This is a genomic window from Kitasatospora sp. NPDC051164 (assembly GCF_044455625.1).
In the GTDB taxonomy this organism is placed as follows: domain Bacteria; phylum Actinomycetota; class Actinomycetes; order Streptomycetales; family Streptomycetaceae; genus Kitasatospora.
The window spans coordinates 54,930-164,614 of record NZ_JBITFB010000012.1 but is presented as its reverse complement, the minus strand read 5'-3'; the positions used below and the strand labels follow the sequence as shown (position 1 = coordinate 164,614).

At 71.2% G+C, this 109,685-nt stretch carries 121 protein-coding genes (1 of these 121 only partly in view); 24 read left to right on the top strand and 97 right to left on the bottom strand.

Annotation, left to right across the window (positions count from 1 at the left end; translation table 11 throughout):
* Nucleotides 1–5 precede the first annotated feature (5 nt).
* The 5 genes from ACIBEC_RS19660 to ACIBEC_RS19640 all read right to left on the bottom strand — a co-directional run bounded on the left by ACIBEC_RS19660 (nt 6) and on the right by ACIBEC_RS19640 (nt 5,367).
* Complete coding sequence (locus ACIBEC_RS19660; protein ID WP_396288145.1) at nt 6–1,379, bottom strand: MFS transporter; 1,374 nt, start codon at nt 1,377–1,379, stop codon at nt 6–8.
* A gap of 102 nt (nt 1,380–1,481) precedes the next feature.
* Complete coding sequence (locus ACIBEC_RS19655) at nt 1,482–2,951, bottom strand: NUDIX hydrolase (RefSeq protein ID WP_396288144.1); 1,470 nt, start codon at nt 2,949–2,951, stop codon at nt 1,482–1,484.
* Nucleotides 2,952–3,011: 60 nt separating this feature from the next.
* Complete coding sequence (locus ACIBEC_RS19650; RefSeq protein ID WP_396288143.1) at nt 3,012–3,188, bottom strand: hypothetical protein; 177 nt, start codon at nt 3,186–3,188, stop codon at nt 3,012–3,014.
* 212 nt (nt 3,189–3,400) lie between these two features.
* Nucleotides 3,401–4,270, bottom strand: coding sequence for an endonuclease (locus tag ACIBEC_RS19645; RefSeq protein WP_396288142.1), 870 nt, complete (start codon nt 4,268–4,270; stop codon nt 3,401–3,403).
* Nucleotides 4,267–5,367: an aldo/keto reductase gene (locus tag ACIBEC_RS19640; RefSeq protein WP_396288141.1), complete on the bottom strand. Its 1,101-nt coding sequence runs from the start codon at nt 5,365–5,367 to the stop codon at nt 4,267–4,269. The genes ACIBEC_RS19645 and ACIBEC_RS19640 overlap by 4 nt, the downstream gene beginning before the upstream one ends.
* A gap of 107 nt (nt 5,368–5,474) precedes the next feature.
* Here ACIBEC_RS19640 and ACIBEC_RS19635 point away from each other — a divergent pair, with 107 nt between their 5' ends.
* A complete protein-coding gene (locus tag ACIBEC_RS19635; protein WP_396288140.1) occupies nt 5,475–6,065 on the top strand; it encodes a hypothetical protein in 591 nt (196 codons plus the stop codon).
* Between the two features lie 59 nt (nt 6,066–6,124).
* Here ACIBEC_RS19635 and ACIBEC_RS19630 read toward each other — a convergent pair whose 3' ends face one another.
* From ACIBEC_RS19630 to ACIBEC_RS19520, 23 genes are all read right to left on the bottom strand, one after another.
* Nucleotides 6,125–8,290 (bottom strand): B12-binding domain-containing radical SAM protein, encoded by a 2,166-nt coding sequence (locus ACIBEC_RS19630; RefSeq protein ID WP_396288139.1) that lies wholly within the window; start codon nt 8,288–8,290, stop codon nt 6,125–6,127.
* 347 nt (nt 8,291–8,637) lie between these two features.
* Nucleotides 8,638–9,270 (bottom strand): HAD family hydrolase, encoded by a 633-nt coding sequence (locus ACIBEC_RS19625; RefSeq protein ID WP_396288138.1) that lies wholly within the window; start codon nt 9,268–9,270, stop codon nt 8,638–8,640.
* The gene (locus tag ACIBEC_RS19620) at nt 9,270–11,228 is read right to left on the bottom strand and encodes a hypothetical protein (protein WP_396288137.1); all 1,959 of its coding nucleotides are present in this window, start codon (nt 11,226–11,228) and stop codon (nt 9,270–9,272) included. The genes ACIBEC_RS19625 and ACIBEC_RS19620 overlap by 1 nt, the downstream gene beginning before the upstream one ends.
* A complete protein-coding gene (locus ACIBEC_RS19615) occupies nt 11,225–12,010 on the bottom strand; it encodes a class I SAM-dependent methyltransferase (RefSeq protein ID WP_396288136.1) in 786 nt (261 codons plus the stop codon). Before ACIBEC_RS19615 ends, ACIBEC_RS19620 begins: the two co-directional genes overlap by 4 nt.
* On the bottom strand, nt 12,007–12,474 hold the full coding sequence (locus ACIBEC_RS19610) for a hypothetical protein (RefSeq protein ID WP_396288135.1): 468 nt from the start codon (nt 12,472–12,474) through the stop codon (nt 12,007–12,009). Before ACIBEC_RS19610 ends, ACIBEC_RS19615 begins: the two co-directional genes overlap by 4 nt.
* Nucleotides 12,467–13,972 carry an NAD(P)-dependent oxidoreductase gene (locus tag ACIBEC_RS19605; RefSeq protein WP_396288134.1) on the bottom strand — a complete coding sequence of 502 codons (1,506 nt, stop codon included), beginning with the start codon at nt 13,970–13,972 and terminating at the stop codon, nt 12,467–12,469. Before ACIBEC_RS19605 ends, ACIBEC_RS19610 begins: the two co-directional genes overlap by 8 nt.
* A 32-nt stretch (nt 13,973–14,004) precedes the next feature.
* The gene (locus tag ACIBEC_RS19600; protein WP_396288133.1) at nt 14,005–14,958 is read right to left on the bottom strand and encodes a GNAT family N-acetyltransferase; all 954 of its coding nucleotides are present in this window, start codon (nt 14,956–14,958) and stop codon (nt 14,005–14,007) included.
* The gene (locus ACIBEC_RS19595) at nt 14,955–15,866 is read right to left on the bottom strand and encodes a hypothetical protein (protein ID WP_396288132.1); all 912 of its coding nucleotides are present in this window, start codon (nt 15,864–15,866) and stop codon (nt 14,955–14,957) included. Before ACIBEC_RS19595 ends, ACIBEC_RS19600 begins: the two co-directional genes overlap by 4 nt.
* Nucleotides 15,863–16,462 carry a DUF6624 domain-containing protein gene (locus tag ACIBEC_RS19590; RefSeq protein WP_396288131.1) on the bottom strand — a complete coding sequence of 200 codons (600 nt, stop codon included), beginning with the start codon at nt 16,460–16,462 and terminating at the stop codon, nt 15,863–15,865. The genes ACIBEC_RS19595 and ACIBEC_RS19590 overlap by 4 nt, the downstream gene beginning before the upstream one ends.
* Nucleotides 16,463–16,650: 188 nt before the next feature.
* Nucleotides 16,651–17,937: an MFS transporter gene (locus tag ACIBEC_RS19585; protein WP_396288130.1), complete on the bottom strand. Its 1,287-nt coding sequence runs from the start codon at nt 17,935–17,937 to the stop codon at nt 16,651–16,653.
* Nucleotides 17,938–17,990: 53 nt separating this feature from the next.
* On the bottom strand, nt 17,991–18,518 hold the full coding sequence (locus tag ACIBEC_RS19580; protein ID WP_396288129.1) for a hypothetical protein: 528 nt from the start codon (nt 18,516–18,518) through the stop codon (nt 17,991–17,993).
* On the bottom strand, nt 18,515–19,180 hold the full coding sequence (locus ACIBEC_RS19575) for a hypothetical protein (protein ID WP_396288128.1): 666 nt from the start codon (nt 19,178–19,180) through the stop codon (nt 18,515–18,517). The genes ACIBEC_RS19580 and ACIBEC_RS19575 overlap by 4 nt, the downstream gene beginning before the upstream one ends.
* Nucleotides 19,177–19,692 (bottom strand): LuxR C-terminal-related transcriptional regulator, encoded by a 516-nt coding sequence (locus tag ACIBEC_RS19570; protein WP_396288127.1) that lies wholly within the window; start codon nt 19,690–19,692, stop codon nt 19,177–19,179. The genes ACIBEC_RS19575 and ACIBEC_RS19570 overlap by 4 nt, the downstream gene beginning before the upstream one ends.
* Nucleotides 19,693–19,712: 20 nt before the next feature.
* Complete coding sequence (locus tag ACIBEC_RS19565) at nt 19,713–20,948, bottom strand: cytochrome P450 (RefSeq protein WP_396288126.1); 1,236 nt, start codon at nt 20,946–20,948, stop codon at nt 19,713–19,715.
* Nucleotides 20,949–20,961: 13 nt separating this feature from the next.
* Nucleotides 20,962–22,164, bottom strand: coding sequence for a cytochrome P450 (locus tag ACIBEC_RS19560; protein WP_396288125.1), 1,203 nt, complete (start codon nt 22,162–22,164; stop codon nt 20,962–20,964).
* A complete protein-coding gene (locus ACIBEC_RS19555; protein WP_396288124.1) occupies nt 22,161–22,763 on the bottom strand; it encodes a GTP-binding protein in 603 nt (200 codons plus the stop codon). Before ACIBEC_RS19555 ends, ACIBEC_RS19560 begins: the two co-directional genes overlap by 4 nt.
* The gene (locus tag ACIBEC_RS19550) at nt 22,741–23,070 is read right to left on the bottom strand and encodes a DUF742 domain-containing protein (RefSeq protein ID WP_396288123.1); all 330 of its coding nucleotides are present in this window, start codon (nt 23,068–23,070) and stop codon (nt 22,741–22,743) included. The genes ACIBEC_RS19555 and ACIBEC_RS19550 overlap by 23 nt, the downstream gene beginning before the upstream one ends.
* A gap of 23 nt (nt 23,071–23,093) precedes the next feature.
* A complete protein-coding gene (locus ACIBEC_RS19545) occupies nt 23,094–23,519 on the bottom strand; it encodes a roadblock/LC7 domain-containing protein (RefSeq protein ID WP_396288122.1) in 426 nt (141 codons plus the stop codon).
* Nucleotides 23,519–24,835 carry an ATP-binding protein gene (locus ACIBEC_RS19540; RefSeq protein WP_396288121.1) on the bottom strand — a complete coding sequence of 439 codons (1,317 nt, stop codon included), beginning with the start codon at nt 24,833–24,835 and terminating at the stop codon, nt 23,519–23,521. Before ACIBEC_RS19540 ends, ACIBEC_RS19545 begins: the two co-directional genes overlap by 1 nt.
* Entirely contained in the window at nt 24,835–25,368 is a 534-nt protein-coding gene (locus ACIBEC_RS19535; RefSeq protein WP_396288120.1) for a hypothetical protein, read from the bottom strand. Before ACIBEC_RS19535 ends, ACIBEC_RS19540 begins: the two co-directional genes overlap by 1 nt.
* The gene (locus tag ACIBEC_RS19530; RefSeq protein ID WP_396288119.1) at nt 25,365–27,188 is read right to left on the bottom strand and encodes a glycoside hydrolase family 15 protein; all 1,824 of its coding nucleotides are present in this window, start codon (nt 27,186–27,188) and stop codon (nt 25,365–25,367) included. The genes ACIBEC_RS19535 and ACIBEC_RS19530 overlap by 4 nt, the downstream gene beginning before the upstream one ends.
* 206 nt (nt 27,189–27,394) lie before the next feature.
* Nucleotides 27,395–28,057: a hypothetical protein gene (locus ACIBEC_RS19525; protein WP_396288118.1), complete on the bottom strand. Its 663-nt coding sequence runs from the start codon at nt 28,055–28,057 to the stop codon at nt 27,395–27,397.
* Complete coding sequence (locus tag ACIBEC_RS19520) at nt 28,054–28,257, bottom strand: DUF5999 family protein (RefSeq protein WP_396288117.1); 204 nt, start codon at nt 28,255–28,257, stop codon at nt 28,054–28,056. The genes ACIBEC_RS19525 and ACIBEC_RS19520 overlap by 4 nt, the downstream gene beginning before the upstream one ends.
* Nucleotides 28,258–29,207: 950 nt before the next feature.
* Here ACIBEC_RS19520 and ACIBEC_RS19515 point away from each other — a divergent pair.
* Entirely contained in the window at nt 29,208–29,669 is a 462-nt protein-coding gene (locus ACIBEC_RS19515; protein ID WP_396288116.1) for an ATP-binding protein, read from the top strand.
* Complete coding sequence (locus tag ACIBEC_RS19510; RefSeq protein ID WP_396288115.1) at nt 29,666–30,706, top strand: aldo/keto reductase; 1,041 nt, start codon at nt 29,666–29,668, stop codon at nt 30,704–30,706. Before ACIBEC_RS19515 ends, ACIBEC_RS19510 begins: the two co-directional genes overlap by 4 nt.
* Nucleotides 30,707–30,725: 19 nt before the next feature.
* Here ACIBEC_RS19510 and ACIBEC_RS19505 read toward each other — a convergent pair whose 3' ends face one another.
* From ACIBEC_RS19505 to ACIBEC_RS19485, 5 genes are read right to left on the bottom strand one after another with little or no spacing between them, the layout of a single operon-like run.
* On the bottom strand, nt 30,726–31,223 hold the full coding sequence (locus tag ACIBEC_RS19505; protein WP_396288114.1) for an NUDIX domain-containing protein: 498 nt from the start codon (nt 31,221–31,223) through the stop codon (nt 30,726–30,728).
* An 11-nt stretch (nt 31,224–31,234) separates the two neighbouring features.
* Nucleotides 31,235–32,443 (bottom strand): hypothetical protein, encoded by a 1,209-nt coding sequence (locus ACIBEC_RS19500; protein WP_396288113.1) that lies wholly within the window; start codon nt 32,441–32,443, stop codon nt 31,235–31,237.
* Between the two features lie 59 nt (nt 32,444–32,502).
* A complete protein-coding gene (locus ACIBEC_RS19495) occupies nt 32,503–32,982 on the bottom strand; it encodes a PPC domain-containing DNA-binding protein (RefSeq protein ID WP_396288112.1) in 480 nt (159 codons plus the stop codon).
* Between the two features lie 41 nt (nt 32,983–33,023).
* A complete protein-coding gene (locus ACIBEC_RS19490) occupies nt 33,024–34,025 on the bottom strand; it encodes an asparaginase (protein WP_396288111.1) in 1,002 nt (333 codons plus the stop codon).
* A 38-nt stretch (nt 34,026–34,063) separates the two neighbouring features.
* Nucleotides 34,064–35,557, bottom strand: a complete 1,494-nt coding sequence (locus tag ACIBEC_RS19485; RefSeq protein WP_396288110.1) for a hypothetical protein — start codon at nt 35,555–35,557, stop codon at nt 34,064–34,066.
* 192 nt (nt 35,558–35,749) lie between these two features.
* Here ACIBEC_RS19485 and ACIBEC_RS19480 point away from each other — a divergent pair, with 192 nt between their 5' ends.
* Nucleotides 35,750–36,649 carry a DUF5753 domain-containing protein gene (locus tag ACIBEC_RS19480; protein WP_396288109.1) on the top strand — a complete coding sequence of 300 codons (900 nt, stop codon included), beginning with the start codon at nt 35,750–35,752 and terminating at the stop codon, nt 36,647–36,649.
* The gene (locus ACIBEC_RS19475; RefSeq protein WP_396288108.1) at nt 36,646–36,954 is read left to right on the top strand and encodes a DUF397 domain-containing protein; all 309 of its coding nucleotides are present in this window, start codon (nt 36,646–36,648) and stop codon (nt 36,952–36,954) included. The genes ACIBEC_RS19480 and ACIBEC_RS19475 overlap by 4 nt, the downstream gene beginning before the upstream one ends.
* A 249-nt stretch (nt 36,955–37,203) precedes the next feature.
* Here ACIBEC_RS19475 and ACIBEC_RS19470 read toward each other — a convergent pair whose 3' ends face one another.
* From ACIBEC_RS19470 to ACIBEC_RS19450, 5 genes are all read right to left on the bottom strand, one after another.
* Complete coding sequence (locus tag ACIBEC_RS19470) at nt 37,204–37,833, bottom strand: hypothetical protein (RefSeq protein WP_396288107.1); 630 nt, start codon at nt 37,831–37,833, stop codon at nt 37,204–37,206.
* Between the two features lie 66 nt (nt 37,834–37,899).
* Nucleotides 37,900–38,457, bottom strand: coding sequence for a hypothetical protein (locus ACIBEC_RS19465; protein ID WP_396288106.1), 558 nt, complete (start codon nt 38,455–38,457; stop codon nt 37,900–37,902).
* A 236-nt stretch (nt 38,458–38,693) separates the two neighbouring features.
* Entirely contained in the window at nt 38,694–39,524 is an 831-nt protein-coding gene (locus tag ACIBEC_RS19460) for a hypothetical protein (protein WP_396288105.1), read from the bottom strand.
* Nucleotides 39,525–39,603: 79 nt separating this feature from the next.
* Nucleotides 39,604–39,816 (bottom strand): DUF4314 domain-containing protein, encoded by a 213-nt coding sequence (locus ACIBEC_RS19455; protein WP_396288104.1) that lies wholly within the window; start codon nt 39,814–39,816, stop codon nt 39,604–39,606.
* 65 nt (nt 39,817–39,881) lie between these two features.
* Nucleotides 39,882–40,340: a hypothetical protein gene (locus tag ACIBEC_RS19450; RefSeq protein ID WP_396288103.1), complete on the bottom strand. Its 459-nt coding sequence runs from the start codon at nt 40,338–40,340 to the stop codon at nt 39,882–39,884.
* Nucleotides 40,341–40,880: 540 nt separating this feature from the next.
* Here ACIBEC_RS19450 and ACIBEC_RS19445 point away from each other — a divergent pair.
* Together ACIBEC_RS19445 and ACIBEC_RS19440 are read left to right on the top strand one after the other, a co-directional pair.
* Complete coding sequence (locus ACIBEC_RS19445) at nt 40,881–41,405, top strand: hypothetical protein (protein ID WP_396288102.1); 525 nt, start codon at nt 40,881–40,883, stop codon at nt 41,403–41,405.
* Between the two features lie 50 nt (nt 41,406–41,455).
* Nucleotides 41,456–42,946, top strand: coding sequence for a hypothetical protein (locus tag ACIBEC_RS19440; RefSeq protein ID WP_396288101.1), 1,491 nt, complete (start codon nt 41,456–41,458; stop codon nt 42,944–42,946).
* A gap of 102 nt (nt 42,947–43,048) precedes the next feature.
* Here ACIBEC_RS19440 and ACIBEC_RS19435 read toward each other — a convergent pair whose 3' ends face one another.
* Nucleotides 43,049–43,288 carry a hypothetical protein gene (locus ACIBEC_RS19435; RefSeq protein WP_396288100.1) on the bottom strand — a complete coding sequence of 80 codons (240 nt, stop codon included), beginning with the start codon at nt 43,286–43,288 and terminating at the stop codon, nt 43,049–43,051.
* A 128-nt stretch (nt 43,289–43,416) separates the two neighbouring features.
* Nucleotides 43,417–44,595, bottom strand: coding sequence for an IS701 family transposase (locus ACIBEC_RS19430; protein WP_396288099.1), 1,179 nt, complete (start codon nt 44,593–44,595; stop codon nt 43,417–43,419).
* Nucleotides 44,596–45,309: 714 nt separating this feature from the next.
* Between ACIBEC_RS19430 and ACIBEC_RS19425 the strand changes: the two genes are divergently transcribed.
* On the top strand, nt 45,310–46,203 hold the full coding sequence (locus ACIBEC_RS19425; RefSeq protein ID WP_396288098.1) for a hypothetical protein: 894 nt from the start codon (nt 45,310–45,312) through the stop codon (nt 46,201–46,203).
* A gap of 388 nt (nt 46,204–46,591) precedes the next feature.
* On the opposite strand, the gene ACIBEC_RS19420 is transcribed toward ACIBEC_RS19425, so the two are convergent.
* From ACIBEC_RS19420 to ACIBEC_RS19380, 9 genes are all read right to left on the bottom strand, one after another.
* Nucleotides 46,592–46,891, bottom strand: a complete 300-nt coding sequence (locus tag ACIBEC_RS19420; RefSeq protein ID WP_396288097.1) for a hypothetical protein — start codon at nt 46,889–46,891, stop codon at nt 46,592–46,594.
* Nucleotides 46,892–46,921: 30 nt separating this feature from the next.
* Nucleotides 46,922–47,335: a hypothetical protein gene (locus ACIBEC_RS19415; protein WP_396288096.1), complete on the bottom strand. Its 414-nt coding sequence runs from the start codon at nt 47,333–47,335 to the stop codon at nt 46,922–46,924.
* A 138-nt stretch (nt 47,336–47,473) separates the two neighbouring features.
* A complete protein-coding gene (locus tag ACIBEC_RS19410) occupies nt 47,474–47,779 on the bottom strand; it encodes a hypothetical protein (protein WP_396288095.1) in 306 nt (101 codons plus the stop codon).
* Between the two features lie 60 nt (nt 47,780–47,839).
* Nucleotides 47,840–48,121 carry a putative dsRNA-binding protein gene (locus ACIBEC_RS19405; RefSeq protein WP_396288094.1) on the bottom strand — a complete coding sequence of 94 codons (282 nt, stop codon included), beginning with the start codon at nt 48,119–48,121 and terminating at the stop codon, nt 47,840–47,842.
* 40 nt (nt 48,122–48,161) lie between these two features.
* Nucleotides 48,162–48,746: a hypothetical protein gene (locus ACIBEC_RS19400; protein WP_396288093.1), complete on the bottom strand. Its 585-nt coding sequence runs from the start codon at nt 48,744–48,746 to the stop codon at nt 48,162–48,164.
* 96 nt (nt 48,747–48,842) lie between these two features.
* Nucleotides 48,843–49,481: a hypothetical protein gene (locus ACIBEC_RS19395; RefSeq protein ID WP_396288092.1), complete on the bottom strand. Its 639-nt coding sequence runs from the start codon at nt 49,479–49,481 to the stop codon at nt 48,843–48,845.
* Nucleotides 49,482–49,658: 177 nt separating this feature from the next.
* Nucleotides 49,659–50,294 (bottom strand): hypothetical protein, encoded by a 636-nt coding sequence (locus tag ACIBEC_RS19390; protein WP_396288091.1) that lies wholly within the window; start codon nt 50,292–50,294, stop codon nt 49,659–49,661.
* A gap of 32 nt (nt 50,295–50,326) precedes the next feature.
* Nucleotides 50,327–50,806 (bottom strand): hypothetical protein, encoded by a 480-nt coding sequence (locus tag ACIBEC_RS19385; protein WP_396288090.1) that lies wholly within the window; start codon nt 50,804–50,806, stop codon nt 50,327–50,329.
* Complete coding sequence (locus tag ACIBEC_RS19380) at nt 50,803–51,381, bottom strand: hypothetical protein (RefSeq protein WP_396288089.1); 579 nt, start codon at nt 51,379–51,381, stop codon at nt 50,803–50,805. The genes ACIBEC_RS19385 and ACIBEC_RS19380 overlap by 4 nt, the downstream gene beginning before the upstream one ends.
* A 300-nt stretch (nt 51,382–51,681) precedes the next feature.
* On the opposite strand from ACIBEC_RS19380, the gene ACIBEC_RS19375 reads away from it, so the two are divergent.
* Nucleotides 51,682–52,413, top strand: coding sequence for a hypothetical protein (locus ACIBEC_RS19375; RefSeq protein WP_396288088.1), 732 nt, complete (start codon nt 51,682–51,684; stop codon nt 52,411–52,413).
* Nucleotides 52,414–52,447: 34 nt separating this feature from the next.
* Nucleotides 52,448–53,056 (top strand): GNAT family N-acetyltransferase, encoded by a 609-nt coding sequence (locus tag ACIBEC_RS19370; protein ID WP_396288087.1) that lies wholly within the window; start codon nt 52,448–52,450, stop codon nt 53,054–53,056.
* Between the two features lie 448 nt (nt 53,057–53,504).
* Here ACIBEC_RS19370 and ACIBEC_RS19365 read toward each other — a convergent pair whose 3' ends face one another.
* The 34 genes from ACIBEC_RS19365 to ACIBEC_RS19200 form a co-directional block, all read right to left on the bottom strand.
* Nucleotides 53,505–53,693, bottom strand: coding sequence for a hypothetical protein (locus tag ACIBEC_RS19365; RefSeq protein WP_396288086.1), 189 nt, complete (start codon nt 53,691–53,693; stop codon nt 53,505–53,507).
* A 92-nt stretch (nt 53,694–53,785) separates the two neighbouring features.
* Complete coding sequence (locus tag ACIBEC_RS19360; protein WP_396288085.1) at nt 53,786–53,995, bottom strand: YegP family protein; 210 nt, start codon at nt 53,993–53,995, stop codon at nt 53,786–53,788.
* A 31-nt stretch (nt 53,996–54,026) separates the two neighbouring features.
* Nucleotides 54,027–54,188, bottom strand: coding sequence for a hypothetical protein (locus ACIBEC_RS19355; protein ID WP_396288084.1), 162 nt, complete (start codon nt 54,186–54,188; stop codon nt 54,027–54,029).
* 562 nt (nt 54,189–54,750) lie between these two features.
* Complete coding sequence (locus ACIBEC_RS19350; protein ID WP_396288083.1) at nt 54,751–58,410, bottom strand: LysM peptidoglycan-binding domain-containing protein; 3,660 nt, start codon at nt 58,408–58,410, stop codon at nt 54,751–54,753.
* An 8-nt stretch (nt 58,411–58,418) separates the two neighbouring features.
* The gene (locus ACIBEC_RS19345; protein ID WP_396288082.1) at nt 58,419–58,871 is read right to left on the bottom strand and encodes a TadE/TadG family type IV pilus assembly protein; all 453 of its coding nucleotides are present in this window, start codon (nt 58,869–58,871) and stop codon (nt 58,419–58,421) included.
* On the bottom strand, nt 58,868–59,317 hold the full coding sequence (locus tag ACIBEC_RS19340; protein WP_396288081.1) for a TadE/TadG family type IV pilus assembly protein: 450 nt from the start codon (nt 59,315–59,317) through the stop codon (nt 58,868–58,870). Before ACIBEC_RS19340 ends, ACIBEC_RS19345 begins: the two co-directional genes overlap by 4 nt.
* Complete coding sequence (locus ACIBEC_RS19335) at nt 59,314–59,721, bottom strand: TadE/TadG family type IV pilus assembly protein (protein WP_396288080.1); 408 nt, start codon at nt 59,719–59,721, stop codon at nt 59,314–59,316. Before ACIBEC_RS19335 ends, ACIBEC_RS19340 begins: the two co-directional genes overlap by 4 nt.
* Nucleotides 59,722–59,952: a hypothetical protein gene (locus tag ACIBEC_RS19330; protein ID WP_158834643.1), complete on the bottom strand. Its 231-nt coding sequence runs from the start codon at nt 59,950–59,952 to the stop codon at nt 59,722–59,724.
* Between the two features lie 26 nt (nt 59,953–59,978).
* Nucleotides 59,979–60,875 (bottom strand): type II secretion system F family protein, encoded by an 897-nt coding sequence (locus tag ACIBEC_RS19325; protein WP_396288079.1) that lies wholly within the window; start codon nt 60,873–60,875, stop codon nt 59,979–59,981.
* Nucleotides 60,872–61,765, bottom strand: coding sequence for a type II secretion system F family protein (locus ACIBEC_RS19320; protein WP_396288078.1), 894 nt, complete (start codon nt 61,763–61,765; stop codon nt 60,872–60,874). The genes ACIBEC_RS19325 and ACIBEC_RS19320 overlap by 4 nt, the downstream gene beginning before the upstream one ends.
* Complete coding sequence (locus ACIBEC_RS19315) at nt 61,765–63,309, bottom strand: CpaF family protein (protein WP_396288077.1); 1,545 nt, start codon at nt 63,307–63,309, stop codon at nt 61,765–61,767. The genes ACIBEC_RS19320 and ACIBEC_RS19315 overlap by 1 nt, the downstream gene beginning before the upstream one ends.
* Nucleotides 63,296–64,150 (bottom strand): hypothetical protein, encoded by an 855-nt coding sequence (locus tag ACIBEC_RS19310; protein WP_396288076.1) that lies wholly within the window; start codon nt 64,148–64,150, stop codon nt 63,296–63,298. The genes ACIBEC_RS19315 and ACIBEC_RS19310 overlap by 14 nt, the downstream gene beginning before the upstream one ends.
* A 1-nt stretch (nt 64,151) precedes the next feature.
* Nucleotides 64,152–64,841 (bottom strand): SAF domain-containing protein, encoded by a 690-nt coding sequence (locus ACIBEC_RS19305; RefSeq protein ID WP_396288075.1) that lies wholly within the window; start codon nt 64,839–64,841, stop codon nt 64,152–64,154.
* 29 nt (nt 64,842–64,870) lie between these two features.
* Complete coding sequence (locus ACIBEC_RS19300; protein WP_396288074.1) at nt 64,871–65,854, bottom strand: hypothetical protein; 984 nt, start codon at nt 65,852–65,854, stop codon at nt 64,871–64,873.
* Entirely contained in the window at nt 65,848–66,429 is a 582-nt protein-coding gene (locus tag ACIBEC_RS19295; RefSeq protein ID WP_396288073.1) for a hypothetical protein, read from the bottom strand. The genes ACIBEC_RS19300 and ACIBEC_RS19295 overlap by 7 nt, the downstream gene beginning before the upstream one ends.
* Before the next feature lie 144 nt (nt 66,430–66,573).
* Nucleotides 66,574–67,035: a helix-turn-helix domain-containing protein gene (locus ACIBEC_RS19290; protein WP_396288072.1), complete on the bottom strand. Its 462-nt coding sequence runs from the start codon at nt 67,033–67,035 to the stop codon at nt 66,574–66,576.
* A 511-nt stretch (nt 67,036–67,546) separates the two neighbouring features.
* A complete protein-coding gene (locus ACIBEC_RS19285) occupies nt 67,547–67,906 on the bottom strand; it encodes a hypothetical protein (RefSeq protein ID WP_396288071.1) in 360 nt (119 codons plus the stop codon).
* Nucleotides 67,893–68,933, bottom strand: coding sequence for a hypothetical protein (locus ACIBEC_RS19280; protein WP_396288070.1), 1,041 nt, complete (start codon nt 68,931–68,933; stop codon nt 67,893–67,895). Before ACIBEC_RS19280 ends, ACIBEC_RS19285 begins: the two co-directional genes overlap by 14 nt.
* Nucleotides 68,930–69,652 carry an HNH endonuclease family protein gene (locus ACIBEC_RS19275; RefSeq protein WP_396288069.1) on the bottom strand — a complete coding sequence of 241 codons (723 nt, stop codon included), beginning with the start codon at nt 69,650–69,652 and terminating at the stop codon, nt 68,930–68,932. The genes ACIBEC_RS19280 and ACIBEC_RS19275 overlap by 4 nt, the downstream gene beginning before the upstream one ends.
* Before the next feature lie 134 nt (nt 69,653–69,786).
* Entirely contained in the window at nt 69,787–70,668 is an 882-nt protein-coding gene (locus ACIBEC_RS19270; protein ID WP_396288068.1) for a hypothetical protein, read from the bottom strand.
* A 265-nt stretch (nt 70,669–70,933) separates the two neighbouring features.
* Nucleotides 70,934–71,251 (bottom strand): hypothetical protein, encoded by a 318-nt coding sequence (locus ACIBEC_RS19265; protein WP_396288067.1) that lies wholly within the window; start codon nt 71,249–71,251, stop codon nt 70,934–70,936.
* Complete coding sequence (locus ACIBEC_RS19260; RefSeq protein WP_396288066.1) at nt 71,248–71,496, bottom strand: hypothetical protein; 249 nt, start codon at nt 71,494–71,496, stop codon at nt 71,248–71,250. The genes ACIBEC_RS19265 and ACIBEC_RS19260 overlap by 4 nt, the downstream gene beginning before the upstream one ends.
* A 65-nt stretch (nt 71,497–71,561) precedes the next feature.
* On the bottom strand, nt 71,562–72,071 hold the full coding sequence (locus tag ACIBEC_RS19255; RefSeq protein ID WP_396288065.1) for a hypothetical protein: 510 nt from the start codon (nt 72,069–72,071) through the stop codon (nt 71,562–71,564).
* Nucleotides 72,068–72,316, bottom strand: coding sequence for a hypothetical protein (locus ACIBEC_RS19250; RefSeq protein WP_396288064.1), 249 nt, complete (start codon nt 72,314–72,316; stop codon nt 72,068–72,070). The genes ACIBEC_RS19255 and ACIBEC_RS19250 overlap by 4 nt, the downstream gene beginning before the upstream one ends.
* Complete coding sequence (locus ACIBEC_RS19245; protein WP_396288063.1) at nt 72,313–72,798, bottom strand: hypothetical protein; 486 nt, start codon at nt 72,796–72,798, stop codon at nt 72,313–72,315. Before ACIBEC_RS19245 ends, ACIBEC_RS19250 begins: the two co-directional genes overlap by 4 nt.
* Before the next feature lie 80 nt (nt 72,799–72,878).
* The gene (locus tag ACIBEC_RS19240; RefSeq protein WP_396288062.1) at nt 72,879–74,015 is read right to left on the bottom strand and encodes a hypothetical protein; all 1,137 of its coding nucleotides are present in this window, start codon (nt 74,013–74,015) and stop codon (nt 72,879–72,881) included.
* Between the two features lie 175 nt (nt 74,016–74,190).
* Nucleotides 74,191–74,568, bottom strand: coding sequence for a hypothetical protein (locus ACIBEC_RS19235; RefSeq protein ID WP_396288061.1), 378 nt, complete (start codon nt 74,566–74,568; stop codon nt 74,191–74,193).
* Between the two features lie 84 nt (nt 74,569–74,652).
* Nucleotides 74,653–76,722 (bottom strand): NAD-dependent DNA ligase LigA, encoded by a 2,070-nt coding sequence (gene ligA / locus ACIBEC_RS19230; protein WP_396288060.1) that lies wholly within the window; start codon nt 76,720–76,722, stop codon nt 74,653–74,655.
* 349 nt (nt 76,723–77,071) lie between these two features.
* Nucleotides 77,072–77,359 carry a hypothetical protein gene (locus ACIBEC_RS19225; RefSeq protein ID WP_396288059.1) on the bottom strand — a complete coding sequence of 96 codons (288 nt, stop codon included), beginning with the start codon at nt 77,357–77,359 and terminating at the stop codon, nt 77,072–77,074.
* Between the two features lie 171 nt (nt 77,360–77,530).
* A complete protein-coding gene (locus ACIBEC_RS19220; RefSeq protein WP_396288058.1) occupies nt 77,531–77,917 on the bottom strand; it encodes a hypothetical protein in 387 nt (128 codons plus the stop codon).
* A 276-nt stretch (nt 77,918–78,193) separates the two neighbouring features.
* Nucleotides 78,194–78,559 carry a hypothetical protein gene (locus tag ACIBEC_RS19215; protein ID WP_396288057.1) on the bottom strand — a complete coding sequence of 122 codons (366 nt, stop codon included), beginning with the start codon at nt 78,557–78,559 and terminating at the stop codon, nt 78,194–78,196.
* A 63-nt stretch (nt 78,560–78,622) separates the two neighbouring features.
* Entirely contained in the window at nt 78,623–79,132 is a 510-nt protein-coding gene (locus ACIBEC_RS19210; protein WP_396288056.1) for a hypothetical protein, read from the bottom strand.
* A gap of 153 nt (nt 79,133–79,285) precedes the next feature.
* Complete coding sequence (locus ACIBEC_RS19205) at nt 79,286–79,711, bottom strand: hypothetical protein (protein WP_396288055.1); 426 nt, start codon at nt 79,709–79,711, stop codon at nt 79,286–79,288.
* Nucleotides 79,712–79,791: 80 nt separating this feature from the next.
* Nucleotides 79,792–80,175 (bottom strand): hypothetical protein, encoded by a 384-nt coding sequence (locus ACIBEC_RS19200; RefSeq protein ID WP_396288054.1) that lies wholly within the window; start codon nt 80,173–80,175, stop codon nt 79,792–79,794.
* A 449-nt stretch (nt 80,176–80,624) separates the two neighbouring features.
* On the opposite strand from ACIBEC_RS19200, the gene ACIBEC_RS19195 reads away from it, so the two are divergent.
* From ACIBEC_RS19195 to ACIBEC_RS19180, 4 genes are all read left to right on the top strand, one after another.
* Nucleotides 80,625–81,296: a hypothetical protein gene (locus ACIBEC_RS19195; protein WP_396288053.1), complete on the top strand. Its 672-nt coding sequence runs from the start codon at nt 80,625–80,627 to the stop codon at nt 81,294–81,296.
* 336 nt (nt 81,297–81,632) lie between these two features.
* A complete protein-coding gene (locus ACIBEC_RS19190) occupies nt 81,633–86,219 on the top strand; it encodes an SNF2-related protein (protein WP_396288052.1) in 4,587 nt (1,528 codons plus the stop codon).
* A complete protein-coding gene (locus ACIBEC_RS19185) occupies nt 86,219–87,469 on the top strand; it encodes a hypothetical protein (protein ID WP_396288051.1) in 1,251 nt (416 codons plus the stop codon). The genes ACIBEC_RS19190 and ACIBEC_RS19185 overlap by 1 nt, the downstream gene beginning before the upstream one ends.
* Nucleotides 87,470–87,539: 70 nt before the next feature.
* Nucleotides 87,540–87,833, top strand: a complete 294-nt coding sequence (locus tag ACIBEC_RS19180) for a hypothetical protein (RefSeq protein ID WP_396288050.1) — start codon at nt 87,540–87,542, stop codon at nt 87,831–87,833.
* A gap of 22 nt (nt 87,834–87,855) precedes the next feature.
* Here the strand turns inward: ACIBEC_RS19180 and ACIBEC_RS19175 are convergent, their stop codons facing one another.
* The gene (locus ACIBEC_RS19175; protein WP_396288049.1) at nt 87,856–88,056 is read right to left on the bottom strand and encodes a hypothetical protein; all 201 of its coding nucleotides are present in this window, start codon (nt 88,054–88,056) and stop codon (nt 87,856–87,858) included.
* Nucleotides 88,057–88,158: 102 nt separating this feature from the next.
* Between ACIBEC_RS19175 and ACIBEC_RS19170 the strand changes: the two genes are divergently transcribed.
* A complete protein-coding gene (locus tag ACIBEC_RS19170; RefSeq protein WP_396288048.1) occupies nt 88,159–88,797 on the top strand; it encodes a hypothetical protein in 639 nt (212 codons plus the stop codon).
* Nucleotides 88,798–89,113: 316 nt separating this feature from the next.
* Entirely contained in the window at nt 89,114–90,685 is a 1,572-nt protein-coding gene (locus tag ACIBEC_RS19165; RefSeq protein WP_396288047.1) for a TniQ family protein, read from the top strand.
* A 49-nt stretch (nt 90,686–90,734) separates the two neighbouring features.
* Here ACIBEC_RS19165 and ACIBEC_RS19160 read toward each other — a convergent pair whose 3' ends face one another.
* From ACIBEC_RS19160 to ACIBEC_RS19150, 3 genes are all read right to left on the bottom strand, one after another.
* Entirely contained in the window at nt 90,735–92,015 is a 1,281-nt protein-coding gene (locus ACIBEC_RS19160; RefSeq protein ID WP_396288046.1) for a plasmid pRiA4b ORF-3 family protein, read from the bottom strand.
* Between the two features lie 297 nt (nt 92,016–92,312).
* Entirely contained in the window at nt 92,313–92,870 is a 558-nt protein-coding gene (locus ACIBEC_RS19155) for a GNAT family N-acetyltransferase (RefSeq protein ID WP_396288238.1), read from the bottom strand.
* A gap of 29 nt (nt 92,871–92,899) precedes the next feature.
* Nucleotides 92,900–94,207, bottom strand: coding sequence for a hypothetical protein (locus ACIBEC_RS19150; RefSeq protein WP_396288045.1), 1,308 nt, complete (start codon nt 94,205–94,207; stop codon nt 92,900–92,902).
* Nucleotides 94,208–94,511: 304 nt separating this feature from the next.
* Between ACIBEC_RS19150 and ACIBEC_RS19145 the strand changes: the two genes are divergently transcribed.
* From ACIBEC_RS19145 to ACIBEC_RS19120, 6 genes are all read left to right on the top strand, one after another.
* The gene (locus tag ACIBEC_RS19145) at nt 94,512–94,736 is read left to right on the top strand and encodes a hypothetical protein (RefSeq protein WP_396288044.1); all 225 of its coding nucleotides are present in this window, start codon (nt 94,512–94,514) and stop codon (nt 94,734–94,736) included.
* Complete coding sequence (locus ACIBEC_RS19140; RefSeq protein ID WP_396288043.1) at nt 94,733–95,236, top strand: ATP-binding protein; 504 nt, start codon at nt 94,733–94,735, stop codon at nt 95,234–95,236. The genes ACIBEC_RS19145 and ACIBEC_RS19140 overlap by 4 nt, the downstream gene beginning before the upstream one ends.
* Before the next feature lie 88 nt (nt 95,237–95,324).
* The gene (locus ACIBEC_RS19135; protein ID WP_396288042.1) at nt 95,325–96,431 is read left to right on the top strand and encodes a radical SAM protein; all 1,107 of its coding nucleotides are present in this window, start codon (nt 95,325–95,327) and stop codon (nt 96,429–96,431) included.
* Between the two features lie 4 nt (nt 96,432–96,435).
* On the top strand, nt 96,436–96,570 hold the full coding sequence (locus tag ACIBEC_RS19130; RefSeq protein WP_396288041.1) for a hypothetical protein: 135 nt from the start codon (nt 96,436–96,438) through the stop codon (nt 96,568–96,570).
* Between the two features lie 68 nt (nt 96,571–96,638).
* Nucleotides 96,639–97,445 carry an aminoglycoside phosphotransferase gene (locus ACIBEC_RS19125; RefSeq protein ID WP_396288237.1) on the top strand — a complete coding sequence of 269 codons (807 nt, stop codon included), beginning with the start codon at nt 96,639–96,641 and terminating at the stop codon, nt 97,443–97,445.
* 11 nt (nt 97,446–97,456) lie between these two features.
* On the top strand, nt 97,457–98,377 hold the full coding sequence (locus ACIBEC_RS19120; RefSeq protein WP_396288040.1) for a phosphotransferase family protein: 921 nt from the start codon (nt 97,457–97,459) through the stop codon (nt 98,375–98,377).
* Nucleotides 98,378–98,409: 32 nt separating this feature from the next.
* On the opposite strand, the gene ACIBEC_RS19115 is transcribed toward ACIBEC_RS19120, so the two are convergent.
* Together ACIBEC_RS19115 and ACIBEC_RS19110 are read right to left on the bottom strand one after the other, a co-directional pair.
* A complete protein-coding gene (locus tag ACIBEC_RS19115; protein ID WP_396288039.1) occupies nt 98,410–98,868 on the bottom strand; it encodes a hypothetical protein in 459 nt (152 codons plus the stop codon).
* On the bottom strand, nt 98,865–99,857 hold the full coding sequence (locus ACIBEC_RS19110) for a hypothetical protein (protein WP_396288038.1): 993 nt from the start codon (nt 99,855–99,857) through the stop codon (nt 98,865–98,867). The genes ACIBEC_RS19115 and ACIBEC_RS19110 overlap by 4 nt, the downstream gene beginning before the upstream one ends.
* A gap of 437 nt (nt 99,858–100,294) precedes the next feature.
* On the opposite strand from ACIBEC_RS19110, the gene ACIBEC_RS19105 reads away from it, so the two are divergent.
* Together ACIBEC_RS19105 and ACIBEC_RS19100 are read left to right on the top strand one after the other, a co-directional pair.
* The gene (locus tag ACIBEC_RS19105; RefSeq protein ID WP_396288037.1) at nt 100,295–101,059 is read left to right on the top strand and encodes a hypothetical protein; all 765 of its coding nucleotides are present in this window, start codon (nt 100,295–100,297) and stop codon (nt 101,057–101,059) included.
* Nucleotides 101,060–101,194: 135 nt separating this feature from the next.
* Nucleotides 101,195–101,770: a hypothetical protein gene (locus ACIBEC_RS19100; protein WP_396288036.1), complete on the top strand. Its 576-nt coding sequence runs from the start codon at nt 101,195–101,197 to the stop codon at nt 101,768–101,770.
* Nucleotides 101,771–101,904: 134 nt separating this feature from the next.
* Here the strand turns inward: ACIBEC_RS19100 and ACIBEC_RS19095 are convergent, their stop codons facing one another.
* The 8 genes from ACIBEC_RS19095 to ACIBEC_RS19060 all read right to left on the bottom strand — a co-directional run.
* On the bottom strand, nt 101,905–102,468 hold the full coding sequence (locus tag ACIBEC_RS19095; RefSeq protein WP_396288035.1) for a DUF6262 family protein: 564 nt from the start codon (nt 102,466–102,468) through the stop codon (nt 101,905–101,907).
* Nucleotides 102,461–104,992: a tyrosine-type recombinase/integrase gene (locus ACIBEC_RS19090; protein WP_396288034.1), complete on the bottom strand. Its 2,532-nt coding sequence runs from the start codon at nt 104,990–104,992 to the stop codon at nt 102,461–102,463. Before ACIBEC_RS19090 ends, ACIBEC_RS19095 begins: the two co-directional genes overlap by 8 nt.
* Nucleotides 104,989–106,086: a tyrosine-type recombinase/integrase gene (locus ACIBEC_RS19085; protein WP_396288033.1), complete on the bottom strand. Its 1,098-nt coding sequence runs from the start codon at nt 106,084–106,086 to the stop codon at nt 104,989–104,991. Before ACIBEC_RS19085 ends, ACIBEC_RS19090 begins: the two co-directional genes overlap by 4 nt.
* A gap of 354 nt (nt 106,087–106,440) precedes the next feature.
* The gene (locus ACIBEC_RS19080; protein WP_396288032.1) at nt 106,441–107,244 is read right to left on the bottom strand and encodes a hypothetical protein; all 804 of its coding nucleotides are present in this window, start codon (nt 107,242–107,244) and stop codon (nt 106,441–106,443) included.
* Nucleotides 107,241–107,627, bottom strand: coding sequence for a hypothetical protein (locus tag ACIBEC_RS19075; protein WP_396288031.1), 387 nt, complete (start codon nt 107,625–107,627; stop codon nt 107,241–107,243). Before ACIBEC_RS19075 ends, ACIBEC_RS19080 begins: the two co-directional genes overlap by 4 nt.
* Complete coding sequence (locus ACIBEC_RS19070) at nt 107,617–108,600, bottom strand: DUF4007 family protein (protein WP_396288030.1); 984 nt, start codon at nt 108,598–108,600, stop codon at nt 107,617–107,619. Before ACIBEC_RS19070 ends, ACIBEC_RS19075 begins: the two co-directional genes overlap by 11 nt.
* A 68-nt stretch (nt 108,601–108,668) precedes the next feature.
* Nucleotides 108,669–109,562, bottom strand: coding sequence for a hypothetical protein (locus ACIBEC_RS19065; protein ID WP_396288029.1), 894 nt, complete (start codon nt 109,560–109,562; stop codon nt 108,669–108,671).
* 106 nt (nt 109,563–109,668) lie between these two features.
* Nucleotides 109,669–109,685: the end of a hypothetical protein gene (locus ACIBEC_RS19060; RefSeq protein ID WP_396288028.1), read on the bottom strand. 688 nt of this gene lie beyond the right edge of the window; the window shows 17 of its 705 coding nt (coding positions 689–705); its start codon lies off the right edge, out of view; it ends in the stop codon at nt 109,669–109,671.

Here is a 109,685-nt window from a genome sequence, read left to right as displayed (position 1 = left end):
CTCGTTCACGAGGCATCGCCTCCGAGTGAGCGGTCGTGCTGCCCGTCGTCCGTGCACGCTGCAGTCGGCACGGTGTGAGGGGCGGTCCGGGCTGCGGGAGGCGACGGCAGGGTGGTGGCGGGCGGGTCCGGCATCTGCCGCAGCGCGCGGATCGGGGAGCGGGCGAGGACGACGAGCGGGACCAGCAGCAGGAGGGTTCCGGCGGTCAGGGCGGGCCGGACACCGAGCCATGTGCCCAGTGCGCCGGCGAGGAGCGCGGCCACGGGCCGGGCGCCGGACGTCAGCCAGGTGCTCACCGCCTGCATCCGCGCCTGCATCCCGGCCGTGGTCACGATCTGGCGGATGGATCGCTGAGTGGTGCCAGCGGCACCAGCGCAGGCGAGCTGCAGGAACAGCGCCGCCCCGATCGTGATCTGCCAGGCACGGCCGGGGGAGGCGAGCAGCAGCGGGAGCTGGGTCAGCGGGGTGATCGCGAGCGCGGCCAGCATCATCGGCCCCGGCCCGTACCGGCGGGCCAACGCTGGTGCGGTGAGCGCCCCGGCGGCCGCGCCCAGCGCGCCGAGGCCCAGCACCACCCCGAACGCGGTCGCGCTCATCGCCAGGGACCTCAACAAGTAGAGCGCCCAGAGGGTGTTGAGCAGCCCGAGCGCGAACGACGTCGTGGCGTTGACCAGGGTCAGAGTCCACAGCCGGTCATCGCCACGCACATATCGCAGGCCCTCCCCGATCTCAGCGCGCAGCCGGCGGGACTTCGTGCGTGCGCGGGTGGGCTCGGCGGTCTGGATGCGGGCGGTGCACACGGCGCTGATCAGGTAGGAGGCGACGTCCCCGAGCAGGGCCCGGGCGGGGCCGAGGAGCGCGGTCAGCGCGGCGCCGAGGTGGCTTCCGGCGGTCGCGGCGACGGCGAACAGCGCGCCGACCCGGCTGTTGCTCCGCTGGATCAAGGACCGTTCGACGAGGCTGGGCAGCAGGCTGATGGCCGCCGCGTCGTGGACCACGCTCGCCGCCCCCTGCACCACGGCGACGATCATGAGCTGCGTCAGGGTCAGGGTGCCCAGCGCGGCCGAGATCGGCACGGTGGCGAGTACCGCGGCGCTGACCAGGTCGCCGGTGATCATCTGCCGGCGCTTGGAGTGCCGGTCGGCGAGCGCGCCGGCGTGCAGGGCGAGCAGCGCGGGCGGGAGCTGTCCGAGGAACGCCAGCCAGGCGACCTGGGCGGTGGTCGCGTCCAGGTGGAGCACGGCCAGCACCGGAAGCGCCATCTGCGTGACCGAGTTGCCGGCCACGCTCGCGGCCTGGCCGGTCAGGTACCGGCGGAAGTCCCGGTGCCGCCACAGCGAAGCGCCGACGGCGGAGGGTGTCTCAGCGCAGGGCGGCACCGGGCACCTCCCTCGGCGCCGCCAGGAGCCCCCGCCGCACGTACGTCGCCTCGGCGTGGGCCCGCCGGCCGGGTCCGCTACCGGCGGGTGTGCTCACCGGGCTCACCAGCCCAGCTGAGAGTAGGGGCGGCCTTCGGAGATCGCGGTGATGGCCGTGCGGGTGTAGGAGACGATCGGGTCCGGCAGCTCGTCCCGCGGCCACCACTGCCAGGTCAGGCACTTGTCGGTCTCGCGCACCTCGGGGGTGCCCTTCCACCGGCGAGCTCGGAAAACGAGCTGCATCAGGGGCAGGCTGCCCGGGGTGTCGACGACGTGGACGACGTGGACGAGCTCCACGTCGTCGGGTTCGATGACCAGCCCTGCTTCCTCCCACGCCTCGCGGACCAGGCAGGAGAGTGCGGATTCCTGCTCGCAGCGCCCGGCGAGGTAGTGCCAGGTGTCGCCCGCGTATTTCGAGTCGGGGTGACGCAGGCCGAGCAGCACTCGGCCTTCGGTGTCTTCGAGGTGGAGGTGGACTCCGACGCCGTTCAGTACGGTCCGGCTGCCCCCGTCCCACACGGGCGGAGCCGCGGCCGGCTTGTTGTCCGGGGGGTTCTCGGCCGCGTGCCGGCGAATCAGGTCCCGGGTGGCGGGGCTCAGGCGCAGCGGGTCCAGTTCGTCGGGCGTGAACCAGCGCAGCAGCACACCCTCGCGTAGTCGGAGGCGGTCGGGGTTGCCGCGCCACCGGCCGGCGAAGACTTGGACCGGGACGCTGAGCCCGTCGATGCTGGTCGCGGCCTCCACGGCGTAGGGCTTCACGTCCTCGAGGCGGAGGTCGGGCACCTCCTCGGACAGCTCCCGCAGCAGGGTGTCCTCAAGGCTCTGGTCGTCGTGCGTGCGGCCGCCGCCGAGAAGGGCGAACGCGCCCGATTCCCAGATGATGCCGGGCTTGTGGTCGCGCAGATGAAGCAGGTACCGGCCGGCCCCGTCGTGGATCAGCGCGGAGGCGTTCACCGGCTCTGGCCTGCCGTCCAGGCCCGCCGTGAGGAGCTTCGCGCGCAGCGTCGGCGAGGTGACCTCCGGCTGCGGGAGCCACTGGGCGCCGGACACCTCCTCGTCCTGCAGCGCAATTGTTGGCGGCTCCTCGCCGGCGAGGTAGAAGACGTAGCGGAAGTCGTAGTGGCGGTGGGCCGGTTCCCCCTTGGAGGGGCTGGCGTCGATGTCGTGGACGTCGATGTCGATCGGGGAACCGAGCAGCTGCCGGGTCAGACACAGGGAGCCCGGTGGGATTCCGGCTTCCTCGGCCGCCTCGCGCAGCGCCGTGGCGAGCAGTGTGCGGTCCGAGGGCTCGATGTGGCCGCCGGGGGCGAGCATGAGACCGCCGGTGGCCCGGTGCCGGATGTGCAGGACCCGGCCCTGCCGGTCGATGACGACGGCGCTGCACGTGACGTGCCCGGGCAGCGCCGTCCGGGCGGTCGCGTCGACGGGCCGGTCCAGCGCGGCGAGGAGCTCGGCCAGGGCGTCACGCTCGCCAGGGTGCCGGCCGAGGTACGCCTCGACGGTCCTGCGGATCGCGGTGGAGCTGGGTGGCATGGGAGTCATCTCGCCTTCGATGTCAGGGGGTAGGCAGGCAGGGGAACAAGCGCCGGTCAGTCAGCTCGCCGTTCCGTAGCCGGGCGGCCTGGCGCCCTGGGGGCCGAGTACGCCGCCGGTCGACGGCGCGATTCCGTACTGAGGGGCGTCGGCAGTGAACTCGCCCCGGGACAGGCCGCGCTTACGGGAGATCAGGTCCTCGCGGGTCTTGTCGCCGCCTGGTTCGACTGGCGTCAATGTGTTCCCCTCTCGTGGACGTGGCGGTGGCGTCGCCGTGTTCAACGACGCCGCACGTTTTCGAGCACCTGTTCCTTTCGGACGCGTTGCGTGCCCTGTGATTCAGCGGAATTCCGAGGGTGCGCAGTGCATCGACCCTTGCCGCGCAAGGGCCTGCGGCTCGGGGGAGGTTGGCCGAAACGCCGACGTTCGGTCGCTGCGGCGGCCGGCTGTCAGCCAGCCCCCGTCGCTGGGGCTTCGCCCTGTTCGCCCGGGGTGGGCGGCAGGCTCAAGCGCAGCGTCATGACCGCGTGGTCGGTCAGCCCCGCTTCGCGGGCTTCCTGGTGGTAGTCGCAGGACAGGACGCGCTCGGCGTGGGGTGTGGAGACGAAGAGGTGGTCGAAGCGGAAGCCGTTGCCCGTGAGCCCGAACCAGGAGTGGGCGACCTCATCGGGGTGGAGGTGGCGGAAGGCGTCGGTGAGGCCGGCGGCCTGGAACGAGTCGTAGAAGTCGTACTCCCAGTTGCCGAACACCTTGTGCGGGGGCTGGTGGCCGCGCTCGATGACGTTGAGGTCTCCGGCCACGATGACGGGCATGTCCGGGAAGGCGGCGAGCAGCCGTGGCAGGCTCTCGGTGACCGCCTCCTGGAAGGCACGCTTGGCGACATTGCGCTGGTCCTTCGGGCCGCGGGAGGGCACGTACAGGCCCAGCACTCCGATGCCGTGGCCGCCGACGGTGACGCGGGCGGCCGGGGCGCGATGGGGTGTGACGGTGACCGGGCTGGGGACCGCCCGGACGTCGCCGGTACGGCAGGCGATGACCGTGCGGTAGTCCGGCGTGGACGGCTGGGGGGCGACCACGGTGGCGTACCCGCGCTCGGTGAGCGCGGCGACGAGGGCGTCGCCGCCCTGGGTGGAGGACACCTCGGTGAGGACGGCGATATCGGCGCCCTTCCGGCCGGCGATCCATTCGGCCTGGCGGCGCGAGCGTTCAGCAGAGGCGTGCTGGGCGTTGAACAGCAGCAGCCGCACGGCGTCGGTGGCCGGCTGGTGGACGGGCTCGTCGGTGGCGAGCAGGGACAGCTGCTCGGAGGCGGGGTTCATCGGCCGGTTTCCTTCTCGTCCAGGAAGACCTCGCTGTGCGCGTCCAGGGTCTTCTGGAGGCGGCCGAGGGTGTCGCGGACGAAGGCGAGTTCGTCGTCGGTCAGCGGGGTGCCGACGGCGGTCAGGTTCGCTTTGACCTGCTCGGGGCGGGTGAAGCCGACGAGGACGGCGGCGTTCTCGGCTCGCTGGAGGCACACCTGGAGCGCGACACGCGTCAGGGCGGCCGGGCTGTCGCCGAAGCGCTCCCGGAGCGGGCCGAGACCATCCTGGATGATCCGCAGTGCCTGTGGGGTGAACCACGACTTGCGCAGCCGGTGGTCGCCGGGCGTGAAGACGGGCGGGTGCTCGGGATCGTACTTGCCGGTGAGCAGGCCCTGGGCCAAGGGCTTGTTGATCAGCACGCTGGCGCCGAGGGAGGCGGCGAGGGCGAAGATGTCGGGCCGGCCGTCGGCGGGCGGCGGGGTCAGGGCGTTGTACCGGGCCGCGAGGTAGTCCGGGCGGATCTGCTCGGCGAGGTAGGCGAACCGGGCGTACTTGTCCTGGCGCTTCTCCTTGGCGACGGTGACCCGCTCGGTGGCGTGGCGGTGCGGGCCGCGCATCCCGACAGCCGTGACCAGGCCCTGGCGCTGGAAGTCGCGCATCTGGGCGACAGCCTCCTCCAGGTAGCGGTCGTCGGGCCCGAAGTCGGCGTTGTGGAAGAAGTAGATGTCCAGCCGGTCGGTGCGCAGGTTCTCCAGACTCGTCTCGAGCTGGCGGCGCATGGCCGCGGGCAGGTACGCGTGCCGGGCCGTGCCGCGGTGGTAGCCGACCTTGGAGGACAGCACCACGGTGTCGCGGGGGACCGTCGCGACGAAGTCGCCGATGATCCGCTCGGAGTGCCCGTGCCCATACACGTCGGCGGTGTCGATGAGGTTGGCGCCGAGCTCGTAGGCCTCCTCCAGGCCGCGGCGCGAGGCGGTGTCGTCGGCCGTGCCCCAGCCCATGGGCAGGCCGAGGTTGTCGTCGGAGCCGCCCACAGCCCAGGCACCGATCCCAATCGGGTGAACGGACAAGCCGCGGGTGAGCGTGCGGCGCGCGATGGAGGAGGGAGCACTCACAGGAAGTACCTCTTATTTCTCAATTAGTAGCAAACGCTGATGAATCGCTTCGGGGAGTGAGTATGGTGCCTCGGGTGACGACACAACCTCCCTTCACCGAACTTGACTTGAACGCGATCACGGAGCGGCGCTGGGTCGACCGCGGCGACTTCACCGACGCCGAGTTCGCCCGTGCCAGCGCCTTCTACGAGGAGATGCGCGTCCACGACGACCGCCTGGAGCAGGTGCGCGCCGACGCGGCCGCCATGATCAGCGAGTGGACCGGGCACAAGCCGCGCGATGTCGGCTCCTTCGGCACCCGCCTGAATCTGGAGACCTCGGACCTGGACCTGGGCATCGGCTACCCAGTCGAGGACCGTGACCGCCTGCGGGCGGCCCTCGCGCCGCACACGACGTTCCTGGGCGAGCGCAAGACCCGCTACTCCACCTCCCGGCTCGTCTTCTCCTTCACGCTGGACGGCATCGAGATCGACCTGAGCGCGCTCGAGGTCGAGGACTTCGCCGTCGCCTGCCGGATGCTCGACCAGATCGACGTGACCATGACCCCCGACGAGCGCATCGCGCACACCTGGGTCAAGCACCTGCTACGCAGCTCGGGCCGGACCGAGGAGTACGCGACCTGGAAGCTGACGACGTACGCCCGCTTCTGCCCGGAGTTCAACTGGGTACCGATCCCGGAGAAGACCGGCGGCGCGTGAGCGCGCGAGCCTGGGTGACCCGACACCGACGCGTCGGGTCACCCAGGCTCGGCGCCGGCTCAGTCCGCGCACGAATCCCCTGCGTTGATCAGCTTCCAGCCGGCCTCCGCCTCCCACCGGCTGTAGACCCGGTCCAGCGTGGCCGCGTGCTCTCCGGTGAGGTATGTCGTGACCTCGCGCACTGTGGACGCCATCAGCCCGCGCAGCCTCCCGGCCCGCTCCTCCAGCGCAGCCTCGATCCGCGAAGCGAGCACCTGCTCCTGCTCCGGTCGCTCCAGATCGTGCTGCTCGATCGCGGCGATCAAGTCGCCCAGAACCTGGTAAGCGGCGTCCTTCAGCACGACGCGGGCCTTCCGGACGGCATGCCGCGGTGCGTCGTCGAGGACCTTCTCCAGACTCTTGAAGGTGTAGTCGAGGGAGAAGTGGCGGTCCACCCAGCGCTGGGCCCAGTTGCTGGCCACACCGATGCGCCAGTCCAGGTACCGGCAGGCGACCCGGCCCATCAGCGGCTCTTCCGCCCCGGTGAGGCCCTCGGCGGCGGCCATCCGGGTGTAGGCGGCGCCGATGAGGGACTCCATGCTGACGAGCATGTAGCTGATCCCGGTGTGCAGCGCCCGGCCGGTGGTGTGCTCGGCGACCCACGCCTCGTCGCGGACTCCGCGCACGATGTCGGCAGCCGGCAGTCCGGGCTGCGGCCGCAGCAGCAGATCGGTGCGGCCCTGGAAGACGTGCGTCTCCTTCAGCTCCTCCAGCGTCATCAACGGGTCGAACGTGATGTAGGTGTAGCGGGTGGGCACGTCCAGCGCGGACAGGGTGCGGATCGCGACCGCGTTCTGCTCGGCGGTGTTCTCCTTGTTGAACCGGTCCAGGATGGAGTCCACGCCCGACTCCACGCCGAAGAGCATCCGGCGCAGCCCCAGGTCCATCAGCGTGCGCCACATGGCGACCCGCTCGATGTGCCAGGTCTCGTCCATGTCGGGGTGCGTGACCTGGTCGATGCGGCAGCTCGACTCCCAGCGGAAGCCCGCCCGGTGGAACGCGGCGGCCAGGGCCAGGATGCGGGGCACGACCTGTTCGCCGCGGCCGATGATCTCCTCGTCAACCAGGTACGCGGTCCGCGAGACCTGGGCGAACTCGTCGAAGACGCGGCGGATCCAGGCCAGGATCCAGCAGCCGGCCAGCGGGTCGGGGCCGTTCCAGATGCCCTTGTGCCCCCGCGGGCAGAAGGAGCAGGTGTTGGTGCAGCCCCGGCTCATCTCCAGCTGGGCCACCCCGTGCATCTGGAGGGTGAGGCGGAGCAGGTCGAGCTCGGGCAGGATGTCGGCGGCGGCGACGGCGGCGCGGAGCTTGGCCGTCCGGCGGGCGACGACGGCGAGTCCGCCGCCGCGCGGGGCGCCGTTGTAGCCGAGCCCGGGTATGTCGGTGAGGGGGATCTCACCGTGCCAGTAGGCCAGGAGGCCCTGCATGGTGGGCTCGCCGGCCGACCGCGCGATCAGGAGCTTCGGGTACTTCGCCAGGAGCAGGCCCTCGTTGCGGGCCACCAGACTGCCCCCAGCGATCACCAGAGGCGGCTCGGGTAACGCGTAGGCCGCGTCGAGGACTTCTTCGAGGAGGTCGTGCTGGCCGAAGGTGGCGCTGATGCCGAGGATGTCCGGGGGCACGGTGGTGACCTGCTTGAGGAGGTCCTCCAGGGTGGTGCCCAGCTGCATGTCGACCAGAGAGACGGTCCCGGTCATGGTGGCGCGCGCGGCTCGGGCCACGTCGCTGATGCCGAGCGGGAAGCGGGGCAGGGGAAAGTTCTCGGGGTGGTAGAGCGCCGCGAGCAGCACGTCGGGCTTGCTGAGGCGGTCCACCGCGCTCTCGTCGAGCACGGCGGCCGAGAGCCAGGAGTCCGGCTCGTCGATCAGGAGCCGGGAGCGGGTCCACTCCGGCCAGGCCCTGCCGGAGTGCGGCCGACCGGACAGGTCGGCCAGAGTCCACCAGCCGCCCCCGGTCTCCAGGAGCACCAGCCGCCGGTCGAGGGTGCCGGTGACGCGGACCCGCAGGGCGTGCTCGGCGTAGCGGTCCTCGATGAAGGTGCGAAGGTCGTTGGGGGTCAGGAGCAGGAGCTCCAGAGCCCCGATCTCCTGGGTATCGCCGGGGTCGATCGGCGGCGCCGAGGGGAAGGCGTGCTCCAGGACGTCGGCCAGCCGTACGGCCTGTTCCCGGACCGGGGAGTCGTTCATCAGGAGTGCCCTTCAGAGAGTGCCGGTCGTGGGCCGGTGCGCTCAGCTCCAGGTCGGGGGCTGCTTGTCGCGGCGGATCGGAGGGGCTGGCGTTCCGGCGCGTGCTTGTCGTTGCGGCTCCGTACCGGGCCGCAGCCCACGGCGAAGTCGCCGGGCGCGAGGGTGGCGCCGCCCGCATTGGTCAGCGGGTGGCTGCCGGATGGCGTCGTGGTGACCGGGCAGGCCGGGTGCTTGAACACCGCGGTTGGTGTGACGGCCATGGGCAAGGTCCTTCAGGGCAGGGCCCACCAGCCCCCGGGGCATCAGGAGATCCCCAGGGGGTGGGCGGGAGCTTTGGGGTATACGGGTCAGGTGGTGCGGGCCTGGCAGTAGGCGGCCAGGTCGCCCGGGGTCGACAGGATCCGTTCCGGTACGGCGGCGGCGAGGTCCTCGCGGCTCGCGTATCCGTAGGCGACGGCGATCGCCGTCAGACCGGCGGCGTGGGCGTGGAGGACATCGCTGCCGGTATCGCCGACGTACGCGGTGGCTCCGTGCCGGGTGCACAGGAGACGGAGCTTGTCGGTCTTGCTGCCCGGCTCGTCTCGGGAGAGCAGTACGCGGGGCATCACCTCGGCCGACAGGTCACGGGCGAGCAGGCCGTGAACGGTGGTGTGATGGCTTCCGGTGACCACCGCGTACCCGGGCCCGGCGGCCAGTTCGGCCAGCGGGCCGACCATCTCCCCGATGACGCCGTGCGGCTCGTCGGCGGCAGACCGGGCAGTCAGCTCGGCGTGCCGCTTCCAGAACCGCTCGGCGGTCTCGAAGTCGATCCAGCGGGTCAGCGAGGCGCTCAGCACCCCCTGGTACACGACAGGAAGGTCCTCCGGGCCGACCAGGTCGGGCAGCTTGTCCAGCGCCATCTCCTGTCGGGCGTCCTGGTAGCAGCGCCAGGCCCGGGCACGGGAGTCGTGCAGGACTCCGTCGAAGTCGAAGGCCAGCATCAGCCCACCCCGCTCAGAGCCACCACGGGCACGCCGCACCAGCCCAGCAGCCCGGGGCGGGGCAGCAGCCGGGCAAGCTCCACCAGTGCCTCCCCGGCGCGGGGCCAGGTCGACGGTGCGCCCAGCGGGGCGAGCAGCAGTGTGTTCCCCTCCCGGACCGGATGGAAGATGCCGCCTCCGGTCCACTGCGTGACGGCTGTCAGCGTCAACTCCGTTTCCTCGCCCGTCGGGCCGCGACCGAGTTCGGCGGCGGGGGCTCCGCCGAAGGGCAGCCTCGGCTCCACCAGCGCGCCGGGCTGCTGCGCCCACCGGTGGACGACACCCGGTGCGGCCGCCTCACGGTCGGCCACCGTGTCGGTCAGCATGTGCTGGACGACGGCGGCCGCCCGGGACATGCCGCGTTGAAGCCGGTACGCCTCCACGGCGGTCTCGGTCGCGCGCTGGGCGTTGTAGGTGCGCGGGAGCTGGCCGCCGCGGGCCGTGCCGTAGCACAGCAGCGCGACCGCGAGCGTCGAGGTCCAGAACTGGTGGCCACCGGGCAGGCGCCGGGCGAGGCTCTGGGTGACGGCTTCCAGGCCGCCGCCGAACGCGACGGCGAGAGCCGCCAGGTCGAGCAGCGGGGTGAGCAGCTCGTTGTCGCGGCGGTAGGGGTGAGCGAGGTGGCCGGTCTTGCGCAGGCGTCCGCCGTGGTCAAGGAACCACTTCTCGGCCTCGCACCGGTTGTCGGGCAGCGCCGGGGCGAGGACGGCCAGCAGACGGTGCATCAGCGCGGCGGATGCTTCCTCGTGCGCTCCGGTCAGGGCCTGGGCCACCGTGCGTACGACGGTGGGGATCGGGCCGCCGGGCCGGGCGAGTTCCACCGGGAGCTGCTGGGCGCGGGCGAGAACGTAGTCCACCGCCTCTTCCAGCAGGTGCGGTGCCGGCTCCGGGCCCAGTGCAGCCGTGGGGACGAGGTCCTCGCTGACCACGAGCGAGGGGGCCACGGCGAGCGTGGCCGGAGGAAGGGGACTGCTCAGTGCGGTGGCTGCGGCGCGACCAGCGTCGCCGAAGATCCCCGGCGGCACCCACCCGGCGACCGCGTGCCGGATGCCGCCGGAGGTGCGCAGCCGGATGGCGGCCCGGGCCGGCGAGCGGCGCCGGACACCCGGCCACGGGATCAAGGCGGAGTTCTCCCGCCCGGGCACGAGGCCGTCCACAACCGGCGCCCCCTCCGCGCTCGGCCAGTCGGCTTCGGCCGTCAGGTAGGCGGAAAGGGCGTCGGGCTCCAGTCGGCGGGTGGACTGCCATTCCTCGCGCGGCAGCACGGTGACCGCGATCCCCGCCTGGCGCAGTCCCTCCACGTCTGCGGCATCGAAGACCGGCACCAGCACCTCGGTCCCTGCCGCTCCCGGTACCTCTCGGGCGAGAGCCAGCAGCGTCCGGCCGGTCAGCGGCGGGTCGTCCACCAGCAGCACCCGCCGGTCGCCGACCTCGGGCTTCTCACCGGCCCGCATGCTCGCCACCCGCACATCCACGCCTGCGGCCTCCAGGGAGGCGACGACCAGCGGTGCCAGGTACGCCCCGCCGGTCCGCACACCCGCCACGAGGACCGGGCCGAACCAGTCCCGGCTCTCCAACCACCTCCGGGCAAGGCCGACCGCGTCCTGCCACTCCACACCCTGGACGGCCAGGGACGCCGGCATCCGCACGAACGACTCGTCCCTCGCCAACCGGTTGGGGATGCGATCGCATTCGGGCGCGATGAGGGTGTCCTCGCCAGCAGCGAGCCGTCGGCCCGCGCGCAAGGTCATGTCCCGCAGGACCCTCGCTCCCGGCAGACCGGTGTCGCAAGAGCGGATCCACAGGGCGGCCAGCGACTCGTAGCAGCGCAGGGCCGGCATGGGCTGCCCCGCCCGGGACGCGAGGTCCCGGGCGAGGTGGCCGATCGTCAGCGGCGGGATGGCCGATGGCGCGTTCATGCGGTGGCCTCGCGGCGGGCCACGGCGTGCACCAGGCGGCCCAGCTCCCTGTACGGGCTGCGGCTGGAGGCCGCCCACTCCGTCTCGAGCGCCTCCTGGTACTCCTCCTCGGTGGGCTTCCAGTCGTTGCGGTGGTCGTGGAAGATCCGCACGCCCTGCCACGGCAGCGGCGTGAGCCCGTTCGCGCGGGCGAGGTCGTCCAGGTGCTCGGGGGTATCACCGCGGGTGGTGATGCCGAGGTTGCCCACGCTGGCGGCCTGCCCGCTCTCGATCTGCGCACGGGCCGCCGCGTAGTCGCCGGACAGGGCCTCGCGCACGCCCACGGCCAGTTGGTTCTTCGTCAGCACGCTGAGGACGCCGCCGACGGCGACGAGACGGGCGAGGTGGGCGAGCGGGGCATCGGAGTCGGGCAGGTACATCACGACGCCGTGGCAGACCACCGCGTCGAACGCGCCGTCCTCGAACTGCAGGTCGTAGACGTCGCCCTCGGCCAGCGTCACCCGCTCGGCGATCTCCGGGTCGGCGGCGACCCGGTCGGCCGCGGAGGTGAGCATGCCGGACGACTTCTCCACGCCGGTCACGTGGTGTCCGGCGGCCGCGAGGCGCAGCACCATCTCCCCGTCGCCGCAGCCGACGTCCAGCACGCGGGCGCGGCGCTCGCCGAGCTCGGCGAGGACCCGGCGCGCGGTGATGTCGTGGCGCAGCCGGCCGCGGCCGCCGCTGGAGTACGCGGCGTAGCCGGTACCGACGGTCGCGAAGTCGGAGGAGGGCGTTGTGGTCATGGGGTGAACTCCTTCTTGAGGGTGGGCCAGTGTTCGACGAGAAAGCGGAACGAGGGGTAACGGCCGCCGGTGGACAAGGCTTCGCCGGCCGCTCCAGAGGGAGTGAAGGCGCCCGCGCGCAGCGCCTGGCGGACACGGACCAGGCTCGGGATCCGGGCGGCTAGCTGCGGCACCCGGGCCCGGGCGTCGGCGGCCGGAAGCCAGGCCGTCAGCTGTTGAGGGCGCATCTCCTCCCACACCACGACGTCCGCGAGGCCGTCGCCTAGGCGTACGGCGAGGAAGTGCGGCACCGCGGTCGTCCCGGGGGAGGCGCCGCGATGGCCGAGCGTGGTGACGGTGCCGGGGTAGTCGGTGCGCAGGGCGGTGAGGTGATGGGCGAACACGGCGCCGAGGTCGCACGTCAGGCAGCCGCACACCGACCGGGTGCCGGTGAGGTCGGCGAGGGTGAAGATCCGCTCAGCCACGTCCGCCGCCGGCAGCCGGGCCGTAGAGGCGGTAGTAGTCGTCGACGATGCCCGCCTCGGCAAGGATCAGGTTGGTCGCCGCGACGTTGTGGCCGGGCCGCAGCCGTGCATCGGCGCGGGCCAGGGCCACCGCGCCGACCGCGAGCCCGGCCAGGACCAGGTCGACGTAACGGTTGGACAGGGACTCGGCGTAGTGGAAGTTGATCGGCATGCCGTGCCCGAGGACGACGATCTCAGGGCCGTCGGCGAGCTGGTAGCCGGTGCCGAGCACGCCCCGGTCGGTGACCTGGGTGCTGCCGGCGCGCAGTTCGTCGAGGTCGAACTCGAAGTTCCGGCTGGTGGTGCTGACCAGGAACGACCGGTCAGGCAGGAGCCGGGCCTCGCGCGCGCCGAAGCTGCGGCTGCCGACGCAGCCGACGACCAACCGCGGCCGGTGCGTGCGCACCAGCTGGTCCAGCGACCGGCCGGTGAGGAACCCCTCCTCGTGCGCGGCGACCAGGCGGGTGATGTCGGAGTCGAACACCGCGACCCGCATGCGCCGCATCTCCAGGACGCGGGCGACCTCGTGTCCGATACGGCCGAAGCCGAGCACGAGCGCGGCCTGGCCCTCGAGCTTCTCGTCCGGCAGCAGCCGCAGCGTATTGCGGACGGCCGCATCCGCGATCCCGTACGACTCGATCATGCCCTTCATGTCGCTCTCGGCGACGCTGAACAGCGGCAGCGGCAGCTCGAGCCCCTCCACCTTGCGGATGCCGGAGGTGGTCTGCTCCACCAGCCCGGTGAAATGACCCGCCTGCTCCGGCAGTTCGCGAAGGACGGTGGGCATCACGTAGCCTCCGTCGTCCATGACCACGCTTTGCTTGCCCGCGGCGGCGACCCGTTCGATGTGGTCCTCGATCCCCTCGCGCAGGTCCCGGTAGCGCCACACCGCGATGCCGTGCCGCTGCACCAAGTGCGCGTCCACGCGGTGGGTGTGCGCGTAGGGGTACTCCTTGTCGATCACGGTCATGTGCGCCGGATCCACGCCGAGGGCGAGGAGGCTGTCGACCAGGACGAGGAAGTCCCGCATGTGGTGGATGGTCAGCAGCACCCCGGTGCTGGCCAGCGGCTTGTCTGGCCACCGGTCGGCCAGTCGGCTCGTCAGCGGCAGTTCGGCCACGGCAGCGGCGACCTCGGTGTCGGTGAACGGCAGATGCCGCGCGGCGGCGAAGAACGCCTCGGCCTCGGCCGGGCTGCCCTGCTCGAAGGTCGTGACGAGCCGGTGGGTGTTCGCGGCGGCCGCGGCCGGGTCCGCCGGGGCAGCCAGCGTCAGCCGGCCGCGACCACCGCCGACGAGCACGCACCGCCACGACGCCGTCGCCTCGTCCCAATCCATGCTCTGCACGTCGGGGTTGACGGCGAGGCGGGTGGCGAGTTCACCGGCCAGATGGCTGGCCTCGTCCGGTGTGGCGATGATGTCGACCGCGTGGACGAGCGGCGGTTTCACGGATGCGGGCATCGATGCCCTCCTGTCGGAAAGGGGGTGGTGGATCAACGGAAGCCCGGGGCGCAGCGCTCGCCGGGAAGGGTGAAGGTGCGGCAGCGGCCGGTGACGCGCATGCCGTGGGCGACGAAGTCGGCCGGGTCCTGCCGGGTCACCGCGCGCACGGTCGTCACCTGCCGGGCGCCGGCCAGGATGTGCGCCTGGGCGATCAGCCGCCTGCGGGCCCCCTCGTCAGCGGCCCACACCTCAGCCAGCAGCAGTTCACTGTGTGTGGCGTTCTCCTGGGCCAGGGCCAGCAGCAGCGACCCGGTCGGCGGGTCGAGCAGCAACGTCTCCGGGTGGAATCGCGCGTCGTCGCGCCACCGCAGCCACGTCGAGGCGGCGAACGACTCCTCCAGTCCCGCGAACCGGCGGGCGGCCGCGGAGACGTACGCTTCCGGCTCCCCGATGTCTGCGGCGGTGACGGCAGCGAACACGCCGTCGGCGGGGGCACCGTGCAGCACCGTGATGGTGTCCAGCACCTCCCACCCAGAACGGGCGAAGAAGTCGGTCGCGCCGTCCCGGTCGATGGGCACGTCCGTGGTCACCAGCGGCCACTCCACCGCCTCCACCACCGTCTGCAGCAGCCTCCGGCCCAGCCCTGCCCTGCGCACCGCCGGATCCACGACCGGACCCCACAGCCGCGCCTTCTGCTCGCCGGGCTCCGGAAGGCGGACGGCGCACCAGCCGGTGACCTTCCGTCCGTCCCGGGCAACGGCGAGCACCGGCGGCGCGCCGGTCAGCGCGTTCGTGAGCCGCGAGCGCACCAGGGAGGCACTGACCGGCCGGTCGTCGCTGTACCCGGTGATGCACCGCTGGGCAAGGTCGGCGAGCTCTTCGCACACGTCGGCGTGCAGGCTGGCGATGAAGTCGATCCCAGCATCCGCGCCGGTCGGCCAGGGCGTGAGGGCGGAACCCTGCTCCTCTCCGGGCGTGGGTTCGATAAGCCTGCTGTCGGTCATGCGTACGCCCCTTCCTGCCCATCCGAACTGGCGAGGCTCTGGGCGTTCGGCGCGTACACCTCGGCCTTCCGATGCAAGATCGTTTGCAGCTCGGCGGCGTCGAAGGCGGCCATCAGGGGGAGATGGTCGGACATCCGACGCAGGTCCGGGGAGTCGCAGACCGAGAAGTCCACCAGGGCGGGCGCGAGTTCGGCACTCAGGTAGCCGCGGTCGATGCAGTACCCGGGGCCGCTGGGGCGGCCGGGGTGGTCGCGGTAGCCGGCCGTCGCGTTCATGGCGTCGGGCCGGCCGAGGTGCTCGGCGGCGTGACGGGCGATCTCGATGTAGCCGGCCGCCAAGAGCTCGCCATCGGGCCGGACGTCGGTGTGCCGACGTCCGGCTTCCTCGTAGGTCCGGTTGGCGACGAAGGCCCGGTCCGCATACGGATCCCAGGCGTGCTCGGTGCCGACGCGGTAGCTGTTCCAGTCGCCGAAGCACATGGCCAGCCAGCCGGGCTTGGCGAGAGTGGTGCACCAACGAGCCTCGGTCAGCCGGTACTCGGGGGACCAGTAGCAGGTGTGCATGCTGACGCAGCTGATCTGGCGGGGGCTGAGGGTGCCGTCGGCGCCGCGGAGCCGGACGGCGATGTTCGCCGGCGCGTGCCAAGGCGCCCACGCCTGCGGGTACTCCTCGGTGCACACCAGCGGCCCACCACGGCGCACGAAGATCGCGTTGTCGTTGGAGCTGCCCGGCCTGGGAACGGCGATGTGGCCGTCCATGTCGAGCAGTTCTTCCAGCTCGGCGAGCTGGTCCGGCTGGACCTCCTGCTGGAAGAACAGGTCGGGGCGCTGCTCGCGGACCCAGCGGGCACCGGAGCGCAGGTTGATGCCCTTCTCCAGGTTCCAGTTCACGACGGTGATCGTTTTCATGCCGCGGGCCTCTCTACGAGCCGGACGACCGGGGTGGTGGATAAAGAGGCGAGGTGCCGCCGGCGCAGAAGCAGGGCCTGCTCGCTGTGAACGGGAAGGCCGACCTGGGCGCGGCGGCGGTCGAGCGCGTCCGGCTCAGCGAGCCGTAGCAGCTCGAGAAGCCCGCCCGGTCCGCCCGGCCGGTAGACGTACTGCGTGCCATACAGCTGCGGCTGACCGCTGTTGACGAGCACGCGATCATGCAAATGAGCCCACTGGGCGGGCGTCGCCTCACCCTGCTGCGCCGCCTCGCGCAGGGCGGCAAGGAACCGGCTCTGAAGCTGACGGTCCTGGTCGGCGTGGACGGCAATGGCCACCGCGGCCCGGCATCCGTCCTGGCCGACCCGGGATCGTCCCGGCCAGCCGTGCTGGGCAATGATGTCCCCCAGGAAGAGGGCGTTGTCGGCGTCGGCCTTCCGGGCCGCCGCCGACACCTCCGCAGGCTCGGTGGCCCGGCGGTGGGCGGGCGTCCGCCACGACTCTCTGGCGGTGTCTGCCCGCGCGGTCAGGTCGCGACCGATGGCGACCCAGTTGGGTGGGCTCCCGGGCGTAGTCATCGTGATGTGCCTGCCTCTCGATCAGTCCGGCTGTCAGATTTCGGTCTCGGCGCGCACCAGCCACAGCCCGCCCGACCGAGCGGCTATCCAGTGCAACTGCGTCTCGTAGACCTGGTCGATGGGGGATACCGAAGTCCTACTGATGGCTACGAGGTCGCGTACGGGCGAGTCAGGGTCGGTGCGGAGGATCAGCCCGTCCCCGCGTTCACGGGTATCGGCATGGAGGTCAGGCGGCCTATAGGCGAGCGCCATAGCACCCAGGACGACAGGATCAGCAGGACGAGGCCGGTCAGCATGGTGGTGGGCACGCTGGTGAGAGAGGCCATGGGACCGGCGGCGAGGGCGGCGAGGGTCTCACTGCCGGCGATGACCCAGAAGGAGGTCTGCAAGGTCCGGGACCCGAGATGGGGCGGGCTGACGGACTGCTGCACGGAGCGCTGAGTGGTGCCCACGGCGCACGCCGCGGCGTGCTGCGCCCACCCCGCGGCGGCGAGGGCCACCAGCCACGCGAGCCCAGGTCCGGCGATGAGCGGCGCCGCGTGGGTGAGGGCGTAGACCGTCAATCCGATGCTGAGGACGACGCCCGGGCCGTGGTGGCGGACGAGGCGGGGCGCGAGCAGTGCTCCGGTAAGGCCACCGAGACTGCTCGCCGCCATGATCACGCCGAGGCCGGTCGCGCCGACTTGCGCTGTGGTGAGCAGGTAGTACGCCAGGTACGTGCTGGCCAGTCCGGTGCCGAAGCCGGTACCGGCCAAGGCCAGGAGCAGGGGACTCAGCAAGGGGTGGCGGGCGCTGTGGAGTAGACCGTCGCGGATCTCGCCGACCATCGGCGGCCTCTTGCCCCGCGCCGTGGGGACGGGCAGGACGCGGATGCGGGTCGCGCACCACGCGGACACGAGGAAGGACGCTGCGTTCGCGAGGATCGCCCGGGCGGGCCCGACTGCCGCGACGAGCAGGGTCCCCAGCGCTGCCCCGGCGGTTCCGGCGACGGTGATCGCCGCGGTGAGCCGTGCATGGGCCTGGTGCAGCAGCCCGGGTCCGGCGAGACGGGGCAGCGCCGCCATCGCAGCGGCGCTGTGGAGGACGGAGAGGGTGCCCAGGGTGAAGGCGACGGCGTAGAGGACGGGCATCGTGAGCTGGCCGAGAACGGCAGCGGCGGGTATAGCCAGGACGAAGGTGGCCGCGGCGAGGTCGGTGGTGAGCAGCACGGTGCGTATCGGGTACCGGTCCAGAACGACGCCCGCCGGCAGCGAGACGACGAGCGCCGGGAACTTCGCGGCGAAGGCCAAGAGCGCGACCTGGCTGGGGGTGGCCTGGAGTTGGAGGACGGCGAGCGCGGGCAGCGCCACCTGGTGGACGGCGGTCCCCGCGTAGCTGGTGCCCTCACCGACCAGGAGCGCGGCTAAGGCATGCCAGGCGGTTGGGCTGCCGCCCGGTGCCGCCGGGTTGGCGGTGGTGTCGGAGGCTGTCGTCACAGTGCGCCTCCGAGGGCCTGGAGAAGAGGGAAGAGGGTGGTCGACGACATCGCTCAGATCTCGGTCTCGGCGCGGATGAGGAAGAGGCCGACGCGGAGCGCGGCGTACCTGTTCAGCTGGGCTTCGTAGAGGCGGCCGACGCGGGTCACCGCGGTCTGGCTGATGGTGACAAGCCCGCGCACGGGGGAGGCGGGGTCGCCCAAGAGGTGCAGGGCACGGGCGTATCCACGGCGGAGCTCCGGCTGGTCGGTGCTCGCCTGGTCGTCGCGGGCCAGGGTGTCGACGATCCGGTCCACGACGAGAAGCCGGTGTGCGTCGGCGTACTGCTGAGCGGCAGCCAGGTCGGTGTTCGGGTCTCCGCCGGGTTCGGTCAGCGCGTATAGCACGACGGAGAGGGTCCCACCGGCGCGCGCGAGGGCAGTCCGGTTGATGTTGTCCCGCCAGGCGGCCAGTACGCGAGGGTCCTTCAGCGGCGGGGCCGCGACCGGGGCCGGGCGGAGCGCCCGCGCTCGCGGGGGCAGAGCGCGGCCCAGGGACAGGGGTGGTACGAGTCCGGTCGAGCGCTGGGTGAGGGTGCTCATCGCTCGCTGCCCTCCTTGGGCCCGCGTCGCGTCACGGCGGGGACAGTGGAGTGGATGAGCGCAGCCAGGCCGGGCGAGGGAGCGGCAGGCAGGCGGATCCACGCGACCCCGTGACCGTCCGGGGTACGACCGGAGCCGAGGACGTGCCAGCCAAGGTCGCGCAGATACCCCAGGAGCCGGCCGCCGGTACCGCCGGGCCCGGTACTCCGGCTCGGGGCCTCGGCGTACACACAGTCGATGCCGGTGTGGGCCGCGTAGTCGGCGAGCCACAGCGTCATCAGCCATCCGGCCCGGTCGGTGCGGCCAGGCGCCGTGTGGGCCAGTGAGACCTTCAGTGCCGGAGCCGGGTCGTCGACGGCCCACGACCGCAGATCCGGCTCCCGGCGCAGGAGGAGACAGCCGACGAGGACTTCGTCCCCGCCGTCGTCCTCGTACAGGCCGACCGCCTCCGCACGGTGGTCCCGGAAGGCGGCGACATGGAGGGCGGGCGCGTCGAAGCCGCGTCGGGCGAGCCACAGGCCGCGGTCCTGGACGAGAGCGGCGGCCGCCTCACGGTCGGCGGCCGTCACGATCGGCCGCATCTCGTACGCCCACGTCGCCTGGCCGTCGCGGTCGGCTGCCGCGCCGGCGGGGGCCGTGGTGTCGGGGGTGAGGGTGTTCATCGCGCCGCTCCGGCGGGCCGTGCCGGGGGCTGCTCGGCACTGGTGGTTCCTTCGCCGCCGAGGATGCCGTGAGTGTGGGCCAGCCCGATGAGGTGCGCGGCGTTGCTGGCGCCCGCCCTGCGTACGAGGCCGCCGGTCCGGGTGCGCAGTTCGCCGGCCGGGATGCGCGCTGCGCGGGCGATGTCGTCCGGCCGGGAGTGCTCGGCGATGGCGCGGATGAGCAGCAGGTCGTCCGCGTCCGGCTCGAAGGCGCGGCGCAGCAGTGGGGGCGGGGGCGGAGGCACCTGCTGGTGGCTGAGGAGGGCATGGGCGAGAACCGCGCGGGAGGAGCGCGGAGGGCAGTGCAGGCTCTCGCGCATCACCCGGACGTGGGAGCTCACCGTGTCGCCGGACAGGTGTTCCTCGCCCGCGATCTCCGGGTTGGTGAGCCCGCACACGAGGTGGGCGGCGACCCGCTTCTGAGCCCGGGTGAGCGGAGTGATCGGGGCGGCGACGGTGGCGGAGGTGGTCATCTGGATTCCTGGTCGGGTGGTCAGGCCGCGGCCGGGCGGAGGCGGACGGGCAGCTGCTCGTGGCCGTTGCTGATCAGGGAGCTGAGCGGCTTGAGCTGGTCGGCGGGGACGGCGAGTTCGAGGTCGGGGAAGCGGGTGAAGAGCTTCCGCAGGCTGGTGGCGAGCTCCAGTCGGGCGAGCGGGGCGCCGAGGCAGAAGTGGACGCCGTGCCCGAAGGCGAGGTGGTCCTTGGTGGCGCGGCGGATGTTGAAGTCGTCGGCGGTCTCGCCGTGCCAGTCCGGGTGCCGGTTGGCCGCGGCGTAGGAGGCGAGGATCGCCTCGCCCTTGGCGATGGTCTGGCCGTCGGGCAGCACGATGTCGTTGACGGCGTAGCGCATCGGGAGGTGCTTGACGGCAGGCTCCAGGCGCAGGGTCTCCTCGACGACGTCCGCCCAGTCGGCGTGGCCGGCGCGGAGCTGGTCGCGCTGTTCGGGGTGGGTCAGCAGGAGGCTGATGGCCTGGTCGAGGACGTTGACGGTGGTCTCGTATCCGGCGCTGATCATCAGCAGGAGGGTGTCGCGGAGCTCGGCGTCGGACAGACCGCGCCTGTCTCCGTCGTCGTCGCGGGCGGCGATGAGCAGGGAGGTCATGTCGTCGCCGGGGTCGGTGCGCTTGGTGGAGATGAGCTGGTCCAGGACCTTGTACAGGTCCTTGGTGTTGGTGGTGGCCTGGTCGGCGGTGAGGGTGGTGTCGAAGACACCGTCGACGACGCCGCGGAAGTGGGCACGCTGGTCGGCGGGGACGCCCATGAGGTGGCCGATGACCGCGATGGGAAGCGGGTAGGCCAGGTGTTCGCGCAGGTCGATGCTCTGTCCGGTGGGCAGGGCGTCGAGGGCGTCGAGGATCGTCTCCACGATGGTCTCGACGACGGGGGCCAGGGCGTCGATGCGGCGCGCGGAGAAGGCGGGGGCGATCATGCGCCGCAGCCGCCGGTGGTCGTCGCCGTACGCGGTGAACATGTTCTCGACGGCGACCCACAGCGCGAGCGGCCAGGTCTGTATCGCCTCTTCGTAGCCGGGCCAGTGGGCGCGGGCGTCCTTGGAGACGTCGGTGTTCTTGAGCAGGCTCTTGAGCAGGGCGGGGTCGCTGATCGACCAGGCGGTCACGCCGAGGATGTCGACGCGGACCGCGGCGCCGTGGCCGCGGAGCTGCTCGTGCTCGCCGTGGTGGTCGGCGCCGGTGGGGTCGAGGACGATCGGGGTGGCGGGCTGGGGCATGGAAACTTCTCCTTCAGGCTGCGGCGGGAGCGGGGAAGCGGACCGGGAGCCGGGTCAGCGCGCGGTGGAACGGGCCTGGGCGCCAGGTCAGCTCGTCGGTAGGGCAGTCGAGGTCCATCTCGGGCAGCGCGTCGAGCAGGTCGGTGACGGCCGTCTCGGCGATGAGGTAGGCCAGGGAGCGTGCCGGGCAGGCGTGCGGGCCGGTGCTCCACGACAGGTGGGCCCGGTCGCCGGACCCACCTCCTTCCAGGGCGGGGTCGTTGTTGCACGCGGCCATGGAGATGACGACCGGCTGGTGGGCGGGCAGCAGGATGCCGTCGAGGTGGACGGGCTGCGGTGGGTAGGTGATGCAGTAGTTGGCCAGCGGCGGGTCGCGGTAGAGCACGGTGTCCAGCACTTCGCGTACGGAGGCGCCGGCGGAGTGCACGGTCGCGGAGAAGTCCTCGTCGGTGAGGATCTTCAACAGGGTGTTGGTGATCAGGTTGGTCAGCGGTTCGATGCCGGCGCCGTACAGGGTGACGAGCTGGTGCGCCATCTCGGTGTCGTCGAGCCGGGCCGGGTCGGCGATGAGCCGGGAGGTGATGTCCTCGGCGGGCTGGTTTCGGCGCAGGGCGACGAGCTCGGACACCGCCTGGGCCAGCATCTGGTTGCCGGCCGCCGCGTTCACCCCGTCGAAGATCTTGGCCATGCCGTTCGCGATGCGCAGGCCGAGCTCGTCCGGGCAGCCCAACAGCGCGCTCAGGATCCGGAATGCCGTCGGCCACGCGAACTGCGCCAGCAGATCGGCACGGCCCGCGGAGCGGAAATCGGCGATCGTCTCGGCGACGACCCGTTGGACGAGGGCGTGCAGGCGGTGCTGGTCGACGGCGTCGAGGGCGGAGGCGTTCGCCGCCCGGTAGCGGGAGTGTGCGGGGCCGGACGAACGCAGCGCGTTGGGGCGGTACTCCATCATCGGCCGCACGGGACAGGTGTCGGGGACCGCCTGCTCCCACACTCGGGGGTCGGCAGGGAAGCGCAGCTCGTCGTTGAGGATGCGGCGGGCCTGGTCGTAGCCGATGACCAGGGTCGCGGGCACGCCGGGGGCCAGTTCGACGGGTACGAGCGGCCCGTACGCGAGGCGCATCGCCGTGTAGGCGGCGTGCGGGTCGGCGGCGAACTCGGCCTCGTAGAGCGCGATACGGGACGACGGCGGGGCGGTGCCGGGGGCGGTGGTCACGGGTGGCGCTCCAGGGGGCGGAGGTGGCGGGCGGTCAAATAGGTGACGAGTTCGATCAGGGCCAGGTAGCCGGAACGGCCCACGCGGGCGTCGCATGCGGTCAGCGGGGTCTCCACGTCCAGGGCGAGGGCCTGGCGTATCTCCTCGAGCGGATATGCGGGGGCGTCGTCGAACCGGTTGATCGCCACGGCGTACGGGACGGCGTGCTCTTCCAGGAGGGCCAGGTGCTCGTGGGAGGCGTCGAGGTTGCGCGTGTCGGCGAGGACCAGGGCGCCCAGAGCGCCCTCGGTCAGGCTCTGCCACAGCGGCCGGAACCGGGTCTGGCCCGGGGTCCCGAACAGGTACAGCACCCGGGTTGCGCTGATGTGGATGCGGCCGAAGTCGACGCCGACGGTGGTCGTCGTCTTCTTCGGGGCGCCTGCGAGGTCGTCCACTTTGGCGCCGGCCTGGGTGAGCGGCTCGTCCATGTGCAGGGGCGGCACTTCGGACACGGACCCGACGAAGGTGGTCTTGCCCACGCCGAAGCCGCCCGCGACGACGATCTTCGCGGAATGCACCGCGGTGGTGGGGCGGATCTCAGACTTTGGTTCGTAGACCATGGAGCACCTCCCTGAGGATGTCGATGTCGGGCTCGTCGTCGCGGGCGTTGACGGGGCTGCTCAGGTGGCCGCTGTCCATTAGGTCGCAGACGAGGATCAGGACGGTGGACGACGGGAGCTGAAGGACGGCGGCGATGTCGGCCACCGCCAGGCCGCCCCGTACGCCCTGGGCCAGGGCCAGGATCCGGCGGTGGTTCAGGCGCAGCCCGTCGGCCGGGCCGGTCGCGGCGAGGACCAGGGACTCCAGGCGCACGTCCGGCCGGCTGGGGCGGTCACGCCCTCCGGTCCGTACGAAGGGCCGCACCATGTCCGGGTCCCGCCGCGGCCCGCTCACCCCGCGGCCTGCGCGTCCCGTACCGGCGTCCGGGCCTCCACGGCCATCTGGTCTCCGACGCTCACCGCGAGTTCGCCCATCTGGTGGGCGATCGCGGCGAGGTCGACGTCCGGGCCGGTGGTCTGCACGAGCAGGAGTGCGTTCGGGCCGGCCTGCGTGACCAGGCAGACGTAGGAGTTCAGCTCCAGCAGGAGCTGCCGCATCCCGCCGCCGCTGAACTCCTCGCTGTAGGTGCGGGCGGCGCCGCGCAGGCTGGCGACGATGGCCGCGTGCCGCTCGGCCTGGTCGTGACCGATGGAGGCCGTCCGGGAGTGCAGCAAGCCGTCGGTGCTGAGTAGGACCGCGCACTGGACTCCGTCGAGGGTGGCGAGCCGCTCGTCGAGCAGCCAGCCGAGCGTGTTGGCGTGCGTGTCGGTGAACATCAGGCTCCTTCAGGGGTGGTGGGGCGCGCGCGGCTAGTGCCGGCGGCCCAGGCGGCGACCACGCTCGCGCGGCCCGGCTGGGCGTGCTCGGCACCGGCGGCGGGCTGCCGCGGTGCGAGGGCCGCGCCGCGCTGGCGGACGGTCAGGCCGGTGGACGTGGTCGTCGGCGCGGGCGCCGGCGGGGCGGGCTGCACGCCGGCGCCCTGCTCTTCGGGGGCGTGGGTGAGCAGGGGGCTGGGGAAGAAGATCTGGACGCTCGTGCCCCGGTAGGCGTTGGGGGCCTCCAGGTCCACGCTGAAGCCGTACTCGCGGGCCAGGGCCGCGGCCACCGCGAACCCGGTGCGCGGATGCGCCCCGTGCTGGGTGACCGGCGCGGTCTTCTGACCGTTCAGGGTCTGGCGGGCGGCCATCACGGCCTCGCGGTTCATCTGCAGCCCGGCGTCGTCGATCCGCACCGTCAGGCCGTGATGCCCGTTGAGCAGGCGCACGTCTACAGAGGCCGACGAGGGCGAGTACTTCAGCGCGTTGTCGAGGAGCACCGCGATCGTGTGGACGGCCGGCCCGACTGCCCGGCTGGTTAGGGCGACATCGGATTCCTCGTGCTTGATCCGCTCGAACCCCTCCAGGTGGCCCATCGCCGCCTGGACCACGTCGGTGAAGGTGGTGGCCGGCCAGCGCCGGGACAGCTTCCCACCGCCGAGAATCACGTAGTTCTGCGCCACCAGCAGCAGCTGCTGGACGAGACGGTCGATGGTGACGAGCGTCTCGTACGCCTCCCCGCCCGCGTGCCAGCGCACCCCCTCGCTGATCTGCCGACTCACCCTCGATGCGATCACCACCAAGGACGCGGCGAAGCTGCGCACCGCAGCCTGAGCGGCCTCCTCGGCAGCACGCTGGGCTTCGGCAGCCGCTGCCTCGGCCTCCTGCTTGACCTGGGACACCTGGACACCGGTGGCAGTTTCCGCGTCGTACTGCACCTGCCGCATCGCCGCGGCCACCGAATCGACGACGGCACGCACCCGGTCGGCGAACACGGTGCCCCTCAGAATGTCCGGCAGCGTGAAGTCGACGCCTTGCCCGGCACCAGGCCTCACGACGGCCGCCTGGATCGCGGGCACCACCTCGTCGGCCACCTGCCCGAGGAGCAGCTCGGCGGCCCGCAACTGCCGGGTCAGGTTCTCGGCATGCCGCTGCAACCTGTCGGACCGGCGGCGCTCCGCCCGCAGGGACCCCCGCAAGTGCCAGACCGCACCTCCGCCCGCCAGGGCCAACGCCGACGGCACGGCAACCGCTGCGGCTTCTATCAGAGTGCTCATCAGATCCCCACGGGCGTGCGGTCGTCTCGGGCAGGTACGGGGTACGGCGGGCGGGCGGCGGGCGGCGGGCACAGGGCGGCCATCAGCAGGAACGGCGCGCTGAAAACCCGTCCCTGCGCGTTGCCGAAGCGGGCCCAGCGCAGGTCGTCGTCCGGTCCGGCCGTGCGCGGCGGGACCTCGAGGAGGCCCTCGTCGCGGTGCTCGGCCGGCCAGCTCCACTGCATTCCGTAGCCGGAGCCGGGCGGGAGGATGAGGACCCACTCGTCGGTGAGCGCACGGGCCACGGCGGCGCCCACCGGGTGGGGCCGGAACTCCTCGAAACGGCTGATGACTTCCAGCGCGGCGCGACTGGGCATCGTCAGGGTGTCGAAATGCTCCCCGATCGCGGCCTCGAACGGCTCCCGCGCCACCCTCAGGGGGAACAGGTCGTCGACGGTGATCTCCTCCGGGCCGGGGCAGGCCCCGTACGAGGGCGACATGGCCCCGGGCCCAGTAGCCGCGAACCCCGTCGGGTGGAGGGAGGCCGCTCTCATCGACCGGCCTCCGCCCCGACCAGCTCCCGGCCACGCCGCGCGTCATCCAGGGCCAGCTCGGACTGGATGACCGCCACGTGCGAGAAGCCCTGCGGGAAGTTCCCCAGCTGCCTCTCGTTGACGGGGTCCCATTCCTCGGCGAGCAGGCCGAGGTCGTTTCGGGCCCGCAGCAGTCCGTCCTGGAGGATCTCGGCCTCGTCGACGCGCCCGATGAGAGCGAGAGCGGTGACCAGCCACCCCGAGCAGATGAGGAAGGCGCCCTCGTCACCGGGCAGGCCGTCGACGCCCGGCGCCGCGCCGTCGGTGTGGTATCGCAGCAGGAACCCGCCCTTGATGGACAGCTCCTGCTGGATCGCCTCGATCGTGCCGATGAGCCGCTTGTCGTCCGGGTCCAGGAAGCCGGTGATGGCCAGCTGTAGCAGGGAGGCGTCCAGTGCCGGCGAGCCGTACGACTGCGTGAAGGTGTTCCGCTGCTCGTCGTATCCGTCGCGGCAGACCTGCTCGTGGATCGCGTGCCGGATCTCCCGCCACCGCTCCACCGGCCCCTGGCAGGCCCCGGATTCGACGAGCCGCACCGCCCGGTCGAAGCCGACCCAGGCCATGACCTTGGAGTGGACGAACTGTCGGCGCGGTCCGCGGACCTCCCACACCCCCTCGTCAGGCTCCTCCCACCACGTCTCCAGGCAGCCCACCAGGTCCGTGATCAGCGGCGCGACGACCGCCGTCAGGCCCGGGTCGCGCTGCTGCGCCGCGTACAGGGCGTTGACGACCTCGCCGTAGATGTCCAGCTGCAGCTGCTTGACGGCGCCGTTCCCGATCCGGACCGGGGCCGAGTTCTCGAAGCCTGGCAGCCAGTGGAGCACGGTCTCCGGCAGGTCGCGCTCGCCGCCGACCCCGTACATGATTTGCAAGTTCTCGGGGCGGCCCCCGATGACCATACGGACCCAGGCGATCCAGTCCCGGGCCTCCTGTACGAAGCCGCAGGCCAGGAACATCTCCACGATGAGGGCGGAGTCCCTCAGCCAGCAGAAGGTGTAGTCCCAGTTCCGCACGCCGCCGATCTCTTCGGGCAGCGACGTCGTCGGTGCCGCCACGATGGCGCCGGTCAGCGCATACGTGAGGGCCTTGAGCGTGATGAGGGACCGCTCGACGGCACCCCGGTGGGGCCCGGTGTAGGTGGACTGGGAAAGCCAGACCCTCCAGAAGTCCGCGGTCGCCTTCATCAGCCCAGTCGCGTCCGGCAGCGGCGGCGGGGCGTCGTGGCCCTGCTCCCAGGACAAGGTGAAGGCGACGTGCTCGTCCGCGGACACCGTGAATTCCGACCACAGATCACCGTCGGTCTCACGCGTGGGGGCGGCGGTGTCGAGCCAGAGCTGACCGTCGCCGAGGTCGGTGCTCGCCCGGCGACCGTCGACCTCGATCCGCGGCACCCTGCTTCCGTAGCCGGGACGCGCCCGCAGGAGAGAGCGCATGGGCACCCGACCGCTGACGCCGCGCACGATGCGTACCAGTTGCGGTGCCTCGCCGGTGGCCGGCATGAAGTCGAGGACCTGGACCGTGCCCGTCGTGGTAATCCAGGTGGACTCCAGGATCAGGGTGCCGTCGAGGTAGCGCCGCCTGTCCGCTGCTGCGGGCGCGGCACCGTCCGCGCCGGCCGGGCCGATGCGCCACAGCCCGTGCTTCTCGGTTCCGAGGAGGCTCGTGAAGTGGGCCGGGGAGTCGAAGCGGGGCAGGCCCATCCAGTCGATGCTGCCGTCCCGGTCGACCAGGGCGGCCGTCTGCATGTTCCCGATGAAGCCGTGGTCCTCGATCCGTCCCACTCGCCGGGGCCGCGCCAGAGCGTTCCGGGGAGTCGGAATCAGCGCACCGGCAACCGCTGCCCCGGGAGGCAGGGGCTGGTGCGGAGAGATGAGGCGGCTGTCCATGGTGTCCGATCTCTACGGGCCCGGAAAAGACCGGGCGGTTGTGGGTGGGCACGGCGTACGGCGGCTTTGCCCTGTTCTTGGAATGGGAGCGGCGGAGGGACCTACAACGGGGGGCCCTGCGCCGGGCACGACTTCGTCGTCAGGGCGGCGAGATCGTTCACATCCACAGCGATGCAGCCATGTAGCGACAGCACGTGACGAGTCGCCAGCACCCAGCGAAGAGCAGGATCGTCGTAGCCGACTTGGACGATGTCCTCGCCGGGGACCGGCAGCAGGGTCCTAGGGTCGTAGAGGACTCCTGCGACACCCCAGGACGCTGGGCGTTCGACCCAGGCGGCCACGTGTTCGCGCAGATGGGGGCAGTGCGTTACCGCTATGAGCGCGCACGGCGGGCAGACGGGGGCGGCGGTGGTCAGCTCCCCCTCGTCCACCGGCCGGCCGACATCTTTGAGGACGAATAGCTGCCGCTCCGGGTCCTGCTGCAGAGTGTCGGCGCCGCAGACCTGGCACAGCATTCGGCTGATCGCGCGCCGCTGACGCAGCGCATGGACGGTCGGGAACAGAGCCTTGCCGGCGCCCTGAGCGATGGCCTGCCGAATCCACAGCACGCCGTCACTGTCGCGGTCGTACGGCGTCTCGTCCGCGTAGCCGATGCCCTGCCCGGTCCGGTGCAGGACCACGGTGGCAGCCGGGTGCGTCTCCGTGCTCCACGCGGTCACGTACGGCACCGGGAGGCCCCCCTGGACGAACGGGGTTCTGCTCATGCCGCGGCGCTCGACGCTGTGGCGGCCAGCCGGTGCGGAGCGATGATCTTGCCGTCGGGGAGGATCTCGCCGGTGTCGTCGAAGAGGAGGACGCCGTTGCACAGCTGGCTCCACCCCTGTTCGGGGTATGCCGTGACTACGACGGCGGCCTCGCGGTCCGTGGCCTCGGCGGAGGGGCAGGCGGGCTTGTGCTGGCACATGGTGAGTCCTCGGGAGAAGCGGCGCTGCGGGGGCGGACGAGGGGAGCGGGCGGCGGGTGGACCGGCTGCCGTGGGGCAGTGCTCGCCACGGCAGCCGGGAGACAGCAGCGCTAAGGCGCCGCACCTCGCTCCGTTCTCCCAAAGGTCGCGGTCACGAGGTGGCACCGGCCTTCCTCGGGAGTGGTCTCGGAGCCCGAGGGCGGGCGTCGGCGCACGGCGTTCACGGGGGTGTACTGCCGTGTGCAGGCGCCCGCCCCGTTCTTGGGACGGCCTTCGACGCCGGGCGAGGCGCCGAGAACCGGTGAGGCGAGAGTGATCACGGCAACCCTTCCCTGGACGGCGAGGCGGAGGAACTGCGAATAGCGTCGCCGCTTCTTCGCACGCTCCGATAGCGAAATCGGCCCCCACTTCTCCCCACTTCGGCGGCGTGGAGAACGGGGTCAAACCCGTTCGGGCTCACGCCGGAGTTCGGACAATAGCTCCGAATTCGGTCACCGATCCTGATGTCGGTACCCGCCCGGAACTCCCGTCGCTAGAGATCGACTACGCCACCCCACTTCACCCCACTTCTCTGAAAATGCTTGACTGGAATTCGGGATCGCTGGTAAGGGCGACTTGATGAGGCCTCAGGGCCAGTTGGTTGCCATACGGCCAGCTCGGAGGGGATTCTGGCGCGCGAAATGCCTCTAACCACGGGCCGGGCGGGTACGCGGTGGCTTGCCCACCGGCATGTCCCGGCGTGAGGAAAGCGCGCGAAAATCGCCCTTCTGTACGATGCTCGACCCGTCGGCGCTTCCCGCCGTCCGGCAAGTAGGCGGGGCCGACGCTGAAGTGGGGAGAAGTGGGGACGAGTTTCGCTATCACCCGCGCTGCGACATGGGCCACGGTATTCAGCAGGACTTGCCAGTCCGTGCCCCCGGGCATTGTGAATGCAGCGAGGAGTGATCCCCGTGCTTGGTCCCGCCAGCACTGTCTTGCCATCCGGCCCAGGCCGCGATGGCGGCCGCCCCACGGCGCACGCTGCCATCGACCTCTGCGACCTCGACGCCCCGCAGAGCGCTGCCCGCCGCATAGTCCGCACCACCCTCGCAGGGAAGACCGACAGCGACTACACGGACGACGTGGTCCTGGTGGCCGACGAACTGGTCGGGAACGCAGTCGAGCATGCTGGAGCGGCGATCGACATCTCCCTCGACGTCTACGACTGGGGAGTGGCTGTCCAGGTTCGCGACCGCGGCGAAGACACCACGGCGCTGCCCGGAAAGCCTCTGGCTGCCGATGAAGACGATGAGGGCGGGAGAGGCCTGTTTCTAGTGGACGTACTGGCGAGCGCCTGGGGAGTCCAGCGCGACAAGAAGGGGAAGCGCGTCATCGCGATCTTCCTCTACCGAGCGGGAGACGCTGACCGATGACACCGAGCGATCTCGCACCCCGCCGTTTGTCCCCGGACCTGATGGTGCACCCGCTGGGCGTCAGCAGCGGAACCTCGCGCTGGGCGCCGAACGCCGTTCAACCGGACGACGCACGGCTGCTCGACGGGCTGCGCCGCGCGTTGGAGGCAGGCGGCGGCGAGGGCGCGGCGCACCTGTTCGACACGGCCGACGGCCACCGGTGCGGCCACGCCGAGAGGCTCGTCGGCAAAGTCCTCAAGGAGCACCGGGGCCACCGTGCGCAGGTCGCCAGCAAGGTCGGCCGGGTCCAGGGATCCGCTCCCCACCCCTACGCCGGCCCGCGGGTGCGGCATCAGCTCGAGCAGACCCTGGAGAATCTGTACCTGGACGAGTTGGCCCTCTACACCCTTGAGTCCTGGGACTTCGGCCCCGGCGACCGGTACCTCGATCCGGTCGTCGAGCAGATGCGGGCGCTGCGCGATCTCGGGCAGATCCGGGCTATCGGTCTGTGTGGTCCGGGCTTCCGTTCTTCCAGCCGCTCGATACGACGCTTCCTGGATCTGTTCGACCGGATCTGTCCTGACGTGGTCTGGACACAGGCGAGCGGCCTGCTACCGCTGGCCGACCTGGGAGACGAAGACCTTGGTGCCTTTACCGCCCGGCACGGCGTCGGCCTGATCATTGCCTCGCCGTTGGCCCACGGCGCGCTCGCAGGTGGCTGCGCGGACCGCGCTCTGGCCGCCTGGAGAGGCTCGGCCGACCACGCGGAAGCGATGGCGTCGGCGGTTACCCATGGCCTCGCAGAGCTGGCCAGCCGCTTCGGCCCGTCTTCGGACGCCCTGGCCCGGGTGGCTTTACGGTTCATCCTTCAGCAGGTGCCGAACGCTGTGGTGGTCGCTGGCGCCGGCGACCACCAGCTGGCCGGGCACGATCTCCGTTTGCTCGGCCAGCCGTTGTCCGATCACGAGCTCGGGGTGATCGACAGCGTGTTCTCCCGGATCCGGACCGTGATGATCCAGCCTGAGGGGCGCGCCCCCTCCATGGAGGTCAACGCGTGACCGGACCTGCCCCTCCCGCTCAGAGGGCAACTCCGTTGCGGAGGTAGCGTGGGACACCGTCCTCGAGGACCTGCAAGGCATGGACGGCCCGGGCACGCTGGCGCTCCGGCAGCAGGGGCAGGGCCTGTGCGGCATCGAAGAAGCGGTGCTCGGAGATCTCCTCGTCGCTCGGCTTCAGCCGGGCGGTCTGCTCTGGGGACAGGACACCGGCGTCGAAGACGAATCCGAGGAGGTCGTCCCACGGGCCGTGTGGCCCCACCCAGTCGACACACAGGAACCGCAGCCCGGCGATCGTCAGGCCGAGCTCCTCGCGGAGCTCCCGCCGAAGGGCATCCTCCGGGGCCTCGTTGTCCTCGGCCATGCCCCCGGGAAGGTCCCACCCGTCCTTGTAGGTCGGGTTCACCAGAAGTAGCCTCCCGGCCTGGTCCCGGATCAGGGCGTCCGCGGCCGCCCGCTTCCGGGCCTGCCGAGCGTTTCCCTCAGCCAGGTAGGCGTCACGGCCGGGCTCACCCGGCATGGGTGCATCGTTCACTGCGGACCTTCCGGGAGCGCGAGACTTCCGAGCAGCAATCTACGGTGCTGTGCCGTGGCGGTCATCCGCGAGAGGAGCTCACGGACCTCGGAGACCTGGCGATGGTGATCGAAATCGGCTTGCAGCGCCGCAAGTTGGCTGCTGAGCCGTAGGGACGTCACTGACTGGCAGGCGTTCAGCAGTTCCATGCCGACCGCGCACGCAGCGTCGAGTTGCCCTTGTGCGAGCAGGACCCGCGCCAACGTGACCTGCCCGAATGCCCGGCTGCGGACCCGGCTCGCGTCACGCAGCGCCAGAGCGTGCTCTGCTTCCGTGGCCGCGGCCTTGAGCTCGCCGAGATCCAGGAACACGGAAGCGCCCTCGCTGGCAAGTGCCGCTTCGTCGAACGGAGCCACCCACCTGGACGCCGGCGCGGTCCGTGCGAGAACCAGGGCTTCGCGTGCCGCGTCGAGCGCCCGCTGCGCCTCTCGTTCGGAGTGGAGATGGGCGAGCGCCCGGGCCTCCATGGCGTGGAGGCGGGCCGCGAGGGTCGGCACCGGTGGGCCGCCGGCGAGGCGGGCGAGCCCGCTGCGGGCGAGATCGGCGGCGGCTTCGACCTGATCGGTCTGCAGGGCCAGGTGGCTCATGCCGGCCAGCACGTTCGCGCCGGCGGCCACATCGGTCAGGCTCTGCGACAGACGACGGGCTCGGTCGAAATGCCCGGACGCCAGATCGTCGCGGCCGGCGTCGTGAGCCATCCACGCGGCCATCTCCGTGAGAACGACCGCCGCGCCGAAGGCGGCCTCACCGTCTTCGCGGCTGTCCGCCGCGCTGAAGAGGGTCGGGGCGACGACCGTGTTGAGGTAGTGCACCACGGACCGGTACACGTGCCCGCCGCCGAGCTGGCGGTCCGCGAGCCGGAACGACTCCATGGCAGCCAGATGCGGCGACATCACCGAGTCGACGGCCATTACTGCCCCGGCGTCGGCCTGTGGTACAGCCTCCGGCTCCAGCCGGCCGAACAGCTGCTCGGCCGGCTCGCCGAAGAGGTGTTCCAGGACGCGGCATGTCGGCAGCCGCGGCAAACCCTTGATGTCCCCGATCATCCAGCGATCCCAGGAGGACCGTGAGACGTACACGGATGCGAGGGAGGCGTTGCCGTCGAGCTGGGCCACCTCCCTGGCCGCCCGCTCGAAGTGCACCGTGAACGTCTCGTAGATGCGCATGCGGTGAGCCTCGACCACTTCGGGGAAGCGGATCGCCCTGCGCATTGTCGTCTACCCCCTCAGCTGCCTGTGCCGAAGCCGAGGAGGGGCACGTCGTACAGCTCCGCGCTGCGCTGCCGCGTAAGCGCCGGCCCTACGGTGTCGCTGACGACTTCGACGATGGGGATCTCGCAGATGAATTGCACCGTCGCGCCGAGCAGGTGCGACACCCGCCCCTCGGCCGACTTCGCCTTGATGCCGGCCGCGACGTGGATGTGCGGGGCCAGGCAGTCCTTCTCCGTATCCCAGGCGAGCGTCCCGCCGCCGAGCGCTTCGAGCACCTCGACGGTGACCTCGTCCCACAAGGGGGCCTCAGGGTCGGCGAGGGGTTCGCACGAGCCGACCAAACGGGCTGAGCGAAGGCCACCGACAAACAGCGGGATGTATCCCGCCCGGATGCCCTGGTCCGCGCAGAACCGCGTGATGCCTTCCAGGAGGTCTTCCCCGTGGTCGAGGGCGAGCACGAACTGCCGGCCGGTGCGAACTTGGGCAAAGCGCATGTTCAGGGATGTCCTTTGTGCTGGTGGGGTTGGGGGTGGGATTAGGAGTGGTCGAGGAACGCCTTCGCGATATCCGGGCGGGGCGTGCCTGCGGCAAGGAGGGCGGCCAGGAGCAGACGGGCCTTGTAGGGGTCGAGCGTTCCGGCGCTGATCAGGCCGCGGGCCAACAGGTCGCTCTCGGAGCCGGGGAAGGCGTAGGTCGAGGTGAGGACGGGCCCGGCGCCGATGCGGGAGGCAAGGATGACGGGCATCGTGGAAGCCAGCGCCTCCAGCGGGCGGCACCAGGTCTCGGGGACGTGGCCGGCACCGAAAGCGGCCACCACGAGGCCGCTGACCTCATTCGCCAGGCCTGTCAGCAGCGTTCCGCTGCTGCCCAGGGACGCGGTGACGATCTCCACTTGCGGCAGGGCGCCCACCGGAAGCGGTACGGGCGCGATCGGACTCAGCGAGCCGCGGAGCCGAGCCGTCCCTTCCGTTACGTGGCCGAGCGGTCCGGTGTTCGGAGACTCGAATGCTCCCGGGCTGGTCGTGTGCATCTTCCGGACGTGGCGGGCGGCATGGATCTCGTCGCCCAGGACGACGAGGACCCCGGTACCGCGAGCCTCCGCGCTCACAGCGGTCTGGACGGCGGCCAGGAGGTTCGCCGGGCCGTCCGCGCCCGCCGTCGCCGCGTTGCGCATGGCGCCGGTGAAGACTACCGGTGTGGGGTCCTGGTAGTAGAGGCCAGTCAGGTATGCGGTCTCTTCGAGCGTGTCGGTGCCCTGCGTCACCACGACCCCGTCGACGCCCTCCCGGTCGGCCTGCTTCAGCCGGTCCACGAGGCTGACGATGTCGCTGAACGCCAGGGAGGCCCCCGGCATCTGCCGGAAGTCCTCCACGGTCACCTCGGCGGCGTCTCGAAGGCCGGGCACAGCGCTCACCAGGTCCGATCCTGTCAGCGTGGGCGTGACGCCGGATGCCGCGGCGGTGCGCGTCATGGCGATGGTGCCGCCCAGGGTGAGCACCAGGACGGTTCGGTTCGGGTCACGGTCAGCGGAGAGCACGAAGGACCTTTCAGACGGAACGACAGTACGGACGGGAATCACCGGGACGGGGCGAGCTTGCCGAGGAAGAGCAGGGTCTCATCGAGCGCTTCCACGGTCAGCAGACGGCTGCGGGGGCGAACGAGGCCGGCCACGCCGTACTCGCCCAGAGCGTGACACCTGGCGGTCAACCAGCCCCAGTCCAGGCCCAGATAGTCCGCGAGTGACCGCAGACGGCTCGCCGGGTCCTCGCCCACCAGCACGTCGGCGCCCTGCGCGTCGGCGAAAACGCTGGCGTAGGTACGCAGCTCCCCGCGGGTCGACGTGCTGGCGGCCGCCCACAGCGCTCCGCCGGGTGCTCGTACCCAGTTGGCAACGACGGCTCGCTGCCCGGGGACGAAGGCCACCCCGTCCACCTCCGAGTACTCCGTCTTCGCTACCACCCTGACCCGGATCCCGAAGCGCTCCATGAGGGCGATCGCCAACAGCAGCAGAACCCTCTCGTACTTCTCGGAGCGCGCCACCTCGGCCTCGGGCAGACAGAAGACCCGGACAGTCTGGGTAGCGGCGCCGTGAAAGCGATCCAGGGCTTGGAGGTAGTCCAGCTTGTGCTTGAAGAACAGCCAGCAGGCCGCCTCTTCCCCGGTCTGCTCACGGGTCCAGAAGATCGGCACCTCGCTCGCATCGGCCAGTTCCTGCCGGATGTGCCGGGCACAGAACGCCGACCCCATCCAACTGCTGCCAACGGCGGTCAGGTCAACGAGTAGCTGGCTGGGCGCCGAGCGGGGCAAGGAGAGGTAGGTATCCAGAAGGTGCTGCTCGGCGTCAAGAGCCTGATCATCGGACAGAAGTCCGTCGTCGAGTTGGGTGAGGGCCCAGAGAATGCCGTAGGAGAGGTCGTCCAGGAGGTACGCCGAGGGAATCGACAGGCCGCCGGTGGCCGGCGGCCCGGGCAGAGCGGGCCTACGAGCGGCTGCGGCGTCGCGGACGTACAGGTTGAAGTCGTCCTGTCGCTCCTCGACGCCGACAAGGAATCCGCGGCGCACCGGCCGTAAGAACCGCTCCAGGTCCCGCAGCCCGTCCTGGCCCAGATCGTGCACGTCGGCATCCTCACCTCGCCTGACGACGGGAAGAAGGTGCACCGCGGCGCTCGTGCCGTCCAGGCGCTGACGTCCAGCAATCTCCCAGGTCCCTGCCGGTCCGCCGGCGGGGAGCATCAAGTTGGATGTGGGCCAGCGCAAACCAACCCGCGCGGCCACCGACTCCAGAGCCACCGTTGGCTCACTCGCACCGGGCGCCGGGCTGAACAACTCCTCGACGGTGTGACCGAGCAGGCGTTCCAGGATCTGCGCCGCCTCACCGCGGGGACGGCCGTACCACGTCCCCGAGGACCATCTGTCGAACGTGGTGCGCCCTACACTGACCGTGGCCAGTCGGTGGTTGCCGGTCTCCCGAGCAGCCTTCCGCCCGGTGGCCGCGAAATGGACGCAGAACGCCTCCCAGCCAAGGAGGTCACGATCCTTCAGCAGGAAGCTGAACAACGTCGGTTGCATCGCGACAGCTCCTCCCTGGGCGAGTACGGGCAGCAGAGCAAGCGGAACGGCCTCCACGCGTGGCGACGGATGCTGCACACTTGGTGACCCTGGCTAGGATGCTCCCTCAGGCAAGCCCTTAGCAATATGGTCGAGCAAATTGCTCAACCATATTGCTTGTAGGAGGCGCTACGAGCCGTCAGACTGGCCACCATGCCAGAGACGCCGTGGTCGTTGACCCTCAGCGAAGTCGGCCTGCGCCTTGAGGAGTTGCGCGAACGGCGCGGCCTCACCCAAGGCGACGTCGCAGGCCACGAAGCGTTGCGCCAGCGCGGCGTCAAGATCGACAAGAGCGGGCTGAGCCGCCTGGAGCGCGGACAGCGCCGGCGCGTTGCCCGCGACCTCGTTGAAGCGCTGCTTGAGGCATACCAGGCCAACGCCACGGAAAGCTCCGAGATTGTGGCCCTCCTGGGAGCCGACACCACTCCCGCTGGCAGACCACGCCCAGCACTGTGGCGGCGTAATGCCCACTTGCTCGGCCCTATGCAGTTCGAGGGCTTCCTGAAGATGGAGCGTCGGGCCGCTGAGCTGTGGAACTACGAACGTGACGTCTGGCCGGGGCTCCATCAGAACGAGGAGTACGCCTACCTCGTCATCGCCCTGATGAGGCCCGATCTGCGACGCTCCGAAGTCAAGGCCCTCGTCGACGTCCGCATGGACCGTCAGCAGCAAGTGCGAGAAGGCGCACTCACAGAATTGCGCGCCCTCGTGGACGAGTGCGCGCTCCACCTTCCCGTAGATGACCCGGCGGTGGCACGACGGCAGTTGGAGCGAGTGCTGGACGAGTCCGAGGACCCGCGTAACGCCATCCGCCTCCTACCAGCGGCCGTCGGACTACATCCTGGTTCCGCCGGCCCGTTCGTCGTCATGGCCTTTCCCGAGGCGGCCCGCCAGGTGGTGTGGGTGGAGACGATGGTCAGCTCGCTGTACTTCGATGGGGAAGAAGATGTGCAGCGTTACACAGCGGCTTTCTCCAGTCTCTGGGAGCGAGCGCTGGACCCCGACGAGACGCGCACGCGCCTCAAGAAGAAGATCAAGGAGCTAGAACAGTGACTGAAAAGCCGGGCCCGTCCTCGTTCGACCTGACTTCGGTCGAATGGACGGCGTCCAAGTACAGCGGCGCCGGTGCAGAAAAGCCGGACCCGTCCTCGTTCGATCTGGCATCGGTCGAATGGACGGTGTCCAAGTACAGCGGCGGCGGCGGGAACTGCGTTCGAGTCGCCGTCAAGGACGGGTACGTCCTGATCGGCGATTCGCAGAACCCCGATCGTCTGCCTCACGTCTTCACCCCGGCCGAAGCCAAGGCCTGGCTGCTCGGCGCGAAGGACACAGACTTCGACTTCCTGCTCGATCTGTGACCCTGCCCTGAGGCACCGCACCACCACGGGCCGGCCCCAAGGAAGATGGGGCCGGCCCGCACGTCTGTGTCCATCGGCACGGCCAGCCACACAGATGCCCCGGTCGAACATCCTGAGCGTAGACGTCATCCGCAGGCGCCAACCGGGCGATCTCCGGGCCGTACCCGCAGGAGCAGATGTCCCCGGATGGTCACGGCCTAAGGTGACCCCAACATGACCCCACGCTCATAGAGTTAAGTATCCCTTCTGTTAGAAGGCGGGTTGTCCCTCGCGAAGTGCGTGGGCGATACGGCCCAGGCCAAGAGGGACGAGGCCGGTACCCACCGTGGTCTGGTCGCGCTGCGCGGTGGACAGCACGTGGGGCTGTTGGCCACGGCAGCGTCGGACGTAGAACTCCACCTGGTTGATGTCCACGGCGTAGACGAGGCGCGATTCGATCCGGTCGGGGGCGAGGTGGTTGACGCGCCGGCCCTGCGCGTTCGAGCGCTGCTCGTACTCGGTCGGTTTGCGGTCTGCGGGCCGGTCCCAGCCTTCGAACATCGCGGCGACGCCGGCCACGGGGGCGTCGGCGTACGAGCGGTGCTCCACCGCTGTCGGCACGGCGGGCAGGCGCTGCGCGGTGTGGCCGATCGCGTCGGCGGGGTTGCGGACCTGAGCACCCCAGAGCCGCGCGGGGACGATGCGCAGCTCGATCGAGCGGGTGTCGAGGCCGGCCAGGTGGACGGTGAACAGCCGTGCGGGCTTGTCCCATCCTCGCCGTTCGCCTTCCCGTTGTTCGATGGCGGCCAGGGCGGTGGCCATGGCGTCGGCCATCTTGTCCTCGCACAGGCCCAGGGGTGTGGCGGGCATGAGGACGGCTCGCTTCTCCCAGTTCTCCATGGTGGTGCTTCTTTCGGGTGCTGGTGGTGGTTGTGCGGGGCTGGTGGTCGCGGGCCTGAGCGGAGGTCAGGGCTGGTCGCGGTACCAGGTGAGGAACTTCTCGGCGTGCGGTTGGTCGAAGGTGACGGTCAGGGTGCCGTTGTCGGCGAGGTCCTGGGTGACGCCGTACGCCAGGCCGGTGGGGGAGGCGGTGCCGGGCCAGCGGGCGATCAGGGTGAGCAGCGCTCCGGCGTGGGGGCCCGCGGCGGTGAGCTTGAGGACGATGGTCAGCGTCTCGTCGTCGATGCCGAGGTCGATCGGGCTGTCCGGGAGTTCGGAGCGCAGCCGGTCGAAGAGGTGTTGCTGGTCGGGGACGGCCGTGCCGAAGGAGTCGGCGTTGGCCTGGGCCTGTTCGGTGCGCTGGTAGAAGCTGTGGATCAGCTTCTGTGCGCTGGCGCGCAGCTCAGGATCGGTGATCTCGTCCAGCGCGTGGACGGTGCGCTCCGTGGTCCCGGGCGGGGTGAGGGGGTGGTAGCCGATTTCGCGGTTGGCCCCGTCTGCGTCGAGGAGGGTGAGGATCGCCAGGTTGGCGACGGGGTGGACGTTGATCGTCCACTGGGCCGGCAGGGGATGGGGAGTGGGCATGGAGGTCTCCGAGGTGGTGGGTGCGGGCCGGCGGCGGGGCGGGGATCGGGGCGCGGGCGGTGTAGTTGTCGCGTCCCTCCGGCCCTCGCCGTCGGTGGTCTGGTGGATCCGGGCCGTGGTGGGTGGGAGTGCGGGGCGGCTGGCTGTGCTCGCAGCGCAGGCGGGTTCGCGTAACTGGTCTCGTGGGAGCGGGTCTCCGGGGAGCGGGCGACGGTGTTCGGGTGCGTTCACGGGGGTCAGATGTCAGAGCGCAGGACCAGGCGCAGCGCGTCGCGGACCGCGGCGCGCCGGTCGGCGGTGACGTGGTCTGCGAAGGCGAGGTGGATGCGGATGCTGGCTTTGTCGTCCTCCCACCGGCTGAGGGGGTCCGGCTCGGGCACCAGGCGCTCGGTGGCCAGACCGATGGCCCATCCGGACAGGTCGGGTGCTTCGTCGACGAGCTTCCCCACGGCGCGGTAGGCGGTGCTGGCCGCGTCGTCGCCGAGGGACTGCCAGGTACGCGGCTCGTCGGTACCTGCGGTGTGGGGGATCGGCTGGTCGCAGAGGCTCTCGCCGACGCCGGACTGGGAGTCGAGGGCGAGCAGGAGCATGTGGTGGACGGTGGCGGCGGCGTGGTGCAGATCGGTGGTGGTGTATGCCGTGGGCGCGGACGGCCCGGGCGGGGTGCCGGCGTCGGCCTCCTCGGTCTCTGCTTCGCGTTCGGCTTCGGCGCGGTCGGCGCAGTTGCCGCACAGTCCCGCCCACCGTTCGCCGTCGGCGGTGGAGTCCTCGCAGTCCTCGGCTGAGCAGTAGTACTCCTCGTAGGTCGCGGTCGGGATGAACCGCACCGCTGCGGTGGTGCTGGTGAGGGTGAGGACGCCGTGCTCGACGACGTGGACGGCGGCGGCGTAGTGGCCGGAGCGTCGGACGGTGTGCCAGACGTCGATGCCGTGCAGTTGGCGGTGCTCGACGGACCGGGGCCGGATCCAGTCGCCCTCGTGGCGGTGGTGGACGACGTACTCGGAGTCGAAGTCGATCGCGGCGCGGATGTCGGCGGCGGATGCGGGAGCGGGGGATTTCGCGGGCATGGGCAACGGCTCTCAGGGGTGGGGCGGGCGGGTGGGCGGGGTGTTGCTGCCGGGCGGTGTGGGGCCGCCCGGCAGCGGGTCAGATGAGGGTGACGCTGTCGCCGCCGTCAGTGAGGACCAGCATCAGGCGGCGGTGGGCGTGCGGGGCGTCCCAGGCGATGACGAGCTGCCGGATGAGCGGGTGCGGATCCCAGTGTGTGACGGTGCCGGTTGCCCCGGCGGGGATGGGGTCGTGCTTGTCGGTGCACCGAATGACCTCGATGCGGTCTCCGGGGGTGAACTCGGGCTTCACGGCTGCTCCTTCGGTTGTGGCGTGGTGGCCGAGGCACTGAGGTCGACGTGGGCGGCGGGTCGGGTTCAGCGGTGTTCGGTCTCGCCCTTGTTGTCGACCTCGACGAGCAGGAGCCGTGGCCGTTCGGCCTCGTGGTCGATGTGCACGTACGGGACCAGGTGCTCGCTCTTCCAGTGATGGCGGAGCCGTACCAGCACGCTGACGCCGTAGACCCGCAGCTCGTAGGTGTCGCTGGGGCTGCCGCCGTCGGGGTCGAGGTCGGCTTCGACGATGGCCAGGGTGGCCTGGCGCACCGGGTAGGTGGTGGTGCGGCGGCGCAGCGGCATGGTCGTAGCGAACACGTAGACCGCGACGCTGGAGAGGGTGGCCGCCATCAGGGCGTCGGCGGCGGTGTGCGGCTCGTAGAACCAGGAGCTGCCGAGGGCGACGGCGGCGCTGGGCAGGGCGCACAGAACGCTCCAGCGCCACCAGCGGGCGGACGCGGGCCGGCCGGCGGGAGCGGGGCGGTGGGCGGACTCGGGCACGGGATGCCTCCAGAAGTGGGCGGGCCAGAAGGCGCGGCGGAGGGGCAGCAGTCGCACGGTCCGGGCCCCGTGGGGGCGCTCGTTCGCTCGGCGACATCCCAAACGATACAGAGACTCATAGATTTAAGCAATTTTGATCTTTCTGCCTCCCCTTCGCTCGCCGCTGCGCCCAGCCGGCGGCGGCCCGTTGCGGCGGCCTCCTGCTCGGCCGGTGACGCCGCCGCACCCGGTCGCGGCGGGCGCGCTCGGGCGCTGCGGTCGCGGCATTCGGCCCGACGTTGGCCGCCGGCGCCACTTCCTGGCGTGCAGGGCGGTCGCCGGGCGGCGGCGGTGTACTTCGTCCGGCTCGTTCGCGACGGTGCGCGGCGGCGGAAGCGCCACCTGGAGGGGGCGCGGGTCGACGGCCCCGCCTGTGCCGCCGAGGCGGCTCACTATGTTTCTTAAGTCTATGAGTTGCTTTATGGTTGCGGAGGAGCAGCCCTTAGTAGAACCCGCTCCTCCCTGTGATCACGCACTAACCACCCATGAGGGAGATCCGTCATGCCCGAGGCACCCGAGTACACGCCCTACACCATCTACGTGCTGGAGCCACACGCTGCCTACGCGACCGCCGAGAACGGCCACATCCCGATCGGAACCATTGCCGAGCGCGTCTACGGCAAGCCCTACAGCTCGCTGAGCGGATGCCAGCGGGACGACGAGCACATCGGGAACGACAGCGTGAAGCTGTACGAACTCACCTCCGACGATGACTACCTCGAAGCGCTCGAAGCGTTCGACGACACCGAGCTGTACCTGGGCTGGGACTCCCGTACCCGCGAGAGCGTCCGCAAGACCGGCACGACTGAGCTGGACTACTGGCTGAGCATCCGGATCGCCGACGAGAACACCCCAGCCACCGTCGAGGCGAACCCGCCCAAAACGCAAGACCTTGAGAACGCCGTGTTCGAGGACCGCTTCTTCGCCGATCGCGCTTTCACTCCGTCGCTGAAACTGGTCCTGGCCGATCTCATCCGTCGCGGCGAAATCCCGCGCGGCGACTTCCTGTTCCGGCACTGGTGGTGACCAGAGCAGAACGAAGACCGACGCCACGAAACCCACCTTGGAAGGCCCCGATGTCCCTCACTCTCCCGGTCGCAGAACTCCGGACACTGCTGCACGACGCGCTCTCGGCCGCGCTCGCCACCGACGCCCTCACCCTCCCGGCTCCGCTGATGTACACCCCTGGCGTCCACCGCCCGGCTCTGTACCTGGAGAGCACCGTCGTACGCGGACGGCCGGGCGAGGGCAAGACGTTCTGGGCCCGTGCCCTGACGGACCCGCAGCTGCGCACCATCGCTGCGCGGGAGTACCGCATGCCCAGGCTGGAGCGGACGGAGGCGGTCACCGCCTTCGGCGCCCGGCCGGACGCCGGCCAGCCGACCGCAGGGGAGCTTCGCGCCCTGACGGGGTGGGGTGTACCGCCGACCGTCCTGTGGAGTGCCGTCGCGTTGACCGCGCTCGGCGTGCCGGACCTTGCCGCCCTCGCCACCTGGACCGAGCGCGTCGACTGGCTGACCCGCAACCCCGGGGCCACCGAGCGGTCCCTGGCCGAGTTCGAAGCCGCCGCGAAGGCCACCGACACCGTGCGGCTCGTCCTGTTCGACGCCCTGGACCAGCTCCACCCGGACCGGGCGCTGGCCGAGCACCTGGCCTCCGGCATGCTCAACCTCGCCGTCACCCTCTCCCGCCGCACCACCCGGCTGCGCGCGAAGGTGTTCATCCGCCCGGACATGCTGGACGGGGCCCTGGCCGGTGTGCCGCGCCCGGACCGCGGCTTCCTGACCGGCCGTGCCGCCGACCTCGCCTGGGGCCGGTCCGACTACCTCGGCCGCACCGCCAGGACCGAGCTGTACGGCCTGTTCATCCACCTCCTGGGCAACCACGACAGCGCGGGGGCCGCCGCCTTCCGCGCGGCCTGGCCCACCTGGGAGCAGAGCCAGGGCAGCCGGTATCTCGCGCCCTCCGGGCTGAGCGGCGACCCGAAGACGCAGGAGGAGTTCTTCACCACTCTCGCCGGCCGGTTCATGGGCGCCAACGCCCGCACCGGCTACACCTACAGCAGCTTGCCCAACCACCTCCAGGACGCGCAGGGAGCGATCACCCCGCGTCCGTTCCTCACCGCGCTGGCCACCGCCCTTGAGGACACCGGCCGCAACCACCCCGGACACGACCGGCCGCTGCACCACGATGATCTCCGTCGCAGCGTGCGCTGCGGGGCGCGGGCCGCGGAGCTTCACCAGGCGCTGCCGTGGGTCCGCCTCGCCATGGAGCCGCTGGCCGGTCAGCAGGTCCCGATCTGGGAGGAGGACGTCTTCGGCCTGTGGCAGCAGAGCAGCCTGGCCGAGCGGCTCCAGGAATCGGCGCGGGAGGCCGGGAGCGGCACCGGCCGGTCCCGGACCGGCCCGCGCAGCCCCGCCAGCCTCCCGCAGCTGCTGGAGGAGCTGATCGACGCCGGAGTGATGAGCCGCCGCACCAGCGGGCAGCTCGACATGCCCGACGTCTACCGGGTCGTCTACGGCCTCGGCCGACGCGGGGGAGTCAAGCGGGCCGCCACCGGCGCATAGCCCGGCCCCGGACCCCGGACCCCGGACCCCGGCCACCGCGCCGGGGGCCGGGGCCGCACGAGTTCCCTGCGGAAGCGCCGAACGTGCCCGGCCGGCGGCGGTTCACTGCGGCTCGCCGCTCCGCGGCTTCTTCCGGGTCTGCGAGGCCAGCCGTTCCACCTGCTCGCGCAGACCCTCCGGCACAGCGGGAAGGAGGAACGGGTTCAACTTCCGGTCACGCTCCGCGCGCATGGCCGCGACGACCCGCTCCTTCTGCTGCAAGGCCCGGCGCCTCTCCATCGCCTCGTGCACCGTGAGCAGCAGTTCGGTGGGCGACAGGTCGCCCAAGTACTGCAACCGCATCTGGAGAATGTGACCTCGGCGTTTGTAGTGGGAGCGGCGGGCTCGGGCCTGGCTGCGTCGTCGGAAGCGTGACCAGTGCAGATGATGCTCGTTGCTGTGACAGTGGCGCGTGACGACGACGTGGCCCATCAACCGGCGGATCTCTGGGACGCTGAGGGGTATGAGGTCTTGCTCGTCGTCGAGAGCGCCCCTTTTGCGGCTTCTGCGGCGCGGATGGCAGTCAAGTAGGCGAGGGCGGCCATGGCCAGGGTGATGTGGCGGTACCAGGCCCGGTAGAGCCGCACCTGGTAGTGGTCCAGACCGCACTCTCCCTTCGCGGTCTGGAAGCACTCCTCCACCGCCCACCTCGCGGCAGCCACTTTGACCAGGTCTTTCAGTCGGGAAGCGACCGGGCCGTAGCAGACGTAGTAGGCGATCTCGCTCGGGTCGCTGACGCTGCGTCGGGCCAGCACCCAGTGACCGAAGCCGCTCTCCCAGTACGGGCGGATCGCGACACGCGCCCAGTCGTACATCCGCTCACCGTGCGCGCCGGTCCCGCCGGAGATCCGTTTCCACCGCTGGCGGGGCAGCGCGGCGACCAGCTGGTCCACCCGCGCGTCCGCCCCGCGCACGGTGATCACGGTGTCGTTGACCTTCGTGGCCAGCACATGCGCGACCCGACGTTCCTCCAGCCACACTCGCAGGTGCTTGACCTGCCCGTATGCCTCGTCAGCGGTCACCCACGCGAACGGGACACCCGCGTCGATGGCACGTTGCAGCATCCACTTGAAGTGCTCGTTCTTGGTCGCGAAGGGGACCTCGTCATCGATCCCGGCCGCGCGGCAGCGGTCACGGTCATCCGTCCAGGAGACGGGGATGTAGAGCTCGCGGTCGATCAACGCCCGCCCCCTGGCCGAGGCGTAGGCCAGGAATGTTCCGATCTGGCTGTTCTCCGTGCGGCCGGCTGTGCCGGTGTACTGCCGCTGGACACCGGCGGACTTGGTGCCCTTCTTCAGGAAGCCGGTATCGTCGCCGATCAGCACCGCGTCCTTGGCGCCGATGGTCTCCACGACGAAGTCCCGCACATCGTCGCGGACCGCGTTCTCGTCCCAGTCGGAGTGGTTGAGCAGGCGCTGGACGCCGTCGGGGCGCAACTGCCCGACCTGCTCCGACAGCGTCCACCCGTTCTTCTTCTCCAGCGGCGCGAGCAACCCGTTCAGGTAGTCCGACGCCCTCTCGCGGGGCTCCGACCTGCCGAAACGGTGGGCGAACCGGGCATGGAACCCGGCCACTCCCTCGGACCACGACTCGACCTGCGCAACCGTCAACGATTCATCGCACAGTCGGAACAACGAACCAATCCAGCACCCGTCACGGCAGATGCGGTTGCAGTACAAGTCGACCGGCAGCACCTGGTGACCCCGGGCCAACGCGCCGACGTCCGTCACGGCGACCGTCTTGTCCAGGCCCCCGCGGACCAGCCCGAGCAGCATCGTCTGAGGTGGCGTGGCCTTCGACGGGACGCTCTCCGCGGCGACCGCCTGGGTGGGCCGGAGGTGGTTCTCGGTGAGAATCCGTGCGGCTTCTTCACGGCCTGGTCGAGCCTGGCGGGCAGCCGGCCCGCGTCGGCCGCGGCCTGCACGCGCTGGAGGGCCGTCTGGTAGCCGCAGCCGGTCGAGGTGTTCAGCGCGCGGGCGATGCGCTGGTGGTTGCTGGTGTTGGGCGAGGACGGGGCCACCGCTTCTCCTTCGTCGCGTCCCGGCGCTGCGGTTCGTCCCACCACGAGCAGGCCAGGGTGCGGTTCGGAAGAAGGCACCGGTCGTCACTCGCCCCCGCGCGGCAGCACGATTCACCGAACTCCCGGGGGTGGGCCCGGGCCGGCGCGCACAAGCGAGGTGCGCTGAGCCGAGCATAGCGATCGGCGCTGACACCGCCCAGGGCCCGTCCACCGCCGGGCCGCAGACGACTGGTCACACCGCAGGCCCTTCTCACACCTCTAGTGGGCGTACCGCACCTCACCCACCGGACGAAGGGCCCCTCCCGTGACCGACACCGTGCTCGACCTCCCCAGCTCCGAGAACTGGCTCGACGACGCCGTCGCGGCCGTGATCGCCTACTCCCGGCTGCCCGCCTCCTCAGCCAGGGCCCGCAGGGAGGCCGCCCGCCGGCTGCTGCGCTCGCCCAACATCCACCCCGTCCTCGAGCGGGCCGCGTTCACCTCACTCACCCGGGGCGCCGTACTGGAGATCGCCAGCTACGACATCGCGGACCACCTCGATCGGCCGTGGACAGCCCGCGCGGAGCACTGGGCGGAGGTGATCCGCCCCTCCTGGGAGGAGTCCGCCGAGCTTCTCTCCGACCTCGCCTGGCAGGGCCGCCGGGCCGGAAGCAGCGCGCTCGCCCACCTGACGGCCGAGCAGGTCCTGGGCGCCGCGCCACCGCTCACCGCGCGGACCCGGCTGCACCTGTACGGCCTCGGCCTGCGTTACGACTTCCGCTGCCAGGCGCTGACCGACCTGTTCGCCCGCCGCGGCCGGACCGTGGACCTGGACCCCTTCAGCCGGTCCCTGCACGCCTTCGCCCTCCTCGGCCGCTCCGATCCGGCCGCGCTCGACCTCATCGACCCGCTGCTGGAGGAGTCCGGGAACCATCCCAAGGTCGCCCACGCGCTGCTCCACGGCCTGTGGCTCGGCCACGACCTCCCCGGCCAGCCCCACCGGATTCTCGACCTCCTCGACCGACCCCCCTTCGACCAGGGCCCGGACTCCGTCGCTCTCTTCCGCCAGGCCGCGGCGCTGCGCCGCCTGCGCCGCTTCGACGAAGCCATGGTCTCCATCGACAAGGCCGTGGAGGCCCTGCCGGTGGACACCGACCCCGCAGTCCACGGCGACCTCGTACGCGAACGGGCGCTGATCCTCAGCGCCCGCGAGACCTGATCCGCGCACCCCTTCCGCGGCCCGCCCACCGGCTCCCGCCGGCGCGCGGGCCGCACCCATGTCCGGCCCCTTCCCGTACCGCGCTCCACCGGCGCTGCCCAGCACCCGGCCAGTGGCCCAGCGCCCGGCCGTCGTCGCGCCGGCCGAAGACCTCCGCCGGGCCCCTGCGAGCTGCTTCCTGGAAGGGTGTGCGCGACCGGCCGCACCGCAGTCCCCGCAGCTTCGGAATTCCGGCCGGGGCTGACGGTGCGGTGGACCTACCCGGCGCTGGTGCTGGACCACGCCGTCCGCGGCGGGCTGCACACGTTGACCCCGGCCGACGCGAAGGCCCGGCAGATCCTGGAATCGTACGGCTGCTGAATCCGCCCCCGGCCGAAGCGTCTACGGGTCAGACGGGATCGGTGAACGAGACAGGCTTGCCGGCGGCTTGAGCATGTGCGATCTCCCTACTCGTGGACTCGCCGACATATCCGCCGGGGTTGACGACCAGCACCCGGTCAGCCAAGTCGATCTTGCTCAGGTGGAGAGCGTCCAGCACGGTCTTCTGCTCGTCGGTGACCGGCCCGTCCGCCTCTCCCGGCGCGACGACGATGACACCCGCGAAGGTCAGATCACGGTTCGCCGCACGCATCTCGGCCGCGAACCGGGCAGAGCCGCAGATACAGACAATCTCAGGTCGCTCGGGCACGGCTCAGTCCTTCGGTCGAACGGGAAACTGCTACTGGCCGACCTGCGGGGCGACGCGTCCCTCGCCGAGCGCGGCGAAGCGCTCCTGAAGCTCGCTGGTGGTCTCGGCCTGGGCGATCCGTACGGGGAACGCTTCCCACAGCGCCGTTCCGCCGACCTCCCGCTCCACGATGCGGCCGGCGGCGAGCTCGTCGAACTCCGGCCTGGTGAGCTCGAGCACGGGGCCGATCGCCATCAGGCCCATGTCGGGATGGGCCGCCATCCAGTCCCCGTCGAGGAGGGCCAGCGGCCGCGGGCAGACATCGAACCGAGCGAGGTCGAGGTGGACCGGCGTACCCGCGCGCAGCTCTGCGACGGTGGCGGACTCCAGGCCCGCCAGGACACCCCGGCGCCCGTCGGGCGAAAGGTAGTCCCTGCCAACGGCTGACGACTGCGCGGTCACCATGCCCCCTTGGAATCGTGCCGGTCCCAAGCCACGGGCCGGCTGCGGCCCATCCTATGGGCTGGAGCCCGGCCGCCGGGCCGGTTCCGAGCCCCCGCCCCTGCCGGGGATCGCGGAGAAGGCCGACGGGCTGTCACGTCGTCATACCGCGAACGGGAGCGGGTGTTGGCCGCGTGCCGCCGCCTGCTGCGCACGGCGCTCGGCGGCAGCGATCCGCCACCGCTCGGGGTCGCGGTCCCGCCCGGCCTGCTCGGCGCACCGTGCGCAGTCGGTCTCCCGCGGGTCGTTGTCCATCGCGCCGGCCAGGCAGCTGCCACCGCAGGCGAGGTCGAGCCATCCGGTCGGCCGGCCTGCTCGGGTCACACGAGGACGGGCCCGGTGGTTGATCCGGCCGCCGGTCACGCGGACCACGAACGGCCACGGATCTGCCGCGGCTGTTGCCGTCATGTCCCGCCTCCCCTCGCGCACGGGCCCGGCCCGCGGAGTACCGGGCCCGGCATCAACGCATCACCCGGCGTGCTCGGCCCGCGCTGCGTCGACCCGCTCCAGCAGACCGGCCGCCGCTGCCGTCTTGGCCGCCGCCTTGGTCGAGGCTGACGCCGAGGCGAGGACGGCTCCGCCGTCGTGGGTGGCCTGGGCGGTGCAGGTGAACGTCGGAAGGTGGCTGGGGCCGTCGGCGCTCATGGTGAACTTCAGGCCGCTGATGACCTTGACCTGCTGGTACTCGTTGAGGACCGAGATCGGCGAGCGGCCCTCAACCGGTTCGGCGCCGCTCTGCCGAGTGTCCACTCAGGTGCACACTTCCGTGTGGCGGGTGGTCGAGGCTCCCTTACATGACGCTGATCAGCACCGGGTGCCCGGACGGCAGGCGTCCGCGGCCGTCGATCCCGAACGGGATGGCGGGGGCGGTCCGCAGCGCGGTGACCCCCGTCGAGGCCGCGACCATCGCCGCCTTGGGGTCGTCGGCTCCGTCGACGAGCAACTGCACTCCTAACCGGTGCGCGGTGTCGGTGACCTCCAACCCGCTGACCGAGACCGGCAGGGCGGCCAGGGTCTGCGCCCAGGGCAGAAGGGCCCGCAGGAGCGCCGCGGTGGCGGCGGTGGAGGTCGAGCGTTCGGGGCGGGACCGGTTCAGGGTCGGGTGCGTTCCCGCGACCAGCACCATCCCGCCGGGCAGGTCCGCGGTCAGGGTGTAGGTGTAGGCACGCGCGCCGAGCTCGGACAGCACCGGGTCGGCCCCGGTCGCCGCGGCCAGCCGGTCGACGCTGCTGCGCTGGTCCGCCATCGTGGTGAACTCCGCGAAGGAAACCTGCACATCCCGGCTGGCGAGCGCGAGCCGCAGGGGCTCCAGCGGGCCGGCTGCGTCCAGCACCTCGGCGGTCGCGTGCAGCAGATCGGTCAGGTCGAAACGCATGCCGTCATTGTCGCCGCTCGGACAAGCCCGGCACCAGACGATCCCCGGACTTCGCCCCGCCCGGGGCGCTCCAGCGCCCCGGGCCGGACGGCCCTTCTACACGCGCTCCACCGGCGGGGGCATCTCCAGCGGGAAGAAGCCCTTGCCCTGTCCCATCAGCCACAGCGCGGGGGCCAGGGTGCGGCCCCGGGGGCACCGGGAGATGTGGTTCTGGGAGCGGTGCGTCGTCGGCTCACCCGCGGTGCGCGTGACGATCAGAACCGTACCGTCGGCCAGCACGGCGGTCAGGTTGCGCTGCTGCTTGGCCCCGGGAGTGTCCAGGATGTCCACGCCTTCGACGCGTCCCTCTTGGTCGAGCGCCCACCGTTCGGCCAGGGCCAGCAGCCCTACGGCCGGGCCCATCGGGTCGGTCCTGGAATCTTCGCCCAGACCTGCGGAGTCGTCGAGCAGTGCCTGCCCGTACTCCTCCATCGCGCCCTGGAATGTCGGCCCGCCTTCGCGGGCCCAGGCCGGGACGTCCATGTCCTCGACGGCGACCGCGTGACGGGCGGGCTGTGGATCGACCATCTCCGGATGCGGAAGGCGGATCTGCATCCAGGTGACCGGCAGGCTGCCCCAGGCGACGGACTCGTGGAACTGATGTTCCAGCGCGACCAGGGCGGCCCCGATGGCGCCGCGGGCGTCCTGGCTCAGCAGTTGGCGGGCGTGATGTCCGGTATTGATCTGTCGGGTCACAGCGGTTGGTCCTCTCACAAGGTGGTGGAACGGGAACACGAAGCGCCACCCACGGAGGGGAAGCGGCGGAAGAAGGAGGCTCGGGTGCAGCGCGCGGCCCGGCTCGGGGTCACGATGCTGCTGCTGAAGGGCTGGCGGGTGGTGTGCCGACGGCTGGGGGCGGGAGGAGTGATCTCGTCATGCGACGGTTCCCAGGTCGATGGAGGGCAGGTACTCGTACCGGTCGTCGACGTCCACGTCGCGGGCCGTCTCGGGAAGCGATCCGAAGGTGACTCCGGCGGCCTGGAGCTCGCCCACGATGTGGTCGAGGTCGAGGTCGAAGCGCGGGTCCTTGCCCCAGGCGCGGGCCAGGTCCTCGGGCAGGGCGGGGAGCGGTTCGTCGAAGTCGTGGACGGTCGTCCCGTCGGCGGTGACCGCGCGGTCCAGCCTGAAGGTGTCGTTGCCGCGGACCTGCAGCAGCACGTACGCGGCATGGGGAAGCAGGACGCGCAGGAGCGCGGTGAACTCCTCGGCGGCGGCCTCTGCCTCGGCGCGCAGCCGATTCTGGAGGGCGAGCATCCGGGTGTAGGCGGCGGCCGGTGACTCCTCGGCGGTCTCGATGGTCCCCTCGGCTTCTTCGGCCATCAGGGCGTGGGCGCGGGCGGCCAGCTCAAGCTGGAGGGTGCTGAGATCGTCCGGGTCGCCGTGGACGGCTTCGGCTGCGGTGCGCACGAGGCCCTCCACTTCGAGGGGGGTGAACGAGGCGCTGATGCCGGTCAGGTCGGCGGCGAGTGCCGCGACGGAGTGGGGCGCGGGGGTGGGGGGCTGGGGCATGTTCGCTTCTCCGATGGAGAGTTGGGGGAGGGTCAGGTGTCCTGGACGGTCAGGAACACCGGGGAGCGGCCGTAGGACTGGGTGAGGGCGTCCACGACGGCGCGGCCTGCGGCGGTGAGGTCCTGCTCGTCGGCGGCCCAGAAGCCCGCGAAGCACTCGGCGATCGGCGTGGCCGGGTCGGCGTCCAGTTCGCGCAGCGCCCAGCTCGCGCCCGTGGTGCCCAGCAGGAGGGCGGCCAGGAGGCCGGTCGAGCGCTCGGCGGCCTCGGGGTCGTTGTCGTCGAGGGCGGGGAAGGCGGCGGCCCACGGGCCGGCGTCGCCGATGGGCTCTTCCTGCAGAAGGGCGTGCAGCAGCAGGCCGCGGGAGCAGACAAGCATCGGCTCGTCGGCTGCCTCGGGCCACACGGCGTAGACGCTGGTGCCGCAGCCTCCGTAGCTGTCGAGGCGGGTCGGCCAGTTCACCAGGCAGCCGGTCATGGCGGTGCGGTCCATCCGCCGCCAGTAGGTCGTCACGGCCGGGCTCCGGCGGTCCGGCCGGGCAGGGGGCACCGGCGGGTGTAGGAGGCCAGGACGATGCCGAGGACGCCGTCTCCGTTGGCCTCGGGGTCGGTCACCTCGTTGTCGTGGAAGAAGTCGGCGGCGGCCTGGAACGCCGCATCGAGGAGGGGGCCTTGTGCCTCGTACCGGTAGCCCTGGCGTTCGGTGTCCAGGGCGTAGTCGAAGGTGAACGTCCAGGGTCCGCGCTCGTGGACGGGGGCCTTGGCCAGGTCGATGCCCTCGCCGATGACGAGGGCGGTCTCCCACACCGTCCAGTTCGTGGTGAAGGCGGGGCGCGTCAGCCTGGCGATCAGCAGCCGTGCCCGCATCAACGAGTGGAGCTGCGCGAGGCGGGCGGCCGGGACAGGTGGGGCGCCGTCGGTCGTCTCGTAGATGTCGTACATGGGGTGGTCGGGGAACGCGTGGGAGCCGTGGACGGCGAAGGTGCGGCCGGTGTCGGTGACCTGCCAGCGATGCCGGTCACCTGCGCCGCCCGGCGCTGCGAGCGAGGTGACGGCCTGGGCGTGGTCCCAGGGGTGCGCGGAGAGCATGAAGAGGAGTCCTCAGGGGTGTGTACGGGTCGGCGGTGCCTGCGCGGAGGTCCGGCGACGTGCCGCGAGTGAGGGCGAAGACGCCCGATGCGATTGCCTAACTCTATGAGTGAGATTAATGAAGGTCAAGAGTCCTGGCGGAATTGCTTAAGTCTATGAATGCGGGTTACTGTGTGGGTGTCGCCGAACGAGGCGGCAACCGTCCGGCCGCCGATGACCCTTCTCGGCCTGGCCTGCCTTTACCGGCGCGCGTCCGCTCGTCCCTTGCCGCGCCCCGTTCCAGCCGAGGAGTTCCCGCACATGAAGCGAAGCCTGCGCAGCCACATAGAGGCCGCCATCAACCAGACCTGGAACCCCCGCCGCTTCGACCGCCGCGGCCGCGTCACGGTCGTGCTCTCCTTCCCCGAAGCGGCGTTCCCCGATACCCCGCAGTGGAGCCCCGGGCCCGGGTTCACTGCCACAGCCGGCGACTACGCCTGGCTACGCGACAACGGCGACGGAACGAGTACGGCGGTCGTCGCCGGGGTGGGCCCCAAGGAACTCCCCGGCGCGGATGGCGGGGAGTGGACCGAGCCGGAGGTCTGGACGGCCACGGCCCCCAACGACAGCCTCTTCATGGCCACCGGCGCCATGTGGGACAAGCCTCACCGAATCACCTGGCTGCTCGGCGAGCCCGGCGCGACGATCACCCGCGAGCCCTATCAGGGCCACGCCTCCGCCGCCGTTCACGCCTACTGGGAGAACTTCCACGAGCGGTGGGGCTTCGTCCCGCGCCGGATGCACCGGGGCGAGTTCCCGTACGCGGACCGCCGCCGGTTCGCCGTTCTGCACACCGAACCGGACTTCGGCAGCCTGCCCGACGAGGCGCAACTGCTGGAGACGGCCCACACCTTGATGCGCTTGTTCGGCGCGAAGGCCCGGGTCTACGCATACGACCCCCAGCGCGGCACCACCCGCGATCCGATGCACACCGTCTCCGACGGCACTCTCACCGACGTGCTGCGCGCCCTGGACCGCCGCGCCTCCCGCTGACCGCGACGCCCGCCCCGCCGACACCGACACCTTCATGCCGGTGATCGCACTCGCCGACCCTCTCGACCCCGACCCCTTCGCCCTCGCGCGGGACGTCCTGACCTCACCGTCCGTGCCGCCCCTCTCCCACGACCGGAGCCTGGCCCTGGTCGCCGAGGACAACGAGACCGGCACCCTCATCGGCGCACTGCTCGGCGGCCCGCCGCGCTGGCTGTTCACCCACCCCGGCATCGACCGCCTCTCGCTGCGGGAGCGGCTGGTCCACCGCATGGGCATGATCAACGGCATGGCCGTCCACCCCGACTACCGCCACCGGGGCGTGGCCGCCGCCCTGATCAGCGCCGCCGAGCAGCGGTTCACGCGAGCCCGGTACGGCCTGATGACGGTCAACCACGAGCCCGCCCTGGACGACTTCTACCGCCACCACGGCTACACCATCGGGGACGCCCTCCTGGTCCACCTCCCGCAGCAGCGCCTCATCGGCATGACCACCGACGACACCCGCATGTCGGCCAAGCCACTGCACCCAGCGGTCCGGCTCGCCGACGTCCCCGGCGCTCCCCACCGGGTCATCACCAGCCTGGTGCCCGGCGCATCCCTCCCGGCCGACGCCGTGTTCGACGGAACACGCCTCCAGTACTGACGAGACGACCGCCCACCGGGCCCGGATTCTTCACCCGCCGGGCCCGGCCCCACCGGCAGGAGTCCCCATTGCCGCCCCACCTGCACATCGCCGAACGCTGCATCCACGGCGAGACGAAACGCCTCCTGTGCGACCACCACGTCGCCTGGAGCCGCTACCGGGTACGGGAAGTACCCTGCTCGCCCCCTTCTGCGAAACCGCCCGCCGAATCCGGGACGCGGAAAGCCGGGACCGCTGACCACGACCGAGCAACCACCCGCCGCGGACTGCCCCGTGCCCCGATTCCGCCACCGCGCAGGGCAATTGGAGCTGCGGGTTGTACTCATCCAATGCACCGGCCTGCCACCTGATGGCCGCCCGAAACCCGACGGGAGACTGCGACGGCCGGCCGGAGGTGTCCGGCCGGCCGATCTCCGCCAGTCAGCGGACGTCCGCCTCGGCGGTGGGTCTAGGCGACGTGGACTTGCTTCTCGTCGCGTTTGACGAGGCCGTTGGCATACTCCGAGGAGATCGTGATTTCGCCGTCAACGGAGACACCCACTACCTCGCCGAGCTTCAACTCACTGTTGTCGGCGTAGTAGACCTTGTCACCTGCACCGAAAATGTTCCCCTTGATGTCGCTCGCTCCTTGGCTCATGGCTTTGGACTCTCCTCTCGGTGGCGTGGGAAGTTCCAGTGTGGGGGATCCGGGATCGGTGTCCCGTCCCGGAGGTGGCCGAGATGCGCCAGTCAGGCGGCTTCGCGGACGTCCCCCTCGGCGGCCGCGCGCTTGACCGCTTCGATCCCCTGCTCCACACCCTGCTTCGTCGGGTACGACTCGCCGGTGGCCACGATCTCGCCGTTACCGGCCTTGAGGCGGAAGCGCCACTCACCCCGGGCGTCCCGACGGATGCCGACCGGGGTGCGGCGCTCTGCACCAGGAGGGCGCAGGCACCCCAACTCAGAGAAGAGGCAATAGAAGATGGCTGGTTCAGCGGACCTGACGGAAGACCCGGTGCGCCTTGGCGAGCGGCTCGATGCTGCGCGAGCCGAGCTCGAGACCGCGCGTACCCGGGTGACGACCCTGGAGCGCGAGGTCCGGGACCTGGAAGAGCGGGTCGTAGCCGCCCACGGTGCCGCTGCTCTGGCTCACGGGGGAACGGAGGGCCTTCTCCGCTGGTGGATGGAGCGGCGCCGTGGAGACGACCAGCACCACGCCTGGACCGCGATGCGTGCGTGGATGCGGAGCGTGCATCCCGCACTGTCATGGCCGGATCGCAGGCCCAGCAAGGACCCGATCAGCATCCAGTGGTGGGTTGAGCCCACGTCAAGCCTGGAAGGGGCGGCAGCGGTGGCCCGGGAGCTCGACCGCATTGGCAAGGCGGTACACACCGCCCGATCGCAGGACGTACCGTTGGCCGGTCTGCGCGTGCTCGTCATGCCGCCCCGGACCGGGCCGATGCGCTTCGGAGACTTTCCTCAGCCCTGCCTGGTGCTTCGCCTCCAGCCCCAGGGCTGGGACCTGACCACGCCGTCCGAGCGACCGGTAACGCTTGGAACCTGTCAGGGGGACTGCCGCCCTCTCCTCGAACAGGCCCTCGGGGCCGCGCTCAGCGTCGCGACCGACGCGTGAACGAAACAGGCAAGGACGCGAAACGTCGGGGGCCTGTCCGTACCGGAAGTCGGGTACGGACAGGCCCCCTTCGCGTGCCCGGTCAGGCGGACGCGATGCGGTTCGCGTCCATCAGCGCGTTGATCAGGGCCACCGTCTCGGGTGCGGAATCGGACCCGCTCTCGATCTCGATGCGCGTCAACTGATGAGCCGTCCGCTCCATCCCTTGGCGGTCACCGATCTCGCTGTAGACGGTGAACAGGTCCCTATAGAGGAGCTCGCTCATTGAGTCGCACACCAGGCCGCGGGAAGCCGCCGCGAGCGCGGCACGGTAGTCGCGCACCGCCCTGCGCCGGGTGGCGAGCTCGTGAGCGACGTCGACGACGGCCGAGATCATCTCCTGGATGTCGTACTCGGCCCAGGCGTACTTGGACTGGTCGATGTCGCTGAACGGCCGGCCGCGGACGAGCGCCAGCGCGTTGGCCAGCGCCGTGTCGGCCTCCGTACCCGAGTAGTGCATCCCTTCCCGGTAGTACGCCTGGAACTCCTGCCAGTCGCTGCTGACCTGGCTGTTGAAGCTGTAGACGCCGCCGGTGATTGTCGGCAGGTAGGCGCCGGACGGGTCGTCGGCGGGCAGGAGAGGGTCGCGGCCCAGCCAGGCCCGCAGCTTGGAGATCGCCGTGTTGCGGGTGTCGGCGCGTACCCGCTGGCCGGGCCAGACCGCTTCGTCGAGCTCGTGGCGGGACTTGCCCGGGTGCAGGGCGAGCCAGGCCGCGATCTCGGTGAGCCCGTTGCGGCGGTTGGACTCGACCTTGCCGAGGGTGCTGATCACGTCGACGGGTCCAAGGACGCGGATCTGCGGGGCGGACGGCGGGTCCGCCGGCGTGTTCAGGGCGGCGAGTACTCCGGAGGTGACGGCGGTGACCCGGGCGGCCGGTCGTGCGGGAGTCGCAGCTACGGGATCGGCCTGGCGGGCCTCCGGACGGCCGAGGGCGGCCGGGGAGAGGGCGGAATCCTCCTGCGGCTGTTCGACGGCGAGCTCATCCAGGTCCTCGAGCTTCTGCGGCTCAGCCGCGGCCTCGTCCTCCCCGGGTGCCTCAGCGTCGCGTTCGTCGAGGACTTCCTGGAGCGTCTCGTCGAAAAGCTCCTGGGGCAACGCTTCCACCTCCTGCGCGGTTTCGGCTTCGGGTTCCTCCACGAGGTCGCCGCCGGCCGCGCCGGTGACCGAGGGCGCCAGGGCGCTGAGCCCGAGGTCGGGCACCGCGGTGGCGGAGGCGAAGTTGAGAGAGCTGACCGCCACCTGCACGATCGGAGCGGCCGGCGTCGCGGCGGACTGCGGCTCGTCGGCGTCCTCCAGCTCGGAGACCTCGTCGTCGGCGCCGTCCTCCGTCGTGTCCTGCGCGAGGGCGGAGTCGCCCCGCTGCGGGACCGGACTCGGGCCGTTTACCACGGCGGTGCCATCGGGCGCGTGGGTCCAGGCGGGGGCGGGGACGTCGTCGGTGCGGGCAGCCGTGGCCAGCAGCTGGACCAGCGGCAGGTACGCCTCCTCTTCCAACCTCTGCAGCGTGACGGTCAGGTCCAGGCCGGGCAGCTGCACCGGGCTGCCGGGCGCTGCCGGAAGAGTCCACGCGCCGGGGACCTCGAGTTCGTCCCCGGCCTCGGTGACGATCGCGGTCGCGGTACGGGGGCGGGAGGACAGCAGATCGGCAAGGGCCTCCGCCTCGTCGCCGCTGGGCGCGGTGGGGGCGATCAGCACCTTGGGGATCCAGGTGTCGCCGCCGTCCTCGGACAGGCGGGCCTGGCCGAGATCGTCGAAGTCGCCTGCCTCCAGAGCACGGCGCTGCATGGCGTCGTGCGCGCGCAGCTCCGGCAGGACCTGCGTCAGATCTTCCTGGTACTCGACACGGACGGGAAAGACGCCGGCGAGTTCCTCGCCGAGGCCGGCCAGGAGCAGCGTGGTGTCGTCGGACAGGCCGGAGGAGGCCAGCTCGACGGCCATGCCCAGCATGACGGCGCGGATGTCGGTGCCGGTGCCGGAAAGGCGCAGCGCGCCGACGGACTCGAGGTTGACGAGGACCGGTTCGCCCTCCTCGGTCTCCCCGAGGCTGACGAGTGCCGGGTAGGGGGGCATGGTGTCGCGGGCCTGGTCCTCGTCCAGGAGCTGGGCGCCCCGGGCCGGGCACCACCAGCGGTCCGGGCCTTCCTCCATCTCGGTGAACGGCGCGATCTGCGGGGTCGGCGCCGACAGGTACAGCTCCAGGCCCTTGGCGGTGACGCGGACGGCCTCCAGCGGCGGGAGCGGCTGGCCGGCCTTGGCGCAGTTGGCCGCCAGGGTGCGCAGGGCGAAGTCGACCAGGTCGAGGCCCTCAGGGTCGGAGGCGACCCGCAACTGCTTCTCCAGGTCGGCCGTGGCGGTGGCCTGCTGCGGCATCGGGATGCGGCGCCGTGGGCGGCGGCGGCGCTGCTGGAGCGCGCGTCGGCCGCCGAGGACGGCCAGGACGGCGGCGGCGAACAGGCTGGTGGCGGCCAAGGCCACCGACGCGACGGAGGAGTCGTCGGCATCGTCGGCCGGCGCTGCGGCGGGCGTCTGGGGCTGCTCGGCCTGCGGGTTCGCGGGCGCGGTGCTCGGGGTGGCCGCCGGCTGGCTGTGGTCCGCGCCGGTGTCCGGGGTTGCCGGGGGCTTCGGGGCTTCCTTGGTGGGCTCCGCCGTCGGAGTGCTGCTCTGGCCCGCGCCGTCGCCGGTGGGGGGCGCGGGAGTCTCGGCGGTCGGTCCGGTGCCCTGGCCACCGTCGGTGCCGTGGGCGGACTGACCGCCCCCTCCCGCGCCCGGGGTCTGCGCCGCCGGGGCGTTGCCGGAGGGGGCGGCGGTGTGCGGCAGCTGCAGTTCCCAGCCGGGATAGATCTTGTCCGGGTCGGTCAGGATCCGGCCGTCCGGCTGCTGCACTCCCTCGTTCAGCTCGGCGAGCTTGGGGTAGTCGGCGGCGCTGCCGAGTTCCTTCTCCGCGATCGAGGACAGCGTCTCGCCGGGCTGGACCCGGTGCTCGCGGTCGGTGGCGTTCCAGTCCTTGGGCATCACCAGCTTCCAGCCCGGCTGGAGGGCGCTGCGAGTGGAGAACGTGGTCCCGTCGACCATGGTCTTGCCGTCGTTGGCCGCGGCGATCTCCCGCCACCGGGAGGCGTCCCCGAGCTGCTTGAGGGCGATCTTCGACAGGCTGTCGCGGGTTTCGACGGTGTAGGTCCCCGGGTGCTGGTCGGCGGTGCGCGCTGCGGCGGCCGGGGTGTCGGCGGTCGTGGTCGCCTGCACGGTTGCCGGGGCGGTGATGGCGGTGGGGGAGTGCGTGACGACGGGGGCGGCCGAGGCGGGCGCCGCCATGGCGGTCCCGACGGGCAGGAGCACCAGGACGCTGCTGACCAGGGCGCCGGCCATGCGCTGCTGGAAGCCGAGGGCCGGCAGGCGCAGGGTGGGGCGCCCGCGCAACTGGGCGGGGATCTCCAGCAGGGTGGACAGGGCGAAGGTGGCCCAGCCGATCCAGCCGATCGCCATGACGACGGCGAAGAATGGAGCGCCGAGCTGGTGGCTGGTCAGCAGCGAGGTGATCTCGTCGAGTGACACACCTTCGGGCAGCAGCACGCTGGTGAGGGCCCACAGCAGCACGGGCAGTCCCGCGAGGAGGGCGATCAGGACCACCAGGCTGACCAGGCCGCGGACGACATCGACCGCCCGGACGCGATGTCGGGCGGTGTGGGGGCGAGTCGGTGTCATGGCGCGGATCATCCCTCCGGAGCGCCGATGCCGTGCAGGAGCTCAGCGCTGGCGTGACCCTCGACGGAAAGCGAGGACTGGCCGATAACCTGCAAGAAAATCGTCTTGTGCTGAATGGTGACGTGGACGTTGATGCTCTTGCCGTCGCCGCTGACCGTAACCGTGCCGCGGACGCCGGCGGAGTTGAGGTACTGGTAGGCCGCCTGCTGCGCTGGACCGGGGTCCAGGACGACGGCCGTGCCGGCGATCGCCTTCGCCGGGTCGATCGCCTGGCCGCCGGCGCGGGCGGCCTCGGCGGCGATCGCGTCCGCCCGTTCGACGTCGCGCAGCTTGCCGCCGAGGTCGAAGCAGAGGCCGAGCATGACGAACATCGGAATGATCATCAGGAGCCACCATATCGACAGCGAGCCGCGGTCGTCGCGGAGCCAGCCGAGGCGGGAGGCGGGGGTGGTGGTGCTCATCGCTGCCTGTACCTGTCGATCACGGAGGTGAAGCTGGACTGGACGGTCTTGGACCCGATGGAGAAGCCGAGGTCGTCCAGCTGCACGGTGCAGCTGACGCGTACGGTGACCGCGCCATAGGTCCCCAGCGGGGCGCCGAAGCCGGAAGTGTCCACGTTGACGCTGGTGCTGGAGCACTTGAGCTTCTGGTCCGAGAGCGCGACCTCGGCGGCGGCCCGGGCGTTGGCCTGCGCCTCACCGGGGCTGCGGGCGATCGAGGCCTCGCGCGCGGCGGCTGCGGCCGACGAGTCGACGGCGCTGCCGGCCATGACGATGCGCCCCGCCACGAACGCGATCGCGAGGAACACGATCACGGCGGGGACCCACATCAGGAACTCGACGGCGATGCTGCCGCGGTCGTCGTTGCAACGGCGCAGGCGGCGCAGGAACCGTGTGCTGCTGGTCACGGGGTGGTCCACCTCTCTACCGGGCCGGTGGCGCGCTCGGTGATGGTGATGCTGAGCCCGAGCATGGACGGTGCCTTGGCCGTGACGGTGAACACGACGCGGTTCGCGTTGGAGCCGGAAGCGCTCACCCGGGGGCTGACCAGGGTGCCGTGGACACGCTGGAAGACGGAGTTGGCCCGTGCGACACCGTCCCCGGTGCTGTTGCCGTAGGCGCGAGCACCGGAGACGGCCTCGCGGGCCGCGGTGGTGGCGGCCTGCTTGGCGAGGTAGATGTTGCAGGTCTCGATCACCAAGAAGAACAGCAGCAGGGCGGCGGGAAAACAGATCAGCATCTGCAAGCTCGCGTCGCCGTCGTCCTCCCGCCACCGCTGCCGGATACGACGGGCGAGTGCCCGAAGCGCCATTTACAGGCCCTTCATGTCGTCGAGCTTGGACTGGCCGAGGACCTTGAACGCGGCGATGGCTATCGCCGCGAACGCCACGATGCCGACGATCCACATGATCGTGGAGATGTTGTTGTCGCCGCGGTCGCCCTCCTCGCGGGCGTCGGTGAACTTCTGCTCGGCGGCCGACAGGAGGTGCGCGAGCGCGGTGTACGCGGTGACCGCCATGCGCAGAGCGGGAGAGGTGTTCATGGTGATGTGCTCCTTGTGAGTGCGGTTCAGACGAGGAAAATGCGGACTACGGAAGGGAAGCCGAAGAAGACCAGCAGGACCATGGACAGCAGGGTCACCGGCACGATCAGGCTCTCCGAGGCGGCGTTCGCCCGGGCCTGCTCGGCGGCGGCCTGCTCGTCGGCCAGGCTCTCGGCCCGGCTGCGCAGGGTGCTGTAGATCGCGGCGCCGTCGGTCCCGGCGCTGGCCACGATGTCGGCGATGTCGCCGGCCGCGGGTACGTCGAGTTCGTCGGCGATGGAGCGCAGCGCGTCCCAGGCGGGTGCCCGGTCGAGGCGGGCGCGGACCAGGGCGGCCTGGATGCGGCGGAAGGCCCAGCCGTTGCCGACCTCAGCCGGCCGCTCCAGGGTGTCCTGGGCACCGGAGCTGGAGATCCGTTCCATCGCGGCGAGCTCCATGTAGGCCATGACCGCCTGCGCTGCTTCCGCGCGGGCCTGGGCGGCCCGCTTGGCCAGTTGCGCGTCGGGGAGGAACCACAGGCCCACCCCGACAGCCACGCCGGCCAGGCCGGTGAGGAAGAAGGGCAGGTCGATGCCCGCGAGGGTGACGACCAGCGAGAAGAAGGACGGCAGGAGCAGCCCGACGACGAAGTGCAGGGCCTTGCTGCCGAAGAACTCGCCGACGGTGTCGCCGACCAGGTTGAGGTTCTTGACCGGCACGCTGACACCGGGCCAGTCCCTGACCCGCTCGGCGACCCGGTCACCGACACGCTCGATCAGCGGGCGCTGGTCGTCGCGGCGGCGGACCGGGGCCTGGGCCTTGCCGTGCAGCCGCTCCAGCGCCGGGCCGAGCGCCGGCCCGGAGGGGAGCAGCTCGCGGACGAGGAAGAACAGGCCCAGTCCGATGCCGGCTCCGGCCAGCAGGGCGACGGTGAGTTCGTTCATCGCGCTACCTCCGCGAGCACCGGGTCGGTGTCCGAGCCGGCGGCACGCTCGTCGTACTCCATGAAGCCGGGCAGGGGCTTGTCCATGCCGAGGCGGCTCATCCACCAGAACAGGGAGACGACCGCGGCCATCAGGATGACCAGCACGAGCATCCCCAGCGGGGTGCCGTACGGCTCGATGTAGGCCTTGTTGAACGAGAACCCGACGATCACCACCAGGGTGATAGCGCAGATCCACCGCGTGGTGGTGCGGTGCTTGGCCCGGTCCGCCTCGACGTCACGACGGCGCCTGACCACGTTGGAGGTGCGGGCCGCCAGGTCGGACAGGACGTCAGCCAGGCCGGGCCCCCGGTCCTTCATCCGCAGCAGCAGCGCAGCGGAGACCAGGTCCGCCCGCGGGTCGCCGATCGCCCGCGCGAACGCGGTCAGCGCATCCTCTGCGGAGACCCGCGACTGCAGGCGCACCGCGAGATCGGCGACCTCACGCTCGATCTGCCGCGGAGCGGTGCGGACCGACACCGCGATCGCCTCCTCGATACCGGTACCGGTGCGGACCAGGTCGGAGAGACGCTTCGTCCACTGCGCGAGCGCGTCCAGCCGCTCGATCTGCTCGTTGGCGGCCTTGTTCGGGTTGATGAGCCACGGCAGGAAGAAGACCGCGCCGGCGACCAGCAGGGCGGAGGGGAGCCACCCGGAGACCAGCCAGGTCAGCATGGCGGCGATCGCGGCGCCGCTGATCTGCAGCTGCCGCAGCCTCTTGGTCTTCGGCGGGAGGGTGCGCTTGACCTTGACCGGGCGGTCGGCCACCTCGGTGCCGCGCACGCCCACGATGAACAGGGCGAGGCCGCCCATGACGAACAGCGCGGCGAAGCCGGCGATCAACAGACCCATCAGGCCACCGCCGTCCGCTTCAGCTCCAGCGGGCCGCCCCAGCTGCCGTTCTCGTTGCGCAGCCACTCCGGGTTGAAGCCGGCGCGCACCAGGTCGTCCAGGCAGGCCGGGTTGACGCCGGTCGGCACGGCGCGCGGGTCACTGGACCCGGGGCGCGGCGCGAAGATCTTGTTGGTGGCGGGAAGACCGGTCTCGCTGGCCTCGCCGGTGACCTCCAGGATCTGCTCGACGAAGCGGACCTTCTTACCGCCGAGGCGGGTCTCGTCGATCATCTTGACGTGGACGACGAAGTCCAGCGCCGCGCCGGCGATCAGGTAGGCCAGCTCCTGCGTCATCCCGTCGCCGTGCTGGATGCACAGCTGGGCGATGCGCGCGAAGACGCCCTCGGCCTTGCGGCTGTGGATGGTGCAGAGCGATCCGCCCTCGCCCGCGGACATCGCCTGGAGCATGGGGACGATCTCGCGGGAGCGGACCTCTCCGACGATCATGCGGCGGAGCATCATGCGCAGGGAGGGGGCGATCAGGTCCGCGATCTCGATCTCGCCGACCTCGCGGCCGTCGACCCGCTCGCCGTTGCCTTCGCGGGCCTCCATCGGGACGACCTGCTTGAGGTGCCCGACCTCGTGGAGGAAGAGCTCGTACTCCGTCTCGAGCGTGCCCACCCGCTCCTGGGGGTCGATCTCGCGGGCCAGCGCGATGATCATCGTGGTCTTGCCGACGCCCTGGGTGCCGCTGATCATGATGTTCTTCTCCGCGGCCATGGCGGCCTTGAGGAAGTGCATCATCCCGGCGTCGATGGTGCCGTACTTGACCAGGTCCTCCAGCGTCACGGAGCGGATCCGCTGCTTTCGGATGGTCACGTACGGCCGCGGGGTGGACTCGGTCATCGCCTGCAGACGCGAGGTGTCGGACAGCCGCAGGGCCAGGGTCGGCGACGCCTTGGACAGGCTCCGCTCACCGGCGCCGTGACGGCGGGCGAGCATCTGGAGGAACTCCACCAGCTCCTCGTCGCTCTCCGCGATGGGGTCGACCAGCTGCCGGGGGCGGTCGGTGTAGTCGATCCACACGTCGTCGCACCCGTTGATCAGGATGTTCTCCACCGTCGGATCGTCCAGGTAGGGCTGGAGGCGGCCGTGGGCGAACTGGGCGTCGAACACCGCCTGCGCGAGGCTGGTCTCGTCCGACTCGGCCGGCGAGACCTGCCGGGCCGCGGCGAAGTCCGCCGCCCAGCGGGCGACGAGCTCGTTGATGAGCTCCCAGCCGCGCTGCTCGGAGTCGTCGGCGGGCATGTCCCGCTTGTTGCTCTCCCGGTACGCCTGGAACTCGGGCGCCATCTGGCGGCTGAGCTCCTCGCGCAGGCTGCTGACGGTCTCCCAGTCCCACAGCGACTTGCGGGCGACCACACGGCCGTCCCCGGCCGGCGACTTCGCCGCCACCAGGGCCGGGGCCACCGGGCCGGGCGCGATGGGGAATCCCGCGACGGGGACCTGCTCGGGCAGGTACGAGGCCTGGCCCGGTGCGTACAGGGGCTTACCGCGCTGCATTGACAGCTCCCTTCATTCGGTCGAGGACGGTCTGCGAGCGCACCACGGGTGCGAGGAGCCTCTGCTGCTCCTGGACGGCGAGGCCGCGCAGTTGTTCGGACATGGCGCGGGCCTCGCGCAGGAGCGCGGATCGTCCGAAGTACCGGCCGCCGTCGCCGCCGTGGGAGAGGACCTGTGCGGCCCTCGGGTCGTGGGGGAGCGTGGCGAAGATGGGCAGCTGCAGCTGCTCGGCGATGTCCCGCGGACGGAAGTCGCCGTCGTCGATCACCACCAGGCCGAGGCGGCCGCTGTCGTGGCCGCGGACCTCGAGCGCGGCGCGCAGCGCCTCGACCCGCGGCTTGGCGGCGCTGGCCGAGCGCAGGGTGCGGCGCACGACGACGGCGACGAGGTCCGCGGACCGGGCCAGGGCGCTGGCCGTGCCGGTGGCCCCCGAGCGGCCGAGGTCCACCAGGACGTCGTAACCGGGGTCCTGGCCCTGCAACTGCTCGAAGAGCAGGCCGAGGCGCTGCCAGACCTGGCTGAGGCCGGCGGCCTGGGCGGGGTTGGTCAGGCCGGGCAGCAGCAGACGGTCCTGGGTGTCCTTGTCGGACAGGTCGATCAGTTGGTACCAGAAGTCCTGGTCGAGCTGGCGGCGGCGGTGGGCGACCTCCAGGTTGTGCAGGCCGTAGTCGCCCAGGACCCGCGACTCGAGATAGCCCGCGGCGATCGAGCCGCCGTCCGGGTCACACTCGGCCAGGATGGCGCGGCGTCCCTGCGGGAGCGGCCAGGTGAGCAGCGCCGCGAGGGCGGTCGCGGTCACTCCGGGGCCGCCGCTGGCGCCGGCGAAGGCGATGACGGCCATGTCAGCTCCCCGACGGCACGACGACGAGGGATGCCTCGCCGTTCGCGGACCACTGGGCCAGGGTCGCGCCGTCAAGGGTGTTGGCGGCGAGGTCCACGACGCGGTCGCCGCTGTTGTCGGCCTTGCCCACCTCAATGACGACGGCCTGCACCGTGGTGGTCTTGCTGCCGCCGGCGGCGCTATCGGCAGCGGCGCCGTTGTTCTTCGGCGTGTGAATGACGTTGACCTTCTGGCCGGGGCTCAGCTGGCTGGCGGGGATCTGCGCGGGGGAGAGCGAGACACCCACCAGCGACTGGCCCTGCTTGATCAGGGGCTGGTCGGTGACCGACAGGGTGGTCAGCAGGCTGCCCTTGGTCAGGCCGACGGTGGTGCGCTTGCCGATCATCTTCTTCAGCTGGCTGGCCGGCACCGGAGCGAGGACCGGGTCGGTGGCGATCCGGGCTTCCACGAGGTCGTCGGCGGTGAGCTGGGCGCCCATCGGTACGTCGTGCGCGACGGCGACGACGGGCTCGCGGTTGCCGGTGGACATGTACAGCCATGCGTTGGCGCCGACGCCGACCGCTATCAGCGCGACGGCCATGGCGATGAAGCCGGGGCGACGTCGGCGGACGACGGGCTGGCGGACGATCGAATTGGGAGCGGGCGTCTGCTGGTCGGTGGTTTCGGGGGCGGGCCCCGTGGTGGTGCTCATCTGGAGATTTCCTTACGTGTGCAAGCAGTTCACGGCTTGGCGACGACCTGGGCTTCGCCGATGGCCAGGTTCACGCCTCCGGAGGCGCGGGTGGTGGTGATGTCGCCCTGCTGGCCCCCGCCCTCCCAGTGCACGGTCCAGGTGGTGACGGCGCTGACGGAGAAGGCGGTGGAGGTCTTGGTGTACCGGTAGCCGCAGTCGGGAGAGGCGTTGCCGCCGTAGGACTCCTTGTAGGGAGTGCCTGCGCTGGTACAGGTCACGCCGCCGCCGTCGCCCATTGTGTAGACGATCTTCTGGACGTTCGCCGTGGCGGTGACCGTGAGGCCGGCTGCCGAGGCGCTCGCGGAGACAGGGCCCCAGGTGCGGTCGGTCTTCACGTTCCAGATCCACACAGGCATGCCGACGATGCCGGTCGTGCCGGTGCCGGGCGCCGTGCCGATCTGTGCTCCGAGCAGCCGCATCTTCTTGATGGCCTCCTGGGCGAGCTCCTCCGGGGAGGGGCCGCCGCCGAAGCCCGGAGGCGGGTTCAGGCTCCAGCTGGTGCCGCCGGCCAGCTCGCGGCCGATGCCTGGGCAGATGACGTTGTACGCCTTCCCCTTGCCCCGGGCAACGGGATCCGAGGGCGCTCCGCTGCCCCACTGCCAGTCAGGAGCGTCCGGGGCGGGCTGGGGGTTGAGGAGGTCCCAGTAGCACTGGTCCGTGTAGTTGAACCAGCCGACGCCCTCCTCGTAGCAGGGCACCTCGCCGATTTCCTGGCCGTTGGGGTTCTTCCAGTGGATGACGCATGTAGCGGATCCGCCGCCACCACCACCACCGCCGCCGGTTCCGCCTCCGCCGCCGGTTCCGCCACCGCCGTTACCGCCTCCGCCGCCGACGTGGATGTCGCAGTCGGGGACGAGCTCGGGGCACTTGACACCGCCGTCGGCGCTGGCCGTGCCGACGGGCACGGAGAGCGCGACCAGCAGCGCGATGAGAGCACCGATCAGCGACCATGCCCGTCTGCGGCTCAGCACGTGCTGTCCTTGTCGATGGTGGAGTCCACGATCAGCCACTTGCCGGTGCCGTAGTACGCCTTCGAGGTCTGCACGTGCCGCCGGTTGCTCCCGTCGAGCTCCGACTTCTTGCCCGTCTTGGCGTTCTCCGGGACGAAGTTCGAGCTGTCGACGCAGTCCACGACGGTCGCGCTCTTCGGGTTGGTGTCCAGCGACAGGTCGGTGACCTTGGGGGACAGCACCGGAGCGCCCTTCACCACCAGGCCGTTGTCCTGGTAGTACAGCGCGGCCACCTTGACCTTGGAGAGCGCCTTGTCAGCCGCGTACTCCTCCAGCTTCGAGCCGGAGAAGCTCCCCGAGGCGTAGATCTTGGCCTGCTCGGCCCACATCCCCCGGTACGCAGCCAGGACCTGCTCGGTCGCGGTCGCGCTGGGATCGGGCGAAGGGGAGGCCGACGTCGCCGAAGGGGAGGGCGATGCGCTCGCCTTGGCGCCGCCGCCGCCCGACCCACAGCCGGCCAGCAGTGCCAGGGCGGCCGCGGCCACCACCGCGGAGACGCCGGCCCGGCGTATCTCAACACTGAATGAAGGTGCCACTGGCATATCCCCCTGATGAGTGGTGGTCAGAAAGCTGAAAGGCATGGGAAATAGACGGACCGCGGAATTCCGCGTCCAAAACGCAAACGGTTGATCAAATGGATAAGGAGCCTAAGCCGCCCGTCGCGGAGTCGTCACATGCTTTTAGCGACGACCACGCGGCAGCCGGCTGCCGGTGGCGGCGTCCAGCGAGCGCAACAACTGCTCGACAGTGACCTTCAGCAGTTCGGCGGCCAGCCGGAACTTGGACTCGTCGAGCGACGCGAGGCCCCGCTCGATCCGCGACCACCGGGCCTGGGCGATGCCGAGTTGGTGAGCCAGAGCCCGTTGGCTCCAGCCGGCCAACAGCCGAAGCCTCTGCACGTCGTCCGGCCGGCTGGTCGACAAGAGCGCGTCCAGTGGCACTCTCAGACTGTCGGCGAGGGCCTGTGCCGTCGGCAACTGGGGCTTTCGTCGGCCCTGTTCGTACAGGCAGATGTGGGTGCCGGCCACCCGCGCCCCGCGCGTGCGGGCCCTGGCCGCCAGGTCGTCCTGCGACAGGGAGGCCGTGGTGCGCAGTCGGCGCAGGGCGGCGGCGCTGAAGGCTGCTACTCCGCGGTTCGCCACCTTGCTCCGTCTCGACGGGGATCTCGAGGCGCTCCTCGCCAGACGGGCTGGTCTCGCCCGTGCCTGAAGCGGTCGGCGACGTGGCGGGTGCCTGCTGCCCGGCCGCCAAGTGCGTCCGCACCTCTTCGGATTGGCTTGCGCCCCGAATCTGATAGGGAGTCAGCATTCTATTGAAATGCACACGACCCCCCTCCCCGTGTCCGCACGCATGTGTGCGGATAGTGCTCGCCCAGTGACTGAATCTGACCGGTAACTTATACGAATCTTGCACGGCCATTTCCGGCCGTCAAGATCTATTCTGGCGATGATCTTGCGGTTTGCGGCTTATGTCCGATCTGTTCTGGTGTGGCGCTGACCTGGCCATCTGCCCGGCAGCGGTCGGTGGAGCGCCCGTCGCCCTGCGCAGTCGCACCGGTCGGCCCCGTACTTTCGGCCATGCCGAAGGTCCCGCCCGGTTCCCGGGCAAGGCACCGAGTGCCGCCGAGGCGCCCCGCGCCGCCTGTGGCGGAGATCACGACTCTTCTTCCGGACTCGCAGGCTCCGCAGCAGTCTTCGAGCGCGCGCTCAGCCGGCCCGGGACGGCGGCGCGGCCGAGCGCGAGCAACGCCATGAAGGCGATGAACAGGCGGTAGAGCGTGACCAGTCCGGATACCAGGCCACCCAGGAGGGCGAGCAGCAACACCGGCCTGCCCCAGGGGCTCGGAAGGTAGGGAGCCGTCACCACCGTTCCCAGCAGGCTCACCGTCAGAACGGCCCACACCACGCCACGGGCGAACGACGCCGCGGCCAGACGCGCTCGCTCGGCCGTCAGAGGATCGCGCGCTCCCTCGCGCGCGGTCGCCGCCGAGGCCCACCGCTTACCGGCCGCCATGGCGCTGCTCCCCGGTTCGAGGCGTCACATCGGCTGTGCGCGCGACGGCCTGTTGGGCATCCCGCAGGCCGGCGGCCAGCTCGTCCAGCCCGGCGGCGAGTTCGTCGAGGAGTTCCGCCGGAGCGGCGTCCTCGATGAGCCGGGACCGCCGACTGCCGAGGTAGGCACCCGGTGCCTCGCTTTCGCGCCCGGCTTCGTCCAGGTCCGCCAGCCGGTGCTCCAGACGGTCCTGCTCGCCCAGAGCCGCAGCAGCCGCCACGCCCAGCCGCCGGTAGGCGGCCTCGTACTCCTCAACGACGTCAAGGCCCGCGCCGTCATCGCCCGCGGCCAGCACCAGGCCGGCGGCGTCCCATAGGAACCGATGTCCGGCCTCGGCTGCGCGCCGGAGCTCGGGCACTGCCGACGCCGTTGCCGCCGCGGTCACCTCCTGATGCAGGGCCAGGAGCCGGTGGATGTACTCCGCCCGAGGGGCGGTCGCATCCACGACCCGCACATGCCGGCGGGTGACGATCGTGGCGAGGCCCGGCCCGCCCCAGGCCAGCGCGACGCCTGCTGCCGCGGCCACGATCAGGGCCGCGCCCGCGGAAAGGTGGTCGCTCAGCACCGGGGACAGCAGCAGGACCGCGGCGACGACCACGGCCAAGCGCCCCACGCTCACCGCGACCGGCAGCTCGGCGCCGCCGATCCTGCGCAGGAACGGCGCCGGCCGGCGCCCCCACACCGCGCGGACGAGCAGCGGTTTCCATCGTGGACCCGTGGTCGGGGCGACCACTCCGACCTCCGCGGGGAAGGCGTTCTCGAACCGCACCTCCGACTCCAGCGGGTACCCCCACCGGACCCAGCCCCACTCCGTTCGCTCCACCGGCCGCACCGCACCGACGGCAGATTCGAAGGCCGCGGCGCCGACGCGGCTCTCTCCCGACGCGGCGAGGTGGTACTGCAGGGCGTGGACCGTTTCGCGGTGCCAGCGGTCCACGTCACCGTCGTAGGGGAGCGGCCGGAGCCCGTCCTGGAACTCGCCTATCACTTGGACGCTCCCTCACCCGGCAGAGCCGGCCCGGGGCAGCTGTCCAGGACGCGGCGCAGCGCGTCCTTCTCCGGCGGGGTCAGCCAGAGCCTGTACTTCGCCTTCACCGCGATCTGGCGCTGCGCGTAGCCGCAGCGGATCAGCTTGTTCGGCGGCAGCCAGGTGGCGGCGTCCCCGTCGCCCTTCGCCTCGTTCGTCGGGCCGTCGACCGCCACCAGGTTGAGCGGGTCGTTGGCGAGGCTGAGCCGCTCGGCGGCACTCAGCTGCTGCGCGCCGGTCTGCCAGCTGAGGCTCAAGGGCACGACGTGGTCGATCTGGACTGCCAACGACGTCTTGACGCCTCGGGTGAAGAGAATCGTGCGCGCGGTGTACGGGTCGTGGAGCGTCCCGGAGACGACGGTGCACGAGCCCTGCCGTACTACGTCGGTCAGATCGCGGGCGAGGATGTCGTCCCGGGTCGAGCAGCCGTTGTGGCTTCCCGGCGCGGTGCTGTCATCACTCCAGGCCGGGCCGAACTGGTCGCGGCTGTACCCGGTCTGGGGAGCTCTTCCCTTGACGGGGAGCCGGTCGAGCTCCTGGAGAGTGGCCGTGGCCGACATCATGGGCCCGGCCGCGGCCTCGGGCGCCGACTTCACGATCTCGACGGGGGCGCAGGCGGCGAGCGTGGCTGCCGCAGCGAGGGCGGCGCCGATGGCCGCGGCGCGAAGAGGGTGGGGCATGGAGTGGTGCTCCTGACTGGTCGGAGGTGCGCGTCATCCCATAGAGGTGCCGCGCGGCGTATCCGTGTGACCAGCACCCGCCCCACCGGTCTCGAGAAGTTCGGCGCGCCCCGCTCCGGCGCCGCCCCTCGGCGTCAGCCGAGGGTGCCGCTGAAGGTGGTCCGGTCGCCGCGGTCGGTGGCCTCGACCGTGACCGGTCCGGGGACGGCGGAGGAGGGGAGGGTGAATCGCACGGTGACGGTGGCCGAGCGCGAGGGCGCGATCGGGGCGTCGGGGTAGTTGAGGCTCGGGGTGACGGTCGCGGCGTCGGTCAGGCCGGCGCCGGTCATCACCCGCAGGGTGACTCCCAGGCCCGGCCGCGGCCGGGGGTCGTCGTTGGTGACGGTGAGGTCGGCCGTCGCCGTCCGCTTGCCGCCGGTGTCCGGCCCGAGCGTGATCGGGGAGAGCCGCAGGCCCGCCGGCGACCAGGCGCCGAAAGGCAGGAGGGGGCCGGGCGACGCCGGTGCCGTGCCGGTGGGCTCGGGAGAGCCGGACGCCGAGGCGGCGCTTCCGGGCAGGGCGCCCTCGAAGAAGAGGTCGTCCGCCTCCGCCATCCCCTCCTGGGTGGCCTCGGCGGTGACGGTAACCCGCTGGCCCAGGCCCTGCGGTGGCACGGCCACCCCTATCTCGGCGGTGTAGGAAGCGCCCGGCGCGACCTTCACCCCAGCGTCGTGCGCGGGGAGCCCCACGAGGGTCTGGTCCTTGACCGGGACGGCCTGGCGCCCCAGCGATCCGTAGCGCACGGTCAGCGCCGTGTCCGGCAGCAGGGTGATCTGGCCGCTGGTGTTGGTGAACTTGGCCGCGGTGCGAAGGACGGTCCAGCCGGCCGGCACCTCGCCGGACGTGCTGCCGGCCTCCTTGAAGGTGTCCACCTCCAAGGTCCATCCCTGCGCCGCGACGGGGACGGCACGTCCCAGCTCGGTGATCCCGGCGGGGAGTCCGGCCGGCGTAGCGACGGCGGTGGCCGGAGCGGACACCGGACCGGAAGCGGGCCCCGATGTGGAACCGGCGCACCCCGCCGATAGCGTCGCGACGGCCGTTACGACGACGGCGGCCCATCCCCGTGTGCTGCGCATGATTCTTCCCCTCGGTCACGGCGCGGGATCGCGCTCCTGAACGGGGATCATGCCAAAACAGCCGGCGGTCCAACCTCAGCATCGGTGCACGGCGTCCGAACGGGACCGTGCGGGCCGAGGACGTGCATTCAGTGCTTCGTGTACTTCCTCGGCTGGTCGGGCTCGTTCACGGCGAACTGTCCGCGTCCTCGCGGGCTCGGGCGACGCCGGCCAGTACCTCGCGGACGATCCGCTGGTTCCCGGAGTGGAAGGCTTCCGCCTCGATCAGACAGTCAGCCAGGAGGTCGGCGGTGATCTGGCCCAGGCGGTACGACTCGTCGGCGTACTGGGCCGCCGCGTCGGCGGCGGCCCGGGAGAGCTCGGACGCGCGGTTCGCCCACGCCTCGATGGCCTCGGTCTTGTCGTCGCTGGCCGGCAGGCGGCCTGCGTGGTCGGTGAAGGCCTCGGTAGCGGCGAGAGCCAGGGGGAACGGCTGGAGGGTCACGCCTGCGCCTCCGTTCCGGGGTACTCGCTGGTCAGCGCGGCGGTGCGTCGGCGGTGCTGCTCGGCGGTTATGAGCCCGGCCTCAAGTTGCGCGTCGAACAGGGCATGTGCGGCGCGCTGCCCGTCGGCGCGGGTGCTTTCGATAGTGGCCTGGTCGCCGTCGGTGAGGGCCAGGCGGTGGTCCGCCACGCGGGCCGTGAGCTGCCGGGCCCGTTCGCGCACGAGTTCGCGGTCGATGGTGTTCATGTGGGGTGGGGTGTTCCTTGGAAGGATGAGGGGGAGTGGCGGTCCGGCCGTTGCGGCGTGCCGGTTCAGACCTCGCGCAGCGCGGGGTACGGGCCGCCGAGCGGCCGGCTGTAGCCGGCGGGAACGAGGTAGGCGACGTAGCAGCAGACAGCCGCGCCGCAGTGGAAGGTGATGTTCAGGCCGAAGGGGATCGCACCGTTCGCCGCGCTGAGCGGCTCGACCGGGCGGATGAAGGGGTCCTGCCGCGCGGTCAGTACGCCGACCAGGTACCGCTCGACGGCGGTGAGCGGCGTCTTGCCGACGGCCGGAAGCGCGGCGGCGCGCAGCCGCGGCGGTGGGGCCCCTGTGGCTCGGCGCGCCCGTCCGGAGGGCGGGCGGCCACGATCTGGAGGTAGACCTCGGCGCCGGTGGGGAGGGTCAGCCGCAGTCCGTACCGGCTGTGGGTGCAGCCGGTCTCGGCGAAGGTGGCGACCTGCCCCCTGACTCCTCGGGCTCTCGCCGAGGCAGGTGCGCAGAAACGACTCGAACTCGCAAGCCTGCCAGGGCTGGAGAAGGACGGGGGCCGGGCTGCTCATCGCTCGGCCCGCCGTCCGGCGCACACCGAGTCGTGGTCGGTGACCATGCCGATCAGCGTGGGCAGCACGTCGCCGGACTCCGCGTCGCACAGGTGTTGTCCGCATTCGGTGTGGACCAGTTCGAGGTCGTGCTTGGCGGGGTCGCCGGAGTCGAGCAACGGGTAGTTGTCCCAGGCGATCGCCGGGGACGTCAGCTGCTCGGCCGGGGCGGTTGCCGCCGGTCGAGTGCGGGGTTTGGGGCTCATCGGCGGCTCTTCTCGTACGGCTCCAGCGCGGCGAGCACGGTGACGCCGAGGACCTGGTCTCCGGCGCCGGCCAGCCAGTCCTGGACCGAGGTTCCTGCGGGAACGGCGGACAGCTGCTTGGCGAGGCCCGCGACGCCGGCGTGGGGCACTCCCTCCGCAGTGCAGCCGGTCTCGTAGGTGCCGACTCCGGGCACGTGGGCGACGAGGTGGCCGTCCGCGCCGGACCAGTGGGGGTCCTGCCAGAGCTTGAAGACGACAGTGGGGGCCTGCTCCTGGAGGGCTGTCGCGAGGTCGTCCGAGCTCCCGAGCGGGGTTTTATGGATGCCGTAACACGCGCCGAGCACCAGCCGGGCAGGTTCTGGCTCCTCGGTGTTCCCCCAGTCGAGGTTCAGGTCCTCGTCGGAGATGGCCCGGAGCACGGCGAGCTCCTCGTCCTCGTGGACGGCGTAGACGTACAGCTGCAGCGGTGAGCGGTCGGACATGGCGCTTCTCCGTATCGAGTGAGCGGGTGAGGGGTCAGGTGGCGGGGCGGTGCCGGTGCTGGCACCGCCCCGGGGGTGATTCAGGCCGCGAGGGCGGCATCCGGGCGCTGGCGCTTCTTCAGCCCCCGCGTGCGGAGCGGGTCGTGGCGCTGCTCGTCCACGGCGACCACGGTGGTGATCGGGTCGCCGTCCTCGGCGAGCAGGTCCAGGCGGACCCAGTAGGGCATCACCCAGCGGGTCGTCTCGCCCTGGCGTCCCTTGCCGATCCGGAACCGGCGGAAGTGGCCGCACCGCTGGTGGGGTGCCTGCTGGACGCCGGAGGGGATGCCGTCGCCGTCCAGCACGCGGCCCGCCGCCCGGCGGGCCGCGTGCAAGGCCGGGCCGACGCGCCATCCGATCTCGACGAAGAACGGATCGCGGCTCTTGTGGACCGCCCGGCGCTTCTTCTTCGACGGCTTGACGACGGGCGGCTCGGCCAAGTCCCGGTTGTCGCAGCAGAGGTAGATCAGAATGCTCAGTGCGGGACGCAGCAGCTCCTCGAACAGGGTGTACACGGCGGCCTTGTCCCGCGCCCGGCTCCAGTGAGCCTCGGCCCTCGCGGCAGCGAAGTTCACGGCCTGGGCCACGGTGAACTTCTCCATCCCGGTGGGGATGTTCATCCGTATGTGCGTCTGGCCGCGCACCTCCCCCGTCTCCTCGTAGAGGAGGTCGATCACGAAGAGCAGGCCGAGTCCTTCGATGTCCTCGTCGGTGTAGGTCTGCTGCTCGGGGGTCTGGTTGAAGCCGAAGAGGTAGAAGCCGCGCACCAGGCCATCCGACTCCTTGTAGCGGACCGGCCAGGGCTCCGGGAGGACGACGAGCGGGTTGATGTGCGGGAGCTGGCTGAAGATGTTGCCGGGCAGCGTGTCGGAGGTCGAGCGGTACAACTCCGCGGCTAGGTGCTCGTTGAGGTCGTAGGTGACCCTGCCTCGCCGGGCCCACATGCGGAAGATCCCCACGTGGCTGGCTAGGTCGATCAGGTCGGCCTGCTTGGCGAGCGTCAGGCCGGGCGGTGCGGTGTGCCCCAGGGTGACCGGCCGTCCGGTGGAGAGCTGGTCGAGCTTGGGGGCCAGCCACAGGTGGTGGCCTCGCAGAGCGCTCTCACGCTCGGTCAGCTCTTCGACGAAGACCTCGCTGATGTCGCGGCTCCTGAGCGCGCGGGAGTGTCGGCGGTTCATCGTGGCCATCCCTGTGGCTACGGGCCCTACGGGCCGGGGCGTCCGGGTGGACTGCTGGACGGCGGTCCACCGGGGGAAGGAACCGGTGCGCGGCGGGCCGGTGGGCTGCGCCGGGGCGGGGACCCTTTCACACCGAAGATGTCCCAACCATAACCCAACACATAGACTTAAGCAATTATGGAGTGGCGGGGATGGGCACCAGGAAGAACTCCTGCCCGTCCTCCGTGGCCAAGCGGATGGGCCGGTCCGGCAGTGCACCGAACACCGCCTCCGCCACGGCCGCCGACGCACTGCCGGGGCCCAGGGCAGGCCCGAGGGCCGAGCGGATCGCCGCCAGGGTGTCTGCCGACACGGGCGCCTTCAGCGGCGCGGCCTTGGCCTCCGCCGCGCACGCCTCAAGCTCCCCGTCGTCAGCGCTCGCATCCAGGCCCCGGCGGCGGGCAATGGCGGCCACCGTCGTGGCGAGCGCCGCGCGGTTGTGCCAGCGGCACAGCTCCCCGGGGGTCCCCACAGGGTGCAGGTGTCGGGCGGTACCGATCGAGGCCTTCTTCACTCGTCCTCCGTTGCGGGAAAGGGGCCGGGCTGACGCCGAGTGGCCAAGTTGGGGGCCGGGCCACACCGGCCCCCAACTTCACGGTCACAGATAGGCGCTGACCATCTGCGCGAACTCGTCCGGACCGATGACGGGGATGCCCAGCTGCTCCGCCTTCGCCTTCTTCGAGCCGGCCTTATCCCCGGCGACGACCAGGCTGGTGCTCTTCGAGACGCTGGACCCGGACCGGCCCCCCGCCTTCTCGATCAGCTCGTTCATGTCGTTGCGCGACAGCAGTCCGAGGCGGCCACCCATCGAACCCGTCACCACGACCGTCTTCCCGGCCAGCGGCAGCGCCGCTCCCGAGTCCTGGCCGGAGCCGGAGATGTCGGCCGCCGGGGCGCTGTCCTGCGGTCCGCCGAGGTTGACGCCCGCCGCCGCCAACTTGGCGATCACCGGCTCCAGCTCCGCCAGCTCGGCCAACATCCAGGCCGCCTTCTCCGAGCCGATCCCCTCGACCTGGCGCAGCTCGGCGGCCGACGCGGCCTGGATGGCGGCCATGCTGCCGAAGAAGTCGGCGACCCGTCGGGACATGCTGCGCCCGGTCCCCCGGACCCCCAGGGCGCAGAACAGCCGGGCGAGGGGCCGCTGCTTCGCTGCGGCGAGACGGTCCAGGATCTTGGCGGCTGTCTTCTCGCTGCCGGTCGCCGTGGTGAGCTGCCCCAGCGTGAGGGTGAACAGGTCGGCGACATCCTGCACCGCCTCCCGCGCGACCAGCTGCGCGACGACCTTCGGCCCGATCCCCTGGATGTCCAGGACATCGCGCTGCACGGCGTAGGTGATGGACGCCGCGAGGTTGCACGCACGGCCCTTCAGGCACCTCCAACGCTCCTGGCTCTTGTCAATCTCGCCTCCGCAGCCCGGGCAGACCGTGGGCAGCTCGATCGGCTTCTCCTGGCCGGTGCGCGCCGAGGTGACGGGAGCGAGGATCTGCGGGATCACGTCGCCGGCCCTGCGGAGTACGACGCGGTCGCCGATGCGCAGCCCCAACCGCGCGATCATGCCGGGGTTGTGGAGCGTCGCGAACTGCACCGTCACGCCCTCGATCTCGACCGGCAGGACCTCGCCACGCGGAGCGATGTTGCCCGTGCGCCCGGTGGTCCAGGTGGCCGCGGTAAGCGTCGAAATCACCTCCAACGCGGGCAGCTTGAATGCGACCGCCCACCGGGGCGCGCGCGAGCCGGAGCCTGCGACGGCCTGGTCCTGCGGGTGGTCGGCCTTGATGACGATGCCGTCGATCCCGACCGGGAGGTCTGCTCGCTGCGCGGCGACCTTCTCGACATACGCCTGGATGTCCTTGATGAGCGGTGAGGTCAGCGTGCCGACCGGGGTGTCGTCCACGGCCTGGACCCCGAGGCTGCCCAGGGCCTTCATCAGCTCGGTGTGGGTCATCTCCTCGCGAATCAGCCCGCCCGCCTCGCCGTCGGCTGCGGGCAGCAGGCCGTATCCGTAGAAGCTGAGGGGGATGGTGTAGTTCCGGCCGGTCGCGCGGAGCGAGCCCGAGGCGGCGTTGCGGGGGTTGGAGAAGGGGTCCTCGCCGTGGGTGACGCGGATGCGGTTCGCTTCCTCGAAGCGGGACTGGAGCAGGACCACTTCACCGCGGACCTCGATCGAGACCGGCATGTCCAGCTCGACCGGCAGGCCGTCGATGGTGCCGATGGCGTGCGAGACGTCCTCCCCGGTCGTGCCGGTGCCCCGGGTGACGAGCTGGACGAGCTTGCCCTCGCGGTAGTGCGCCGCGACCGCCAACCCGTCGATCTTCGGCCCCGCGTGGAACCCGCGCGGCTCGCTGCCCAGCCGCTTGCCCAGGGACTCGGCCCAGTGGACCAGTTCCTCGGCGTCGAAGACGTTGTCGAGGGAGAGCATGGGGGTCGCGTGTGCGACCGCGCCGTCGGGCAGAGACCCGGCGGCGACCAAGGCGGTGGGCGAGTCAGCCGCGCGCTGGTCCGGATACTTCTGCTCGTAGGAGGCGATGGCCTTCATGAGGCGGTCGTAGGCCGCGTCGTCCATCTGCGCGTCACCTCCGCCGTGGTACGCGGCGGCGGCGCTCCGGACCTGGTCCAAGGCGCGGAGGTAGACGTCCTTGTCGGTGATGGGAGCTGGGGAGTTCGGCATGTTCCTGTCCTTCTTGCCGGTGGTGATGACGACCGCTCCGTCGTCGGAGCGGTGTTGCCCGGCTGCCGTCGCGGGACGCGAGGTGGATGCCGGGCACGGAGTTCGGCCGCATTGAGCGGCGACAGTTCAAACCATAACTCCACTCATAGAGTTAAGCAACTATCTTGACTCCCCTCACTGTCCGGCGCTCGCGAAGCGGGCGGCCGAGCCGCGGTGGCGAAGTGCCGCAGGTCTTCCGCGCCGGCGCGTGCAGCGGCCCCTGGGGCCGGCGGCGGGGCGGGCCGAAGTGCGCAGTGCAGCCCCCGACGGACCGTTGGAAGGTCGCCGGGGGCGGTGAGCCTGGGCCTCGTCATGCTGTCAGCTGCCGATCCGGCCTCTGGTGTGCTTCGAACGAGCGGAGGATCGTGACGTCGTGGTCGGCCAGCACCTGCGCGTACGCGCCGCTGTCGCGCACGTAGCGGTTGATATCTGGTTCGTCGATGGAGTGCGCGGTCCAGCAGAGCATGTGATTGCGGCCCGAGGTGCGCTCGTCGGAGCAGATCTTGCGTGCATCGGCTTCACTCGTCCGCCAGAGCACCCGCCGGTGGGTGGCGTTCGAGTTCTTGGAGGCGATGAAGACCACCACTTGCGCGGTCATGCGGAGTTCCGATCGCATGTGGACGCCCTGCACGGCTCGGCCGGCGCGGCGGTATGGGATTGAGCGTGCTATCGACGCCCACCATCTGGGTGCTGGTGCGCCGGGCGCTCGAAGGTGACTGGCTCGCGGCCTTCTGCGTCGCCTACAGGCGGGAGGGCCGCCTCGCGCCTGCTACGGGGGCGTGGCCTCGAAGGTGCCGGTGGAGAGGTTCACGGTCAGGTTCGAGTTGTGCTTCGGCCGGTTAAGGCGGGAGTAGAGCGCGAGGAGGTTCCGGAACCTGGCGTCCAGCTCCGGGGGCGTGTCGTCGGGCTGCTCCGGGGCCTCGTACTGCCACTCCTGGCCATCTGCTCCCTGGAGCCAGAGCGTCTCCTCATCCCAGCACACGCCCTCGGGGCCGTCCGAGCTGGTCACGAACTCGACGCTGACCGCCGCGCCGCCGGCCTGCCCAGGGCAGCGGGCGCACATGGCGCGCAATACCTGGAGCAGCTCCTGTTCCAGCCGGTGCTCCGCCGCGTCCCGCAGCCAGGTGCCGAGTTCGTAGAGCTCGTCTCGGGTCATCAGTGGGAGCAGAGGGCTCATCTGTTCCTTGGTCAGCATCGCCCTGGTGAGCCGAACACCCGGCTCCACGGCGGCGTCCGGCCTGAGACCGGAGGCGTCTGAGGGTCGGCTAGTTCGGCCGTTGGCGGTCACGGTGCGGCCGTCATTCATGATCGTTTTCTTCTTCCGGACGGGGTACGGGTGCGCAGCGGAACGAGACGGGCACGGCTCGGCGTCCCATGGACGGCTTGTCTGGACTGGCCGGGGCGCCGTTGGCCACCGGCGACGAGGGGCTGGCTACTGTCGCCGGTCGGCCACCTTCTTCCGGGCGCTGACCTCCGGGCACGTGCAGCGCCATCGCTGGTGCGAACCGAAGTCGTGTTCGTTCAGGTCCTTGAGGTCCACGTGGCAGCACGTCGTGCGGCCCAGAAGGCGATCCGCCTCCTTGATGTAGTGGACGATCGGATCGCGACCGAGCTTCGCGCGTACCTCGGCTGCCTTCTCTGCGGCCCTCCTCCCGATCGCGTGCACGGCATCCCGCTCTGCCTGGGAGCTGTAGGGGAAGTACGGATTACGGAGGTTGGCCTTCACCCTCGCGCGCACGGTTTGCTGACCTTCGAAAGCGCCCGGTGTCTGGGGATGGGGCCTGCGTGCCGAACTCATCGTCATCTCCTCATGTGGCGGCCGGGGCCGCGCGGTGCTCACGCACGCGCTCCCGGGTGGGGTTCAGGCGTGCAGCGGGACGAAGAGGACGGGGCTCGGTGTCCCGTAGGGCTGCTCGTCGTCGGCGATTTCGATCAGGGTGTCCGCCACGAACGTCCGGTCGAAGTCGGGGGCCTCGACCGTGACGTGGGGGCCGTAGTGGAGTGTTGCGCCGTAGGTGTTCCACGCCGGCCCGTCGTCGTAGTCGTTGGTCACGATGAACGTGACCGCGCTCGGCAGCGGGTGCTCCGGGTGGTCCGCAAAGAACTCGATCAGAGCGTCGCGGAGGTCCACGCGCAGCTCCTCCGGAACCTGGGGGTACACATCGTGGGCAGGGCCCTGGGGCGCGGGGAAGGCGCGCAGCGCGGCGGCGAGTTCCGCCGGAAGGACCTGAAGGGCCGTGGCGCCGTGGCCCGGCCGAAGGGCCTTGGGTGTGGTCGCCGGGGCGCTGAAGGCGCGCTTCAGGTCGTCTTCGGCGGCGCGGAGTACTGCGTCCTGGGCGTGACGCGCGGAGTCGGACAGGGTCTTGGGCATCGTTGGGCTCCAAGTCGGGTAGGGCGCTTCGGCAGGCGAGCAGCGGCTGACGGTTCAGCGGGGCCGCGCTGGTGTCGCCGACCGCCCGGAGCGTTGCCCGGTGGTCGGCGGAGGGGTTATGAGTAGCGGTGTTGCGGGTCTGGCGGGTGCTGTTCACCGAGTCCGCTGTTGCGCGGCCCGAGCCCGCAGTTCGGCGATGAGCCGGTCACGCCCGGGCCACCAGGACGCGAAGAAGGTCTCGGTGTTGGACTTGAGCTGCGCCTTGAGCTGGTCGGTCAGGCTCTCCGTCCAGATTTGAGCCACGTCGGCGAGCCAGTCGATGGCGGGACCGGAGTTCGCCACCTCGCTCGCGTACCCGTCCTTGAGGAAGGCGGCATGCACGCGCACCCGGCGAGTGACCGGCAGCTGGTACGTGCGGCCGTTGTCCAGGGACACCTCGGTCGCCATGAAGGCGATCCGCTTGGTCGCGGTGACTGTCCCTTCGGCGATGTGGTCCTGAACGGGGTGGTCGCCGTACACCTTGAAGCTCACGGGATAGCCCGGGGCGAGAGCGGAGGCGGTGGCGGCTATGTAGGACATGTCACTCCTGGAGGCGAAAGGGGCCGGATCGGCGGAGCATCTCGCCCGCCGCGACTTAAACTATACGCACACTCATGGAGTTAAGCAATACTCTTCGGGTAGGGCTCCGCCTTCAGCGCGATGACGATGCGCGACCGCTCGGCCCGGGTACGACCCACAGCTAGGACGTACCGGAAGTTGCCGGGGTGAGATACCGGGCGCGCTCCGAGGTGCTCCAGGGCCCTGGGCAGCCACTGTGCCGGGGATTCGCCGGCCGTGCGCGGCGGCGCTCCGAGGGAGACGAGTCGGCCTTCCACCCCTGCGGCCCCGGGCTCGGGCACGCGGCTGGTCAGCTTCGCCCGGGACCGAGCCGTCAGGACGGTGCCGTCCGGCAGCAGCGTGTGCGTTCGCCGCGTCCCGCGTCCGGTGAACCGGAAGTTGCAGCTCTGGTACACGATGCCGAGGTGCCCGTTGGAAATGATCATCTCTCCGCTCGGGGTGCGCCGTGACCTGGGCACCGGGTCGGAGAACCACCCCCCCGGATGCCGCGCTCGGCGGCCTTCTTCATCGCGGCCGCGATGAAGAAGCTCTCGCCGTTGGCGGCCACGTCGTCAGTGAGGGCCAGGCGCGAGATCTCCGCGCTCTCGTAATACACGGCTTTCTGCGCACCGGGCGTGGTCGTCGTCGCAGGTCACATCGTGCGCAACCTGTGAGTTGATGCATTGATGGACTGGGGAGGCCTCCCGGCTGTGCTCCGATCTCAGGATTCCAGCCGTGGGTGTCAGCGCCGGTGACTAGCGTGAGGGGGTGCCCGCCCGCGCGTTGAGAGGACTTCCCGATGTCGGAGACCGTTCTGCCCGCCCCTGCACGACTGAGCCCGGTGCGGGATGACCACGCCTGGCCCTTTCCACTCATCAGCGGGGCCCTGTCGCACGTGCGGCTGCGGGTGTGGCCGACGAAGGACGGCGGCCCGTTGGCCATCGCCACAGACCTGATGCTCGGCGCCGGCCTGGTCAACGACGCCGAGGCCCTGTGCCGGGCCGTGATCCGCGAGTTCGGTCAGAACGCGGTCGTGGTGCGGCACTTCCCGGCCTGGTCGATGCTCGCCATCGACGGGGAGGATACGTTCCACAAGCTGACCCTCGACGAGAGGGGCACGGCGCACAGCCACACCTGCACTCGCGAGGTCCTGGGTGCCCTCGGGCCGTCGGTCCTCGGCTTTCCCGGTGACACACCTCCCGCTGCCGCCGGGGTCGGCGCGGCGGTGGTGCCGCCGCAAAGCGTGCACGTGGCCCGGATTCTGGCCGCGCTGCTGCGGCTGACGGACACCCGGGTGATCGAGCGGCGCCCGGACGGCTATCCCACCCGCAAGGCTCCGGTCACCCAGGCGGACCTGAGCCCGCTCAGCCACGTCAAGCTCGGCGTCGCGGCGCTTCAAGGGTTGTCGCACTTCTTGGGTGAGGCCGACGTGGACGAGTTCGAGACCGCGGCCGGGGCGAAGCGGGACAAGAAGCTCGCGAAGATCGTGGAAACGCTCCAAGAACAGGCGTGGGAGCTCGCGGTCCTCGGGGATGAGATGGCTGCTGAGCAGCGCGAACGCGCGTGAACATGTACGAGGCGCCGGGGACGCGACTGGACGCTGGGCAGACCCGCCTTCACCTGCGGCACCTCGGCTGGGCATGCCGTCGATGAAGATCGCCGGATTCGTCGTCCGGCGGGCGAGGTTGATACTCGGTCTGCGCTCTTCCGTGGCTCGGCGGCAGCGGCGCTGTCCCGGCATCTGCGGTCGTGTCGCACCCTTTCGATACGCTCCGACGTGCAGCTTCAGCTTGTCACCAGCACCGGCGGGTGGCTCCGGCGGATTGGGGGTTCGGCCCCGCTCCGCTCGGGTTGACGGTCGACGGCCCCCAAGGCCGTCCTATTGTTCGGAGGAATCGCCAGAGTGACGTCCCGGCCCACTCCGCTGACGACCGGCGAGTTCCTCAAGAAGCGCGCCCAGGACCAGGAACGTCGCGAGCTGCGCGGCGCGGATGAGGCCGCTCTTCGTCGGCTGGCCGACCGCGAGTTCAGCCGCCTGCTGTCGCGGGCGTGCGCGGACGGCCTGTTCCCCGAGGCGTTTGTTGTCGAGCTGACCCGGCGCGCTGAGGCGGGCCGGCTGAAGACTCGCGACCTGCGAGCCCTGCTGCTGGACAGTACGGCGACGCATGTCGCGCTGCTGCCGGCGCGGGCGGCGGCGTGGACCGCGTTGACCCGGGCCCCCGAGCGCGCCACCGCTGTGCTCACCTCGCAGTCCCAGGCCGCGGAGGCGGTCTTCGTGCTGCGCGAGTTGCCTGCCAGGGACGGGCTGGGGCGTTTCGGGGCGCAGGCCGGCTGGCGCGCTCCGGCCGGATTCGTGCACGGCATCGCGGCCTGGGCTGAGCAGCGGAAGGCGGCCCAGCACCGGGCAGCGGTGAGCTTGCTCGGTCACCTGAGCGCGGTTCAGCCGGTGGTGCAGGAGTCCGGTGACGGGCCGCAGTGGGAGCCGGTCGGGGACGCCGCCTCCGCCGCGGTGCCGGCCATGCTCTCCGCGGAGGGCTTTCGCGCGCAGCTCCAGCAGGCGTGCGCGCAGAGCGAGGTAGCGCCGGTCCTGGTCACCGAGATCGCCGCGCGGGCCCGGGCCGGGGTGCTGGATCCCCGCGACCTGCACGCGGTGCTGTTCGAGGCGAAGGCACCGCAGTGGGAGCCCGCCCGTCGGGCGATCATCGAATCGGTGGCCAGGGGCGGGGGGTCGGCGCCGGCGGTCCTCAACCTTCACGCGGCGGCGGTCGGAGCGCCCACGCCGGTCTACGAGGACACCGTCATCCACGGGGAAAGCCAGGAGACGACGCGGTTTCGGGCGAGCGCGTCCTACGACCCCGGCAGCGGAGTCCTGCGCGCGGACAGCGGACCGGAGCGGTCGAAGAAGCACGCCCGGCGTTCGGCCGCCGTGGCGGTCCTGGCCGAGCTGGCCGGGCTGCCGCTGCCGGAGCCTGCGGCCGAGCCGGAGGAAGAGAGGTCTGTGGGACCGCTGCCGCTCGGCAAGAATCCGATCAGCGCGTTGAACGAGTTCACGCAGATCGCGTTGATCACGGACTTGATCTTTGAGGTCTCACCCGGCGTGAGCGGCAAGCAGCCGCTGTTCACCTGCCGGGTCTCCTGCCGCCTCGGCACCCGGGAGCTGGAGGCCGGCGGCAGCGGGCTGAGCAAGAGCGCTGCCCGGGAGCAGGCGGCCCGCGCGCTGCTAGCCCAGATCGCCGCCGATGGCGAACCCCAGCCCCGGACGCCGGTCCAGGCGGTGGCTGTCATCAAGCCGCTGCCAGCGGGCAAGGACCCCCTCGGGGTGCTGAACTCCTTGCAGCAGACCGGCCAGATCACGGACCTCGAACCGGACTACTCGACCACCGGCGCGGCGCACCGCCCCGTCTTCCACTGCACCCTGTCGTGCCGGCACCAGGGCGCGCTCGTCCAGGCGCAGGGGCGCGCCGCGAACAAGCGGGCCTCCTACCAGGACGCGGCGCGAGCGCTGATCGCCCGGCTCTCCTTGATGCCGGCCGGCCCGGCCGCCCAAAGGGCCGCCGCCGCGGCCCAGGAGGATCCGGCGGCTGAAGCTCCGTTCGTGCCGCACCAGCGCGCGGTGCCCGGGGCCGCGCCGGGGACTCCCGGCGAGACACTGGCCGCCGTACGGCTGCTAGAGGTCGTGCTGCGGTCCGGCGCCGCGCTGACCGCAGACCTGTCCGGCAGTGCGGCCCGGCTGCTGGTCTTCCACCCGGACGGAAGCCCGCTGCCGCACGAGGACCCGCCGGCGCCGTTGCGAACCGAAACGGTCGAACTGGTCCTGCCCGGTATGGGCGTCGGGGTCCAGGCCGTGCCCGTTGTGGTGTGGCCGGTGCCGCTGCGGCTGCTGGCAGGAGTCCTGGCCCGCCTTGGCGACGGTAGCCTGCACGAAAGCGTGCAGTGCTGGCAGGCTCTCACCCGCCTGGCCCTGCACGCCATCGCGGACGAGCGCGTCTACCCGGGTACCGACCCGGCGGGGCGCGACGCCTGGCGCCTGGGTCCGCTCACCACGCAGCAGCGCGCCACCGCTGCCGAGCTGGCCCAGGCGATGCCCCCGTACGCGCACTGCGTGCCCGCGGCCCGCACCCCCTACCGGCTGTGGGCGCCGCGCCTGGTTGTGCGTCAGCTTCTCGACGCCCTGGCCGACGCGGTGGTACGCGGACCTGGGACCGCGCACGCGCTCGGCTCCGCCCCGTACACGGTCTCCTCACCCCGCCAGCAGAGTCCGGCGCTGGTGGCGTGGACGGACCAGATCGACGCACGAGTCGACCAGGCCCCGCCGCTAGGCCTGGTCGTGACGATCAAGCCGCCTCCGGCGAACAGCCCGCCCGACACCGAGCTGCTGTGGGCGGTGCTGCGGATCAAGACCACCTCGCCCGCCGGCGAGACCCGCATCATCGACGCCGCTCAGTACCTGCCCGAACAGGCCGCTGACCCCGTCCGGCTGGAGCGGGTGCGCCGGGCCCTGCGTACCGCAGCCCGCGTCTGGCCGCCACTGCAGCGCCTGCTGGAGCAAGAGCGGCCTGCCCGTTTCACGCTGCGCGCAGCCGAGGCCGCGCTGCTGCTCGGCGAGATCGGGCAGGACGTGGCCCGGGCCGGGATCGAGATCGTGTGGCCCGAGCAGTGGGCCCGCGCCCTGGGCGTGCGCACCGTGATCGGCACCCGCTCCACCGGCGGCGAGGCCGAGCACGGCTTCAGCCTGGACAACGTCCTGGACTTCCGCTGGCAGCTGACCGTCGACGGGGACAGCCTGACCGACGCGGAGATGGACGCCCTCGCCGCGGCCGGCCAACCCCTGGTGTACATGCGCCAGCGCTGGCTGCTGGTCACCGCCCTGACCGCCCGCCGGGCCGCGCACCGCGACCTCGGCACGCTGCCCGCCGCAGAGGCACTGACCGCCGCCCTGACCGGCAGCGTCACCGTGGACGGCGAACCGGTGGCCTGCGAGCCGACCGACGCGCTCGCGGACCTGGTGGAGTTCCTTCGCGTCGGCTCCCACCAGCCCGTCCCCGTCCCCACCGACCTCAAGGCGACGCTGCGCGACTACCAGGTGCGGGGCCTTGCGTGGCTGGCTAACACCACCCGGCTGGGCTTCGGCGCGACCCTGGCCGATGACATGGGCACCGGCAAGAGCATCACCGCGATCGCCCTGCACCTGCACCGCCGCGAGCAGGCCGCCCCCACGGCGCCGACCCTGATCGTCTGCCCCGCCTCGATGCTCGCCACCTGGGAGCGCGAGATCGCCCGCTTCGCCCCGGGGACCGCGACGCTGCGCTTCCACGGCGACGGCCGCACGCTCGCCCCGATGACCGCCGATACGGTCGTGATCACCACCTACGGCACCCTGCGCCGCGACGCCGACACCCTGGCCGCCCACGCCTGGGGCTTGGTCGTCGCCGACGAAGCCCAGCACGCCAAGAACCACCGCTCCCAGACCGCCCAGCAGCTGCGCCGGCTGACCGCGAAGGCCCGCGTCGCCCTGACCGGCACCCCGGTCGAAAACGACCTCATGGAAGCCTGGTCGGTCCTGGACTGGACCAATCCCGGCCTGTTCGGCACCGCCCGCGCCTTCAACGACCGCTACGCCCGCCCCATCGCGAACGACCCGGAAGGCGACGACGCCCGCCGCCTGGCCCGCGTGCTCAGCCCCTTCATGCTCCGCCGCCGCAAGAGCGACCCGCACATCCTCAAGGAACTGCCCGCCAAGGTCACCACCCGCCGCTACACCACTCTCACCCGCGAGCAGGTCGCCCTCTACGAGGCCGTCGCCCGCGACACCCTGGCACAGATCCGCGCGGCCAAGCCCGGCGAGCGCCGCGCCCTGGTCCTGACCCTGCTCACGCAGCTGCGCCAGATCTGCAACACCCCGGCCCACTACCTGCACGAGACCCCGGAACCCGACGGCTACGACATCGACGCCCAGCGGCTGCGCTCGGGGAAGCTGGGCGCCGTCGACGAACTGCTCGGCCAGATCACCGCGGCCGGCGAGTCGGCGCTGGTGTTCACCAACTACGCGGCCATGGGCCGACTGCTGGTGACGCACCTTCAAGCCCAGGGCATCGACCCGCTGTTCCTGCACGGCCAGGTCCCGCCCGGCCGGGCGCGGCAGGACCTCGTCGACGCCTTCCAGGCCCGCCGCCACCCGGTCATGATCCTCACGGTGAAGGCCGGCGGCACCGGCCTGACCCTGACCGAGGCCGGGCACGTCATCATGTTCGACCGGCCCTGGAACCCCGCCGTCGAGACCCAGGCCATCGACCGGGCCCACCGGATCGGCCAGACCCGCGCCCTGGAAGTCCACCTGATGCAGACGGAGTTGACGATCGAGGACCGCATCGACGCGCTCCTGGAACGCAAACGCGCCGTGGCCGACGCCGTCCTGGCCAGCGGGGAGACCGCGCTCGCCGACCTGTCGGACGCCGAACTCGCCGACCTCATCGCACTGGGAGCACGCTAGTGTCCGACACCGACACCGACACCGACACCGCGGCGTGGGCCGCGGCCTGGGAGACGGCCCACAACCAGGCCACCGGCAGCCCCGCCACCCTCGTCGAGGGCTACAACGTGTACCTCGCCGGAGGCGTCCCCAGCCAGATGGAATCCAGCATCGGGCGGATCAGCGCGGTCATCACCCCCCGCCACAGCGAACCCGCCCGCGCCACCATCCGCATCACCACCCTCAGCCGAGACGAGGAGCAGGCCCTCATCGCCGCCCTGGCCCGCAGCCGCCACAAGGCCGCCTTGCTGAAGGGCCGGCTGCCCGCCGCGCTTGCCGACCCCGAGCAGAGCGGCGACGTCCCCCTCGCACCCACCGCCGCCCAGCTGAGCTACACCTGCGACTGCCATCAGGCCCCCTGCCAGCACACCGCTGCCCTCGGCCACGCCGTCACCCAGCGCCTGCACGCCAACCCCTCCCTCCTGGCCACCCTGCGCGGCCTGCCCCACCGCCGCCTGTCCGACCTGCTCAACCCCCAGCCCACCCCGACCGTCGCCCCGGCGCCCGCGAAGAACAACCCGCCCGCACCGTCCCGCCGCCCGGAAGGCCCCTACATCGCCGCCCACCAGGCCTACCAGCACTGGAACAACGCCCCCACTACCCCATCGCCCCACAGCGAACCGGGCTCCGACGGGCCGGCCGCCCCCGAGCGGTTCGCGCAGATGGCCCTGCCCGAACCGCCCTCGCCCGCACCGTGCCTGAACCGGCTGCACCGCCTCGCCACCCAGGCCGCGGCCCAGGCCCAGCAGCTCCTCGGCCACACCACCCTCCTCGAGACAGACCCCGTCGCCGACGCGGTGCGCATGATCGCCGCCCTCCCAGCGGGAGAACAGGACGAGGATGTCGCCTACCGGCTCGACCTCGAACCACCCGAGCTCCGCCGACTACTCGCGGCCCACGCACTGGCCGGCACCGCGGGCGTCCACACCGCCCAACACCCCTACACCGACGACCCGGCCGTCCTCCAACAGGCCGCCGCCGCCATCGCCCCGCTGCGCCCCGACGCGACCACGCCGCTGACCTGCGCCGACAACAGAGTCACCGACCCAAGCACCGACCTGGAGATCCGCCACGGCCACGACGGCCACTGGTACACCTTCGCCGGGACCGGCCACGCCTGGCAGCTAATCGCCGCCCCAGCCGCCGACCCGGCCGGCGCCTACCGCAACGCGCTCGCCGCCCTCCACACCCGCACCCGCCCCGGCCGCTGAACCGGTCAGCCGCTGCCGCACCACGCAGGCGGTCTTGCGCAACCTCTCGACCAGCCTGAAGAGTTGACCAATGAGCGACATCGAACCGCCGCCAGTCGGCCTGTTTCCGACGATCAGCTTCGACCCGCCCAACGGGGCGTCCAGCCCGCCCGGCGAGGCCGAAGCCACCCCGTTTTTCCCCGCGCTCAGCCTCGAGCCCACGTTCGGCCCCCGTGATCCGTGGGCGGAAGCCGTGCACACGTTCGACAAGCTCCGCGCCGACATCCGCAAGCTGCCCCAGCACAAGCAGCCAGCAGCGTGGGGATGCCTCCTGACGCACGTGCGGGCCGCCCGGGCCGAGATCCTTGGCCCGCCAGACGAGTGACCGACGGTACTTGGCGCGCTTGTCAGCTTGCGTGACCGCTCTTGTGCAGCGCGGCGCCCGCACGGAAGCGGATCCGTCCGCAGCGCTCCTTGACTTCCTCCGTTGCGTCATCGGGGCAGCAGCAGTGCCGGGCCAGCCACGCCAGGTCATCTGGGGCCACCCAGAGCGCCACGCGGCCACGGTCGGCCTCTGCCTGGGGATTCGTCGGCTCGATCTTGGACATGGCGCGACGCTATCCGACACGCCGGCGGTGCGGTCCTGGAGAGCTGGCGGCGGCCGTGCGGCGGGGGCAGACGCCTTCCCCACGGGCCCTACGCTGGTCGGCGTGGCAGACATCAGAAACACCCAGGGGTTCAAGGCCCTCGCCGCCCAGACGGAGGCCGAACTCCTCACCCGCGGCCTGGACGTCGTATCCGTCGCGGTGCACAACGTCCTCGCGCACAACGTAGCGATGGTGGCCGAACGCCTGGGCATCCAGCCACGCTCGGCCCTGCGCTACGTCGAGCCCGCCGCAGTCGCCGACCAGATCGCCAAGGCCAGCGCCCAGGACACCGAAGGCGCCCACACTGTCCACGGGGTCCGCCCGGTCCGAATCGACGACCGCTCCGTGCCTGTGCCCCGCTGGGTCTGCTCACGCCCGCTGATGGCCCTGTCCCAAGCGATCAAGTACGCCTCGAACAACGACGACTCCCGCACCGTCCAGCACGCGGGCGACCTCCTCTTCGAGATCGCCCTGGCGATCGGCGCGGACCCCGATAGCGAGAGCGCTGACCTCCCCGTCGGCGTCCTGGACGAGACCGCCAGCATCCTCGAGCACGTGGCCCAGCACATCGAGGCCAGCGGGTGGAGCGTGTGTCCGTGCAGCGAAGACCACGGCCAGCGCGGCCTCGACGCGAAGATCCCCGCCACCCTGCGCGGCGACGCCGACCTGGTCCGGAGGATCCGCGCCAAGATCGGCAGCTAGCCGGCACGTCGCTCCTCGCCCGTCCGCCCACGGCAATCCCCGCTCAGGCGAGGTGGCCCTCGCTCATCTCATCGCGGCTCCCTGGTGGCTCATTGCCGCCCATCACGCCCGCCCCGCACGCCGCCGGTGGTGCGCCGGTAGGATCGGCGCAGGGCAACTCGCGCCGCGCCCGACGTCCAGCCCCCGGCGCCCACGCCGCAACGGGGCATTGAGGCCAAGAGTCTGAGACTCGCGCGGAGAGCTTGGCATGCCGTGATGTCCTCCATCGACGGCCGCAGAGCGTGGGACCGCCGGCCGGAGAAGGAATGCGACACCGATGACCAACATCAGCAAGCGCGAGTTCGACCGCGCGGTCCGCGAGTACCAGCAGCAGCACCCGGGCACCAGCCTCTCCGCGGCCCGCCGTGCCGTCGAACGCCAAGCCGACCAGCCCGCGCCGATGCCCCGGCGCCTGGCCCTCGTCCCCGCTCCGCACGACGGAGAGATGATGTCCCCGTGGGTGGACCGCGTCGCCGCGGCCAACCAGGTCGGCCGGCACCAGATGATGGAGCTCCTCGGCCTGGAGCCGACCCGCTCCGCCGCCGAGCGGCTGCGCCAGCTCACCGAGGACATGCCGGACCGCACCGCTGAGCGCCTGTGCGCGGCCACGGGGCTGACGCCCGAGCACGTCCGGGCCATGACCGCGAACCCCGTCGAGGTGCTGCCGTTCGACGACATCGTCGAATATGTCCGCACCGAACTGGAACGGGAGCGCACCAGCGCCCAAGCTCAGGGGCTTCCCGTCGCGGCCGGCTGGTCCCTGCCGTTCACCGGGACGCAGATCACCCGGCTCGGCGGCGCGCAGACGCTGAAAACGGCGGCCAAGAACGCCGCCCGCCGACTGCGGATCAGCGTCCGGGTCACCATCTACGGCCGCGACGGAGATCCGCAGCAGCTCGTCGCCGTCAACAACCAGGGCCCGTACAAGACCCCGCAGCGCACCCCGCAGGACACGGCGGCCGCGGCGGCGTTCATGCCCGCCCCGGACACCGGCCCGAGCGGCGCCGCGTGCGACTGCGGCCGGGGCTACTGCCTGAGCGGGAGCGCGACGGAGTACGCCCGGTCACCGTGGCCCGAGCCGGTGTGGAACTCGATCCGGCGCGACACGGACCTGCGGACCCTTCCTGAGGAATACCGCAGGCGCAGCGGCATGCATCTGCTGTTCGCGCGACTCGACCGCCACTCCATCGACGACTACGACGACGTCCTGGACCTCACCCCGTTCCTGGTGGGAGCCGACCTCGGTCCGCTTGCCGACGTGCAGGTGTACGCGACGAACGCCCGCGGAAAGTACCGGGGCTCGTCGCACGGGGCCTTGTGCCGGCACGCGGACACCCAGGACGGTGCCGGCTACGGCCCGCTTCCCTCCGAGCGCCACGAGATCCTGACCCTGGCCGAACTCATCGACATCCTCCGCCCGCTGCAGCGGACCCGGCGCGCCGAGGACCTTCACCGGGACCAGGATCTGGAAGGCCGCTGGTGCGTCTACTGCCACGGCTACTCGGTACGCCGCTTCACCACCGCCGAGCAGTGCTCCCACTACCGGACCGCCCACGAGCGCTGGTTGCGGAGCCCGGCCCAGGACGAGCCGGCGACCGGACCGCTGGCCCGCGACCCGATGCTGGACGTACTGACCCTGGCCGAGAGCGCCCTGCAGTCGCCCGGTGTCCAGCGGATCTTCGACGCCCACGACCGGGAACTGGAGCAGCAGGCTCAGCAGGCCTTGGACATCGCCTGTCCGCACTGCTCCGCTGCTCCCGGCAGCGACTGCACCGACAGCAGCGGACGCCCAACTCTGACGCATCGGCGACGCCGGATGGCGGCTGACCGCGCCCGCAGCAGTCAGTAGGCGCCTCGGGCGAGGCGGGCCGCCAGGCGGTCGCGTTCTCCTCGTGCCGTCAGATGGCGGCCGTCCGCTGGCCGACCGCGGTCGCCGCCACCGCTCGCGCCAGCAGATGCTGGGCGCGCTCGAGATCGAATGAGGAGGTGTCGAACCCGTCTGCGGGTTCGACACCGGCCCACTCCATCGTCTCTGCGTACTCGGGATGGCCCGGGTCGGCGAGAACATCCTTCAGGTGGGCGTAGCCGTGCGTGCCGCCGCAGTCCTCGGGCGGGCAGGCCCCGTGCCCGGCCAGGAGCCTCGGATAGGCATCGTCGGGCTCGGCGGCCAGCTGGCGCTCGCAGGTGAGGGTGTGCTGCCAGTGGTCGCCGAAGTCGTACAGGTAGTCCAGGTGTCCGCCGGCGCTGACCAACTGGCCGAGGGTGACGGTGTCCTCGTCACGAAACCCGAGTTCGGGGTCCGGCTCGCCGTAGGTGGTGCCGCGGGCGGTGAAGGAGTGCAGGTGCGCGTCGTCCCAGCCCATCACGGCCTGGATGACATGGTGGAGCCGGCCGAGGCGGATCGCGGCGGGCACCTGAACGCGGCGCCACACCTCGGGTTCGGTGACGTCGTCGAGGCCGATCCGGATCTGCAGCACCGCATCGCCCGGCAGTGCCTCGCCGCGCTGCCGGCGCAGCGCCGAACGGCCGGGATCGGTGAGCGCGACGGTGTCGTCGTCCTCGTCGAGCACGACGACACCGAGCGTGGCGTAGGCGCGCAGGATCTCGGCGACGTCGTGGTCGGTCATGCGCCGCCAGGAGGCCACGCGTTCGGCGGGCTCGCGGGTGAAGTCGAAGGTGCTGGTCAGCATCTCCCACGCGGCCACGCCCAACGCCTCCACCCGCACAGCCGGGGAAGCGGCGAGAAGGCGGTCGCCGAGAACCGAGAGGCCGTCCGTGTAGGCCTCGTGGAGAGGGGAGTTGAAGCCGCCGCGGTCCAGCAGGACCGGCCCCAGCCGTGGCACGGCGGTGAACAGCGCCTGCCACAGCCCTTGCAGATCCTCGGCCAGGCGGGCGTTCTTCTTCACCGGGACCAGCCGGCCGTGGACGGTGCGCACCAGCCCGGCCGTCCGCGCCCACCCCAGCAGGAGCTGCAGGCCGGGCAGTTCGGCGCTGGAGCGGGTCCGCGTCCTCACCGACCCGATCAGCGGATCGAACTCGTCACCGGTGTCGAGGACGGTGACCAGATGGCGAGCGTCGGCGAGGGGTAGCTGCCCGGTCCCGGTCAACCGGCGCCCCGACGCCACCCAGTGCAACAGGTCCCGCGTCTGCCGGACGGCCTTCGACTCCTCCGCGCTCACGTGCCTGCCTCTCCCGTTCTCGTTCTGCCACAGCCGTCACGGTTGTCAGGGTGTGCGTGCCCACGAGGGACCGCGCGTACGCCCGAGGACCGCCCCACGCCCGGGTGAATCATCCCGCGACCCCGGCTGGCCGGGCCGCCACCGCTGGCAGCTCATCTCCGTTCCCCGCCGAGGTCCGGGCCCGCTCCGCGCCCGGACCTACCCATCGCATGCGTGAGCCGACGGCTTGCAATACCAGCCGGCGGCACCACGTCTTGCCCCCGCCCCGTCGGGTGAACCCGCCCCTGGTCGACGGCTTCAGAGCCCGGGCGGGAGGATCATCGCGTCGTAGAGCGGGGATTCGGGGGCGTGCTTGATCTGGCCGGTGACCTGGTAGCCCCAGCGAGGGTAGGCGCTGCGAGCCGGCTCGTTGTCGGTGATGCAGGTCAGCGTCGTCCACGGCTCGCTGCGGCCGGCGACCATCGCGTCGTGGAGGGATCGGCCGATGCCCCGGTTGCCGAAGGCGGGCAGCACCATCAGCTCCCGCAGCCAGAACACCTGCTCGGCCTCGGCGGCGGCCTGGGCCTCTCCGGGGCGTTGGTCGCCGAGCGAGACCCACCAGGGCTTGTCAGCGGCGAGGGTGACGCCGTGGACGTAGCCCACCAGCTGGCCGGTGTCGGCGAGGTGGGCGGTGACGACTTCGAAGCCGGGCATGTCGAAGGCGGCGTGGATGCGGTCGGCATAGGTATTGGTGGAGAAGAAGGGATCGCCGCGGTAGGGCTCGGCGTCGTAGACCTCGGAGTAGACATCGACCAGGTCGTCGGCGATGGCCTTGGAGGCGGCCGGGGTGTGACGGCTGAGGTCGAGTTGGGGCATGACGGGCACGGGTTCTCCAGGCGGGCGTGCTAGGCGATGTGGTGGTCGAGCAGCTCAATGGTGTCGCGGGCCTGCGGGTGATCGCGGTGGTGGTGGAGGCTGTCGCGGACCAGGGTGAGCTGGCGGCGGTTGCGGGCCGAGGTCATGCCGCTGCTGATCAGCCGGACCGACTCGGTGGCTGCGGCGACGGTGCGGTCCAGGTCGCGGTCCTGGACAGCGGCGATGGAGAGCTTGGCCAGGCACATGCCTCGGTTGCGGGAATGCTCGACGTCCTGGAGCGCGGCGGAGCGTTCGAGGTTGCGCACAGCTCGCTTGTGCTGGCCCAAGTCCAGGCGGCACATACCTTCGAGGCAGACTAGTTCGGCCTCGTTGAGGAAGCCGGTCCACTCCGGGTCGCGGTCGTCGGTGCCGCGGTCGAAGTACTTCCAGGCCCGGCGGATGGCGGCCGTGCAGTTCATCTCGTCGCCCATCGCCGCGTAGCCCTGGGCCTGGCGGATGGCGAGCAGGGCGGAAACTCGCGGTGTGGCGTCCCAGTCGTTGGCGTGGCTCTGAGCGATGCGGGCGAAGCGGACGGCTTCGCGGGGCTTGCCCAGGTCGACGGCCTGGCGGGCCATGTTGGACAGGGTGCGGGTGGCGAGTGCTTCGTCTCCGGCGAGCATCGCCGTGTTGAGGGCCTCACTGAAGTACATGCGGGCAGCGGGCTGGCGGTCAGCGTCGTAGCAGAACCAGCCGAGTGATGTCGTGAGCTGGCCGGCGATGCCGTGCAGTTCCTGACCGATGTCCTCGCTGTAGGTCGCATGGTCGATTAGCTGGTGGACCCGCTGGAGGTGGGAGTGCGCGACGCGCCACAGACGGTCGCCGCCGAACTGCTGGTCGATGGCGTCCAGGTCAGCGGCTGTGGCGTGCAGTTCGTCGATCTCGTCGCGGCCGATGCGGGTGCCGGGGACTCCGGTCGCGGCAGCGGCGGAAGGAGTGGGCGCGAGCCAGGGCAGGCCGATGACGGCTGCGGCGGCGCTGAGGGCTTGTCGGCGGTTCACGGGGTCGATGATTTCCAACCCGGCTGCGGTCTCGTCAACTTGGAGATCAACGGGCGGCTGGAAGCCGAGGTGCTCGGGGCCGCGGCCGAAGGCGGCCCGCAGCGCGGTGGCCCGGTCCGGTCTTGGCCATGCCGGGTTCGCGGCCTCCCAGCGCCGGTAGGTGCGTACGCCGACGTAGAAATCGGGATTGCGTAACGCGTCGCGGCCCGCGTCGCTGATGCCCTCGGCGGCGGTCTCCTGGGAGAACCAGCCCTTGGCCACCCGCGCGGCGAACAGCTTCTCGTTGCCCGGAGTCCTCACCTTGCCCCCTGCGCACTTCACCGCCAGCCGATGTGACTCACCGTAGGGGTCAGCGGGACACCGTGTGCACCCGCTGGCCCGAAATCCACCCTCCCCACGCAAGAGCGGCCGGTCTGTGGCCGGTCTGTGGCCGCTTGATGCCCTGGTACCGCCGGTCCAGGGGCGCGATGGTGAGGGCGTCGGCCTTGCCGTGGAGTGGACACGACGTCACGCCTTGGCGAGCGGCCGGCCTTCGACCCGCTGCCCGGCCCGAGACCCCCGTTACGGCCGGGCAGCGGCACCAGTCCCTGCCTGGAGACGCGCCGTGTCCTCAACCCCAGCCCCCGCCGCCCTTGCCGCCGCCGACCAGACGCTGCCGATACGGACGCCCGGCGGCGGGGACCGCCACACCCGCACCGTCCACCGCGGCGACCGCCGTGAGGCCGCAGCGTCGCCGGCTCCGGCCGCCCGCCTGCTGGCGCCGCGCTTCGACGAGGGCTCGCTGTGGTCCCCGGACTTCGCCGACGACGAGGACGGGAAGACGTCGTGAGGACCTTCGGCGCGCGCTGGTTCCTGGCGTCCACTCCGGCCACGGTTGGTGTCGCGCGGCACCGGGCGGTCGCACAACTCCGCGCCTGGGGATACCAGTTCGACCCGGACACGGCTTCGACGCTGGCGCTCCTGGTCAGCGAGGTGGTCACCAACGCTGTCCTCCACGGCAAAGGCGACTTCCTCACCATCGCCGTCGTCGCCCGCGGTGAGGAGGTCTTCGTCGAAGTCCTCGACGCGTCCAACGTGGCCCCGTCTCCGCGCGCAGCGGCGCCCGGCGACGAAGGCGGCAGGGGGATGTTCCTCGTTGAAGCGCTGGCCTCGGCCTGGGGCATCCAGCCCACCCCCAGGGGCAAGGCCGTGTGGCTGACCTACACCCTGCCCGAGCAGCCCGTTCCCGCCCGCGGACGGCGCAGAGCCGACCTGCTCGCCCAGCTCATCCGCCGGGCCCGCCCCCGGATCTACGTCGGGATGAGTCCGGCTCCGGCGGCGCACCCCTGAGCCGCGCGCACGGCTCGTACGACGCTCGACCCAGCCGGTACAACCCGGCTGCGACCCCTCCTCTCGCCCGCTGCCCAAGGGAGTGCCCATGCACGACGTGATCGCTTCTCCGTTCCTGGACGGCCATGTGGCCGTCCGGCCCGGCCGGCGCGAAGGCCTGCGCATCGGCGCGGGCCGGTACCGGGAGCTCCTGGACGCGCCGCCGCGGGCCACGGTGCCCGAATGGCTCGCGAAGGCGGCCCGCAACGCCTGGGGCGTGGCCCTGGACGGACGACAGCTCCACGGGACGGTCCTGGTCCGCCAGCCCTCCGCGCTCGGCTACGGCCGCGCGTCGTGGGAGATCAACAAGGGCTGTGACTACGAGTGCGAGCACTGCTACCTGGGCCTGAAGAACTTCGAGGGGCTGGCCTGGGAGGACAAGATCAAGATGCTGAACGTCGTCCGGGACTCCGGCGCCCTGTGGTTCCAGATCACCGGTGGGGAGCCGCTGATCGACCGCGACTTCCCGGCCGCGTACCAGTACGCGAACGAGCTCGGGCTGATGGTGTCGATCGCCAGCAACGGCAGCCAGCTGTCCAAGCCGGTCATCCAGGGGCTCTTCGCCCGCCACCGCCCCTACCTGATCGCCGTCAGCGTCTACGGCGCCACCGCCGCCTCCTACGACGGCATGACCCGCAACCGGGGCGCGTTCGACCGGTTCACCAAGGGCCTGGAAGCCTCCCGCGACGCGGGCCTGCCCCTCAAGCTGAACATCGTGGTCTCCGAGCGCAACGCGGGCGAGATCCCGCAGATGCAGGCGCTGGCCGACCGGTACGGCTTCCCGCACCACGTCTTTACCACGATGAGCCCGACCATTGAAGGCGGCGGCGAGCGGATGGGCACCCAGGCCGCCGACTACGTCATGCCACGCAAGCCGTTCCAGGGCTGCAACGCCGGGCACACCTTCTTCCACGCCGACCCCTGGGGGAAGGCCTCGATCTGCAAGGTCGGCCGCGACCCCCAATTCGACCTGATCACCGACGGCGTCGACGGCCTGCGCCAACTGGGCGACGTCGCCGACTCCCTCCAGCTTCGCACCGGCGGATGCTCCGGCTGCGCGCTGTCCGGCACCTGCTTCACCTGCCGGCCGCTGGCCAAGCTCTACCAGGAGGCGAAGGCCCCGCTCAACACCTACTGCCAGCACGAAGGGAGGTAGACCCATGCCGGTACCCGTAGCGCTTACGCTCACCGAGCGGCCCCTTGAGGACGAGGAGGTCGTGTTCGTCGGCGACCTGGACGAAGTCCTGGAGGTCGTCATGTGCTCCTGCTCGTCGAGTGATTCCCAGCCGTACTAGCACCTCCGGTGGTGCCCCGGCCCAGGCCGGGGCACCACCCGCCGCCTTCCTGGAGTCCAGCAGTGTCGATGACCCGCCTCGCCTGGCACCACCTCCCACCTGCCGCCCGCGCCGCGGTCCAGGAGCACACCGGCCCGTTCCTGACCACCGCAGACGCGCCCACCGGAGCGAACTCCGGCGTCGCGGTGAAGGCCCTGACCGCCTCCGGCGAGGTGTTCATCAAGGGCATCCCCGTCGACCACCGCCAGGTCAAGACGCAGCTGCGCGAGGCCGCCGTCAATCCGCACCTGCCGAAGTCCTCCCCGCGACTGCTGTGGCACCTGCAGGCCGGCGGCTGGGACCTGCTCGGCTTCGAGGCGATCGAGGGCCACCTCGCCGACTTCGCCCCCGGCAGCCCCGACCTGCCCCTGGTCGTCGATGCGCTGACGGAACTCGCCCGCACCCCCTGTCCGGACATCCCGCTGCTGAGCTTCTCCGAGCGCTTCGCGGGCTACAGCGACACCCTGGAGCTGTTCGCCGGCAACGCGCTCCTGCACACCGACATGGCCCCGCACAACGTCCTGGTCGACCACACCGCCCACCTCATCGACTGGGCGTGGCCCACCCGTGGCCCGGCGTGGGCCGACCCGGCCGTGTGGGCCGTGCGCCTCATCGACGCCGGACATTCCCCTGCGCAGGCCGAACAGTGGGCCAGCCGGCTGCCGGCCTTCGAAGCCGCGAAGCCCAAGGTCCTCCTCGCCTTCGCCGAGGCCAACGCCCGCTACTGGCAGGAGGTCCACGCCCAGGCGCCAGCGGCGTCGTGGACACGGTCCATGGCCGCCTCCGCCCTCGCCTGGCGCGACCACCGGCGCGACGACCCCGCGGTCGGGCCGTGACCGTCCCACCCATGGACCCCGGCTTGATCAGCGGCCTCCTGAACGAGATCACCGAGGCCGCCGGCCGGCCGACGCCGGCCCGGCTTCCGCTGCGCGTCTGGTCCATGTCAGGCGTCGAGCGGCTGACCTACCCGGACGGCACCACCGCCGTCCTGAAGTACGCGCGCGAGCCGTTCACCGGTGAGGACCGGATACTGCAGGCCGCAGCCCGGGCCGGCGTCCCGGCGCCCCGCGTGCTCGGCTCAGCCTACGGCGGTGGCCTTCTCGTGATGGTGCTCGAAGACCTCGGCGACCCGCAGCGCGAGGTCACCGACGTCGAAGCCGCCACAGCCGCCGTGCTCTTGCACGCAGCCGCCCCACCGCCGTCACTCCCGACGCTGGATCAGAGCGCCTTGGCAGCCCTGCCCACAAAAGCTCTCGGCCACCTTCAGCGACTGCGAGCCGCCGGCCGCTGGGCGGACGGAACTGACGACCTGACCGACTATCTGCGCGCTCTTGAACAGGCTGCCACGAGGCGAGCGACGAACGCTCACGCCGCCCCGTTCGGCTGGGTCCACTCAGAGTTCCACCCGACGAGCCTGCACATCGGCCCGCGGGGCTGGCATTTGCTGGACTTCGCCCACTCCTTCGCCGGGCCGGGCCTGCTCGACCTCGCGTCCTGGCAAGGACTCACCCTCAGGCGGCCCCCAGACCCGGACCGCCTGCGCGAGCTCATTCACGACTACGTCGCCGCGGGCGGCCCCCACGACGCGCTCGCCCACCGTGGAGGGCTGCCCCCGGAGAAATGGAGCCTGGGATGGCTTCGGATCTGGGCAGTTGAGTGGTTCCTCGAACAAGCACACCGATGGATCAACGACCCGGCCAGGGACCCCGGGTCCATCAAGGTGGTCCGCCGCCACCTGGCGTCGGCGGTCAACCTCCTCGGCGTGTGAAGACCACCCGCCCTCCCCTGAGCACGACCTGCTCAGCCGCCCCCGGGTGCATCTGCCTGTCCTCCGAGCAGCCGGGTGTTCTCCGCCATGAGCCGCTGGACGACGCGGCGAAGGGCCACCAGGTCCGCCTCCGCGCGCCGCCCGGCGGCCAGGGCCTGGTCCCGCTCCTTACGCATCTCCTCGAGTGCGGTGTCGCGATGGGGCAGCGCGGTGAGCTCCCCCCGCGCTGCGGCGGCGAGGTCGCGAGTACGGATCGTGCGCAGCTCGGAGCGCACTGTCTCCAGGTCCCGGCGCAGGGCCTGGTTCTGTTCGAGCAGGATGCGGTTCTCCACCTCGAACGCGGCCTCCTTCCGGGCCGCCTGGGCGGCAATGGCCCGGGGCCGGCTGTCGGCGCGGCGGCGCGCGACGGCGGCTTCGCGACCTGCCTCCAGAGCGCTTGATCGCGCAGACCCCTCGGAGGTGCTGGGCAGCTGCGGCAAGCTCACGGTCATGACGCCTCGCCGACAAGCAGGATGGGATCGGTGGTCGGCCGGTCCAGCTGCTGGCGGCCGGCAAGCACCGCCGCCACGGGGATGACCGCGACGAAACGGTCGCGGCTGTGCATCCAGGCCTCCACCGTCGCGCGGTCGGCGTCAGTGAGCGACCCGAGGTCCGTCTCGCACTTGGCGATCAGCTCGTCGACCTGGATGATCTCCTGCCGCAGCAACTCCATGTTGGCCCGGGTCAATGCGTTGGGGGTGAGCACGCTGCCGTAGGCGGCCTCCAGCATCGCGAGCTGCTGGGCCTTCGCGTCGCGCAGCTGACGCAGTTCGGGCAGTTGGGAGAAGTCGGTGGTGAAGAACTTGCAGGAGAAGCAGCGGTAGTACACCGGGCAGCCGTGCCCGTCAGCCCGAACGTTGTTCATCTCGTGGCAGGAGCCGCCGGGCACCGGCACCGAGCCGACACCCGCCCGGACCCGCAGGGCCAGGTCCTCGTCGCCGCTGCGGTGCCGAAGCCGGCCGCCGACGACGTCGAACTGGTACTTCGCTGCGATAGCCCGGACCGCCTCGACCCGGCGAGGGTGGGAGACCCGGTAGTACATCTGCGTGGTGGAAGGCAGCTGATGCGCCATCAGGACCTGCAGGACCTCCAGGGGCACACCGGCGTCGGCCCGCAGCTGGGCGTAGGTGTGCCGGAACGCGTACGGGAAGACCCGCGAGCGGTCGAAGTCGTTGCCCTGCTCGTCGAGCAGGACGACGATCGCGACCATCCACACGTCCAGCCAGTAGCCGACCGTGCTGTTGTCGTACGGCCGCTCACCGAGGCGGTTCGCGCGGGAGAGCCGGGTCGTGGGGAACAGCAGCATCCGCGGCGACAGCGGCTGGCCCTCGGCGTCGAACCACTGCGGGAAGTGCAGCCGAAGGTGGTCCTGCTGCCGGGTGACCACGGCGACGTTCCCCGTCCACCAGTGGATCCGCAGCGCGCGAGTACTTCGACCCACAGGGCTCACGGAGCAGGATCGCTACCAGTGAGTCGATGCCTTCGGCCAGTGCACAGAAGGCTCCAAGCGGGGAAAGGCCCTGGTGAGGACGCGTTCGTTCATGGGACAGCCCAGGACGAGAACGCCGGCGAGGGCGGCCCCTTCGGGGCCGGGGCCCTCCTCGCCCTGCGGCGGCTCCTGGTCCCACAGGCCGTAGCGGTGGAGAGCCGACGGGTTTATCTGCATCTGTCAAGTGCAACTGCTGGTCACAGGCTCATAGCTTGTGCAGGCACATCAGGCACGTTCCTCGCTGCCGGACGCGGGAGGGTCGGCACGATAGGGGCTACGGGCGAGGCACTCGAGCGGAGCGAGGACGAGGTGAACGACCTCCTCAGCGACGACTGATGGCGATCCCTGAAAACGGCCGCGCTGTCGGTGCGGCCCCCTACAGTTCCGTCATGTCCAACTATCAACGGCCGCAGCCGAATCGAAAGTTCATGCTGGTCGAGTTCCCCGCCGGCACCCACCTCGACCGCTCCCGTGGCTCCTCCGGCGGTATGCGGGGTACCGCCCGCGATGACCGGGACAACTCGCTCGTTGCCCAGGCCGAACTCTTCGACGCCGACGACCGGTACTACGAGGGCTACAGGGACGGCCTAAGGAACCTCCTCGTCAACTGCGCCACCGACATTGCGGTGGAGGTCGCTCGAACCGTGACGGTCGCCGCCGTGGAGGTCGCCACCCCGTACCTCAAGGACGGGGCGCGCCGTTTCAAGGAGAAGGTGCGACGCAGGCTCAAGGGCACCCCGGCCGCCGAGGTGGTGCAGGAGGCTGCCCCCGAGCGGCCGACTGCGTCCGGTCTCCGGCCGGTGACCGCTGCCGCCAACGGCCGCGACCAAGTGGACCTCGTCCTGCGTGCCGACCAGGGTGACACCAACGTGCAGGCCGCTCTGGAGCGGATCAACACGCGGGCGGCCGAGACATACGGCATCGCCGCGCACTACTCCGCCGGCCTGCCCGCGGCAGACGTCGTCGGCGAGGCCATGCGCCAGGCCCTGGCGGCAGCCGCGCCCGGCTACATCGCTGCCGCCCTCGAACGCCTCGCCTTCGACGACGAGCTCGGCCTGACCCCCGCGCAGCAGATGCGCCTGCGGGATCGCGCAGCGGAGCTCGACCCGGGCGTGGTCGAAGACCTCACCGGCGCCAACGCCCCGCTCGCGTAGGCCGGACGCTCCGGGGGCGAGAGTGGCCGCTGCGTCGGCCCCGGCAGCGCCCTACGGGGGAAGGGCGGCGCCGGGGCCCACTGCGGGCACTCTAACGCGGGGTCACGCGACGGGGATGACGTAGGCGCGGGCGAAGTGGGTGCCGATGTGGGCTTCGTGGAGGTGTCCGGTGCCATCACCGGAGCCGCCCTGGGCCGCTATCGTCCCGTCGGCGTCGTCCGGGTCGGCAGCGCCGAGGACCGCGCCCAGAGCTACCGCCGGTTCCTTGACGCCGTCGTCCACGCCACTGACGCCCAGATCCTCTACTACTACCGGCGCCGCGACGCCGCAGCCATCTCCGCCATCCGCCGCCCCCGATTACGCTCCCGCCGCAACCACCTGCGCGAGCAGGCGTGGCGGCACTACGCCCAGGCCGAGATCGAAATGCACGCCGCGCTGCTCGGCGTCCGGCTGTGCGCCCCGACACCCGTGCTGGCAGCCGCCGAGCACCTGGTCGCCGCCATCCCCCGCTTCTACAGGCCCGGCACCCGCCACACCCTGCCCGAAGCCGAGTACCTCTCCGCCCACGACGAGTGCACCACGGCGCAGCACGTCTTCCTGGAGGTGGCCCGCCGCGACCTCGACTACCACCCCCGCCCCTGGCAGCTGCTGCGCAAACGACGGGAACGCAAGTACCGCGAGCAGGCCGCGGACGGCCGCCTGCCGCACTGACCCCGTCGGGCCCGATCCCGGCGATCCACTGCCCAAGTACGGCCGTGAGCGCAAGGACCTTCCCCGAACCCGCGGAGAGCCAGCTGCCCGTTCAGAGTCGTCAGCATCCGGCACCGATGGTCCCCAAGGCCGGCTCAGGGAGCGTTCTCGGTCCGGATCATGCGGCGAAGGCTCTCCCGCGCGCCGACGAGGTCGTCCTGGACTTCGCTGAGCTGTTCGGCCAGACCCTTGACCTGGGACAAGGCATCGTCGCGCTCCGCCTGCAAACGCTGGTTCTCCACGGTGAGCTCATCGACGCGGGTGCCGAGGTCGGCGGCGCCGAACTGGTCGAGCTGCTGGCCGAGGCTGCGTCGGACGGCACCCTTGAGCCGTTCGACTTCTTCACGCAGACGTCGGTTGTCCTCCCGGAGGAGCTGCTTCTCCAGCTTCCATCCGACCGGCTCCTTGGCGCTGGCGCGGGCCCCGTTGTCTGCGGCGCGTTCCTGACGGCGCCGCGCGGCCTCGATGTGCTCGCGCACGCCCTCGGCGTAGACGAGCCAGTGAGAGACGTTCGCGGCGCGGGCGACCCCGGTGAAGGTGACCGGTTCGTCGTCCGCGATCAGTTGGTCGACAACGGACAGAACGCGAGCGCGCTTGTCGCGCGAGTCCTGCTGCCGGGCCTCGCGCAGGACCTGGGCGGGGGTGCGGGGCTCACTCATCGGGACTTCTCCGGGCGGGGATGGACGGCATGGGCAGGACGACGGGCGTGGGTGCTGAGGCGCGGACCTTGCGCAGAACGGCAGAGGCCTCTTCCAGGTGGCGGCGATCGTCTTCCGGCATCTGCTCGATCTGGCGGCGGAGGCTGGTGACGACGTTCTGGAAGGAGTCGATCTGGTCGCTGAAGTTGCGCACGACGAACTCCGCGGTTCCCAGGGCCCTGGCCATCTCGCGGTCGGCCTTGAGCGCCCGGACGTGGTCCTCGACCGCGGGCAGGAAGGAGGGATCGGGGCGGTAAAAGGCGCATCCGGAGCACTGAAAGCGGATCGGACAACTGCCGCCGCCGGCCTTCACGTTGGAGGGCTCCTTGCAGTTACCGAAGGGCACGGCGACCGAGCGGGCTTCGTACGCGGTCGCAGACGGCGTCGGCGCCGGATTGCCGACCCGGTCGACAACGTGCTGGCGCATCCTCTCGACGGCCTGTCGGCGCTTCTCCATCGACACTTTGAAGTACCCCATGGTGGTATCTGCTGACTTGTGATCCATGAGGTCGCGCAGGGTGTTCAGTTCGGTGCCGGCGTCCGCGTGCCGCTGGGCGTAGGTGTGGCGAAAGGCGTAGGCGAAGATGCGGCTGCGGTCGAACGGCAGGAGGTTGCCGTCCTTGTCCAAGGTGTCGGTGAGCAGTTCCGGCAGGTCGTCGACCCAGCGCCGGAGCATCTTGGCGACGGTGTCCGAGTCGATGCACGCGTCGTAGCCGTGGCGTGCGGTCGGGAACAGGAAGGTTTTCGAGCGGGCGGGGACTTTCAGCGTCCGGCGGATCGCGAGCCACTCCTGGATGGCGAAGGCGGTCTCCCTGCCGATCTCCAGGCGGCGGCGGTTGCGGCGGGATTTGTGGTTGTCCCAGATCAGGATGTACTCGTTGTCCTGCGCTTCGAGGCAGTCCGTCCGGAGCCAGCGCACTTCCCACGGTCGGCGGCCGGTGTCGCGCAGCAGGACGTAGACGGTGCGCAGCATGGCCTTGACCACGTCGGGCGCCATGTCTCCGTAGGAAAAGTCGGCGCCGATCAGGTGGATTTGGGCGTTGAGCTGGGCGAGGACGTGTTCCGGGATGGCTTTGCCAGCCATGTCCTCGGCGGGGTCCTCGTACGGGATCTTGTGGTGCGGGTGGCGGGCGAAGACGGAGGCGACATGGTCGAGGATCTGAAGGCGCCGCCCGAAGTCGAGCAGCTGGCAGAAGTGCGCGAGGAGCTCGGCGCGGGACGCGTAGGCGAGGGGGGCGGTGCCGTCCTGGCGCATCCGGTCGCGGATCGCGGCGACGACCGCGTCCATGTCTGTGACCTTCAGGGCGCCGGGGTCGTGCCCGCCGCCGGGGCGCGCGGACAGGGCCCGGGATGCGGACAGGCAGCCCTCGAAGGTGCGCCGGAAGTCGTTGTTGTCGGGGGTGGTCTCCTTGACCCAGTCGGCGAGCAGGCGGCGCAGCCACTCCTGTCGGATCTGTGTGACGTCCAGCCGGCGCGAGGACACGCGGACACCGGATTGGGTACGTGAGCGCAGGCCGAGGTCGCCCAGTTCCCAGACCGGTCGGTCCAGCGGGTCGACGCCACGGAAGCGGTCGAAGGCTCCGCGTATGAGGCGTACGACATCGTTCCAGTGGGCTTCGCAGTTGCGGTCGAGGTATCCGAGGTCGCCGAGCTTCTTGTCGGTGAGCTCGGCGATGGACGTGACGCCTTCGAGCCCCCGGACCATGAGCCGCATCGCAACCGGGCTGAGGGTCGGGCGCTGCTTGTCGCGTTCCGCCAGCGCGAAGCGGAGCTCATGTCGGAGCAGTTCGGGCAGGGCGATCAGCGAGAACTGGAAGCCGGTCAGCCACGGTGGCTGTACGGCGGCCCATTCCTCCAGGCCCTCGTGGATTGGACCCTCGATGCCGGTCGCGTTCCGGTGGCGGCGCCATCGGTCACGGTGGTACGTACACAGCGGTACCCGACCATGGGCGCTTCCGGCGCAGGCCATGACCAGGCAGGGTGTGCCCGGCGGGAACGGCTCGGCCTCGGACTGGAGCCACGCGTCCAGCGTCAGAGCCGTCTTCCCGCTGTTCAGGTGGTAGCGCCATTTTGCGTAGTGCGGGGTGCACGCGCCCCGTGACTGGGCCTCCAGGGCGCAGCGCACGCCGTCACGCTCGACCGAGCACGGCGGTCGCTCGCCGGGCAGGGAGCGGACCAGAGCCCGGCGGCCGACCTTGCCGAACTCCTCGCGGCTCAGACCGCTTTCAACAAACTGCTCGTAGCAGGATCGGCACAGGTGCCGCGACGCGCGGGCGGCAACATGGCAGCCGGCGCTGTCGCATCGCCATATCGCGGTCTCATCCTTGTCCGGATCGCCGGTGAACAGCCAGTTCACCGCGTCCCATTCGTCTGGTCGCCAGTCGGCCTCGGTGTTCTCGATCAGCCAGGCCGTCCACCCTGCGCGGTCTACGGGCAGGGTGACGACACTGGTCTCGGCCACGGCGGCCGCCATCTCGATGGTCATCGCGCCATCTCCCGGAGTCGGGCGTCCGCGCGCTCGACCGCGGCCCGCCGGGACCCCTCGTCGACGTGGACGTACGGGGCCATGGACGCCTCGGACATGTGCCCGAGGAGGTCGGAGACCACCGACCGGTCGGTGCCCTGACGGATCCACTCAGTGGCGGCGCTGTGACGGATCATGTGGGGCCGGGCGATCAGGTCCGCCCGCCGGGCGAGCCGGTCGAACAGCCCCTTGACTCCGGAGTACGTCATCGCGTGTCCGAGCGGTTCGCGGAAGAGGTTGACCAGCACCAGCTCGGTGAAGTCGGCCTGCGGTACCGCGGAGCGCTCGTGGAGGTAGTCGGCGTAGCAGATGCCGAGGTCGGCGGTCACCGGGATGGCTCGCGGTTTCCGCGACTTGGCCCACGCGCCGTTGCTGTTCAAGCGGCGCCGTACGTGTACGTGAGGGCCCTTGACCTGGCAGCCGAATGCCTGTGAGTCGGCCAGGAGGTGCATGTCCTCCCGGCGTAGGCCGAGCGCCTCGCCGATCCTCATGCCGGTGCACCACAGCAGGAGCACCAGGAAGCGGTCCCGCGCGTGCCGGGTCGCGTCGATCAGGCGGGCGATCTGCTCGACCGTGAGCCACTCGATCCCCGAGTCGACGCCCCGGAGCTTGAGTACTCGCGAGCGGATCGTGCGGTGCTGGTCGTTCTCGCCCGGGTTGAAGCCCTTCGGCAGATACCGCAGGTATTTGGGCTCAGTGAGCTGCCCGGCCAGTTCCGGGTCGACCCACTCCATGCGTATGCCGAAGTTCAGGAAGTCGCAGACCGTGCCCACGATCGCGTTCGCGGTGTTCTCGTCGCGGAATCGTTCCTGCCCGCCTCCGCCGCGGGCGCGAGACGGCAGTGGCTCCTCCACCAGCCAGTGCAGGAAGCGCGCGAGCTGCCACACGGTGATCTTGGCCCATTCCAGGCGGTGGAAGGTGCAGTACGACAGGTACAGGGCCGCCCGCCCGGCGTACGTCCTCTCCGTGTTGTAGGCCCGGCCAGCGTCTCGCAGACCGGCGAGGAACAGCGAGCCTTCACGGTGGAGGGCGTAGTCGTCGGCTCCGACGATCACCCACCCTGTCTTGTCTTGGGCCAGCGCCGCCCGCTCTGCGCGGAACGACGTGACAAACGTGCCTGTGATGCCAAACACCCCTTAGATACCGATGATCCGGCCAGTTCAGCATGAATGTGGCTGACGTGGCTGTTGGAAGGATCACGGTGAAGATAAAGGGCCAGCCGGCCAGGTAGTGGTGGTGCTCGATGAACGACCGGGCGAGCGCTTCGGGGATCTCGGTGACGCTGTACCGCTCGCGCCGGAAGCCGCCGTCGCTGACGTGCCGCCAGCTGGGCAGGCCGTACCGCCAGCGTTGGGTCCAGCCCTGCGGCCGGCCGGCGAGGATGCCGCGCATCTCCGCCAGGGTGGGCGTCACGCCGCGCACGACGGCACCCCCGCGTCCTCCAGCCGCTCCATCAGGTGGTTCCTCCACCAGAGCGCGTACGACATGCAGTTGCTCTCCGTCTTGTGGGTCGGGCTGCAGCCGCGCTCCCTGCGGCCGGCCGAGCTCCAGGCCATCGAGTCGGCCGACGCCAGCGAGCGGGACAGCGTCAGGCCCTGAATCTTGAAGCCGAAGGCGTGCAGCGGCACGAGCGGCGCCCCTTCGCCGCCGAGGCGGGCGAGCTCGTCCAGGAGGAGGGAGGCGCGCCAGTGGTTCTGGCGTCGGCACATGCTGCCGACGCCCACCAGCGGCTCGGCCAGGAGGTCGATGCCGGCGTCGGCGTACATCTCGGCGCAGCGGAGGTAGTGGGGGCGCAGCCAGCCCTGCAGGACCGGGATGACGCGGGTCTTGATGCCCAGGGAGCGCAGTTCGACGACGGAGTCGACGGTGCGCCTGAGGTGCTCGTCGATGGTGAGGCCGGTCTTGGGCAGCATCCAGGGCTCGCAGACCCAGTCCATGGGACTGCACCACTCGAGGTTGCCGATCTCGTCGTGGTAGCGGTTGACGGCGGTGGCGTACTGCTGGGCGGTGGTCTTCCACTGGCCGTAGAGGTCGACCTCGCTGAACGCGCCGCTGTCCAGGGCCCAGGGGCCGACGGCCCGGGGGAGGGACTTGCGGTTCATCAGCCGTCGGTTGGAGACGAACAGGGGGAAGTCGAGGTGCTCCATCCAGGCGGGCTGGTGGACGCCCAGGTGGAACCTGACGGGGGTCGGGGTGATGGCGGGGGCGGTCATGGCAGGAGCCGTTCGTCGGGTGTCGGATGCTCGGGCCAGGGCGCGAGCAGGGTCGGGTCGTCGACTTCCACGCGGGCTCGGTCCTGGGTCTCGGCGGCGCGGACGCGGCCGGTGTGGAACCGGTCGGCTGCGTGCCCGCTCGGCCGGATGCACCGCTGCTCGGCCGTGACGGAGCAGCGCGGGCAGGACAGGGAGCCGGGGCAGGTGAAGGTGTCCACCAGCCAGTCGCAGGTCGGGCAGGGGGCGCCGCTCACCGGCCGTCCGGCCCGGTCGACCAGGGCGCCGGCGGCGAGTAGCTGCTCGTACTCGAACCGGTAGACCGGAGCCGGGAACGGCTGGTGCACACCGGCGACGGTGCTCGGCCGGGAGGGCTCAGTGGTCACCGGGGCCCTCCGGGCGGCGGTAGGCGGCGGCCAGGACCTCGTCGCCCAGCTCCGCAGGGGGCGCCGCGTAGGCGAGCAGGGCCTCTCCCGCCGCGGACTCCACGACCGACAGCGCCGGGTGCCGGCGCGCCGCCCGTTCGAGGGCCTTGTGGAGCGATCGGGTGTCGATGAGCAGCACCCGGCCGGGGCTGCCGGGTTCGTTGGCCAGCCGGGAGAGGGCGATGCTGCCGGGCGCTGGTGAGCAGCGGCGAGCGGCGTAGTCGAGGCAGGCGTACGCCAGGATGTCGGCGGGGGCGCGACGTCCGGCCCCGCGGTTCAGGCTGAGCACATGAGTGCGGTCGCCGCGGTGCTGCTGCCCCGGGGCGGCAGTGGAGAGCAGGTTGAGGTCGCGGAACGGGTTGGTGAGGATGTCCTCGAGGCCGGCGCGCGGCTGGTCGGGGGAAGCGACCTGCGGGGCGTACATCGTCGTGATGCAGGCGATGTCGCGGCCGATGGTGTCGTCCGCCGGAGTCTTCCAACCGCTGCGCTCGGCTGCTCCGCGGACGTGGGTGCGCAGCTCGGCCCGGGTGAACGTGGAGAGCCCGGCGCGCGCGAACAGGTAGTGCCAGGTCGGGACGAGGCAGGGCGCGCCGTTGAGCAGCCACCAGTGGAGCAGCCACAGACTGGCCGGCTCTTCCAGGTACGGGTCGGTGCCGGCTTCGTCGAGCAGCCAGTGGCCGCGGGCGGTCGGCGTCACCGCTCCGCTTCCTGCGGCGTCTTCTTCGACGAGGCCGAAGGCGCCGGCCCAGAACCGCATGCTCGCCACCATGCTGGAGCCGACGCCGAGGACGACGGGCGCGTCGGGGTGGCGGAAGACCAGCGGGTCGTCCTGGACGGCGTGGTGGACCTTCAGGAGCCATCCCTGCCTCGGGGGGTAGGTCCGGTGGCGGCCGAACGCCGGTACGCAGCCGGCCAGCGGCGGGTGATCTGTCATCGGGACGGGGTTCTCCTTGTCGTGGACGGTGCCCTGCCGCTCGGCGGCAGGGCACCCGTATGGTCGGTTCAGGCCGGGACCTCGGAGCGGGCGAACGTCCTGGGGCCGGAGGGCCAGACGGCGCTCACCTGCTGGCGGTGCAGCAGCTCGGTCAGATCCTTGTCGGGAGCCGAGGGGAGCAGCAGGACCCGGCGCGGCTCCGCGTCGAAGTAGCGGGCCAGGTCGTGCAGTTCTCCGATGGCTTCCCGCACGACAGGGCGAGCTGCTGTCGCGCGGCCCACCACGAGCTCGTTGCGGGTGAGGTCGTACAGGTCGACGTGGAGTTCGGCGAAGGCCCCGGCCACCTTGACTCGGAAGCTGGACAGCTTCGCCTGATACGCCCACCGGGCGTAGCTCTCGTAGGCCCGCAGCAGCCTGCCCGCAGCTTCCTCGGCCGGGCTGGGATCGGTGGTCCTCATGATCGTCCCTGGGCCGATCGGCCGCACGGCGTTCAGTTCTGCGATGGGGTCGACGGTGCTCAGGCCCCTCGGGGCGCCGTTCAGCGGCAGCAGCCGGAAGACGATGGCCCGCCTGACCTCCTGGGGCCGCCGCGTGTCGAAGGGAGCATCGGCGTAGACGACCGGCACCTCGGGGTCCAGCCGGTACTGGCCCAGGTACTGGGCCGGTCGTCCGTGGAGCTGGAGGAACACGCGCAGCGCCCGGCCGTCCTGCTCGTGTTCGATGACGGAGCGGTTGCCCTGTGAGAGCGTCTGGTCCGTACCGTCGAGACCGCCCTCCCCGCCGAAGTGCAGATGAGCGCCGGTCCAACCGTCGAAGGAACTGGCCTCGGCGTCCGGTGTGATGAACAGGTGGACGTTCGGGCTCTGCTTCGACGGACTGATGCGGGAGTGGATGCGGCCGCCGAAGCGGGCGTGGATGTCGGCGCGGTCGATGTGCTGGCCGGGGATGAGGTCCCAGGACACGGGTGTCTCTCCTTGTAACGGGCAGTGCTGGAGTGGGAGTTCGGTGGAGCGGCGCCGCCGGGCTGTCCGCCCGGCGACGGTGTGGGGTCTCCGGCGGGGCGGAAGGTCAGCGGCGGCAGTCGA

What these genes read in the sequence shown, in the direction of transcription:
- ACIBEC_RS19655 (WP_396288144.1), bottom strand. Translation starts at nt 2,951, where the DNA reads ATGCCACCCAGCTCCACCGCGATCCGCAGGACCGTCGAGGCGTACCTC.
- ACIBEC_RS19645 (WP_396288142.1), bottom strand. Translation starts at nt 4,270, where the DNA reads ATGAACCCCGCCTCCGAGCAGCTGTCCCTGCTCGCCACCGACGAGCCC.
- ACIBEC_RS19630 (WP_396288139.1), bottom strand. Translation starts at nt 8,290, where the DNA reads ATGAACGACTCCCCGGTCCGGGAACAGGCCGTACGGCTGGCCGACGTC.
- ACIBEC_RS19625 (WP_396288138.1), bottom strand. Translation starts at nt 9,270, where the DNA reads ATGCTGGCCTTCGACTTCGACGGAGTCCTGCACGACTCCCGTGCCCGG.
- ACIBEC_RS19620 (WP_396288137.1), bottom strand. Translation starts at nt 11,228, where the DNA reads ATGAACGCGCCATCGGCCATCCCGCCGCTGACGATCGGCCACCTCGCC.
- ACIBEC_RS19615 (WP_396288136.1), bottom strand. Translation starts at nt 12,010, where the DNA reads ATGACCACAACGCCCTCCTCCGACTTCGCGACCGTCGGTACCGGCTAC.
- ACIBEC_RS19605 (WP_396288134.1), bottom strand. Translation starts at nt 13,972, where the DNA reads ATGCCCGCATCCGTGAAACCGCCGCTCGTCCACGCGGTCGACATCATC.
- ACIBEC_RS19600 (WP_396288133.1), bottom strand. Translation starts at nt 14,958, where the DNA reads ATGACCGACAGCAGGCTTATCGAACCCACGCCCGGAGAGGAGCAGGGT.
- ACIBEC_RS19595 (WP_396288132.1), bottom strand. Translation starts at nt 15,866, where the DNA reads ATGAAAACGATCACCGTCGTGAACTGGAACCTGGAGAAGGGCATCAAC.
- ACIBEC_RS19590 (WP_396288131.1), bottom strand. Translation starts at nt 16,462, where the DNA reads ATGACTACGCCCGGGAGCCCACCCAACTGGGTCGCCATCGGTCGCGAC.
- ACIBEC_RS19580 (WP_396288129.1), bottom strand. Translation starts at nt 18,518, where the DNA reads ATGAGCACCCTCACCCAGCGCTCGACCGGACTCGTACCACCCCTGTCC.
- ACIBEC_RS19575 (WP_396288128.1), bottom strand. Translation starts at nt 19,180, where the DNA reads ATGAACACCCTCACCCCCGACACCACGGCCCCCGCCGGCGCGGCAGCC.
- ACIBEC_RS19570 (WP_396288127.1), bottom strand. Translation starts at nt 19,692, where the DNA reads ATGACCACCTCCGCCACCGTCGCCGCCCCGATCACTCCGCTCACCCGG.
- ACIBEC_RS19565 (WP_396288126.1), bottom strand. Translation starts at nt 20,948, where the DNA reads ATGCCCCAGCCCGCCACCCCGATCGTCCTCGACCCCACCGGCGCCGAC.
- ACIBEC_RS19555 (WP_396288124.1), bottom strand. Translation starts at nt 22,763, where the DNA reads ATGGTCTACGAACCAAAGTCTGAGATCCGCCCCACCACCGCGGTGCAT.
- ACIBEC_RS19550 (WP_396288123.1), bottom strand. Translation starts at nt 23,070, where the DNA reads ATGGTGCGGCCCTTCGTACGGACCGGAGGGCGTGACCGCCCCAGCCGG.
- ACIBEC_RS19545 (WP_396288122.1), bottom strand. Translation starts at nt 23,519, where the DNA reads ATGTTCACCGACACGCACGCCAACACGCTCGGCTGGCTGCTCGACGAG.
- ACIBEC_RS19540 (WP_396288121.1), bottom strand. Translation starts at nt 24,835, where the DNA reads ATGAGCACTCTGATAGAAGCCGCAGCGGTTGCCGTGCCGTCGGCGTTG.
- ACIBEC_RS19535 (WP_396288120.1), bottom strand. Translation starts at nt 25,368, where the DNA reads ATGAGAGCGGCCTCCCTCCACCCGACGGGGTTCGCGGCTACTGGGCCC.
- ACIBEC_RS19525 (WP_396288118.1), bottom strand. Translation starts at nt 28,057, where the DNA reads ATGAGCAGAACCCCGTTCGTCCAGGGGGGCCTCCCGGTGCCGTACGTG.
- ACIBEC_RS19520 (WP_396288117.1), bottom strand. Translation starts at nt 28,257, where the DNA reads ATGTGCCAGCACAAGCCCGCCTGCCCCTCCGCCGAGGCCACGGACCGC.
- ACIBEC_RS19510 (WP_396288115.1), top strand. Translation starts at nt 29,666, where the DNA reads ATGACACCGAGCGATCTCGCACCCCGCCGTTTGTCCCCGGACCTGATG.
- ACIBEC_RS19505 (WP_396288114.1), bottom strand. Translation starts at nt 31,223, where the DNA reads ATGCCGGGTGAGCCCGGCCGTGACGCCTACCTGGCTGAGGGAAACGCT.
- ACIBEC_RS19500 (WP_396288113.1), bottom strand. Translation starts at nt 32,443, where the DNA reads ATGCGCATCTACGAGACGTTCACGGTGCACTTCGAGCGGGCGGCCAGG.
- ACIBEC_RS19495 (WP_396288112.1), bottom strand. Translation starts at nt 32,982, where the DNA reads ATGCGCTTTGCCCAAGTTCGCACCGGCCGGCAGTTCGTGCTCGCCCTC.
- ACIBEC_RS19485 (WP_396288110.1), bottom strand. Translation starts at nt 35,557, where the DNA reads ATGCAACCGACGTTGTTCAGCTTCCTGCTGAAGGATCGTGACCTCCTT.
- ACIBEC_RS19480 (WP_396288109.1), top strand. Translation starts at nt 35,750, where the DNA reads ATGCCAGAGACGCCGTGGTCGTTGACCCTCAGCGAAGTCGGCCTGCGC.
- ACIBEC_RS19470 (WP_396288107.1), bottom strand. Translation starts at nt 37,833, where the DNA reads ATGGAGAACTGGGAGAAGCGAGCCGTCCTCATGCCCGCCACACCCCTG.
- ACIBEC_RS19465 (WP_396288106.1), bottom strand. Translation starts at nt 38,457, where the DNA reads ATGCCCACTCCCCATCCCCTGCCGGCCCAGTGGACGATCAACGTCCAC.
- ACIBEC_RS19460 (WP_396288105.1), bottom strand. Translation starts at nt 39,524, where the DNA reads ATGCCCGCGAAATCCCCCGCTCCCGCATCCGCCGCCGACATCCGCGCC.
- ACIBEC_RS19445 (WP_396288102.1), top strand. Translation starts at nt 40,881, where the DNA reads ATGCCCGAGGCACCCGAGTACACGCCCTACACCATCTACGTGCTGGAG.
- ACIBEC_RS19440 (WP_396288101.1), top strand. Translation starts at nt 41,456, where the DNA reads ATGTCCCTCACTCTCCCGGTCGCAGAACTCCGGACACTGCTGCACGAC.
- ACIBEC_RS19435 (WP_396288100.1), bottom strand. Translation starts at nt 43,288, where the DNA reads ATGCGGTTGCAGTACTTGGGCGACCTGTCGCCCACCGAACTGCTGCTC.
- ACIBEC_RS19415 (WP_396288096.1), bottom strand. Translation starts at nt 47,335, where the DNA reads ATGGTGACCGCGCAGTCGTCAGCCGTTGGCAGGGACTACCTTTCGCCC.
- ACIBEC_RS19410 (WP_396288095.1), bottom strand. Translation starts at nt 47,779, where the DNA reads ATGACGGCAACAGCCGCGGCAGATCCGTGGCCGTTCGTGGTCCGCGTG.
- ACIBEC_RS19400 (WP_396288093.1), bottom strand. Translation starts at nt 48,746, where the DNA reads ATGCGTTTCGACCTGACCGATCTGCTGCACGCGACCGCCGAGGTGCTG.
- ACIBEC_RS19390 (WP_396288091.1), bottom strand. Translation starts at nt 50,294, where the DNA reads ATGCCCCAGCCCCCCACCCCCGCGCCCCACTCCGTCGCGGCACTCGCC.
- ACIBEC_RS19380 (WP_396288089.1), bottom strand. Translation starts at nt 51,381, where the DNA reads ATGCTCTCCGCGCACCCCTGGGACCACGCCCAGGCCGTCACCTCGCTC.
- ACIBEC_RS19375 (WP_396288088.1), top strand. Translation starts at nt 51,682, where the DNA reads ATGAAGCGAAGCCTGCGCAGCCACATAGAGGCCGCCATCAACCAGACC.
- ACIBEC_RS19370 (WP_396288087.1), top strand. Translation starts at nt 52,448, where the DNA reads ATGCCGGTGATCGCACTCGCCGACCCTCTCGACCCCGACCCCTTCGCC.
- ACIBEC_RS19365 (WP_396288086.1), bottom strand. Translation starts at nt 53,693, where the DNA reads ATGAGCCAAGGAGCGAGCGACATCAAGGGGAACATTTTCGGTGCAGGT.
- ACIBEC_RS19350 (WP_396288083.1), bottom strand. Translation starts at nt 58,410, where the DNA reads ATGACACCGACTCGCCCCCACACCGCCCGACATCGCGTCCGGGCGGTC.
- ACIBEC_RS19345 (WP_396288082.1), bottom strand. Translation starts at nt 58,871, where the DNA reads ATGAGCACCACCACCCCCGCCTCCCGCCTCGGCTGGCTCCGCGACGAC.
- ACIBEC_RS19335 (WP_396288080.1), bottom strand. Translation starts at nt 59,721, where the DNA reads ATGGCGCTTCGGGCACTCGCCCGTCGTATCCGGCAGCGGTGGCGGGAG.
- ACIBEC_RS19330 (WP_158834643.1), bottom strand. Translation starts at nt 59,952, where the DNA reads ATGAACACCTCTCCCGCTCTGCGCATGGCGGTCACCGCGTACACCGCG.
- ACIBEC_RS19325 (WP_396288079.1), bottom strand. Translation starts at nt 60,875, where the DNA reads ATGAACGAACTCACCGTCGCCCTGCTGGCCGGAGCCGGCATCGGACTG.
- ACIBEC_RS19320 (WP_396288078.1), bottom strand. Translation starts at nt 61,765, where the DNA reads ATGGGTCTGTTGATCGCCGGCTTCGCCGCGCTGTTCGTCATGGGCGGC.
- ACIBEC_RS19315 (WP_396288077.1), bottom strand. Translation starts at nt 63,309, where the DNA reads ATGCAGCGCGGTAAGCCCCTGTACGCACCGGGCCAGGCCTCGTACCTG.
- ACIBEC_RS19310 (WP_396288076.1), bottom strand. Translation starts at nt 64,150, where the DNA reads ATGGCCGTCATCGCCTTCGCCGGCGCCAGCGGCGGCCCCGGAGTGACC.
- ACIBEC_RS19305 (WP_396288075.1), bottom strand. Translation starts at nt 64,841, where the DNA reads ATGAGCACCACCACGGGGCCCGCCCCCGAAACCACCGACCAGCAGACG.
- ACIBEC_RS19285 (WP_396288071.1), bottom strand. Translation starts at nt 67,906, where the DNA reads ATGGCGGCCGGTAAGCGGTGGGCCTCGGCGGCGACCGCGCGCGAGGGA.
- ACIBEC_RS19275 (WP_396288069.1), bottom strand. Translation starts at nt 69,652, where the DNA reads ATGCCCCACCCTCTTCGCGCCGCGGCCATCGGCGCCGCCCTCGCTGCG.
- ACIBEC_RS19260 (WP_396288066.1), bottom strand. Translation starts at nt 71,496, where the DNA reads ATGAACACCATCGACCGCGAACTCGTGCGCGAACGGGCCCGGCAGCTC.
- ACIBEC_RS19255 (WP_396288065.1), bottom strand. Translation starts at nt 72,071, where the DNA reads ATGAGCAGCCCGGCCCCCGTCCTTCTCCAGCCCTGGCAGGCTTGCGAG.
- ACIBEC_RS19250 (WP_396288064.1), bottom strand. Translation starts at nt 72,316, where the DNA reads ATGAGCCCCAAACCCCGCACTCGACCGGCGGCAACCGCCCCGGCCGAG.
- ACIBEC_RS19245 (WP_396288063.1), bottom strand. Translation starts at nt 72,798, where the DNA reads ATGTCCGACCGCTCACCGCTGCAGCTGTACGTCTACGCCGTCCACGAG.
- ACIBEC_RS19240 (WP_396288062.1), bottom strand. Translation starts at nt 74,015, where the DNA reads ATGAACCGCCGACACTCCCGCGCGCTCAGGAGCCGCGACATCAGCGAG.
- ligA (WP_396288060.1), bottom strand. Translation starts at nt 76,722, where the DNA reads ATGCCGAACTCCCCAGCTCCCATCACCGACAAGGACGTCTACCTCCGC.
- ACIBEC_RS19225 (WP_396288059.1), bottom strand. Translation starts at nt 77,359, where the DNA reads ATGACCGCGCAAGTGGTGGTCTTCATCGCCTCCAAGAACTCGAACGCC.
- ACIBEC_RS19220 (WP_396288058.1), bottom strand. Translation starts at nt 77,917, where the DNA reads ATGACCCGAGACGAGCTCTACGAACTCGGCACCTGGCTGCGGGACGCG.
- ACIBEC_RS19215 (WP_396288057.1), bottom strand. Translation starts at nt 78,559, where the DNA reads ATGAGTTCGGCACGCAGGCCCCATCCCCAGACACCGGGCGCTTTCGAA.
- ACIBEC_RS19210 (WP_396288056.1), bottom strand. Translation starts at nt 79,132, where the DNA reads ATGCCCAAGACCCTGTCCGACTCCGCGCGTCACGCCCAGGACGCAGTA.
- ACIBEC_RS19205 (WP_396288055.1), bottom strand. Translation starts at nt 79,711, where the DNA reads ATGTCCTACATAGCCGCCACCGCCTCCGCTCTCGCCCCGGGCTATCCC.
- ACIBEC_RS19200 (WP_396288054.1), bottom strand. Translation starts at nt 80,175, where the DNA reads ATGATCATTTCCAACGGGCACCTCGGCATCGTGTACCAGAGCTGCAAC.
- ACIBEC_RS19180 (WP_396288050.1), top strand. Translation starts at nt 87,540, where the DNA reads ATGAGCGACATCGAACCGCCGCCAGTCGGCCTGTTTCCGACGATCAGC.
- ACIBEC_RS19175 (WP_396288049.1), bottom strand. Translation starts at nt 88,056, where the DNA reads ATGTCCAAGATCGAGCCGACGAATCCCCAGGCAGAGGCCGACCGTGGC.
- ACIBEC_RS19165 (WP_396288047.1), top strand. Translation starts at nt 89,114, where the DNA reads ATGACCAACATCAGCAAGCGCGAGTTCGACCGCGCGGTCCGCGAGTAC.
- ACIBEC_RS19155 (WP_396288238.1), bottom strand. Translation starts at nt 92,870, where the DNA reads ATGCCCCAACTCGACCTCAGCCGTCACACCCCGGCCGCCTCCAAGGCC.
- ACIBEC_RS19135 (WP_396288042.1), top strand. Translation starts at nt 95,325, where the DNA reads ATGCACGACGTGATCGCTTCTCCGTTCCTGGACGGCCATGTGGCCGTC.
- ACIBEC_RS19130 (WP_396288041.1), top strand. Translation starts at nt 96,436, where the DNA reads ATGCCGGTACCCGTAGCGCTTACGCTCACCGAGCGGCCCCTTGAGGAC.
- ACIBEC_RS19125 (WP_396288237.1), top strand. Translation starts at nt 96,639, where the DNA reads ATGACCCGCCTCGCCTGGCACCACCTCCCACCTGCCGCCCGCGCCGCG.
- ACIBEC_RS19120 (WP_396288040.1), top strand. Translation starts at nt 97,457, where the DNA reads ATGGACCCCGGCTTGATCAGCGGCCTCCTGAACGAGATCACCGAGGCC.
- ACIBEC_RS19115 (WP_396288039.1), bottom strand. Translation starts at nt 98,868, where the DNA reads ATGACCGTGAGCTTGCCGCAGCTGCCCAGCACCTCCGAGGGGTCTGCG.
- ACIBEC_RS19105 (WP_396288037.1), top strand. Translation starts at nt 100,295, where the DNA reads ATGTCCAACTATCAACGGCCGCAGCCGAATCGAAAGTTCATGCTGGTC.
- ACIBEC_RS19095 (WP_396288035.1), bottom strand. Translation starts at nt 102,468, where the DNA reads ATGAGTGAGCCCCGCACCCCCGCCCAGGTCCTGCGCGAGGCCCGGCAG.
- ACIBEC_RS19090 (WP_396288034.1), bottom strand. Translation starts at nt 104,992, where the DNA reads ATGACCATCGAGATGGCGGCCGCCGTGGCCGAGACCAGTGTCGTCACC.
- ACIBEC_RS19080 (WP_396288032.1), bottom strand. Translation starts at nt 107,244, where the DNA reads ATGACCGCCCCCGCCATCACCCCGACCCCCGTCAGGTTCCACCTGGGC.
- ACIBEC_RS19070 (WP_396288030.1), bottom strand. Translation starts at nt 108,600, where the DNA reads ATGACAGATCACCCGCCGCTGGCCGGCTGCGTACCGGCGTTCGGCCGC.